The sequence below is a fragment of the Enterobacter cloacae complex sp. P15RS genome (genome assembly GCF_014895905.1).
Classification (GTDB): Bacteria; Pseudomonadota; Gammaproteobacteria; order Enterobacterales; family Enterobacteriaceae; genus Enterobacter; species Enterobacter quasihormaechei.
The window spans coordinates 1-98,668 of sequence record NZ_JADBQL010000014.1 but is presented as its reverse complement, the minus strand read 5'-3'; the positions used below and the strand labels follow the sequence as shown (position 1 = coordinate 98,668).

Below are 98,668 nucleotides of genomic sequence, written 5' to 3'. Positions count from 1 at the left end.
AACGTTCTGGTAGAAAGCCTGTACTCCAGATTTTGAAAAATATTATATCCATATAGAATAACGTCTGAGAAAAAGGGCACGGCCACTCCTTAGAGGTCTATCCATCTCATATCCATGACACTTTTTTTCATATCTTTACAATGAATTGTTGTTCACCAGGTACGAGAAAAATAGTATTTCATTAAAAAAAAGGTGGCAATGAGACAGGTTTATCAAAATAAAATACCAAAATAATAATATTCAACACATTTATAACTTTGAATGTTGAATCCTGAGTGATAAAAATCTATATGATAATAAAATGTTGCTTTCATTCTCTGTTTTTTAACAATATTTAAACGTCAGAACATTTATCTAATTAAAGTTTCTTTATGGATTTATATAAAAAACAACCAAAAATTATCTTAATTTTCAATGACTTGTGATTATCAATTAAAGGCGTTAAGCCATATCCTAACCAGGTGGATTTAGGAATAGTCAAAACAGCGCGTTAAATCCGCTTAAAACTCTGGCAACATAAATGAATCTAAATTAACAAATGGTAACCCCGAACAATATCTTGCAACATGGTTAGGAGAATAATCTATTCAAATCAGCAGGTTACCTGCATGTGAGCGAGGTCATTATTTCCCCATATCGGTAACCCTCTAAAAATCTCCTGGATCGACATCCAGGACTGAACATATATAAAGGAAAAATGACCATACCTGTGCCACAGCTGTCTGGCGTAGGCAACTATATAGTCAGCAGTGTAAACATTTCACGGACTGATATCATTACGCCAGGGTATTAATAATATTTTAATAATCATCTTTAATTGAATGATGATTGAATGCGCGCGCGTAGGGTGAATAAGTGATTAGTTAATCGCTTTGAATTACGTATGGGCTCCCGTTGTATACCCGCCCTTTGTAAAAGGTTATCCGTGCGCTGCTTTACACAAAACAGTTCATTGCATTCAACAAAGTTTCTTTTACTAACATCAAAATAATTGGGGGAGCTTAGTTCTGTATAGGTGAGAACAGGGTGGTTGCCCAATTTAACAAGGGTAACAGTGCATTTTTCGCCATTTCACCCGTCATTATGCGCTGCACGCTGCTGCTTCAGATAAGCGGAATTCTCGCATGCTTTTCGCCATGTTGCTGACCTGAACCCAGACGGTCTTAAGATTTTCTGAGCATAACTGCGCTTTAAAGCATAGGCCGGATCGTAATAACCTTGTCCGCCCTGGATTTTTGAAAAAGGTTTAACACGGTTTCCCTGTGGGGTGTTGTGACTGTAGTTGTTTTTTCAACAACCTTAATGATTTAAATATGTGATGAAATCAATTCACATTTTGCGCTATTTTGTGTGTGGCTATTGCTATAGAGTGAAGTCTCAGGAGGATCTCATGGAGCCAAAACTCGAATTTTCTTTCAGTGTTGATATTGTTGTCGATCGGCCGATCGTTGTTTCTAACTCTCCTGTGACAGGAAAGCGTCAGTTAATACCTATTTTGAGTGGAACAGTTTCCGGGGGACTAACGGGTGAGGTTCTGCCTGGTGGTGTTGATAGTCAGATCATAGAGCCTAATGGAGTCTGCCGACTTTCTGCAAGGTATGCTTTAAAGGTCTCAGAAGGGACAATTTATATTGAAAATAACGGTATACGCAAAGTGCCAGCAGAGTTTACACATTTGCTTTTTACCGAGGGCATGAGTTTTTTCAATCACATTTTACCCTCTGACATTTATTTTAAAACGGTGCCTGTTTTTGAGGTCGATTCGCCTGAACTTGAATGGCTGAGGACATCAATTTTTATCTGTTCTGCAAGCCGTACATCTGATGGTGTAAAGCTAGATTTTTATCGTGTGAGCTGATTTCCGTCTCGTATATTTTTGACTACTCCCCACCGTAACCTTTATAGCAGTGATGGGACTAAGAATTGACAGGCTCTCCGTGGGATAAACCTGCCCGCCCGGGAGTTTACATATTACCCAGTAGTATTACGTTCTCCCATCACCCGCCTCAGTGCGCCGTTATATAAGGCTCTTTTACAAACTCCGCCAGCAGCCAGACCATATCATGCAACAGCCCGGTGAGTTCTTTCGCCACGCTCGCAGGCAACGTCCCGCCCATTACCGCCAGCGTTAACGCCACGGCATAATCCACCTGTAGCGCCGTTTCTTGCCAGCATTCCGGCACGCAGGAGGCTATCTTTTCCCCCGCAATGAGCCGTTCAACCAGATACGGCGGAAGTGCCGAGTCACAGCATTCCCGCAGCCGTTTCAGCGTAGCCAGTAGGCGCTCGCATAGCGTGGCAAATGTCACTGCGTCGTAAGTTTCCACCAGTACGCTTACGTAAGCGGCGCAGGCATCGGCCAGTTCGAAGAGATCCGCAGAATCGGAAATTGGGTGGTTGATGAGCTGATGAACAGCACTTTCCTCAGAAAGCGCGTAGGAAAATTCAGGGGTAGTCGCCATTTAGCATCCTCTTGGTCTAAAAATGTTTTGTCATGCTAACGGGTTCCTACGCCCGGTTACGGATGTGCCGCAACGCAGGCACTTTAAAACCGCGAAGAAGGGATGAAAAGGGATAACCCTGAATTACATAAGGTTGCTTGCGGGTTTGCGAGGCGGCTTCCAGAAAGGCATTGCCGGGTGGCGGCTACGCCTTACCCGGCCTACAAAACCGCGAACAAGCCAACCAACCCGCGACACGAACCGTAGGCCCGCGCAAGCGCAGCGCCGCCGGGCACAGCCGCACCGTAGCTACCCCTCGCTCATCATCGCCAGAAACCGCTTCACCGTTCGCGAACGTTCAAAGCGCCGCCAGCAGAGCGCGATATCGGTATAAAGCTCCGGTGAGCGCAGCGCATGGTAGGTGACATTCGGCGGCGAAATAGCGGCCATGGATTTCGGCACCAGCGCGAACCCGCCGCCAGCGGAGACCATGCTCAGGGAAGAGGAAAGTTGTGAAGATTGCAGCATGTGCTGCATATCGATTCCGGCCCGCTCGCAGCTGCCGTAAACGCGGTCGTACAGCCCCGGCGCGACCTCCTGCGGGAACAGCACCACCGGCGTATCCCGAAGTTCCTCCAGCGCCAGATCGCCGCACGTCGCCAGGGGATGATCGCGATGCAGCGCCACCACCATGGGCTCCCGGTCGAGGATTTTTAATTCGAACACTTTGCTGCTTTCGCACGGCAGGCGCACAAAGGCGATATCCAGCTCACCCTCCGCCAGCATCGTGGTCAGCGACGACATGTTGGCTTCCACCTGATGAACCTGCACCGCCATGTTCTGCACCTGAAACTGGCGGATCAGGGCGAAGATTTTGGGATGAAAGGCATCCGAACTGGTAATGCCAATCGACAGGCTGCCGTTCAGCCCGCGCGCGATGCCCCGGGCTTTTTCCAGCGCGGCGTCGCTCAGCGCCAGGATCTTACAGGCGTCCTCATAGAAGGCTTCTCCCGCTTCGGTCAGCTCCACGCCCCGCGTCAGGCGCCTGAACAGCGGCGTGCCCACTTCCTCCTCAAGCCGTTTGATCTGCTGGCTCAGAGGAGGCTGTGAAATACCCAGCGCGTTGGCCGCCCTGGTGAAGTGTCGCTCGCGTGCTACCGCGACAAAATAGCGCAGATAACGAAGTTCCATATCAAAAACGTCTCAAACCAGCATGGATTCTATATTGGAACTCTCTGCTGAATCGGGTCAACATTTATTTAACCTTTATAAATAAAGTTGAAGAGGACGAGCATGATGATGCATTCATCTGCATGCGACTGTGAGGCGAGTTTATGCGAGACCCTGCGCGGGTTCTCGGCTCAACATCCTGACAGCGTGATCTATCAGACATCGCTAATGAGCGCCCTGCTAAGCGGCGTGTACGAAGGGGAGACCACCATCGCCGACCTGCTGGCACACGGTGATTTTGGCCTCGGCACCTTTAACGAGCTGGACGGCGAAATGATTGCCTTCAGCAGCCAGGTGTATCAGCTGCGCGCCGACGGCAGCGCCCGCGCCGCGAAGCCGGAGCAGAAAACGCCGTTCGCGGTGATGACCTGGTTCCAGCCCCAGTACCGCAAAACCTTTGACGGGCCGGTCAGCCGTCAGCAGATCCACGACGTGATCGACCAGCAGATCCCCTCCGATAACCTGTTCTGCGCGCTGCGCATCGACGGCAACTTCCGCCATGCCCACACCCGCACCGTTCCGCGCCAGACGCAGCCGTACCGGGCGATGACCGACGTGCTGGACGACCAGCCGGTGTTCCGCTTTAACCAGCGCGAGGGTGTGCTGGTGGGGTTCCGTACCCCGCAGCATATGCAGGGGATAAACGTGGCGGGCTATCACGAACACTTCATCACCGACGACCGACAGGGCGGCGGCCATCTGCTCGACTACCAGCTGGAAAGCGGCGTACTCACCTTCGGTGAAATCCACAAGCTGATGATTGACCTGCCTGCCGACAGCGCGTTTTTACAGGCCAACCTGCACCCCAGCAACCTTGATGCGGCTATCCGCGCCGTCGAAAACTAACAGGAGAACTACCGTGAACAGTGAGAAACAGTCACGTCAGTGGGCGCACGGCGCCGATATGGTTGTCGGCCAGCTGGAAGCGCAGGGCGTGAAGCAGGTGTTCGGGATACCGGGGGCGAAAATCGACAAGGTTTTTGACTCCCTGCTGGACTCCTCCATCGAGATCATTCCCGTACGCCACGAGGCCAACGCGGCGTTTATGGCGGCGGCAGTGGGGCGGTTGACCGGTAAAGCCGGGGTGGCGCTGGTCACCTCCGGGCCGGGCTGTTCGAACCTGATCACCGGCATCGCCACCGCCAACAGCGAAGGCGACCCGGTGGTAGCGCTGGGCGGGGCGGTGAAGCGGGCGGATAAAGCCAAGCTGGTGCATCAGAGCATGGACACCGTCGCGATGTTCAGCCCGGTGACCAAATACGCCGTAGAAGTGAACTCCCCGGACGCGATTGCCGAGGTGGTGTCCAACGCGTTTCGCGCCGCCGAGCACGGCAGGCCGGGCGGGGCGTTTGTCAGCCTGCCGCAGGATATTGTCGACCAGCCCACCACGGGAGCGATTTTGCCCGCGAGCGGTCCCGCGCTGATGGGCCCGGCACCGGAATCCGCCATTAACGACGTGGCGAAGCTTATCGAAAAGGCCAAAAACCCGGTCATCTTACTCGGCCTGATGGCCAGCCAGCCCGCCAACAGCGCCGCGCTGCGCAAGCTGCTGGAGAAAAGCCGTATCCCGGTCACCAGCACCTACCAGGCCGCCGGGGCGGTGAATCAGGAGCACTTCACCCGTTTTGCCGGACGCGTCGGCCTGTTTAACAACCAGGCGGGCGACCGGCTGCTGCATCTGGCGGATCTGATTATCTGCATCGGCTACAGCCCGGTGGAGTACGAGCCAGCCATGTGGAACAGCGGCGATGCCACCCTCGTGCACATCGACGTGCTGCCCGCCTATGAGGAGCGCAGGTATGTTCCCGATCTGGAGCTGGTAGGGGATATCGCCGCCACGCTGAACCTGCTTGCTAACCGGATCGATCGCAAGCTGGAGCTGAGCCAGCGTGCGTCAGAAATTCTGGTCGATCGCCAGCATCAGCGGGACCTCCTCGACCGCCGCGGCGCCTCGCTTAACCAGTTTGCCCTGCACCCGCTGCGCATCGTCCGCGCCATGCAGGACATCGTGAACAGCGACGTGACGCTCACCGTCGATATGGGCAGCTTCCACATCTGGATCGCCCGCTACCTCTACAGCTTCCGCGCGCGTCAGGTGATGATCTCCAACGGTCAGCAAACCATGGGCGTGGCGCTGCCGTGGGCGATTGGCGCGTGGCTGGTCAACCCGGGGCGCAAGGTGGTGTCGGTCTCCGGGGACGGCGGCTTTTTGCAGTCGAGCATGGAGCTGGAAACCGCCGTGCGCCTTAACGCCAACGTGCTGCACATCATCTGGGTGGATAACGCCTACAACATGGTGGCGATCCAGGAAGAGAAAAAATACCAGCGTCTTTCCGGCGTGGAGTTCGGCCCGGTCGACTTCAAAGCCTATGCCGACGCGTTCGGCGCAAAAGGTTTTGCCGTCGAGAGCGCCGACGCGCTCGAACCGACGCTGCGTGCGGCAATGGATGTCGATGGCCCGGCCGTAGTGGCCATTCCCGTCGACTACAGCGATAACCCGCTGCTGATGGGCCAGCTCCATCTCAGCCAGATTTTGTGAATCAACATAAGGACAGAGAAATGCAAAAAGTGGCTCTCGTAACCGGCTCCGGCCAGGGAATTGGCAAAGCGATCGCGCTTCGTCTGGTGAAGGATGGTTTTGCCGTCGCTATCGCCGATTACAACGAAGAAACGGCGAAAGCGGTAGCCGATGAAATCACCCGCAGCGGCGGGAAGGCCGTCGCCGTGAAGGTCGACGTCTCTGACCGCGAGCAGGTGTTTGCGGCCGTGGAGAAAGCCCGCACCGAGCTGGGCGGCTTCAACGTCATCGTCAATAACGCCGGGGTTGCGCCGTCTACCCCCATCGAATCCATCACCCCGGAGATTGTCGACAAGGTCTACAACATCAACGTGAAAGGGGTGATCTGGGGCATTCAGGCCGCGATAGACGCGTTCCGCAAAGAAGGGCACGGCGGAAAAATCATCAACGCCTGCTCCCAGGCGGGGCATACCGGTAACCCGGAGCTGGCGGTATACAGTTCCAGCAAGTTCGCGGTACGCGGCCTGACCCAGACGGCCGCGCGGGATCTCGCCCCGCTGGGGATCACCGTTAACGCCTACTGCCCGGGCATCGTTAAAACGCCGATGTGGGCGGAAATTGACCGTCAGGTCTCCGAGGCGGCGGGTAAACCGCTTGGCTATGGCACAGAAACCTTTGCCAAACGCATCACGCTTGGCCGTTTGTCCGAGCCGGAAGACGTGGCCGCGTGCGTCTCTTACCTTGCGGGGCCAGACTCCGACTACATGACCGGCCAGTCCCTGCTGATTGACGGCGGGATGGTGTTTAACTAAAAAATAATGATAAGCTCTGACATGAACTTTCCCCTGCTCCCGTGCAGGGGCTTTTTTTTGTCTCCTCAGCCATTGTGGATTACACTGCGCGCTGCAAAACTTTAGTCTTGAGATCTGACAGGCGGTAACAGCGATGAACGGTACAATCACAACGTGGTTTAAAGATAAAGGCTTTGGATTTATCAAAGATGAAAACGGCGACAACCGCTATTTTCATGTGATTAAGGTCGCCAACCCTGATCTGATTAAAAAAGATGCGGCGGTGACCTTCGAGCCAACCACCAACACCAAAGGCCTTTCCGCGTATGCGGTGAAGGTGATCCCGGAGAGCAAGCATCTCTATATCGCGGGCGAGCGCGTGAAGCTCACCTCGATCAAGTCCTTCGTGGTATTCAGCGAGGAAGAGCCCGTTGAGACCAAAATCGACAAAGAGAACGCGGTGCTCTCGGTGGGGCTGCTGATGAACAGCATCAAACCAAAATCCGACAAGAAGCCGGGCGAAATGCGTACGGTGAAGAAGCTGGCGATCACCACCTTCCAGAACACGACGATGATCTTTACCGAAGATGAAATCGACATCGACGCCACGGTAAAACTACTGAAGTAAACTTATGCCGGGTGGCGGTTCCACGTTACCCGGCATGCATTTCCTCTCTTTTCGTCCGCTTTTTAACCTGCTATAACACACTCCTTACCTTTCAGGGAGTCATCGCCGTGCCCGAAATCAATCAACATGGTCAAACCGTTAACGATATCGTCCCGGACTGGAAATGCGCCCGCGCGCTGACCCGCTCCGCGCTCGTTGGTCAGTATTGTCGTCTGGAGCCGCTCGATGCCGATCGCCATTCCGCAGATCTGTATGAAGCGTATGCTCTGGGCGACGACAGCGACTGGACGTGGCTTGCCAGCAACCAGCCCATGAGCGTGGAAGCCACCGCGCACTGGGTGCTCGGCAAAGTGCTGGATGACGATCTGGTGCCCTATGCCGTGATTGATTTGCGCACCGAGCGCGCCGTGGGGCTGGTCTGCTACATGGCGATAGAGCGGTTCCAGGGCTCGGTGGAGATCGGCCATGTGACCTGGTCGCGCAGAATGAAAGGCACCCGCATTGGCACCGAAGCGGTGTGGCTGCTGCTGAAAAATGCCTTCGAGCATAAATACCGTCGGCTGGAGTGGAAGTGCGATTCGATGAACACCGCCTCACGCAACGCGGCGGAGCGGCTGGGGTTTGTCTGGGAAGGACGTCTGCGCCAGAAGCTGGTGCGTAAGGGGCGTAACCGCGACAGCGACATGCTCTCTATTATTGACGGCGAATGGCCGCAGAGGGACGCGGCGCTGCGCGCGTGGCTGGCAGCAGAGAATTTTGATGCGCAAGGGCATCAGATTAAGCGGCTAGAGGCATTTCGTTAGAACGGTATCGCGGGCAGAGCGCAATGCGGCTGCTCTGCCCACGAACGTTATTTCTCGATCATCTGGATAATTTGATCGCGGTTGATAGCATGTTCATTGCCCGCAACGTCCTCATAGGTAATTAAACCGTTGTCATCATCGACTTCCGGCTTTCCGTGGGTAATAATCATTTCGCCATTTTTCTTTTGTAATACGTAGTCGCTGGAGCACCCTGTAACCGTCAGGGTCATCAGTGCCAGACTCATTACTGCTGCTAAATTTTTCATCTTAATGCCTGTAATTAAAAAGACCACCGGGGCCGAATAAGGTTACTGACATTCACCTCATAAAAAAGGGAGATATCAGTAACACTGTATATATCAAAACCATAAACAGGAGCGTCACAATAACAACGCGACGTTCAAGGGGCGTAACGGCCGCTTTAGATCTTTCATCTGGTTTCGTTGACATGATTTTCTCTCATTTAGCCTGCGAGCGTTAGACTAAGCCGTGACCACGCCAGTAATAGCGTGCCAGTGACAAATAAACAGCAAAAAAGCAGTTCAGGATGATATACCTGCGTAATGACAACGTTATTTATTTTTCCCGAGCGCCAGGTTAAGCGTAAGGCGTCATGAATAGACCTCACGCTATTTAATAAAATATAAAGCGTTTATGATAATTCGCAGCAGTAAACCGACTGAACCCTTTCACCCACGTTTACGCAGCACGTCCGTGTGCTTACAGAATAAAGGTTCCTTCAATCATCAGGCACGCTTTGCCTGAGAGCTCGACGCGTCCGTTGTTCTTAACATGGCAAATCAGTTCGCCTTTACGGCTCCCGCCCTGTTGCGCGCGCAACGTCTTCTTCGACAGTTTTTCGCTCCACAACGGTGCCAGAAAGGTGTGGGCAGAACCCGTCACCGGATCTTCATTTACTCCCACCTGCGGGCCGAACCAGCGGGAGCGAAAATCGAAGGTGCGTGAGGCGGCAGTAACCACCACGCCGCGCGTGTTAAACCTTTCCAGCGCGGAAAAATCAGGCTTCAGCGCATCCAGCCTGTCTTCATCATCAATGACGACGATGAGATCGGACGCCTGCCAGGTTTCTCCGGCGTTTTCCTCCAGCCCTAGCGCCTCAAACAACCCTTCCGGAGCGGTAATGCGGGACGGGATCGCCTGTGGGAAATCCAGCGTGTATTGCTCACCATCCGAGGTGACGTTCAGCTCGCCGCTGCGGGTGAAAAAACGCACGCTTTCAGAGGCGTGGTCACGGCTTAAGAGAACGCTCGCAGCGGCAAGCGTCGCATGGCCGCAAAGATCCACTTCCACCGCAGGGGTGAACCAGCGAAGCGCGAAACCGTCGTCCTGCTTAACCACAAACGCGGTCTCGGAAAGATTGTTTTCCGTAGCGATACGCTGGAGAACATGCGCGTCCGGCCAGGCGTCCAGCAGGCAGACGGCCGCGGGATTGCCCGTAAAGGGACCGTCAGAGAAGGCGTCAACCTGGTAAAACGGAATGCGCCGGGGACTGTTATTTTTCACCCATCACCTCAAGATCGTTATAAACCGTATAGCGCGTCACGCCCAGGGCCTGTGCCGCGTGCTGGACGCCACCCCGCATTTTGAAAATGCCTTTCGCGTGCATTTCAGCGACTATCTTAAGCCGCTGCGCTTTCTGAACCTTTTTGCCCGGGACCGAATGTTTATCGATGATTTCCTGGATTGACTGCTCGATGATGCCGCCCAGGTTCATATCCTGCGGGTCTGAATCGGCAAGCGGGCTGCCCGTTATCGCGTCCAGGCACTTGCGCATTTGCTCGTAAGGAGAGGTATCGATATTGATGCAAAAGGCCATCAACGGTACGCCTTCCTCGCTGTAGTAAATTGTCGAGGCGCTGCTCAGGATCCGTCCGGATGCCGTGACGGTTTTATAATTTTTTACCGTGACCGGGGTGCTGTCTTTGCTGTTTTTAAGCAGCAGGGCAAATCCTTTGTCTTTTTCAGGGCCTGACAAAAGATTGTCACCCGCTTGTCTGCCGCTGACGTGCCCGTTGATGATTTTTACCACGGACTGATCTGGCATGGTGAGGTTGTGCAGGACTATCTCATGATTCGCCGACAACGTACCTGCAAGCGCTTCCATTGCCGCTTCCAGCGGCCCGGAAATCAGTTCAATCTGTTTGGCGTAATCTGATTTCATCGTTGTTCCTTTATGTTTGGCATGGTCAGATGTCGTGCTTAAAATCTCACTGACCTTAAAGTATATCGATAGTGTTTAATTATCAACAAAAAGTTGATAAATGCGTTGTGAGCACACAGATTTTATGCCGTATCAGGCGGTCGGCGATAAATTAAGATATTAATATTTAAGGTAAAAAAAAAGCCTCTGATGAAAGAGGCTCAGGGGAACGTATTCTCAGCGGTTTTGAAGGGCATGACGCGTTTTGCCGTGAGGGCAGGACTTGAAAATGCAGCGGGTTGTGGTCGTACAATATGGATTTTCAGGTTCTCTGTCTCCCGGACAGCTGGACATATTGTGCATTACCCGCCAGAGCGTTGGGCTGTATTTATCAATCTGAATAATGTTCACCGAACGTAGTTGCCCGGAAATAACAAAGCCTTTGTTACTAACCTTAATGTTATCTCCCGGCTTGATAAGATAGTCGCCATTATACCAGAGCAGATATTTATGATTATGTTGTGTAACTATTTTAGTGAAAAACGTTCCAGTAATAGGGCTGACAATCGTCCCTAACGAAATCCATAATTTTGTTGTTTCCACTCATTTACCTTTTTAACAAATATTATACTCTTTGAAAGCAGTTTAGCTACCTCCGTAAAGAGTACATAATAGATATTGCCTATCCATCGGATTAACGCCGATATGCATCGACTAATTCTTCTGTCAAATATATCGGCAATAATTTACATTAATAAAACGTTACGTTGAAATTTTCACAAAAACGTCTTCACGGTGTTGATGCAGGCGAAGGATATAGGGGGAGTCTGATTAATGCTCATCCCAGAGAGACAGCACCTCCTCGACGCTTCTTACCCCATCGCGAAAAAAATTAACATGACGCTTTTCGATATAAAGAATTTCAAGCGTTAACACCAGAAAGAGAAACACAACGAAGCAGATTAAAAGATTTTTGATCATAAAGTGTACCGGGCGACGTGATACCTGACGGGATAAAGCTGCCGCTCAGTGTCCTGTTGAATTCGAAAACAGATTTATCACCATCACGCCGGCAATAATAAGGCCTATTCCTGTCAGGGCCGCCATATCCAGCTTTTGACCATAAATAATCCATCCTGCCAGGCTAATCAGTACGATCCCGGCCCCTGACCACACCGCATAAATAATTCCCGTTGGGATTGTTCTCATGGGGATGGTTAATGACCAGAACGCAATGATGTAAAACATCACCGTGATGACGGAGGGCCACAACCGGGTGAAGCTGTCGGATAGTTTTAATGCCGTCGTCGCAATGACTTCAGATGCGATTGATAATAAAAGAAAAAGATAGGTATTCATTCAGATGCCTGTTTTTAGATACTCCGGTTTCCCAGGTGGGGGGGAAAAATATTATCAACAATAAGTTGTAAATTAAACTCAGTGTTTAATTTGTGTGAGCCAGCGCACCTTCTCTGGCCTGAAGGACGGCAGCCGGAGAATGGCTGAGGGGAGCAATCAGAGGACGCTCACTCGGTTGGATATAATTTGACCTAATTTGTCGTTCTGTAAAAAAACGTAATAATAAGTAATGGATATAGGTCGCGGAGAATTACCTGAGCGATGCCAGAAGGGTAAATCCTTTCCCCCTCGCCCTGGCGGGGAGAGGGGGAATGTCTTATCGGCGAACCGGCGCGCCATTCGCCACGTAATACGCCGCCGTGCTCTTCGCCAGCGGCTCGCGCCCGCGAATGGCATCAGCAATTTTCTCACCGATCATAATCGTGGTGGCGTTCAGGTTGCCGGTAATAATCTGCGGCATGATCGACGCATCCACCACGCGTAATCCTTCCAGCCCGTGAACGCGACCTTCACCGTCAACCACCGCCATCTCGTCGTAGCCCATTTTGCAGGTGCCGCACGGATGGAAGGCGGTTTCAGCATGGTTACGCACGAACTCGTCCAGCTGTTCGTCGGTCTGGCATTCGACGCCCGGGCTGATTTCACGACCGCGGTATTTGTCCAGCGCCGGCTGGTGCATGATCTCGCGGGTGATGCGAATCGCGTCGCGGAACTCCTGCCAGTCCTGCTCGTGGGACATATAGTTAAACAGGATCGCCGGATGCTGGTGCGGATCGCGAGATGTAATGCGCACGTGCCCGCGGCTCGGGGAGCGCATGGAGCCGACGTGGCACTGGAAGCCGTGTTCCTTCACCGCGTTCGAGCCGTTGTAGTTAATCGCTACCGGCAGGAAGTGGTACTGAATGTTCGGCCACGCGAACTCCTCGCGGCTGCGGATAAACCCGCCCGCTTCGAAGTGGTTGCTCGCACCTACGCCGGTGCCGCCAAACAGCCACTCCGCGCCAATCTTCGGCTGGTTCCACCATTGCAGGGCAGGGTAGAGGGAAACCGGCTCTTTACATTCATACTGGAGATACATCTCCAGGTGATCCTGCAAGTTTTCCCCCACGCCGGGTAAATCATGCACCAGCGGGATATCGAACTGCTTCAGCAGCTCAGCGTTGCCCACGCCGGAACGCTGGAGGATCTGCGGAGACGCAATGGCGCCTGCACACAGGAGGACTTCTTTATTCGCCGTCGCTTTTGACGGAATGGTGCTTTCGCCTTCCAGCCACTCAACGCCCGCCGCGCGCTTGCCGTCAAAAATAATGTGATCGGTCATGGCGTGGGTACGGATGGTCAGGTTAGGACGCGGTTTTGCCTGGTCCAGATAGCCGCGCGCGGTGCTGGCGCGTCGGCCCTGCGGCGTGACCGTGCGGTCCATCGGGCCAAAGCCTTCCTGCTGGTAGCCGTTGAGATCGTCGGTGCGCGGATAGCCCGCCTGCACGCCTGCTTCCACCATTGCTTCAAACAGCGGGTTCACGCCCGGCTTAGAGGTGGTGACGCTCACCGGACCGTCGCCGCCGTGGTAGTCGTTCGGCCCCACGTCGCGGGTCTCTGCCTTGCGGTAGTAGGGCAGACAGTTGAGGTAGCTCCAGTGCTCCAGACCCGGTGCTTTCGCCCAGTTGTCCAGATCCATCGCGTTGCCGCGCACGTAGCACATGCCGTTGATCAGCGACGAGCCGCCCAGCCCTTTTCCGCGTCCGCACTCCATGCGGCGGTTGTTCATGAAAGGCTCTGGCTCGGTTTCATACGCCCAGTTGTAGCGCTTGCCCTGGAGCGGGAAGGCCAGCGCGGCGGGCATCTGGGTGCGGAAATCAAAGCGGTAGTCCGGCCCGCCCGCCTCAAGCAGCAGGACGGTGGTGTTCGGATCTTCAGTCAGTCGTGTAGCCAGTACGTTGCCGGCAGAGCCGGCCCCGATAATGATATAGTCAAATTGCAAATAAACCTCCCGGTTAAAATATGGACTGGAATTTACCCATCTCAACCTGGATGGACTTCACCTGGGTGTAGCTCTGAAGCGTCATTACGCCGTTCTCGCGGCCAATGCCGGAGTGCTTGTAGCCGCCAACCGGCATCTCCGCGGCGGATTCACCCCAGGTGTTGATCCAGCAGATGCCCGCTTCAAGCTGATGAATCGCGCCGTGCGCGCGGTTCAGATCGGCGGTGACGATGCCCGCCGCCAGACCGTAGTCGGTGTCGTTGGCGCGGCGAATGGCTTCTTCATCGCTTTCATAGGTGAGGATGGACATCACCGGGCCGAAGATCTCTTCGCGCACGATGGTCATCTCGTCGGTGCAGTCGGTGAACACGGTCGGGGCTACCCACGCGCCGTTATCAAACCCGTCGCCCTTCAGCACGTCGCCGCCGCACAGCACGCGCGCGCCTTCCTCTTTACCTTTGGCGATGTAGCGCATCACGCTGTCGCGGTGCGGGAAGCTGACCATCGGGCCAAAGTTGGTGCTTTCATCGAACAGATCGCCCGCGCGGATGCGGCCCACGCGCTCAACGATTTTCTGCTCAAACGCGGCCTTATATTTTGCAGGCACGAACACGCGGGTGCCGTTGGTGCACACCTGTCCGGAACTGAAGAAGTTGGCCATCATGGCGATGTCTGCGGCGAGATCCAGATCCGCATCGTCAAACACAATCAGCGGGGATTTGCCGCCCAGCTCCATCGTCACCTCCTTCAGGGAGGAGGCCGCGGCGTTCGCCATCACCTTTTTGCCGCTGGCGACGCCGCCGGTGAAGGAGACTTTGGCGATGCCCGGATGCTCGGTCAGGTACTGGCCGGTTTCCGCGCCCACGCCCGGCAGGACGTTAAACACGCCGTCCGGGAGACCCGCCTCGGTGTAGATTTCCGCCAGTTTCAGGGCGGTGAGCGGGGTCACTTCGCTCGGCTTGAAGATCATCGCGTTGCCCGCCGCCAGCGCCGGGGCCGATTTCCACAGAGCGATCTGGATCGGGTAATTCCACGCGCCGATGCCCGCCACCACGCCCAGCGGCTCGCGGCGCGTGTAGACAAATGAGGTGTCGCGCAGCGGGATCTGGCTGCCTTCCAGCGCCGGGATCAGCCCCGCGTAGTACTCCAGCACGTCCGCGCCGGTGACGATGTCGACGGTCGAGGTTTCAGAAAACGCCTTACCGGTGTCGAGGGTCTCCAGCTTCGCCAGCGCGTCGTTGCGCTCGCGCAGGATATCGACGGCGCGACGCAGGATGCGCGAGCGCTCCATGGCGGTCATCGCCGCCCAGATTTTTTGCCCGCGCGTTGCGCTCTCTACGGCGCGGTCCACGTCTTCGCGCCCGGCGGCCTGCACGCTCGCCAGAACTTCACCGTTGGCCGGGTTGATGGTCTCGAAGGTACGACCGCTGGTGGCGGATGTATAACCACCATTGATATAAAGCTGCTGTTCTGCCATTCGGGACATGCTTCCTCCTCGGTTATTCGGTCGGTAAATGCTGGCTGATAAAGTGGCTGGTGAGCGATTGCGCGAGGGTTTTGTCCAGCGGTTTGCCGCTCAGCGCGGCGCGCAGCCACAGCCCGTCAATCAGCGCGGCGAGCCCGTAGCCCGCCTCTTCAGCCTGTTCACGCGGCAGCTCGCGGCGGAACTCGTACACCAGGTTTGAGAGCAACCGGCGGCTGCTGACCTGCTGCAAACGGTAGAGCATCGGCTGATGCATGCTGCTCGCCCAGAAGGCCAGCCAGGCCTTCATCGCCGCGCCGCTGACCTGGGTTTCATCAAAATTGCCGCCGACAATCGCCTGCAAACGCTGCTCCGCGCTGCCGTTCGGCAGGGCGCGTAAGCGGCTTAATACCGCGTCGCGCAGCTGGCCGGTGATGTCGCGCATGGTCGCTTCCAGCAGGCCGTTTTTATCTTTGAAATAGTGGCTGATGATCCCCGTGGACACGCCCGCCCGACGGGCGATCTGCGCGATGGTTGCGTCATGCATTCCCACTTCATTAATTGCTTCCAGCGTGGCGTCGATAAGCTGCCTGCGCCGGATCGGCTGCATCCCCACTTTGGGCATTTTTGCCACTCCATTCATCAGCGTTGGTAATCTATTAAAGCGGTTTTTGATTGGACGTTCAATATAAAATGTGTCTTAATTGTTGCGATTTTGGATTTCAATAGTTACAAAAACAGTGGGGATACTGGATGACAGACCTTTCACAAGACAGAGAAAAAGACAAAATCAATCCGGTCGTTTTTTATACGTCCGCCGGGCTGATTTTGTTGTTTTCCCTGACGACCATTTTCTTTAGCGATTTTTCTGCCGAGTGGATTGGCCGCACCCTGAACTGGGTGTCGAAGACCTTCGGCTGGTACTACCTGCTGGCGGCGACGCTCTATATCGTCTTCGTGGTCTGCATTGCCTGCTCGCGCTTCGGCTCGGTGAAGCTTGGGCCAGAGCAGTCCAAGCCCGAGTTCAGCCTGCTGAGCTGGGCGGCAATGCTGTTTGCCGCGGGCATCGGCATCGACCTGATGTTCTTCTCGGTAGCCGAGCCGGTCACGCAGTATATGCAGCCGCCGGAAGGGGCGGGGCAGACGATGGAGGCCGCGCGACAGGCGATGGTCTGGACGCTGTTCCACTACGGCCTGACAGGATGGTCGATGTATGCCCTGATGGGGATGGCGCTCGGATACTTTAGCTATCGTTATAATTTGCCCCTCACCATCCGCTCCGCGTTGTACCCAATTTTCGGGAAAAGAATTAACGGCCCGATTGGCCACAGCGTCGATATCGCGGCGGTCATTGGCACCATCTTCGGCATCGCGACGACGCTCGGCATTGGCGTGGTCCAGCTCAACTACGGGCTGAGCGTGCTGTTTGATATCCCGGATTCGATGGCGGCGAAAGCGGCGCTGATTGCGCTCTCGGTGATTATCGCCACCATTTCGGTGACCTCCGGCGTGGATAAGGGCATCCGCGTGCTCTCTGAGCTAAACGTGGCGCTGGCGCTGGGCCTGATCCTGTTCGTGCTGTTTATGGGCGACACGTCGTTCCTGCTCAACGCTCTGGTACTGAACGTGGGGGACTACGTGAACCGCTTCATGGGCATGACGCTGAACAGCTTCGCCTTTGACCGCCCGGTGGAGTGGATGAACAACTGGACCCTGTTCTTCTGGGCGTGGTGGGTCGCATGGTCGCCGTTTGTCGGCCTGTTCCTGGCGCGTATTTCCCGCGGGCGCACCATTCGTCAGTTTGTGATGGGCACCCTGATCATCCCGTTCACCTTTACCCTGCTGTGGCTGTCGATTTTCGGCAACAGCGCTCTGCACGAGATCATCCACGGCAACGCAACCTTTGCCCAGGAAGCGATGGCGCACCCGGAGCGCGGCTTCTACAGTCTGCTGGCGCAGTATCCGGCGTTTACCTTTAGCGCCTCGGTAGCGACCATTACCGGCCTGCTGTTTTACGTCACCTCGGCGGATTCCGGCGCGCTGGTGCTGGGGAACTTCACCTCGAAGCTGAAGGACATCAACAGCGACGCGCCGAACTGGCTGCGCATCTTCTGGTCCGTCGCCATCGGCCTGCTGACGCTCGGCATGCTGATGACCAACGGCATTTCGGCGTTGCAGAACACCACGGTGATCATGGGCCTGCCGTTCAGCTTTGTGATCTTCTTCGTGATGGCCGGGCTGTATAAATCGCTCAAGGTGGAAGACTACCGCCGCGAAAGCGCCAGCCGCGACACCGCGCCGCGGCCGATGGGCGCCCAGGACCGGCTGAGCTGGAAGAAGCGCCTGTCGCGCCTGATGAACTACCCGGGCACGCGCTACACCAGCCAGATGATGGAAACCGTCTGCTTCCCGGCGATGGAAGAGGTGGCGCAGGAGCTGAAGCTGCGCGGTGCGTACGTGGAGCTGAAAAACCTGCCGCCGGAGGAGGGCGAAACCCTGGGGCACCTGGATCTGCTGGTGCACATGGGCGACGAGCAGAACTTTGTCTATCAGATCTGGCCGCAGCAGTACTCGGTGCCTGGGTTTACCTACCGGGCGCGCAGCGGGAAATCAACCTACTACCGGCTGGAGACGTTCCTGCTGGAAGGTAGCCAGGGGAATGATTTGATGGATTACAGCAAGGAGCAGGTGATTACGGACATTCTGGACCAGTATGAACGGCACCTGAACTTTATTCATCTGCACAGGGAAGCGCCGGGGAATAGCGTGATGTTCCCGGATGTTTAAGTAATGACAAACTCCTTTAATTAAAAATCCAGCCATTTTTTTGCCGGGTGGCGCTGCGCTTACCCGGCCTACAAAACTCCAAAACTGCTTTTCCGTAGGCCTGATAAGCGAAGCGCCATCAGGCACGCCCTTCATTGACATAACTTTAATGATAACCATTTTCATTTAAATATAGCCTGTGCTATATCTTATAGCACGGGCTAATTTTGCTTTGAATTTAACCACCTCAGGAGACTTCTGCGATGCACCCATTGCAAGGATTAAAGCGTCTGTTGCTCGGCGCGCTGCTCACGGCTACGACCAGTACGGGCGCGCTGGCGGCTGAAAAGTTCCAGGTCATCACCACCTTTACCGTCATCGCGGATATGGCGAAAAACGTGGCGGGGGATGCCGCAGACGTCACCTCCATCACCAAACCGGGCGCTGAAATCCATGAGTACCAGCCGACGCCGGGGGATATCAAACGCGCGCAGAAGGCGCAGCTGATCCTGGCGAACGGCATGAATCTGGAGCTGTGGTTCCAGCGTTTTTATCAGCATCTGAACGGCGTGCCGGAGGTGATTGTCACCCAGGGCATTACCCCGATGGGCATCAGCGAGGGGCCGTACGACGGCAAGCCCAACCCGCACGCGTGGATGTCGCCGGACAACGCGCTGATTTACGTCAATAACATCCGCGACGCGCTGGTGAAGTACGACCCGGCGAATGCGCAGACGTATCAGCGCAACGCTGACGCCTACAAGCAGAAGATCGTCGCGACCCTCGAACCGCTGCGCAAGCAGGTGGCGGCGATCCCGGAAGACAAGCGCTGGATGGTGACCAGCGAAGGCGCCTTCTCCTATCTTGCGCGGGATCTGGGCATGAAGGAACTTTACCTGTGGCCGATCAACGCCGATCGGCAGGGGACGCCGCAGCAGGTGCGCAAGGTGATCGATCTGGTGAAGAAACATCGCATCCCGGCGGTATTCAGCGAAAGCACGGTTTCCGATAAGCCGGCGCGTCAGGTGGCGCGGGAAACCGGCGCCCACTACGGCGGCGTGCTGTACGTAGACTCCCTGAGCGCGGAAAACGGCCCGGTGCCGACCTATATCGATCTGCTGAACGTCACCACCCGCACGCTGGTGCAGGGCATTCGCGACGGCATGAAGGAGTGACCATGCAAAAGGGGATTGTCGTTACGGACGTGACCGTGACCTACCGCAACGGCCACACGGCGCTGCGCAATGCGTCGTTCAGCGTGCCCGGCGGATCGATTGCCGCGCTGGTGGGGGTGAACGGCTCCGGCAAGTCCACGCTGTTTAAGGCGGTGATGGGCTTTGTGCGGGCGGCGAGCGGCAGCATCACCCTCCATGGGCTGCCGCCTCACCGGGCGCTACGCCAGAACCTGGTCGCCTACGTGCCGCAGTCGGAAGAGGTCGACTGGTCGTTTCCGGTGCTGGTCGAGGACGTAGTGATGATGGGCCGCTACGGGCATATGGGATTTCTGCGGCGGCCTAAAGCGCAGGATCGGCAGATCGTAACCGACGCCCTGAAGCGCGTGGATATGCTCGAGCTGCGCCATCGGCAGATTGGCGAGCTCTCCGGCGGGCAAAAGAAGCGCGTCTTCCTGGCGCGGGCGATTGCCCAGCAGGGCGAGGTGATCCTGCTCGACGAGCCGTTTACCGGCGTGGACGTTAAAACCGAAGCCAGAATCATCAGCCTGCTGCGCGAGTTGCGCGATGAGGGCAAAACCATGCTGGTCTCGACCCACAATTTAGGCTCGGTCACGGAGTTTTGCGATTACACGGTGATGGTCAAAGGCACCGTGCTGGCGAGCGGTCCGACGGAAACCACCTTTACCGCCGAAAACCTTGAGCGCGCCTTCAGCGGCGTGTTGCGCCACGTGGTGCTCAGCGGCTCGGAAGAACGCATCATCACCGACGATGAGCGGCCCTTCGTGACGCACCGGCAGGAGGCCAAATGAACGCGCTTCTTGAACCCTTCGGCTATGAGTACATGCTCAACGCGATGTGGGTCTCGGCGATGGTGGGCGGGCTGTGCGCGTTTCTCTCCTGCTACCTGATGCTCAAAGGCTGGTCGCTGATCGGCGATGCGCTCTCGCACTCCATCGTGCCGGGCGTGGCGGGGGCTTACATGCTCGGGCTGCCGTTCTCGCTGGGGGCGTTTTTATCGGGCGGGCTGGCGGCGGGAAGCATGCTGTTTCTCAACCAGCGCAGCCGCCTGAAGGAGGACGCCATCATTGGACTGATCTTCTCCTCCTTTTTCGGGCTGGGGCTGTTTATGGTCTCGCTCAACCCGACCTCGGTGAATATTCAGACCATCGTGCTTGGCAATATTCTGGCTATCGCCCCGGAGGATATCGTCCAGCTGGCGATTATCGGCGTGGTGTCGATGGTTATCCTGCTGTTCAAATGGAAAGATCTGATGATGACCTTTTTTGATGAGAACCACGCCCGCGCCATCGGCCTGCGCCCGGCGCGCCTGAAGGTTCTGTTCTTCACGCTGCTGGCGGTCTCCACCGTGGCGGCGCTGCAAACCGTTGGCGCGTTTCTGGTGATTTGCCTGGTGGTTACGCCCGGCGCAACCGCGTGGCTGCTCACCGACCGCTTCCCGCGCCTGCTGATGATTGCCGTCGCCATTGGCAGCCTCACCAGCTTCCTCGGCGCGTGGGCCAGTTATTATCTGGACGGTGCCACCGGCGGCATTATTGTGGTCGCCCAGACGCTGCTGTTCCTGCTGGCGTTCGTCTTTGCGCCGAAGCACGGGCTGCTCGCCAGCCGCCGTCGCGCGAAGGAGGCACACCCATGATGGCGCTGCTCCTTGAACCCTTCCAGTTTGCGTTCATGAATAACGCGCTGCTGATTTCACTTCTGGTAGCCGTGCCCTGCGCGCTGCTGTCGGTTTTTCTGGTGCTCAAAGGCTGGGCGCTGATGGGCGATGCCATGAGCCACGCGGTGTTTCCCGGCGTGGTGCTGGCGTGGGTGATGGGCCTGCCGCTGGCGGTGGGTGCATTCGTTGCCGGTCTGTTCTGCGCGATCGCCACCGGCTACCTGAAGGACAACAGCCGGATCAAGCAGGATACGGTGATGGGGATTGTCTTTTCCGGGATGTTCGGCGCCGGGCTGAGCCTCTATATCGCCGTCAAACCTGAGGTGCATCTCGACCACATTCTGTTCGGCGATATGCTGGGCATTAACGGGATGGACATACTGCAAAGCGGTCTCGTCGCGGGGGTGATCGCGCTGGTGATTGGCCTGAAGTGGCGCGATTTCCTGCTGTTCTGCTTTGACTATCAGCAGGCGCAGGCGAGCGGCCTGCGCGCCCGATGGCTGCACTACGGCTTACTGTGCATGGTTTCGCTGACCATCGTGGCGACGCTGAAGGCGGTGGGGATCATTCTGTCGATTTCGCTGCTGATTGCCCCCGGCGCGGTGGCGGTGCTGATCGCCCGACGCTTTCACATGGCGCTGCTGGTGGCAGTGGCGGTATCAGTACTGATGTCGGTCAGCGGCGTCTATGCCTCGTTTTATCTCGACAGCGCGCCCGCGCCGACCATCGTGGTGCTGTTCGCGGTGGTGTTTATCGTGACGTTTGTGGTGACCAGCGTGAAGGCGCGTCGGCAGGAACGTGTGACAGCAGGGTAATCGCCTGCTCGCCGTGCTGCTGCCAGTGCAGGGTGAAGGCGGTGCCTTCGTTAAAGCCTGCCAGTTGACGGTTCAACGCCAGCGTAAGCGTCTTATCGTCGAGCAGGGTGACGCAGGCGCTGTCAAAACCCATATATGTCTGCGCCTGGGAAAAGAGGGCCTTGAACAGGCTCTCTTTGGCGCTGAAAACCAGCGTCAGGGCGAGGGCGAACGGGTATCCCGAGCGGGAAAGTACGCGCTCTTCCTGGGCATCTATAATGCCATCCTTAATTTCTCTGGCTTCATTTTCGGGCAGAATGGTTTCGCAGTCGATGCCGATAAGCGCGTGTCGATCGCGAACCACTACCGCCATGGCCTGGGTGCCGCTGTGGGTGATGCTGCCTGAAATTCCGTCCGGCCAGAGCGGTTCCCCGCTGGGGCCGATAGCGGGAACGGTGTGGTCAGGCAAGGCGTGCGCGGCGGCGATGCGTCCTGCCAGATGGTCAGCCTTGCGTTTACGTCCGGCATTAGCGAGCTGGGCGTGATGGGGAAGCCAGAGGAGATCGGCGTCGGTGAAGGTGACGGGGTCGAAGCTGATGCGGTGGAGAGTGAGGCCGGCGAGGGAAAATGTGCTGTGGGTGGTGTGCATGGTTTTTCCCCTCACCCTGACCCTCTCCCCGGAGGGGAGAGGGAAGGATTGACTTCAGTGCCTTAAAAACGCGTATTCACGGTCATGTACCAGGTGCGACCCGGTTCATTATACGTGTAGGCACCCGCACCGTACATATACGCACCGGTGGTGGCATTTCCGGTCGTCTGGGCATTACCCGCGCGCCACTGGCGCTTGTCGAAGACGTTGTCCACGCCGCCGGTCAGGCTAACGTTTTTGGTCACGTCCCAGGTGGCGCTCAGGCCAACGATGCTGTACGGGCTGACTTCGTCTTTCTCAGACCCGGTCACCGGCTGACCTTTGTAGTTGTACTTCTTCGGCTGCTGCTTGCCGTACCAGGTAAAGGTCGACTGAAGCGACACGTCCTGATGCACCTGCCAGCTCAGGGTCGAGTTCAGCGTGTACTCCGGAATGATCGACAGGCGATCGCCGGTCTCCTTGTTCTTGCTTTGCAGCATATAGGTGATGTTGTTGGTCCAGTTGATGGTGTCGCTGACCGGCACGTTCAGGGAGCCTTCCAGACCTTCCACCACCGCCTTCGGCACGTTTTCCCACTGGTAGATATCGGTGGTGACTTTACCGGTGGAGGTCTGGCCAATCGGCGCGTAGCCCGCTTCAATCTTGTTGCGGTAGTCGTTGCGGAACCAGGTCACGCCCGCCAGCCAGCCGTCGCGTTTCCACTCCAGGCCAATCTCTTTGTTGATGCTGGTTTCCGCTTTCAGATCGTCGTTACCCATCATGTAGCAGCCCACGCCGTCGGAACTGGCGTAGCAACCCTGGCCTTTACTGTACAACAGGTAGTTCGGGTTGGTCTGGTACAGGCTTGGCGCTTTATAAGCGCGCGCAATCCCCATCTTCAGGGTGAAGTCATCCCCCAAACCCTGCGACAGGTTCAGGGACGGGCTCCAGTTATTGCCCACGATGGTGTGGTGATCGAAGCGCAGGGCAGGGGTCAGCATGGTGCTGTCGGTCAGCTCCATGTTGTTCTCAGCGAACAGGGAGAAGATCTCCGCTGACGTGTACGGGCTACGGTCTTCGCTCATGCCCGGGATGGTGCCACCCTGCTGGGTTTGCGTGAAGGAGGTTGAATCCTTCATCCGCTGCTGGTTCCACTCGGTGCCGAGCGTCAGGTTCTGGTTCACAATGAAATCAATCGGCAGGTTGATTTCGCTGTGCAGCATCACGTCGGCCAGATCGGTATCGGTGAATTTATTGCTGTTGAACAGGCCTTCCAGACCGCCCGCCAGCCCTTCGCCCAGACGAGAGTTGCGGGTGTGTTCGTACTGCGCCCAGTTGCTGGTGGTAATGCCGTTATCCCAGCCGCCGTTCCAGGTCACGGCGAAGTTCTGGCGATAAATACGGTTGGTCTCTTTGCCGTAGTTTTTCTTCACCAGCGCGTTGTCGTTGTTGGTGTTCTGCGTGTCACCCGCATACAGGTTGTTCTGGCGGCTGTAGCCCGCTTCAAACTCCAGCGACTGCATCGGCGCGAAGTCCCAGCGCACCACGCCATTGATGTCTTTGTTCTCTACACCCTCGCGGCCCGCGGGCAGGGTGTTGGCGTAAGCGCCCGTACGGTCAGACTGATGGCCCTGGTTAATGTCCCACGCGTCGGCCTGGGTTTTGTCCAGATTACCGAACATGCGGAAGCTGAAGTCGCCGCCCAGCGGGCCGCTCAGGCTGAAGTTGGTGCGCTTGGTAGAACCTTCGTCTTTATGTTCTGGCGCGTTCAGGTAGGTGTTCCAGGAGCCGTGCCACTGGTCGTCGAATTTTTTGGTGATGATGTTCACCACGCCGCCCGCCGCGCCGTTACCGTAGCGCGCGGCGGCCGGGCCGCGGATCACTTCGATACGCTCGATCATCTCCGGCGGCACCCAGCCGGTATCGCCGCGAGTATCACGCTCGCCGCGCCAGCCCAGGCGAATCGAGTTGCGGCTGGTGACGGGCTTGCCGTCGATCAGGATCAGGGTGTTTTCCGGGCCCATGCCGCGAATGTCGATCTGACGGTTGTTCCCGCGCTGGCCGCTGGTGGAGTTCCCGGTCAGGTTAACGCCCGGCATGGTGCGGATGATTTCCGCCACGTCCCGCGCGGGCGGGTTTTTGCGGATCTCATCGGCGGTGATGGTCGACACGCCAGGCGCCTGCAAATTCTGCTCGGCGGCGGTGATCACCATGGTGTCTTCGTGCTGCGCGGAGGCGGCGTTGTCGTCTGCCATGGCGGGCAGCGCGACGCCATAAATCCCTAAATTGACCAGCAAGGCCAGAGAGTGAATCTTCTTATTCATTGTACGTCCCGCTTTTATGGTTATTTATGAACGCGCTTCCCACAGCGCGGGCAATACGCTATTGCAAATGCAAATAGTTATCAATAATATTATCAATAAAATTTGCTCTGAAACAAAAAATATTGTTAAACATGGGGTTATAAGGGTGACGGCGTTAACAACCGGAAGTGAAGCGTGGTGGCAGTCGAAAAACGGGCCGGAATGGGAACGTCATGAGGAAAACTATCGCGTCACATTCTGGTGGCGGGACCCGGCAGGAACCCAGCAGACCTCAACGATCAAGCGCGTCTGGCTCTACGTTACCGGCGTGACCGACCACCATCAGAATGCCCGCCCGCAATCGCTTGAACGTATCCCGGATACCGACGTCTGGCACTGGCAGGGGGAGTTCAGCCCCGAATGGCGCGGCAGCTACTGTTTTATCCCCTCCGATAACGAAAACGATTTTGCCGATGCAGTGTTTAAAGGCGATCAGCCGGACCGCATGGCGCTGCGCGAAGGCTGGCGAAAACTGCTGCCGCACGCAATTTCTGATCCGCTGAATGCGCAGAGCTGGCGCGGCGGGCGCGGGCACGCCGTCTCGGCGCTGGAAATGCCTGCGGCCCCCGTTCAGCCGGGCTGGAACCATCCCGATACGCCTTACAAAAAGCCCGTCTGCATTACGTGGAACAGCGCGCGCCTGAAGAACCGTCGCCGCGTGTGGATTTTTACCACCGGCGATGATAACCCCGGTCGCCCGCTGGCGGTCCTCCTCGACGGGCAGTTCTGGGCCGAAAGCATGCCTGTCTGGCCCGCGCTGGCGTCGCTCACCCGTGAAGGCAAACTGCCGCCAGCGGTTTACGTGCTGATCGACGCGATAGACACCGCGCACCGCAGCCGCGAGCTGCCCTGCAACCCTGATTTCTGGCTGGCGGTGCAGGAAGAGCTTCTCCCGCAGGTGAACAGCATTGCGCCCTTCAGCGATCGCGCCGATCGCACCGTGGTGGCGGGCCAGAGCTTCGGCGGGCTCTCTTCGCTCTATGCCGGCCTCAACTGGCCGCAGCGGTTTGGCTGCATCCTCAGCCAGTCCGGATCTTACTGGTGGCCGCACCGCGGTGCACAGCAGGACGGGCTGCTCATCGAACAACTTAAAGCGGGTGAAAAAACCGCTCGCGGGCTGCGCATCGTCCTTGAGGCCGGGCGCAATGAGCCGCTTATCTTGCGCGCAAACCAGGCGATTTACGCCGAACTACACGCACAGCAACCGGTATTCTGGCGTCAGGTTGACGGCGGACACGATGCGCTTTGCTGGCGCGGTGGGCTGACGCAGGGGCTGATGACCCTCTGGCAGCCGCTCATTCAATAACGGAGTCTGTATGGAATTCAGCAATCCTTTCGATAATCCGCAGGGACAGTTCGCCATTTTGCAAAATGACCAGGGGCAGTACAGCCTGTGGCCGCAGCAGTGCGAGTTGCCCGCGGGCTGGCGCGTGGTCTGCGAACCGCACTCTCAGGAGGCGTGCCAGCAGTGGCTGGCGCAACGCTGGCAGACGCTTGAGCCGTCCTGTTTTGCGGGGGAGCGCGCATGAACCGTCTTCCTCTCGTCGCCGCCCAGCCGGGTATCTGTATGGCAGAGCAGCTTTCCTCGCTGCCAAACGCCTGGAGCGTGGCGCACTACACCGAGCTGAAAGGCAATATCGACGCGCCATTGCTGGCAAAAGCCATTGCGCAAGGCATGATGCAGGCCGATACCCTGCGCACGCGTTTCGCTGAAGATAACGGCGAGGTCTGGCAGTGGGTCGATGAGACCCTGATCCTGCCGGAGCCGTCCATCGTTCGCGTTGATTCTCACGATGCCGCCGTGGCGCTGATGGAGGCCGATCTCAGTCAGGATCTGCGCGTGGACAGCGGTCAGCCGCTCGCTTTTCATCAGCTGATTCAGGTCGGTGACAACCGCTGGTACTGGTATCAGCGTTATCACCATCTGGTGGTGGATGGCTTCAGTTTCCCGGCGATTACCCGCCAGATCGCCGCAATTTATGCTGCATGGAAGAAAGGGGAACCCACCCCAGCCTCACCGTTTACCCCGTTTGCCGAGGTTGTTGACGAGTATCAGCGCTATCGCGACAGCGAGGCCTGGCAGCGCGACGGTGCTTTCTGGGCCGGGCAGCGCAAACAGCTTCCTCCTCCGGTCTCGCTCTCCTCCGCGCCGCTGCCGGGACGCGCCGCCACTACCGACATCCTGCGCCTGAAAATTGCAATTGACGCTCGCGCCTTTAGCCAGCTGGCGCAGGCAGCCGGGCAGGCACAGCGCACCGATCTGGCGCTTGCGCTGGTGGCGCTGTGGCTCGGCCGCCTCACCGGACGGCTGGACTACGCCGCCGGGTTTATCTTTATGCGCCGCATGGGGTCCGCCGCGCTGACCGCAACCGGCCCGGTGCTTAACGTCCTGCCGCTGGCGGTGAATATTAATCCGCTTGAGAGCCTGCCGGAGCTGGCGCTGCGCCTGGCGAACCAGCTGAAAAAGATGCGCCGCCATCAGCGCTACGACGCCGAGCAGATCGTGCGCGACAGCGGGCGGGCCGCAGGGGACGAACCCTTGTTTGGGCCGGTGCTGAACGTGAAGGTGTTTGATTATCAGCTGGATATCGACGGCGTGGAGGCCATCACCCACACGCTGGCGACCGGCCCGGTGAACGATCTGGAGCTGGCGCTGTTCCCGGACGAGCAGGGCGGATTAAGCATTGAGATCCTCGCCAACAGGCAGCGTTACGACGACGCGACGCTGAAGCGCCACGTTTCGCGCCTGAACGCGATGCTGACGCAGTTTGCCGCGAACCCGGGCCTGCGCTGTGGCGACGTGGAAACCGTATCCGAGCAGGAGTACGCCCGGCTGGCGCGCATCAACGATACCGGCCTGGCGCTGCCCTCCACCACGCTGGCGGATCTGGTGGCGGAGCAGGCAAACAAAACGCCGGACGCCCCCGCGCTGGCGGATGCCCATATTGAGCTGAACTACCGCCAGATGCGCGAGCAGGTGGTCGCGCTGGCAACCCTGCTGCGCGCGCGCGGCGTGAAGCCCGGCGACAGCGTGGCGGTGGCGCTTCCGCGTTCAGTGTTCCTGACCCTGGCGCTGCACGGCATTGTTGAAGCCGGTGCCGCCTGGCTGCCGCTGGATACCGGCTACCCGGACGATCGTTTGCGGATGATGCTGGAGGACGCGAAACCGTCGCTTCTCATTACCACCGACGCGCAGCTTCCGCGCTTTAACGATCTGCCGATACCTTCGCTTAGTTACAACATGCTATTGCCGACCACGGACGCTGAACCTCTGCGGCTGGCGAAGCCGGAGCAGACCGCGTACATCATCTTTACCTCAGGTTCAACGGGACGCCCGAAAGGGGTGATGGTGGGGCATACCGCCATCGTTAACCGCCTGAAGTGGATGCAGGATCATTATCCACTGGCGGCGGATGATGTCGTGGCGCAGAAAACGCCGTGCAGCTTTGACGTGTCGGTGTGGGAGTTCTGGTGGCCGTTTATCGCCGGGGCAAAGCTGGTGATGGCCGAGCCGGACGCGCACCGCGACCCGCAGGCGATGCAGAGCTTCTTCGCAGAATATGGCGTAACCACCACCCACTTCGTGCCGTCGATGCTGGCGGCGTTTGTCGCCTCGTTGACGCCGGAAAACGTCGACTGTTGCAGGACGCTGAAGCAGGTGTTCTGTAGCGGCGAGGCGCTGCCAACGGCGCTGTGCCGCGAGTGGGAGCAGCTCACTCATGTACCGCTGCACAACCTCTACGGCCCAACCGAAGCGGCGGTGGACGTGAGCTGGTATCCGGCGTACGGTCCGGAACTGGCTGCGGTGGAGGGCAACAGCGTGCCGATCGGCTTCCCGGTGTGGAATACGGGGCTGCGCATTCTGGATGCGATGATGCGCCCGGTGCCGTTCGGCGTGGCGGGCGATCTGTATCTCACCGGCATTCAGCTGGCACAGGGGTATCTGGGACGCCCCGACCTCACCGCCAGCCGCTTTATTGCCGATCCGTTTGCCCCAGGCGAGCGGATGTATCGCACCGGAGACGTCGCCCGCTGGCTGGACAACGGGGCGGTGGAATATCTGGGCCGCAGCGATGACCAGCTGAAAATCCGCGGTCAGCGCATTGAGCTGGGCGAAATCGACCGGGCGATGCTGTCACTGCCTGACGTGGCCCAGGCCGTAGCGCATGCGTGCGTGTTCAATCAGGCTGCGGCAACGGGCGGCGATGCCCGCCAGCTGGTGGGGTATGTGGTGTCCGAATCCGGTTTGCCGCTGGATCGCGACGCGCTGCTGGACTCGCTCAGGGCACAGCTGCCGCCGCATATGGTGCCGGTGGTGCTGCTGCAAATCAGCGCGCTGCCGCTGAGCGCCAACGGTAAGCTGGATCGCAAGGCGCTGCCGCTGCCGGAGCTGACCAGCAAAACCTCCGGTCGCGCACCCGAGACACAAACCGAAGCCGTCGTGGCGCAGGCGTTTTCCGCGCTGCTGGGCTGCGAAGTGAACGATATCGACGCCGACTTCTTTGCCCTTGGCGGCCACTCGCTGCTGGCGATGCGCCTCGCGGCTCAGCTCGGCCGTGCGTTCAGCCGCAAGGTCACGCCGGGGCAGATTATGGTCGCCTCGACGGTCGGCAAACTCAGCGAGCTGCTGGATTCGCAACTGAGCGACGAACAGGCGCAGCGTCTGGGGTATGAAACCCTGCTGCCGCTGCGTGAAAGCAACGGCCCGACGCTGTTCTGCTTCCATCCGGCGTCCGGCTTTGCCTGGCAGTTCAGCGTCCTGGCGCGCTATCTCAGCCCTCGCTGGTCGATTACCGGCATTCAGTCGCCGCGGCCAAACGGTCCGATGCAGCAGTGCGCGGATCTCGATGGCGTGATCGAACATCACCTGAAAACGCTGCGTAAGCAGCAGCCGCAGGGACCGTATTATCTGTTCGGCTATTCGCTCGGCGGCACGCTGGCGCAGGGCATTGCGGCGCGTCTGCGCGAGCAGGGCGAAGCGGTGGCGTTTCTTGGTCTGCTGGATACCTGGCCGCCGGAAACCCAGAACTGGGCGGAGAAAGAGGCCAACGGCCTTGACCCGGAAGTGCTGGCGGAGATCGAGCGCGAGCGTCAGGCGTTTATCGCCGCCCAGCAGGGGCAGGGCTCCAGCGAATTGTTTAACACCATTGAAGGCAACTACGCGGACGCGGTGCGACTGCTCACCACCGCGCACAGCTCACGGTTCGACGGTAAAGCGACGCTGTTTGTTGCCGAACGCACGCGAACGATGGATCCGCATACGGCCTGGGCGCCGTGGGTGGGCGAGCTGGAGGTCTACAGCCAGGACTGCGCCCACGTGGATATCATTTCACCGCAGGCGTTCGAGAAGATAGGACCGGTGTTGAAGGAAATATTGGAGTAACGTCAACAGCGCCGGGTGGCGGCTACGCCTTACCCGGCCTACGGGAGCTGACTGTAGGCCGGGTCCGGCAATTACCGCCGACCTAACGGCACCACCAGCGGTGTACCCGCCACCGGATCGTCAATAATCATGCAGCGCATGCCGTAGATCCGCGCGATCAGCTCTGGCGTCACAATCTCCTTCGGCGCGCCCTGTGCCACAATCTCGCCGTCGCGCAGCGCAATCAGATGCGTCGCGTAGCGGCAGGCCTGATTTAAATCATGCAGCACCGCCGCCAGGGTGTACCCCTGCGTGCAGTTCAGCTCGCTCAGCAGCTCCAGCAGGTCAATCTGATGGCTGATGTCCAGCCAGGTCGTCGGCTCGTCCAGCAGCATAATGGCGGTTTCCTGCGCCAGCACCATCGCGATCCACGCCCGCTGTCGCTGTCCGCCGGAGAGGGTATCCACGCTTTGCTGAGCCAGATCGGTGATGCCCGTTGCTTCCATCGCGCGCTTCACGGCCTCGTCGTCCTCTTTGCGCCAGCGGGTAAACAGCGGCTGGTGCGGGTAGCGCCCGCGCGAGACCAGCTCCTGCACCGTGATATCTCCCGGCGTGGTGGCGTTTTGCGCCAGCAGCCCGATGCGTCGCGCCACCTCTTTGCTGGCGAAGCGCTGGATCTGCTCTCCGTCGAGGAATACGCTGCCCTCTGTCGGCGACATCAGGCGGCTCAGGGTGCGCAGCAGGGTCGATTTGCCGCAGCCGTTCGGACCGATAATCGCGGTGAAGTGGCCGTCCGGAATGGCGACGGTTAAATCACGGGCAATGATTTTTTTGCCATAGCCGAGGGTCAAGTTTTCGCCGCGCAAGCGGGTTGTTGAATCTGTCATTTCTTGCGTGACTCCTGAACGAGCAAGACGATGAGGTAAATCCCGCCGAGGCTGACGGTCACCACGCCCACCGGAAGTTGATAAGGCATAAACAGCCGCTGGGCACAGAGATCGGCGGCCAGCAGCAGCATCGCACCGCACAGGGCAGCCTGGGTCAAGCCCCAGCGTGCGGTGCCGCTAAGACGCCGCGCGATATGCGGCGCGACAAGGGCAATAAACGAGATCGGCCCGGCAATCGCGGTGGACGCAGCGGTCAGCAATACCGCCACCAGCATCAGCATCAGGCGCGAACGCTCAACGCTCACGCCCAGCGCGCAGGCGCTGTCGTCGCCCATCTCCAGCAGGCGCATCCGGCGTACCAGCAGCAGTGCGCCGATAAACATCAGCAAAATCAGCGGCGCGGCGGGCCAGGTTTTGCCCCACGTCAGGCCGTTAAGTGAACCGGCATACCACAGCCCGGCGGAGAGCGCGGTTTCCAGAGACGCCTGCAACAAAAGCCAGGTGTTAAACGCCATCAGCATCGCGCGGATGCCGATCCCGATAATGATCAGCCGGAAGGTGTCAATGCCGTTGCGCCAGGCCAGGGCCCAGATAAGCAGCGAGGTCAGAATGCCGCCCGCCATCGCCGTAAAGGTAATGGCCGTCAGATGCTGCCCGAACAGCACCATCGCCACCAGCACGCCGCTCCACGCGCCGGTATTCAGGCCCATCACGTCCGGGCTGCCGAGGGGGTTACGCATCAGCGACTGGAAAATCGCGCCGCTGACGCCGAGCGCCGCGCCCACCAGGAGCGCCATCGCCACGCGCGGCAGTCGCCATTCGGTGACCACCATGGTGATGTTACGCGGCGCGCTGCCGGTGAGGGCGTGAAAGACCTGCGCGAAATCAAGCGTTACAGCACCGCTTTGCAGGCTCCAGACCGCCAGCAGAGTAATGGCGATAGCCAGCAGGAAGACGCTGGTGAGTAAACGGCGGGACAGAGCCATCATGCGCCACCCCCGCGTCTGCGACGTACCAGGAAGATCAGCACCGGCGCGCCGATAAACGCGCTCACCACCGAGACGCGCAGCTCGCCGGGCACCAGCAGGCGGCCCAGCACGTCGGCAAACAGCAGCAGGGCAGGGGTCGCCAGCAGCGTGACCGGCAGCGACCAGCGGTGGTCCGAGCCCACCAGCCAGCGCGCCATGTGCGGCATCATCAGGCCGATAAAGGCGATCGGACCGACCACGGCGGTTGCGCTACCGCTCAGCACGGTGATAGCGAGCAGGCCAGTCAGCTGCGTACGCGCGACACGGTTGCCGAGGGCGGTCGCGGTGTCGCTGCCGAGGCTCAGGCTGTTCAGCGACCGGCTTAAACACAGCGCCACGACGGCGGCGATAATGACCGGGATCGCCACCACGTTTAAGGTTTCAAGGGTCCGGATATCCAGCGAACCGGCCTGCCAGAAGCGCAGCTGGTCATACACGTCCGGGTTAAGCAGGGCGATACCGCTGGACAGACCTTCCAGCACCGCCGCCAGCGCCACGCCTGCCAGGGTTAAGCGTACCGGGCTGAGCTGGCCGCCTCCCTGACTGCCGGTAAACGCCACCACCAGCGAGGCGGCCAGCGCGCCGCAGAAAGCCATCGCCAGCTGTTCAGAGGGTGACGTCAACCCGAACAGCGCCGCGCCGAGCACGATGGCAAAGCTGGCGCCGGAGTTGACGCCAAGAATGCCGGGGTCCGCCAGCGGGTTACGGGTAAGGGTTTGCATCAGGGCACCCGCAAGGCCGAGCGCGCCGCCGGCCAGCAGTCCGGCAAGGGTACGGGGCAGGCGAGCGTCGAGCACGATGGTGCAGTCGGCGCTCTGACAGGTTCCGGAGAGCGCATCGACAATAACGGACGCGGGCAGCGGTTTAGCGCCGACCAGCAGGCTGAGTGCAATCGCAAGGATTAGCAGTAGCAATAATACGGGCACGGCAATGGCACGCACCGCAGAAGAGGAAAACGACATAGCAACATCCATGATTTGATAATGATAGTGATTATCGTTATCTATCTTATTTGGCTATGTTAGCATGTGCGCCCATGGAATTGGTAGAAATAGACTCAAGGCCTTGTCATGAATCAAAAATCCTGGCTGCTTAACCTCAGCCTGCTTAAGACGCACCCGGCGTTTCGCGCGGTCTTTATCGCCCGTTTTATCTCCATTTTATCCCTCGGCCTGCTCGGCGTCGCCGTGCCCGTCCAGATCCAGACCATGACGCACTCCAGCTGGCTGGTGGGGTTATCCGTGACCTTAACCGGCGGGGCGATGTTTATCGGCCTGATGGTCGGTGGCGTGCTGGCGGATCGCTACGAGCGTAAGAAGCTGATCCTGCTGGCGCGCGGTACCTGCGGGGTGGGCTTTATCGGGCTGTGTCTGAACGCGATGCTGCCGGAGCCGTCGCTGGTGGCGATTTATGCCCTTGGCCTGTGGGACGGTTTTTTCGCCTCGCTCGGCGTGACGGCGCTGCTGGCGGCGACGCCCGCGCTGGTGGGGCGCGAGAACCTGATGCAGGCGGGGGCGATCACCATGCTCACCGTGCGCCTCGGCTCGGTGATTTCGCCGATGGTCGGTGGCCTGCTGCTGGCCACCGGCAGCGTGGCGTGGAACTATGGCCTTGCAGCGGCGGGAACCTTTATCACCACGCTGACGCTATTGCGTCTGCCGCTGTTGCCACCGCCGCCGCAGCCGCGCGAGCACCCGCTGAAGTCGTTAATGGCCGCGATTCGTTTTCTGTTCAGTAACCCGCTGATTGGCGGCATTGCGCTGCTCGGCGGCCTGCTGACGATGGCGAGCGCCGTGCGCGTGCTTTACCCGGCGCTGGCGGGCGAGTGGCAGATGAGCGCCTCAGAGATTGGCGTGCTGTACGCCGCCATTCCGCTCGGTGCGGCCTGCGGGGCGCTGACCAGCGGTAACCTGGCCCAAAGCGCGCGTCCGGGCTTGATTATGCTGGTGGCGACGCTGGCCTCGTTTATCGCCATCGGTTTCTTCAGCCTGATGCCGGTCTGGGCGCTGGGGGTGATGTGTCTGGTGATTTTCGGCTGGCTGAGCGCGGTCAGCTCACTTTTACAGTACACCCTGATCCAGACCCAGACGCCGGAAGGCATGCTGGGGCGTATTAACGGTCTGTGGACAGCCCAGAACGTGACGGGCGATGCGATTGGCGCGGCGATCCTCGGCGGGCTGGGAGCAATAATGACTCCGGTGGCGTCGGCGAGCAGCAGCGGGTTTGTGTTAGCAATGGTTGGCGCGATCTTACTGGTGACGCTGGTGGAATTGCGGCGGTTCAGCCCCTGTAGGTCGGGTAAGGCGTAGCCGCCACCCGACAAAACGCCCGGTGGCGCTGCGCTTACCGGGCCTACGGGGAATGTGCCACTTATTTAAAAATTGAATCTAAACGCTGTAACACCAGCATCGCGCTGTAATAATCCAGGCGGAACGTCTCTGTTCCCAATGCCCAGACGCGCTTGTTTTTCACCGACGGTAAATGCGCCAGCAGCGGGTTGGCATAAATCGCATTCACGTCTTTCTCGTCGCCGGCAAACACGAACAGCCCTTCGCCGTTCAGCCCCGTCGCCAGGTTTTCTCCACCCAGCTGAATAATGTCGTGACGCTTGCCCTGGCTTTTTGAGGTGTGCAGCCCATCGGGTAACGTCGCCAGCGTAAAGCCCAGCTGATGTAACAGCTTGCCTTGCGCCGATTCTGTCGTCCACAGGTTCGCCGTGTGCGCAGCGGCGGTATAGACGATGGCGTTCACCGGCTGCGGCGGCAGTTTCATCTGCTGTTTTACCTGCGCGAGCTGTTTATCGAATGCGGCGATGCGTGCAGCGGCCTGTTTTTCATGCCCGGTCATCGTGCCCAGCTGGGTCAGCAGTTCCTGCCAGCTTTTGTCATCGTAATTGATGATAAGCGTCGGGGCGATGGCGGAGAGCTGATCGTAGAGCGCCAGCGCGGAATCCCCGCCGGTGGCGCTGATGAGAATCAGGTCCGGCATCTGGGCGGCCACCGCTTCGGCGCTTGGCTCGCCGATATACAGCCGGGCAACCTTGCGCTGTTTCGCGATATCGCCCCACTGGCGCAGGAACCCCTGCGCATCCGCCACGCGGTTGTTGGGCGTGGTCGCACCGCTGGCAATGACCGGCGCGTCAATGGCCAGCAGGGAGCCGGTTAAGGTCACGCTGGTGGAGACAATGCGCGTCGGCTTGCTCTCAAGCGTGTGCACGCCGCGGCTGTCGGTGACCTGGCGCGGCCAGTCGTCGGCGGCGGCTGAGGTTAGTCCTAAAACAAAAAGTCCTGTCAGAAGAAGGGCATTGCGGCAAACGGCAGCGATTTTCACAGAGCGGCATCCTGTTTTTATTGAAGATAATGCTTCTCATTTTCATGGTTGCCGGGAAGGGATGCAAGCGTTTGTCGCACAAGTTAATGGCCCGACGGTTGACAGCGGCGCGCTGTGGGATTAGGTTAGCCGACGAAAATATAAATGATAATCATTATTGCTTCTTTTATCATTTTAAGGAGGATGATATGGACACGTCCCTGGCTGAGGAAGTTCAGCACACCGCGACCACGCTGCAATCAGACAGCTTTTTCTTTATGTCGCCTTACCGCAGTTTTACCACGTCCGGCTGTTTTGCCCGTTTTTCTGAACCCGCCGTCGGCGGTGACGATCCGGCGGGGGCCTTTCAGCAAAAACTGGCTCAGTCTTTCAGAAATGCGAAAAACAGCGGCATTGCCCATCCGGTAATGGTAGGGGCGATCCCTTTCGATACCCGCAAACCGTCGTCGCTGTTTATTCCGCAGCGTTGGCAGACCTTCTCTCGTCCTGCGCGTCAGCAGACTGCACGCTACGCCTCCGGCGCACAGACGCTGAACGTGCAACAACGCACCGAGATCCCACCGCAGCCGGTTTTCGAGGAGATGGTCGCCCGCGCCGCGTCGCTCACCGCCACGCCGCAGGTGAATAAGGTGGTGCTGTCGCGCCTGATTGATATCGCCACCGACAAAACCATTGATAGCGGTGCGCTGATGGAGCGTTTGATCGCCCAGAACCCGGCGAGCTTTAACTTCCACGTGCCGCTGGAAGATGGCGGCGTGCTGCTGGGCGCCAGCCCGGAGCTGCTGCTGCGCAAAGAGGGCGCGCACTTTAGCTCCCTGCCGCTGGCAGGCTCCGCGCGGCGTCAGCCGGATGATGTGTTGGATCGCGAGGCGGGCAATAAGCTGCTGGCCTCTGAAAAAGATCGTCACGAACACGACCTGGTCACTCAGGCGATGAAAACCATTCTGGAACCGCGCAGCCATCAACTGAGCATGCCGGCTTCCCCGCAGCTCATCACCACCCCGACGCTGTGGCACCTGGCGACGCCAGTAGAAGGCGAGGCGCGTGAAAACGAAAACGCCCTGACGCTGGCCTGCCTGCTGCACCCGACCCCGGCGCTGAGCGGTTTCCCGCATCAGGCGGCAAAAGAACTTATTGCCGAGCTGGAGCCCTTCGACCGCGAACTGTTCGGCGGCATCGTTGGCTGGTGCGACAGCGAAGGCAACGGCGAGTGGGTGGTGACCATCCGCTGCGCGCGGCTGCATCAAAATACCGTTCGCCTGTTTGCCGGCGCGGGCATTGTGCCTGCTTCCTCCCCGGTGGGCGAGTGGCGCGAGACGGGCGTGAAGCTCTCCACCATGCTTAACGTGTTTGGTTTGCACTAAGGAATACCCATGACCATCCCTTTTACCCGCTGGCCTGAGGATTTTGCCCGCCGCTACCGTGAAAAAGGCTACTGGCAGGATCTGCCCCTGACCCACATCCTGACGGACCATGCGCAAAGCGATGCGGTCGCGATTATCGACGGCGATCGCCACATCACTTACCGCGCGTTTAATGAGGCGGTGACGAATCTGGCGTCTGCCCTCCAGGCGCAGGGGCTGCATCGCGGTGAGACCGCGCTGGTGCAGCTCGGCAACGTGGCCGAGTTTTACATCACTTTCTTTGCGCTGCTGCAAATTGGCGTCGCGCCGGTCAACGCGCTCTTTAGCCATCAACGCAGCGAACTGAACGCCTACGCGGTGCAGATCAAACCCGCCGTACTGATTGCCGATCGCGACCACGCCCTGTTCGCAGGCGACGAATTTCTCAATACGTTTATCGACGAGCATCGCTCGGTGCGCGGGGTACTGCTGCGTGGCGATCGGGGCGATCGCGCGCTGGAAGCGGCGATTGCCCATCCGGCGGATAATTTTATCCCTAACCCAACGCCCGCCGACGAAGTGGCGTTCTTCCAGCTCTCCGGCGGCAGCACCGGCACGCCGAAGCTGATCCCGCGTACGCATAACGACTACGACTACAGCATCCGTCGCAGCAACGAAATCTGCGGTATCACTGCGCAAACCCGCTATCTGAACGCGCTTCCCGCAGCGCACAACTACGCCATGAGCTCGCCAGGATCGTTAGGCGTGTTCACGGCGGGCGGCTGCGTGGTGCTGGCGAACGATCCGAGCGCCACGCTCTGCTTCCCGCTTATTGAACAGCATCAGGTTAACGTGACCTCGCTGGTACCGCCGGCGGTCAGCCTGTGGTTGCAGGCGATCGCTGAAGGGGCGGGCAACGCCCAGCTTGCGTCGCTGAAGCTGCTCCAGGTAGGCGGCGCACGGCTCTCCGCCACGCTCGCGGCGCGTATCCCGGCGGAAATCGGCTGCCAGCTGCAACAGGTGTTTGGCATGGCGGAAGGGCTGGTGAACTACACCGCCCTCGACGATGCGCCGGAACGCATCATCAACACTCAGGGCCGCCCGATGTGCCCAGATGACGAAGTGTGGGTGGCAGACGAGGACGGCAACCCGCTCCCGCGCGGGGAAGTCGGACGTTTGATGACGCGCGGCCCGTACACCTTCCGCGGCTATTTCAACAGCCCGGAGCACAACGCCAGCGCCTTTGATGCCAACGGTTTTTACTGCTCCGGCGATCTGATCGCCATCGACGAGCAGGGCTACATCACCGTGCAGGGGCGCGAGAAAGATCAGATTAACCGCGGTGGCGAAAAGATTGCCGCCGAAGAGATTGAAAACCTGCTGCTGCGCCACGAAGCGGTGATCCACGCCGCGCTGGTGAGCATGGAGGACAGCCTGCTGGGCGAAAAAAGCTGTGCGTATCTGGTGGTGAAACAACCCCTGCGCGCGGTTGAGGTGCGCCGCTTCCTGCGCGAGCAGGGCGTTGCCGAATTTAAGCTGCCGGACCGCGTGGAGAGCGTGGATGCGCTTCCGCTCACGCCGGTCGGCAAAGTTGATAAGAAACAGTTGCGCCTGTGGCTTGCTGAACGCGCCCGGGGCTGAGGAACAGAGAATGGCCATTCCAAAATTAACCGCTTACGCGCTGCCAACCGCCGCAGAGCTGCCGACCAACAAGGTGAACTGGGCGTTTGAGCCGGAGCGCGCCGCGCTGCTGATCCACGATATGCAGGAGTATTTCCTGAACTTCTGGGGCGAAAATAGCGACATGATGCAGCAGGTGGTGGCGAACATCGCAAAACTGCGCGCGTACTGCAAAGAACACAATATCCCGGTGTACTACACCGCGCAGCCGAAAGAGCAGAGCGATGAAGACCGTGCCCTGCTGAACGACATGTGGGGGCCGGGGCTGACCCGCTCGCCGGAGCAGCAGCGCATCGTGGCTGAACTGGCGCCGGACGAAGCGGACACCGTGCTGGTGAAGTGGCGCTACAGCGCATTTCACCGCTCGCCGCTGGAGCAGATGCTGAAAGAGACCGGCCGCAACCAGCTGCTGATTACCGGCGTGTATGCCCACATCGGCTGCATGACCACCGCCACCGACGCCTTTATGCGCGACATCAAGCCGTTCTTTATCGCCGATGCGCTGGCGGACTTCACCCGTGACGAGCACCTGATGTCGCTGAAATACGTGGCCGGACGTTCGGGCCGCGTGGTGATGACCGACGAGCTGCTGCCGTCCGTTCCGGCAACGAAAGCCGCGCTGCGTGAGCTGATCCTGCCGCTGCTGGACGAGTCCGACGAGCCGATGGATGACGAAAACCTGATCGACTACGGTCTGGACTCGGTGCGCATGATGGCGCTGGCCGCCCGCTGGCGGAAGGTGCACGGCGACATCGACTTCGTGATGCTGGCGAAAAATCCGACCCTCGACGCCTGGTGGGCGCTGCTCTCCCGTGAGGTGAAGTGATGGCCGGGTTCGATTTTACCGGTAAAACGGTTTGGGTAACGGGCGCGGGTAAAGGTATTGGCTATGCGACCGCGCTGGCCTTTGTGGAGGCGGGCGCGCGGGTGACCGGGTTCGATCTGGCCTTCCCGCAGGACGATTATCCGTTTGCCACCGAAACGCTGGACGTGGCGGACGCGGCGCAGGTGGGCGACGTCTGCGGGCGTTTACTCGGCACCCTTGAGCGCCTCGACGTGCTGGTTAACGCGGCGGGCATTCTGCGCATGGGCGCGACGGACGAGCTCTCGCTGGAGGACTGGCAGCAGACCTTCGCGGTCAACGTCGGCGGAGCGTTTAACTTGTTTCAGCAGACGATGGGCCAGTTCCGCCGTCAGCAGGGCGGGGCGATAGTGACCGTGGCCTCCGACGCGGCGCACACCCCGCGCATCGGCATGAGTGCCTACGGCGCGTCGAAGGCGGCGCTGAAAAGCCTGGCGCTGACCGTCGGGCTGGAGCTGGCGGGCAGCGGCGTGCGCTGTAACCTGGTGTCGCCCGGCTCCACGGATACCGACATGCAGCGCACCCTGTGGAAAAGCGACGACGCGGAGCAGCAGCGCATTCGCGGCTTTGGCGAGCAGTTCAAGCTCGGCATTCCGCTGGGCAAAATTGCTCGTCCGCAGGAGATTGCCGCGACCGTGCTGTTCCTTGCGTCCGATGCCGCCAGCCATATTACCTTGCAGGATATCGTGGTGGACGGCGGCTCCACGCTGGGGGCGTGATGATCTGGAAACGTCATTTATCCCTCGACGAGCTGAACGCCACCAGCCAGAACACGATGGTGGCGCACCTGGGCATCGTCTATACCCGTCTCGGGGACGACACGCTGGAAGCGGAGATGCCGGTAGATGCGCGCACCCATCAGCCGTTTGGCCTGCTGCACGGCGGCGCCTCGGCGGCGCTGGCGGAAACGCTGGGCTCAATGGCCGGTTTTCTGATGACCCGCGACGGGCAGAACGTGGTGGGCACGGAGCTGAACGCCACGCACCACCGCGCGGTGTCGCAGGGCAAGGTGCGCGGCGTGTGTCAGCCGCTGCATCTGGGGCGTTCCAGCCAGAGCTGGGAGATCGTGGTATTCGACGAGCAGGGGCGGCGGTGCTGTACCTGTCGGTTGAGCACGATGGTGCTGGGGTAAGTCATTCAGCTGAAAGTGATCGGCTTAACACTGTAGTGTAAATCTCTGGTTTGACCACGCATTATTGCGTTTCAAAGTTGTTAAATTTTATCCGTTGTTCTAGAAACAAAATGTAACATCTCACTGTTTCACAACAACGGATAACAGCTATGAACAACTCAGGGAAATACCTTACGTGGGCGGCGCTCTCCGTTGTGGGAGCCTTTGCCCTGGGCTACATCGCCCTCAATCGGGGGGAGCAGATCAATGCGCTCTGGATCGTCGTCGCCTCCGTCTGCATTTATCTCATCGCGTACCGTTTTTATGGCCGCTATATCGCAAAGACGGTACTGGGCGTAGACGGCACGCGCATGACGCCTGCCGTTCGCCACAACGATGGTCTGGACTACGTGCCGACCGATAAAAAAGTGCTGTTCGGTCACCATTTCGCGGCGATTGCCGGTGCAGGCCCGCTGGTGGGGCCGGTGCTGGCGGCGCAGATGGGCTATCTGCCGGGGATGATCTGGATCCTCGCGGGGGTGGTGCTGGCGGGCGCGGTGCAGGACTTTATGGTGCTGTTCGTCTCCACCCGTCGCGACGGTCGTTCGCTGGGCGAGCTGGTGAAAGAGGAGATGGGCGCGACCGCCGGGGTCATCGCGCTGGTGGCGACCTTTATGATCATGGTGATCATCCTCGCGGTGCTGGCGATGATCGTGGTGAAAGCGCTGACCCACAGCCCGTGGGGCACCTACACCGTCGCCTTTACCATTCCGCTGGCGCTGTTCATGGGGATCTACATTCGCTACCTGCGCCCCGGGCGCATTGGTGAAGTCTCTGTCATTGGCCTGGTGTTCCTGGTATTTGCGATTATCTCCGGCGGCTGGGTGGCGGAAAGCCCGACCTGGGCACCGTTCTTCGACTTTACCGGCGTGCAGCTGACCTGGATGCTGGTGGGCTACGGCTTTGTGGCGGCGGTGCTGCCGGTGTGGCTGCTGCTGGCCCCGCGCGATTACCTCTCAACCTTCCTGAAAATCGGCACCATCGTCGGGCTGGCCATCGGCATTCTGATTATGCGCCCGACCCTGACCATGCCTGCGCTAACCAAGTTCATCGACGGCACCGGCCCGGTCTGGACCGGCAACCTGTTCCCGTTCCTGTTTATCACCATCGCCTGCGGTGCGGTGTCCGGCTTCCACGCCCTGATTGCCTCCGGGACCACGCCGAAGATGCTGGCCAACGAAAATCAGGCCTGCCTGATTGGCTACGGCGGCATGCTGATGGAGTCCTTCGTGGCGATTATGGCGCTGGTCTCCGCCTGCATTATCGATCCGGGCGTGTACTTCGCGATGAACAGCCCGATGGCGGTGCTGGCCCCGGCGGGCACCGTTGACGTGGTCGCCTCTGCCGCGCAGGTGGTGAGCGGCTGGGGCTTTGCCATTACCCCGGAAACGCTGACGCATATCGCTAATGAGGTGGGCGAGCAGTCAATTATCTCCCGCGCGGGCGGGGCGCCGACGCTGGCGGTGGGCATGGCCTACATCCTGCACGGCGCGCTGGGCGGGCTGATGGACGTCTCGTTCTGGTATCACTTCGCCATTCTGTTCGAAGCGCTGTTTATTCTGACGGCGGTGGATGCGGGTACGCGTGCGGCGCGCTTTATGCTCCAGGATCTGCTGGGGGTGATCTCGCCAAACCTGAAGCGGACCGATTCGCTCCCGGCTAACCTGCTGGCGACGGCGCTGTGCGTGCTGGCGTGGGGCTACTTCCTGCATCAGGGCGTGGTCGATCCGCTGGGCGGGATCAACACCCTGTGGCCGCTGTTCGGTATCGCCAACCAGATGCTGGCGGGCATGGCGCTGATGCTCTGTGCGGTGGTGCTGTTCAAGATGAAGCGCCAGCGTTACGCATGGGTGGCGCTGGTGCCAACCGCGTGGCTGCTGATCTGTACCCTGACGGCGGGCTGGCAAAAAGCCTTCAGCCCGGACAACAAGGTGGGCTTCCTGGCCATCGCCAACAAGTTCCAGGCGATGATCGACAGCGGTAAGATCCCGGCGCAGTACACCGAATCCCAGCTGTCGCAGCTGGTGTTCAACAACCGTCTGGATGCCGGGCTGACCATCTTCTTTATGGTGGTGGTTGTGGTGCTGGCGTTGTATTCTCTGAAAACCGCGCTGGCGGCGCTGAAGGTCGACACGCCGACGGCGAAAGAGACGCCGTACGAGCCGATGCCTGAAAACCTGGACGAGATTGTGACCCAGGCGAAAGGGGCGCATTAACCCGTGTGCCGGGTGGCGCTAGCGCTTACCCGGCCTACATTTCCAGTGAGACCAGAATGATGTTCGACACCCTCTCCAAAGCAGGTAAGTACCTGGGCCAGGCCGCCAAAATGATGATTGGCGTGCCGGATTACGACAACTACGTCGAGCATATGCGCGTCAACCACCCGGACCAGACGCCAATGACGTACGAAGAGTTTTTCCGCGACCGCCAGGATGCCCGTTACGGCGGCAAGGGCGGGGCGAAGTGCTGTTAACCCTCTTTCGGTAAATAGAGGCTGATCTGCTCCTGTTTACAGCCGTAGATTGCCGCCAGCTTTTCGCGGGTGCGCTTTTGCGGGCGGGAGTCCAGCGCTTCCAGCTGTGACACGGCGGACTGGGTGATGCCGAGTTTCTCAGCGACCTCCTGCTGGGACATGCCGCGCAGAATGCGCCACGCGGCCTGTAGGCTGACGTTCTCGTTATGCATGACGTCGCATACTTCTCCGGGTAATTCCACGTCATCATAGCAATCGTGTTCGACTTCGATATCCTCCAGATCCTCATCGGTTTCGTCGTCGATCTCTGCCATCTGTAAGCACATACGAAAGTATTCGTGATAGGGCATGACCACGAACTGTGTTTTTCCGTTATCGTCCTTAATTAGCTGAACAGCCATAGGTGGCTTTCTCCTCGTGCAGGTAAGTTGTTGATGTTCTGCGTTTTACGGCCAAAACATAACAATGGGTATTGGGATTGTCCCGAAGTGTAATCAGGATGCGGTATTCGCCAACGCGTAGCCGGAAATGATTGTCTGTCGCCGATATTTTTTTGATATCGGGCCGGGGAGCTGAACGGTCGTCCAGTTCAGCAAGTTTTGCTTTGATTCTTCGCTGATATCGGCCATCAATTTTGGAAAGCTCTTTCTTTGCATTCTTTGACCACACAATCTTCATCCGTACCTCCACTGTACGCCCACACAAAACACAAGGAAATAATAAGACTATTAGATAAATTCCGAATTTCTTATGGGGTACTGTAGAGCGGAGAAAAACCGTGAGAAAGCGGCAAAATGCGAACCGTCGAGAGCGCTCGAGAAGGCCTCTGCCGGACGACAGAGGCTTGCAGGAAAATTGCGATCAGGCGTTCAAACCGCCGTCCACGTCCAGACCGGTACCGGATATTTGCCCGGCTGCCGGGCTGGCGAGGAAGGTGACCGCCGCCGCGACGTCTTCCGGCTGGCCGTAATGACCCAAAGCAATAAGCTGACGCTGTGAGTCAGCCTGTTCCCCGTCTTCCGGGTTCATGTCGCTGTTGGTCGGGCCGGGATGGACCAGGTTAACGGTAATGCCGCGTGGGCCAAGATCGCGGGCGAGTCCGCGGGTCAGGGAGTTCAGGGCAGATTTGGTCATTGAGTAGACCGCAATCCCCGGCTGTGCCACGCGGTTCGCCAGACAGCTGCCGATGTTGATAATGCGCCCGCCGTCTGACATGTGCACCAGCGCTTCCTGAATGGCGATCACCACGCCGCGGATATTGACGTTGATGAGGGCGTCGATGTCCGCCAGGGTCATGGACTCCAGCGGGCCGCCGCGCGCAATGCCGGCGTTATTGACCAGAATATCCAGTCCGCCAAGGGAGCGCGCCGCCTGCGTGACAGCATCCTGAATCGCCTGCGCGCTGGCGCTGTCCGCCTGAATGGCCTCGCCGTGCCGCCCCAGCGCCTTAATCTCATCGACGACCGCCTGGGCTTTATCGACGGATTTTTCGTAGGTGATAACCACATCAGCACCGGCGCGCGCCAGCGACAGCGCAATCGCCCGGCCCAGCCCACGACTGGCGCCGGTAACCAGCGCCTTTTTACCTGTTAAATCGATCTGCATGATGACCTCGTTACGAGAGTGGTGAGAATCATCATTAGGTATAGCCCGTCGGCGCGATTAACGGTTGAAGGATTCCACCTTCTCAAACGCGGCGCGCAGAACCTCAGGCGTTAACGTCACCGGCAGATAGTGAATCGACTCCACCGGGCGCAGGGTGTGGGCGATGACCCTATCCAGCTCGTCGCGGTTATTGATGTCGACGTCAAGCTCGCGAAGCCGGGTCGGCAGATTAAAGCGCTGGTACGCCGCCACCAGCTGCGCCAGCACGTCGTCCTGGCCGAGCAGGGCACTCTGCACCAGAATGCCGTAGGCCACTTTTGTGCCGTGCAGGTATTTTTCCGTCTGCGGCAGCACGGTTAAGCCGTTATGCACCGCGTGCGCCGCCGCCACGCGGGTATAGCGCTCCCCCAAACCGCCAACCATACCGCCGCCGGCAATAATGGCATCCACCACGTCCCGGAACGCCTGCGTTTGTTCGCCGCGCTGCTGGTCGGCAAGCGCCTCTTCGCTGCGCTCCAGCAGCACGTCGCGGATCGCCAGCGCACCGTTGAGGCCGAGACGCACGGTGAGCGGCAGGATCTCAGGTTGAGGGGCGAGCACCGCCGCTTCGTACCACTTCGCCAGCGTATCGCCGATGCCCGCCAGCAAATATTCTGCCGGGGCGTTCAGAATGATCCGCGGCTCCACCAGCACCAGAAAGTTAGCGTCGTCGAAGATCTCAAACTGTAGCGCCTGACCGGTATCGTTGTACCAGACGGAGAGCGGCGTCCACGCCGCGCAGGTGGCGGCGATGGTGGGAATGCCCACGAACGGCACGCCCAGACGACGCGCCACGGCCTTAACGGTATCCATCACCGCGCCACCGCCCACGCCAATCACCACGCTGGCATCGCTTCCCGCTTCGTTCACCAGACGGGTGACGTCACGCTCGCTGCAATGGCCCTTAAACAGCAGTTGTTTTGCCCCCGGCGCGTTAAAACTCTGCGGCAGATAAGAGCGCGCGCCCTCAATCGCCCGCTCGCCGTAGATCCACACCGCTCGGGAAAGCTGTTCCGGGGTAAAGAAATCATCCAGGCGCGCAAGGCTTCCCGGATGAGAGAAGTAGTTCGCCGGGCCGGGCACGACGCGAATATCGGTGTTGCTCATAGAGTTGTCCTTATTTTAGCAAGCGCTAACCCGATGTTATGTCTGGACATCCGGATGGCTAATAATATTTCGCTTTATCTTATGCCTTTTCCGTCGTTGTCAGTCAACCGGAGCTGTGAAAAATTCGCTAAATCAGAAGAGTAATGAAGGATTTACGCGGATGGTTTCCAGTCGCCTTGAGATGCGCGGTATCAGCCTGGCCTTTTCCGGCTTTCAGGCGCTGTCGCGCGTGGACTTCACGCTGAACGGCGGGTCGGTGCATGCGCTTACCGGGGCCAACGGCGCGGGGAAGTCGACGCTGATGGCGGTACTGTGCGGGACGCACGATCGTTATGAAGGCGAAATCTGCATCAACAACCAGCCGGTATGTATCCGCGAGCCGCTGGACGCCAAACGGCTGGGTATCCACCTGGTGCAGCAGGAGGTGGACGTGGCGCTGATCCCAGGGCTGAGCATTGCCGAAAACATCATGCTCGACCAGCTGGCGCAGCCGGGACACCGCTACAGCTGGCGCGCCGTTCGCCAGCAGGCGCGGCAGGCGCTGGCGCAGCTGGATGTTTCGCTGGACGTTCGCCGTTCCATCGACAGCTGCACCCTTGCCGAAAAGCAGCAGATTTTGCTGGCGCGAGCGCTGTCGCACCACTGCCGTTTTCTCATTCTTGATGAGCCCACCGCGCCGCTGGACGCGCACGAAAGCGAGCGTCTGTTTGCGGTGGTAAGACGTCTCCAACAGCAGGGCATCGGCGTGGTGTTTATCTCCCACCGTATTCACGAGCTGAAGGCCATCTGCGACACCCTGACGGTGCTGCGCGACGGCAAGCTGATTGAGTCCGGCCCGATGGCCGATCTCAGCGGTGAAGAGATTGTTGAGAAGATGCTGGGCCACGAGCTGAGCGATATCTACCCGCCCGCGCGACCGCCGCACGGCGAAGAGACGCTGCTGCGCGTCGACGGGCTTCACGACGATGTCCTGTTGAAAGACATCTCCCTGCACCTGCGCAAAGGCGAAATCCTCGGCATTGCCGGGCTGGCGGGGGCGGGGAAAACCGAACTCTGCAAGGCGCTGTTTGGCGCCAGCAAAAGCCGCGTGGCGCGCGGCGAGTTGAACCATCAGGCCTGGAAACCGCGCGATCCGGCAGACTCGGTGCTGCACGGCTTGGCGCTGGTGCCGGAGGAGCGGCGCAAGGAGGGTATTTTTATCGACGAGCCGGTAAGCATGAACCTTGCCGTGAGCGCCGATAACAGCTTCTCGCGCTGGAGTCTGTTTGGTCATCGTCAGGCGTGGCGCTGGGCGGAAGAGGTCATTGCCCGCATCGGCGTGCGCGCTCGGGGACCGGGGCAGGTGCTGCGCCGTCTGTCCGGCGGTAACCAGCAGAAGGTTGCCATTGGCAAATGGTTGCGTAATGACGCCAGCGTGTTGATTTTCGACGAGCCGACCAAAGGCGTGGACGTGAAGGCCAAAACCGATCTGTTCCAGCTGATTGACGGCCTGGCGCGCGAGGGCAAAGGGGTGATTTACGCCTCCGGCGAGTTCGCCGAGCTGATGGGGCTGTGCGACCGCATCTGCGTGCTGTGGGACGGGCGCATCGTGGCGGAAATCGCCGGGGCCGAGGCCCGTGAAGAGACACTACTTTATTATTCAACCGGAGGAACGGCGTCGTGAGCAAGGCCCTTTCAGTGACCGCGGCGGCGTCTGGCCGTCAGCAACTTTTTGATTTTCTCTATAAATGGGGTATGTTGCTCACCGTCGTCGCGCTGGTGGCCGTCTTTGGCCTCGCGTCGGACAGCTTTCTCGACCCGAACAACATCATCAATATTCTGCGCTCGATTGCCATCGTGACGGTGATTGCCGTTGGCGTGTCGATTTCCCTGACCGTCGGCGGGTTCGATCTCTCCGTGGGCTCCACGGCGTCGCTGGCGAACGCGCTGGTCATTTCGCTTTTCGTCTGGCACGGCTTCGGCACTACCGAGTCGATTGTGATCACTCTCGCGCTCTGCACGCTGGTCGGCCTGTTTAACGCTTTTCTGATCGTCATCCTGCGCATCCCGGACATGCTCGCGACGCTCGCCAGCCTGTTTGTGATCCAGGGCGTTGCGATGACCTACAGCTACGGCGGATCGATTACCGAGAACATGGTGCTGCCGAGCGGCGACATGGCGGAAGGGACCATTCCGGCGGCGTTCAGCCTGCTGGGGCAGGTGCCGACCATTGTCATCATCATGCTGGCGGTGACGTTGCTGGCGCAGCTGGGGCTGTCGCTGACCACCCATGGACGCCGGATGTACGCCATTGGCGGCAACCCGGAAGCGGCGCGCCTCTCGGGCATTCGCACCACGCGCTACAAGGTGGCGGCCTACGTGATTGCCTCGCTGCTGGCGGGGCTGGGCGGCATTCTGCTGGCCTCGCGCATCGGATCGTCGCAGGTCAATGCGGGCGGCGGCTATCTGATGGATGCGGTGGCAGCGGCGTGGATTGGCTTCTCGCTGGCCGGGTCCGGCAAGCCGAACGCGCTGGGCACGCTGGTGGGAGCGGTGATCCTCGGCGTACTGTCGAACGGGCTGGTCATGCTCTCCGTGCCGTATTACGCCATGGACATAATAAAAGGGCTGGTGCTCGCGGTAGCGCTGGCGATTACCTACATACAAAAACGCTGACAACACAACGGGATAATAAATGAAAAAGATTGCGCTCTCTTTGGTGGCACTGGGGTTACTCACTTCTCTGCCGGGATTTGCGGCCACGCCCGTGCCGGTTCCGGCTTCCATTGCCAGTCATGACGGCCCGATCCGCATCGCGGTGATCCGTAACCTCGGCTCGGACGACAACACCACGCAGTTTGTTGCCGGGGCCATTCAGGAAGGGAAAAAGCTCGGCTTTAAGGTCAGCACCTTTTTGAGCAACGGGGATGACGCCAAATTCCAGGACTTTGTTAACCAGGCCATCAGTCAGAAATATGACGGGATCATCCTGTCGCAGGGCCGCGATCCGTACTCCACCGCGCTGGTGAAGAAGGCGGTGGATGCCGGGATCAAGGTCGCCGTATTTGATACCGCCGTTAACGGCGAGATCCCGGGCGTGACCGTTACCCAGCAGGACGATGCCTCCCTGACGAATCTCTCCTTCGGCCAGCTGGCGAAAGATTTCAACGGCAAGGCCAACATCGTCAAGCTGTGGGTGGCGGGCTTCCCGCCGATGGAGCGCCGTCAGGCAGCCTATAAAGAACTGCAAAAGCAGTATCCGGAGATTAAAGAGCTGGAGTCCATCGGCGCCGTTTCCTCTGACGTGCAGGGCGATACCGCCAACAAGGTGGGGGCGATCCTGGCGAAATACCCGAAAGGGAAAATCGACGCCATCTGGGGCACCTGGGACGCCTTCAGCCAGGGGGCGTATAAGGCGCTGAAGGAGAATGGCCGCACCGAGATCAAGCTCTACAGCATTGACATCTCCAACCAGGACTTACAGCTGATGCGCGAGCCGGGTAGCCCGTGGGCAGTGAGCGTGGCGGTGGATCCAAAGCTGATTGGCGCGACCAACGTGCGCCTGATCGCCAACAAGATTGCCGGGGAAGCCATGCCTGCCACCTACGACTTCAAAGCCGCCGCGATCCCGCAGGCGCTGCTGACCGCGCAGCCGGGGGCGGTGAACGTGGCGTCGCTGGGCAAAATCATTCCGGGCTGGGGCCAGACGGACGATTTTATCGCGCCGTGGTTTGCGACGCTGGAAGCCAGGTCAAAATAATGCCCGGTGGCGCTTCGCTTACCGGGCCTACAGTTTCGTAGGCCGGGTAAGGCGCAGCCGCCACCCGGCTAAAGGAGCTCAAGGTGTCTCAATTACCCACCCCCGAATACAGCCGCAATATGCGGCTAATCGGCCATAGCGACCAGGGCGGTCGCCCGGACGGCGTGCAGCTGATGGTGCATCGCGGCTTTGCGTATATTGGCCATATGGTGTCGCAGGGCTTTTCCATTGTGGACGTGCGCGATCCAAAAAATCCTAAACCCGCGGGCTATGTGCCTGCGCCGCCGGGCACCTGGAACGTGCACCTCCAGGCGCATGACGACCTGCTGCTGGTGATCAACGCCCGGGATCTGTTTGCCGATGCCCGCTTTGCCGACGAGAAGGTCTACTACACCCGTCAGGTGGGGGAGACCGTCAGCGACGTGCAGGATAAAGGCTGGAGCGCCGGGCTGCGGGTGTTTGATATCTCAACCCCCGACGCGCCGCGCGAAATTGGCTTTCTGTCGCTGAGCGGTATCGGCATTCACCGCATCTGGTACGTGGGTGGCCGCTGGGCGTACGTGTCAGCGCTGATCGACGGGTTTACCGACTACATTTTCCTGACCATTGACCTGGCGGACCCGCGCAAGCCCGAGGTGGCGGGGCGCTGGTGGCTGCCGGGAATGAACCAGGCCGCAGGGGAACAGCCCAACTGGCCGGAGGGCAAGCGCTACGCGCTGCACCACGCGATTATCGCCGGCGATACGGCGTACGGCAGCTGGCGCGACGGCGGCTTAACGCTGCTGGACGTTAAGGACCGTACCCAACCTAAGCTTATTAGCCACCGCAACTGGAGTCCGCCGTTTGGCGGCGGGACGCACACCGCGCTGCCGCTGCCGGACCGCTCCCTGCTGGTGGTGCTGGACGAAGCGGTGCTGGATAACCAGCAGGACGGCGAGAAGCTGATCTGGCTGTTTGATATCCGCGAGCCGTCCAACCCGGTAAGCATCTCGACCTTCCCACAGCCGAATGAAACCGACTACGTGGCAAAAGGGGCGCATTTCGGCCCGCACAACCTGCATGAGAACCGGCCCGGAAGCTTCGTCAGCTCAACGCTGATTTTCGCGACGTATCAGAACGCGGGGGTACGCGCGTATGACATTTCCAACCCGTATCGGCCAGTGGAAACCGGGGCACTGGTGCCCGCCGCGCCGGAGAGAATGATGGACACGCGGCCGAATCGCCCGCAGGTGATCCAGTCCTGTGACGTGTTTGTGGACGCGCAGGGGATTATTTACAGCACAGACTATAACGGCGGGCTGTCGGTGATTGAGTATCTGGGGTGAGATTTGCCGGGTGGCGGCTGCGCCTTACCCGGCAAACAAACGGCACTCAACTGTACTGCCGCACCCTTGCTACCAGCGCTTCCGCGCTGTCGATGCGGTCGGCAATCAGAATCAGTGCTTTACCAAGCGTAATGGCGTGGCGCAGGCATTCGTGGCGCATCGCCTCGTCCTGAATGCTGTCGATATCCGCGACGTGAGAAAGCCCGACGCTGCGGCGAATCAGCTCGGTGCCGCAGAAGCCGATGGCGTCATGCCAGACCTTTTTCAGGAACGCGGAGGCATAGCCCGGCGCGCTGAGCGCCGCATCGTTCGCTTTCTCGTTTGCCAGCGCCTGGAAGCGTTCCGCGAAGCTGTTCCACAGTTCCTGAATATCGGTCAGGCGCTGCTCGCGCGCGGCGGCGGCATCACGAATGCCCAGATGCCCCGGCAGGCCGCAGAAGTTCAGCAGCAGGTTGCCGATGGCGGTGCCGACGTCAAAGCCTATCGGGCCAAAGTAGCCGAACTCGGCGTCGATGGCCTTCAGGCTGCCGTCGGCCACAAAAATCGATCCGCTGTGAATATCCCCGTGCAGCAGCGCTTCGGCATGCGAGAAAAAGCGGTGCTTCAGGGAGGCCACGGCAATTTTTAACGGGGCGTCGTCGCGCAGGGCGGCGACGTCATTTTCCAGCTCGGCAGGGTAGTTATTGCGCTCATGAACCTGGTACGGATCGTTAAAGAACAGATCTTCAGTGATCTCGCACATCTCCGGGTTGATGAACTTCGCCACCTGCGCTTTTTTCTCGTGCGGGTGCAGGTAAAAATCGCTGGTGTGGAACAGGGTGTGAGCGAGGTATTCACCCAGCTGCCGCGCCGCCTGCGGATAGTAAATGTTGCCGATCAGCTCGCCGCGCCAGATGCGATGGCTGGAGAGATCTTCCATCACCATCACCGCCAGTTCCGGGTCATAGTGGTGGATTTTTACGGTGTGCTGCGGGCTGTGCTGGTAATGCTCGACCAGGGTTTGCGCCTCGAGGCGGGCGCGATCCAGCGTCAGCGGCCAGGATTCCCCGACGCAGCGCACGTAGGGCAGCGCCTGTTTGACGATTATGCGGCTGACGCCAGCGCTGTCGTAAATTTTAAAAACCAGATTGAGGTTGCCGTCGCCCACTTCCTGCGCCTCTACCAGCGATGACGGATCGTCAAGCCCGCCAAACTGCCTGGCATACTCCACGGCGTCCTGAGCGGTAAAGGTACGGTATTGCGACATGGCCTGCTCCTCACGAGTTAACTAATTAAGACATGTAGACGTCTATACATCTGGATTTCATCCTGACACAATGTGCTACAACAACGCAACAGGGAATTAACGACATGCAGACATTACAGACGACCAGCCTGCGGGTGGCGGATAATCAGCTCTTTATTCTCGACCAGCAGGCGCTTCCGCAGGAGAAACGCTGGCTGGATGCCTCAACGGTGGAGGCGCTGGTCGGGCATATTCACGCTCTGCGGGTGCGCGGCGCGCCGCTGATTGGTCTCTCTGCAAGCCTGCTGCTGGCGCTGCTGGCGGAAAACGGCAAAAGCCGCGACGCGCTGACGGCGGCGCTGGTCACGCTTCGCGCCGCACGCCCGACGGCGGTAAACCTGATGAACAACCTCGACCGCATGAAGCTTGCGCTGTGGGAGGAGGATTTCGTTCCGGCGCTGGTGGCTGAGGCGCTGCGCCTGATTGACGAAGACCGGCAGCTCTGCGACGCAATTGCAAAAGCGGGCAGCGCGCTGGTGAAGCCCGGTAGCCGTCTTCTGACCCACTGCAACACCGGCGGGCTGGCAACCGCGGGCGTAGGGACGGCGCTGGGGGTGATTGCCCGCGCGCATCAGGAAGGTAAAGTCAGCAACGTGTGGGTGGATGAAACCCGTCCGCTGTTGCAGGGCGGCAGGCTGACCGCGTGGGAGCTGGGCGAGCTGGGCGTGCCGTATCAGCTAATTACCGACTCCATGGCCGCCAGCCTGATGGCGAAAGGGCAGGTGGACGCCGTGTGGGTGGGGGCCGATCGTATCGCCGCTAACGGTGACGTGGCGAATAAAATCGGCACTTATTCGCTGGCGGTGCTGGCGAAGTTCCACGGTATTCCGTTTTACGTCGCCGCCCCGCAAACGACGCTCGACCCGGCCTGCCCGAACGGGGATGCGATCCCCATCGAGCAGCGCGCCGCCAGCGAGGTGACGGGTGTCGTCGGAAGCTTTGGCGCGGTGCAGTGGGCACCGGAAAACGCGGCGGTATATAACCCGGCGTTCGACGTCACCCCCGCCTCGCTGATTAGCGGCTGGGTGCTGGACACGGGCGTGGTCACGCCGGATGAGGTGGCGGCAGGGAAATTTGCCTGAGAATAGCTTGCCTGAAGAGGCGCTCGACTGGTGAGGCAGGTGAAGGGGCGGTGTACGCTGATGCCCTCACCCCGGCCCTCTCCCACGGGGAGAGGGAGCAAGGCGAATACCTATACCAACCGTGGATACGCATCCGCAATCGTATCCCCGGTAAACTGCGCCACCCATCCCTCCGGATTGTCGAAAATACGGATTGCCGTAAAGTTCGGCTCTGAGCCCATATCAAACCAGTGCGGCGTGCCCGCGGGCACGGAAATCAGGTCGTTTTTCTCGCACAGTACCTGGTACACCTCATCGCCAATATGCAGGCAGAACAGCCCGGCACCTTCCACGAAGAAGCGCACTTCGTCTTCGCCGTGGGTGTGCTCGTTGAGAAACTTCGCACGCAGCGCCTCTTTCTGCGGATTGTCGGCGCGCAGGCTGATGACATCCCAGCTCTGGTAGCCTTTCTCCGCCACCAGCTTGTCGATCGCATGTTGATACGCTTCGATCACGGCTTCGGGCGCAGGATCCTGCCCTAAATCACGGTCTGCCGCCCAGCGCTCAAAGCGCACGCCCTTAGCGTTTAGCTGTTGAGCGATTTCGGCGGCGTCGGTGCTGTGCCACTGGTGTTGACTTGCGTCTTTATCGGAATAAATGGTCAATGCGCTCATGAAGGGATCTGCTCCGGATTAATCTCGTCAAACTGGTGGATCTGATGGTGATGGCTCGCGCCGTCATCTTCACCGCGAATCAGTTGCAGGGTGCGAAAACCCGCCTGTTCAGCCGCGTCCAGCTCCTGATGAATGTCCGACAGGAACAGGATCTGCGACGGGGCGATGCCCGTTTGCGCCGCTATGTTCTGGTAAGACTGCACTTCGCGCTTGGCGCCGATGTGCGTATCAAAATAGCCGCTGAACAGATGAGTAATATCACCTTCGTCGCTGTAGCCAAATAACAGTTTCTGCGCAGCAACGGAGCCTGAGGAATAAACATAGAGATCAATTCCTTGCGCCTTCCATTTTTCCAGCGCGGGCAGAACGTCAGGGTAGAGATGGCCGGTAAAGTCACCGTTGATGTAGCCCTCCTGCCAGATGATGCCTTGCAGGGCTTTAAGCGCCGTTGATTTGCGGTCTTCATCCATAAAGCTAAACAGCACGTTGATAAGCTCGCTGACGCCGGCATGCGGATCGCTGATTTCATCGCGCAGGTTGTCCAGAATCGATTTGACCGGCTCGGCGTACTGCTGCGCGGTCACGAAGGCCGCCAGCCGCTCACGCGCGTAGGGGAACAAAACATCATGGACAAAACGGATATCGCTGGTGGTCCCTTCAATATCCGTCACAATTGCGCGAATCATATTCTCTCCAGTTGTCGTAAACGCATTTCGCATTCAAATAAGAATTCTAATCCTTCCAGATGACGGCGGGCTTCGGCCACGTCGCGTCCCCAGCAGGTTAAGCCATGACCGCGCAGAAGAAAACCATAATTAAGCGGACGCTCCTGGGCGTAATGGGCGATGCGCGAGGCGAGGGCGTCGATGTCCTGGTCGTTATCAAACACCGGGATGGCGACGGTATCCAGATGCGTGGTCTGTCCGGCGAGGGATTTTTGCATCTCGAAACCGCTGATATTCAGCTCGGCTTCTTTGACCAGACGCGACAGCACCGTGGCATTAACGGTGTGAACGTGCAGGACAGCGTTAGCCTCCGGGAACAGGCGATAGATGAGGGTGTGCAGACCGGTCTCTGCCGAGGGTTTTCGGCCAGACGGCGCGCGGTTGGTGGCAATTTCAACCTGGAGAAAATCGTCGGTGGTCAGGCTGCCTTTGTCCTTGCCGGACTCGCTGAGCCAGCAGAGGTGCTCGTCCTGACGCACCGACATATTGCCGCCGGTGGCGGGTGCCCAGCCTTTGGCGCCTATCCAGCGGCAGGCGTCGACCAGGTGTGTGAGCAGCAGGTTGTCTGTCATTTCCTTTTACCCCTCGGCCAGGAATATTGATATGGTTTAGACGTCTAAGCGTCTTGATTGCCAAAGATTAACATCGTGTTATAGTGGCAGCAACATAAGTATTACAAGCAGGCACGACAACATGAGCAATAACGCATTGATCCCGCAGAGTAAACTTCCTAACCTCGGTACCACCATCTTTACGCAGATGAGCGCCCTGGCGCAGCAGTACAACGCCATTAACCTCTCGCAGGGGTTCCCCGATTTTGACGGTCCGAAATATTTGCAGGAGCGTCTGGCATACCACGTGGCGCAGGGGGCGAATCAGTATGCGCCGATGACCGGCGTGCAGGCGCTGCGGGAAGCCATTGCCGACAAAACGGCGGCGCTGTATGGCTATCAGCCCGATGCGAACAGCGATATCACGGTGACCGCAGGGGCGACCGAAGCGCTGTATGCGGCCATTACCGCGCTGGTGCGCGTTGGGGATGAAGTGATCTGCTTTGACCCTAGCTACGACAGCTATGCGCCTGCGGTTGAACTCTCCGGTGGCGTGGTGAAGCGCGTGGCGCTCCAGCCGCCGCATTTCCGCCCGGACTGGCAGGCGTTCGCCGCGCTGCTGAGCGATAAAACCCGTCTGGTGATCCTGAACACCCCGCACAATCCGTCGGCGACGGTGTGGCAACAGGCCGATTTTGCCGCGCTGTGGCAGGCCATCGCCGAGCGGGAAATTTACGTCCTGAGCGATGAAGTCTACGAACACATCTGCTTTGCGGCGAAAGGGCACGCCAGCGTGCTGGCCCATCCGCAGCTGCGCGAGCGTGCGGTTGCGGTGTCGTCATTCGGGAAGACCTACCATATGACCGGCTGGAAGGTAGGGTACTGCGTGGCCCCGGCGGCCATCAGCGCGGAGCTGCGTAAGGTGCACCAGTACCTGACCTTTGCGGTCAACACGCCCGCCCAGCTGGCGCTGGCGGACATGCTGCGCAGCGAACCGCAGCACTATCGCGAGCTGCCGGATTTTTACCGCACGCGTCGGGATCTGTTCGTGGCCGCGCTCGGCAAAAGCCGCCTGGAAATCCTGCCCTGCGAAGGGACCTACTTCCTGCTGGCGGACTACAGCGCGATATCCGATCTGGACGACGTCAGTTTTTGCCGGTGGCTGACGAAGGAAGTGGGCGTAGCGGCCATTCCGCTGTCGGTGTTCTGCGCCGATCCCTTCCCGCACAAGCTGATTCGCCTGTGCTTTGCGAAGCAGGAATCGACGCTGCTGGCGGCGGCGGAGCGTCTGGCGACGCTCTGACTATTTCACCGTCCAGGCTTCGGAATAGCGACGGTCTGCAAACAGCTCCAGCAGGCCGTTGATCTGCTTCAGGCGCAGCACCTCGTCGCCGTCCATCCCCAGCTCCTTACCGATTTTTTCGTCGTTCCAGCCTAGCTGGGCCAGTTCCCGCACAATGTCGGACATGGCGTTAATCTGGTGACGGCCGCGGGCCCGGTTATGGCGAATGGTGGCCGCCATCCGGTCAAGCTTTTGCTGGCGATCTTTGCGCAGGCAGGTGACGGGCAGATAGCCCCTGAGCTGGCGCTTCAGCGCGGCTCTGCTTTTGCCGATTTCGTGGCGATGGAATCCGTCGACTATTTCATAGTGCGCCGGCTCGCTTTCGGTCACCACGATGGGCTGGGTAAAGCCGTCCAGTTCCAGCGATTTGCTGAGCAGCCGTTTTTCCGGTGGCGCCACGTTATTGGGGTTGTAGTCGTTGGCGCTGATGTCGTCCTGCCTGATCCACAGCACGCAGTCGACGGGCTGATCGCGAAACGGGCTGAGCTGATGCATGGCCTGGCGAAACGCATTGATAGCGTCAATTCTTTTCTCATCGCTTAACGTCTGAAGGTACGCTTCCATCTCGCTGATTATTCGTTGTTGCATAAAATTCCCCACTCCTTGCGTTTTGATTTCATTCGTTCGCTGTAGCGCTGATAGTGCCTGGGTTTGTTTGGGCTAAACGAGAGCGCCCGACACCAGTAATCGTTATTCAGCAGAACCTTGCATATCCGCCGCCATGAGGGGATATCCTTCGCGCCAATATCGCCCTCCTGCGTTTCGGGGATATCCGCCATCCCGCGCTTCTGATACCAGTGCAGGTACACCGCGACCTTATTGCGGTAATGTTCAGCGGTCGATTGCGGCATGCTGTCGAGCAACAGCATGGCGTATGCGCGCCAGCTCAGGTGGTCGGGCTTAAGGATCTTCCTGTGGCCGTAAAAGTGGTTATCGTGCCCGGCGTAAATTCCGCCGCTGCGCACGCCGCTCACGCGTTCGCACATGGCGGCCCAGCGATCGGGCTCCACAACGTGGTAGAGCCATAACCCCTGACGCTGCTCGGGGCCAAAGGGTTCACAGATGCGCATATAGCGCGGCGGCACGCCGGCCTGGTACATCAGGTCGTAGAGGGGGTTATAGGGGCAGCCGGATTTGGCAAACCAGGTCCAGATGTCGGCGGTTTTCCAGTCGTAGAGAGGATAGATATACCAGGCATGCCCGCCCGGCGCGACGGTTGTCCAGGGTTTGTCATCGGAAAAGCGCTGCTTGCGGGCGGAGGCGATAGCCAGGAAGCGGTTGTAGGATTCATCGGCGCGGATGCCCACCATCACTGCGGCGGGGCGCCTTCGCGCATACCATTCGGCAAAGTCCCGGACGAAGGCTTCGAAGGTCATCCCCTGCTGATAAAAAGCGAAGTACTGTGGGTCGGTAATGGCATCTTCAGGCGGCAGGCGAACCCAGCGGGTGCCCGGCTCCCAGCACTGCCATTCGGGCTGAAACTGGGACAGCGCATTTTGCGTGGTGATTGGCAGAGCCACCCACCAGAAGTGATGGATAACGTCCTGATACAGCACACGCATGTTTTCGATGTGCTCGATGGTGCTTGAAAACTGTGCTTCCCAGTCCAGAAAAAGCACGTCGATTTTTCGCTTTAAGCGCCGCGCCTGCTGCGCGACAAGGTGGAGCATAACCGTTGAATCTTTTCCGCCAGAAAAAGAGACGCAGACCCGCGTCAGGTTCTGAAGCGTCCAGTTTATGCGTTCTGTAGACGCCTCCAGAACATTTTCCTGAAGCGGTAATTTATAGAGAGACATGATGAATCGCGTCCTGCGTATTGAAGACTTTTTACATTATTGAACGCCAATAATCGTATTATCTGTCTGTATTCACAAGTCATCATTGCTATATCGTGCGCCTGCTCACGGGCGGCGGTGGTTCATTATATTGATACGGTTAATGCGCCAGCTTATGCATTTTTTCAATGAATGTTGAAAAAACGGTGCTGTTCAGCGACGAGCGGTTGTACAGCATATATATAGGAATATCCGGTAATTCAAACGGAGGGATAAGACGTTTTAACCCGAGCGATGATTTATACGTTTCAAAAATAGAAAGCGGGATATACCCTAACAGGTCCGACATGCTGACCATAGAGACAAACGAGCTCATGGAGTCCGTGCGAAAGGCGATATTTCTGTCAGGATAAATGTCCGATGCACGGCCCTGAAGCTCCTTAATACCCGGATTGTTGCTCTGGTAGAAGGTAAATTTCTCCTGCTTAAGCTGGTCCAGCGTGACCTCGCCGTCGAGGCGCGAATGATCCTGGCGACAAAACAGCACAGACGGAATCGTCACGAAGTGAGAGCACATCACGGCGCGGCTGTTGACCGGCGAAACGGTAAAGATCAGGTCGGCTTTGCGGTAGGCCAGTAAATCCTCCGCAGACTCTGCCGAAACGAGCATATCGCGTTGTTCTACCTCGTAATTTTCCTGAGACATCAGCAGCCGGATGGGTTCATAAAGGTAGCCCGGAGAGACCATCTGCGAGCAATAAATCACAAACTTCTTTTTGATGTCGGCATCGTGCATCAGGTTGATGGTCTGCTCTATCTGGTTGAGGTTTTTCTCAAGATGCTGGTGCAGATTGATGCCAACGGTCGTCGGGGTGATGCCTTTACCGGAGCGAATAAACAGCGGATCGTTCAGTTGTCCACGCAGGCGCTGAAGCGACTGGCTTACCGCGGAAGGGGTGATATAAAGCATTTCCGCTGCTTTACTGATGCTAAGATGTTGATAAATGCATTCAAAAATAACTAACAGGTTAAGATCGAACTTTTTAAGATCGTAAAGGTTTGCCATGTTTCATCCTGACTGTGCCGTGTGTGCGGGTATGACATATTGTTGATAACTATAGATTAAAGCTAACCATTTACAATCCTTTTGGTTAACGACTTAAAAAGATATTTAAGTCATCTTAATATATCACGCTGTCGCATTAATGAAATAGAACTTCAGATGTGATTAAGATAATTTTATCTTTGAACAGAGCGATAATAAATTAAAGGGTAATTGACATTTATATATTGCCTCTTATTCATCACCCGTTTTGATTTAGTCAGGTCGGTATGACTGTTCGGTTAAACCTATCAGAGCCATAGACAGGAATGCCCCTGTAAAGGATTGCTCAATGCCTGTACGGATGGTGTAATCAGAGTGCTGTTACCGCCTTGATACAAGGTAAGTAGAGCGCAACGCAACGCCAGCTTCGGCTGGCACTGAATGTACCTGCGGGGAATTCAGGTATCAGGGCCGCCCGTTGAGGCGGCCTTTTTACTTTCAGGCTTTCCTGTAAAGAGTTCACCTTGCTGTCTTGTTGCCGTTGTAAGGTTTGGCTGATTGATTTGATAAAGCATACGCATTAGCCCCGATGAGCAAAGTTGGTTACCTTACATCTCAACGAAAACACGGAGGAAGTACAGATGTCCTTGATTAACACCAAAATTAAACCTTTCAAAAACCAGGCGTTCAAAAACGGTGAGTTCATTGAAGTTACCGAGAAAGATACTGAAGGTCGCTGGAGCGTCTTCTTCTTCTATCCGGCTGACTTCACCTTCGTTTGCCCGACTGAACTGGGCGACGTTGCTGACCATTACGACGAACTGCAAAAGCTGGGCGTAGACGTTTACTCAGTGTCTACCGATACCCACTTCACCCACAAAGCGTGGCACAGCAGCTCTGAAACCATCGCGAAAATCAAATACGCGATGATCGGCGACCCGACTGGCGCCCTGACCCGTAACTTCGACAACATGCGTGAAGATGAAGGCCTGGCAGACCGTGCAACCTTCGTTGTTGACCCGCAGGGTATTATCCAGGCTATCGAAGTTACCGCTGAAGGTATCGGCCGTGATGCATCTGACCTGCTGCGTAAAGTGAAAGCGGCTCAGTATGTAGCTTCTCACCCAGGCGAAGTGTGCCCGGCGAAATGGAAAGAAGGCGAAGCGACTCTGGCGCCATCTTTAGACCTGGTCGGCAAGATCTAAGTCTGTAAAGCCTGGCGGCGCTGCGCTTGCACAGGCCTACGGTATCGTAGGCCGGGTAAACGAAGTGCCCCCGGCAATCAATGGGCGCACCCGCGCCCATTTCATTCCAGCACCATGATGCAAGTTGCATTCAGGCCGCCCGCAAAGGCAGCTTGCATGATGACGTCTTAAGAGAGGGAAGAACCATGCTCGACACCAATATGAAAACCCAGCTCAAGGCCTACCTTGAGAAACTGACCAAACCCGTTGAGCTGATTGCCACGCTGGACGACAGCGCGAAATCGGCAGAAATTAAAGAGCTGCTGGCAGAGATCGCTGAACTGTCGCCAAAAGTGACCTTCAAAGAAGACAATTCGCTTGCGGTTCGTAAACCTTCTTTCCTGATTACTAACCCGGGCTCGGACAAGGGACCGCGTTTTGCCGGCTCTCCGCTGGGACATGAATTTACCTCACTGGTGCTGGCGCTGCTGTGGACCGGTGGTCATCCGTCGAAAGAAGCGCAGACCCTGCTGGAGCAGATCCGCGATATCGACGGTGATTTTGAGTTTGAAACCTATTATTCGCTCTCCTGCCACAACTGCCCGGACGTGGTGCAGGCGCTCAACCTGATGTCGGTTCTGAACCCGCGCATCAAGCATACGGCGATTGACGGCGGCACGTTCCAGAATGAAATCACCGATCGCAACGTGATGGGCGTTCCGGCGGTGTATCTGAACGGTCAGGAGTTTGGTCAGGGCCGCATGACGCTGACGGAAATCGTCGCGAAAGTGGATACCGGCGCAGAAAAACGCGCGGCGGAAGAGCTGAACAAACGCGATGCATACGATGTGCTGATTGTCGGTTCCGGCCCTGCGGGCGCGGCGGCAGCGGTTTACTCCGCACGTAAAGGGATCCGCACCGGCCTGATGGGCGAGCGTTTCGGTGGTCAGGTGCTCGATACGGTAGACATCGAAAACTACATTTCCGTGCCGAAAACCGAAGGTCAGAAGCTGGCCGGTGCGTTGAAGGCGCACGTCAGCGATTACGCTGTGGACGTCATCGACAGCCAGAGCGCCAGCAAACTGGTTCCGGCGGCGGTAGAAGGTGGCTTACACCAGATTGAAACCGCCTCTGGCGCGGTGCTGAAAGCGCGCAGCGTGATCATTGCCACCGGCGCGAAATGGCGCAACATGAACGTGCCGGGTGAAGATCAGTATCGCACCAAAGGCGTGACCTACTGCCCGCACTGCGACGGCCCGCTGTTCAAAGGCAAACGCGTAGCGGTGATCGGCGGCGGTAACTCCGGCGTGGAAGCGGCTATCGATCTGGCGGGGATTGTTGAACACGTTACCCTGCTGGAGTTCGCCCCAGAGATGAAAGCGGACCAGGTGTTGCAGGACAAAGTGCGTAGCCTGAATAACGTCGACATTGTGTTGAATGCCCAGACGACGGAAGTGAAAGGCGACGGCAGCAAGGTGACCGGCCTGGAATACCGCGACCGCGTGAGCGGCGATATCCACAGTGTACCGCTGGCGGGGATCTTCGTTCAGATTGGTCTGCTGCCAAACACCACCTGGCTGGAAGGCGCGATTGAGCGCAACCGCATGGGCGAGATCATCATTGATGCGAAATGCGAAACCAGCGTGAAAGGGGTATTTGCGGCGGGCGACTGCACCACCGTGCCGTACAAGCAGATCATCATCGCCACCGGCGAAGGTGCGAAAGCGTCGCTGAGCTCGTTTGATTACCTGATCCGCACCAAAACCGCATAACAAAAGAAAGCAAGACTATACCTGCAATGCAAGAGGCCACCAGAAGGTGGCCTCTTTTTTTATCTGACGACCATCACCGGAATGTGGGTGTGGCGAATCACGCTGGACGCGTTCGATCCCAGCAGGTGCGTGGTGATGGAAGGATTACGTGAACCGATCACCACTACGTCCGCATTCAGCTCCGCGGCCAGCTCGTTAACGGCGTCGCGAACGCTGCCGAAGCGAACGTGAGTTTTAATGCGGGAAGGATCGATGCTGAAATGCCCGACCATGGTTTGCAGGCGCGTTTCGGCTTCGTGCTGTAAATGCTCTTCAAAACGGCGCACGTCGGCAGCAAAGCGGTGCAGGCTCAGGCTGGCAGAGCCCGGTAAGACATGCAGAAGATGAATAATTCCGTCCTGCTGCGCGAGAAATTCCGCGTGACGTACAGCTTTATCACTCAGTTCCATTTCGAAAACATCAACCGGCATAATGATTGTTTGATACATAACCGTTTCTCCTTGTTTATAAACGCTGAAATCATTCAACCACAAAATATAAATGGTTTCTGTAATCCCGACAGCACTTTTTCATTTCGCCAGGATAAATCTCAAAACAGCGGGATTCTGGGGCAGATCCCGTGGGGTAGCTACCCTTTTATAAGCTAACCCACACCCTTTCGGAGGTTGCATGAAAGCTCTCACCTATCACGGTCCACACCATGTTCGGGTTGATAACGTGCCTGACCCGGGCATTGAACAGCCAGACGATATCATCCTGCGCGTAACGGCCACGGCGATCTGTGGTTCCGATCTGCATCTTTATCGCGGAAAAATTCCCAAGGTCCAGCACGGCGATATCTTTGGTCATGAATTTATGGGCGAAGTGGTGGAGTGCGGAAGCGAGGTGAAAAACGTGCAGAAAGGCGACCGGGTGGTGATCCCGTTTGTGATCGCCTGCGGCGACTGCTTCTTTTGCCAGATGCAGCAGTACGCGGCCTGCGAAAACACGAACCGCGGGCAGGGCGCGGCGCTTAACAAAAAGCAAATTCCCGCTCCTGCGGCGCTGTTTGGCTACAGCCATCTCTACGGCGGCGTGCCGGGCGGACAGGCTGAGTACGTGCGCGTGCCGAAAGGTAACGTGGGGCCGTTTAAAGTGCCGCAGCTGTTGTCTGATGACAAAGCGCTTTTCCTGTCCGATATTCTGCCAACCGCCTGGCAGGCGGCGAAAAACGCCCAGATCCAGAAAGGCTCCAGCGTCGCCGTATTCGGGGCCGGACCGGTGGGGCTACTGACCATTGCCTGCGCGCGTCTGCTTGGCGCAGAGCAGATTTTCGTGGTTGACCATCACCCTTACCGGCTGCGGTTTGCTCAGGAGCGCTATGGCGCCATCCCGATTAACTTTGATGACGATAACGACGCGGCGGAGAAAATCATTGAGCAAACGGCCGGGCAGCGCGGGGTGGATGCGGTCATTGATGCCGTCGGGTTTGAGGCCAAAGGCAGCACGACGGAAACGATCCTCAGTAACCTGAAAATTGAAGGCAGCAGCGGCAAAGCCCTGCGCCAGTGCATTGCGGCGGTGCGACGCGGTGGCGTGGTCAGCGTGCCGGGCGTGTATGCCGGCTTTATTCACGGCTTCCTGTTTGGCGATGCCTTCGATAAGGGGCTGAGCTTTAAGATGGGCCAGACGCACGTCCATGCCTGGCTGGGAGAGCTGCTGCCGCTCATCGAAAAGGGGCTGCTCACGCCGGAAGATATTGTGACCCATTACCTTCCGCTGGCCGACGCGGAGCGCGCCTATAAGATTTTCGAAAAACGCGAGGAAGAGTGCCGCAAGGTGATCCTGGTGCCTGGCGCAGATACCCCGGAGGCCGCACAGCAGAAGGTGAAAGGGCTGGTGAATGCTTTCCCCGGCGGCGTCGTGTGAGGCCTCTCACTGACACTCTCGGGTGATTTTGCGGAAAGAGGATGCAGACGCATCCTCTGTGCAAAGCGGGGTCGCTTGTTCAGAAGGGATTAACGCAGGTAATCGCCCGCGGCTTCAGGCTGGTAGAGCAGCTCAAGCACTTCCAGATGGGCCGAGGCGCCGCCCGGGAGTTCCCAGTGGATGGTATCGCCCGTGCGCAGCCCAAGCAGCGCCGCGCCCACGGGGGCCAGCACCGAAAGCTGCGTGCTGCTGTCGGTCATCTGCGCCGGGTAGACCAGCGTGCGGGTCAGTTCTTCCCCGGTCGTCAGGTTGCGGAACTTCACCTGGCTGTTCATGGTAACCACATCATGCGGCATGGTTTCAGGCGTACACATCTGCGCCCGGTCTAGCTCTTCGTTCAGCGCATCCGCTACCGGCAGCGAGGCAAATTCTGGTTTTTCCAACAGGCGGTCAATACGTTCTGCGTCGAGTTCATTGATGATAATCGTAGGTCTGGACATTTTTACTCCATGTCGTTAATGCTGCGTGTAACGCAGAAACCAATCCAAAAGAAAACCCTCGCCGTCTGGCAGCGAGGGTTTAACTTATCTGATGATACTGTCTGAACCCGTAAGTTTGAAGTGATGAACGTCACAATCATGCGCCATATGAATTTTTGGCAATAAACCCGGCCCCCGATTCACGCTGAACGGAAATTTCGTTAGTCTGGGAAGACCGAACCCGGGCAATGCGCGTTGCAGCCCATCGTAGAGAGAGCGATATGTACTTTTACCAACCTTCTCAGGGGCACGGCCTGCCGCACGACCCGCTGAATGCCATTATCGGCCCGCGTCCGATTGGCTGGATCTCATCCAGTGATAAGGCCGGACTGCTGAACCTGGCCCCGTATAGCTTCTTTAACTGCTTTAACTATCGCCCCCCAATCATTGGTTTTTCCAGCAACGGCTGGAAGGACAGCGTGCGGAATATTACCGAAACGGGTGAGTTTGTCTGGAACCTCGCGACGCGCGATCTGGCCGAGGCGATGAATGAAACTTCCGTCACGCTGCCTCATGGTGAGGATGAATTTACCTTTGCCGGCCTGACGCCCGTAGCCAGCCAGCTTGTGGGCGCGCCGCGCGTGGCGGAAAGCCCGGTTAATTTCGAGTGCCGATTATCGCAGTGCATTCAGCTTACCGGCGCGGACGGGACGCCGATTGATACCTGGCTGGTGCTCGGCGAAGTGGTGGGCGTCCACATCGCCGAAAGTCTGCTGGAAGAGGGGATTTACCAGACCGCAAAAGCGCAGCCCATTCTGCGTGCGGGGGGACCGACGGCCTACTACGCCATCAGCGACAGCCATCGGTTCGATCTGGTACGCCCGGATGCCCGCAGGAACAATCAGTAACCGGCTTTATCGATGACGAACTGTTTACCGCAGTTGCCCGGATGCGGCTGCGGAGCAAAGGAGCCGGCAGAGAGCGGCTGGTTTATGGTGCTGGATTTCAGCGAGATCTGCATTTCGGTCAAATAGGCCGGATTGCCATGGCAGGTAAGCTTGAAGGCTTTAACGTTCTGCTTCCCCCAGCTTTTGGCCACGGCGGCATCAAAGTCGCTGCGGCGTACGGTTTTGCCGTAGTTTTCCGCCAGAAATTCCCCTACCGCGCTACTCTTCACTTCCTGGTTCATGCGCACCATGGTGCCGAAGTAGGCGTCGGGATCAAAACCAAAGCAGACGCCGTGTTTTGCGTATTCATAACGTTCAAGGCAGGAGTTGCCGCCCGCGCCGGGCATCACGCTGTTCAGCTTTGCCGCGCCCGAGAGCGATAGCCCGGTTTCTGCTGCGGCACATTTGCGGCTGGCTTTTGCTTCCGGCATGTTCGGCACCGGACGCGTGGCGCAGCCGAAGCGCATCCAGCGGCGTTCATCCACGCCGCGAGCAGCGATCGATTTCGGCAGGCCGGGCCATAAGCCGTGGACGGTCAGAAAATCGGTTTTGTTGTTGCTCTCTTTTTGCAGCCGGCACTCGTCCGGTTCGTCGCGGTTACGTTCGACCATGCTTTGGCAAAATCCGGTTTGCCAGGAAAGCGCCAGAACGTAGCGATCGAAATCGCCGTACTGCGTTGCCTTAAGAGGGTCCGCCTGGAGTGAGAAGACACAGAGTGCAAGCGCTACTGCGCCAGACGGGATAACGATATCCTTCCTGAACATTTGCTTTCCTGATTGGTTGGGCGCGATTAATTTCTGGGGGTTATTAAAGCACAAAAAGCGCCCGCAGGCGCTTTTTGGAAACCAGGAATTTCGCTTAGGCAGCGCCGGGAACCAGCACTTCGGTGGCGATGATGACGATAATCAGACCAACCAGCACCGGCACTGACGTGCGTTTTACCACTTCAAACGGAGAGATTTTTGCCATCCCCGCAACCGCAACCACCACGCCCGATACCGGAGAGATGGTACGACCCAGGTTAGAGGCCTGAAGCATTGGAATGGACAGGTAAGCCGGGTTGATGCCGGAGGTGTGTGCCAGCTTAGGGATCATCTCAACAAAGGCGTAGAAAGGCGCGTTACCGGAGCCGGTGGTCATCGCCGCCAGCATGGTCAGCACCACCAGTACCAGCATCAGGATAATACTGGCCGAGCCGAACGAGGTGGCGATAGAGATCAGGCTCTGAATAAAGCCGATAGTGCTCAGCCCTTGGGCAAATACCCCTGCGGCAACCAGCAGCATTACCACGCCCGCGAAGGCGTCTGCCATACCGCGGAAGGCGACTTCCAGACCAGTGAACACTTTCTGGGTATTAAAGCCACGGACAAATTCGAGGATGGCCGCCAGCAGCATACAGATCACCAGGATAGTGATGATGTGCAGCTGCGGACCCCATTTGCCGTCAAAAATAAGCACGCCAATAATCGGGGTGAACGGCAGGATGGAATAAAACGCCGGGGCGGTAGTGGTGATTTCGCTGACGTTCATCATTTCATGGCTGACGTTCTCTTTCTTATCGAGATAGCGCTGCCAGAAGAAGTGCGCCACGCCCATACCGAGAATAGCGGTAATAGAGATCGGCAGCGTGGTTTTGAAGGCGAAGTCAATCAGCGACATTTCCGCTGCTTTTGCGGCCAGCACTACGTCACCGGAAGTAGGGGAGAGGATAATTGCCGCCGGAGAGGCGCAAATAGCCGCCGCTGCGCCACGGCTGATCCCGACGTTAACCATCACCGGGAATAACGTCGCCATCAACAGCACGCCGAGGCCTGTGGCTGAGGAAACGGCTAACGACATCAGGCAGGCCAGGAAATAGGCCGCGACCATCAGCAGGTAGGGGGAGTTAATATATTGCAGCGGTTTAGAGGCCAGCTTCACCACCATATCATTCGCGCCGATATGGGTCATGTAGGCGGCAAAACCGCAGAGCATCATGATCATCATGCCCAGATCGCCGCCGCGGCTCATCAGCAGAATTTTTATATATTCCACAATATCGGTGGCGGTATATCCCGTGCTGGCTTCACTGGCGGGTAATACCTGATGACCCATTAGCGCGCTAATAATGAGCAGCGCAAGGCCCCCGACAAATAACACGCCGGTGGCAGAGTATCCTTTAATGATGTAGCGTGCTACACCGACAATGACCACGACTCCAATGAGGAGTTCGAGAAAAGTAAGCATGATTTCCCCTGTATCCTTGCTGCCCGAGAGGACAAATAATCAATAAAAAAGCAGCCTGAAATGTGCCGAATAAATGGCCAGTCCTTGCTGATTAAAATCAAGAAAGCGACGACTAAAGGCAATGATGATGATATTTTTGCTCATCCTGCGTCATTTATCTTATGTCCTTATTGACCAGATGAATAGAGATTATATGTCATTAAATTGATATTTAAGTGTTAATTTTTTGGGTGTGGCGTGCTGTTGTCCCTGCATCTCGCTTCGAAAAGCGTTGAAGCCCGCGAACGTGCCCTGGCCGCGGCCCGGCGCAGTACCGTCGCAGCGATGGCGGCAGGAAGATTACCGCACCACGGCTGAGAATGTCGGATATTCCTGCGCAGCATAAATTGTTACATCAGAGTTAAATATGCCCTTTGCATGCGCTTATTCAGTCAGGCAGATTTCCGGTACGCAGACTATTCTCAGCACCGGATTGTTAATTAAGAATACCCCCCCATGCCGTTAAGCGTTCATTCAAGTATCCTGTGTTAAGGTTTGCACTGAATACGAAATAGGGTAATGGCACTGTGATTGTACGATTTAAATTCCCCCTTCTTTTATTGTTTATTATTGGGCAGTTATCGTTCGCGTCCGTTGTAAATGCAGAGGGTAATACAGCGGATAAAGGCTGGTTTACGACCTTCACGGATAACGTCGCGCAAACATGGAAGGAACCCGAGCATTACGATCTCTATATTCCGGCCATTACGTGGCACGCCCGTTTTGCCTACGATAAAGAAAAAACAGACCGTTATAATGAGCGTCCCTGGGGGGCTGGCTTCGGTCAGTCTCGCTGGGATGAAAAAGGCAACTGGCATGGCCTGTACCTGATGGCGTTTAAGGACTCCTACAACAAATGGGAGCCCATTGGCGGCTACGGCTGGGAAAAAACCTGGCGTCCGTTATCAGACGACAATTTCCATCTGGGTTTAGGCTATACGGCAGGAGTGACGGCGCGTGATAACTGGAAATACATTCCTGTCCCGGTGCTGTTGCCGCTTGCCTCTATCGGTTACGGCCCGGCGACGTTTCAGATGACCTACATACCGGGTACGTATAACAACGGTAACGTTTACTTTGCCTGGATGCGGTTCCAGTTTTAACTGATTTTGGGTGATGAATCGGCCAAAAAATGCACAGGCATTGAAATGTAAAGGATAAAAATCGGACAGCGAAAATTAACGCGACTTTTGTCACTTTTTATCAAAGATCCGCTGGACAAAACGCCTCACAATTGTTGTACTGATACCCGACACAGCATTTGTGTCGTTTTTTAATGTAAAGGTAATTTTGATGTCTAAGATTAAAGGTAACGTTAAGTGGTTTAATGAGTCCAAAGGATTCGGTTTCATTACTCCTGAAGATGGCAGCAAAGACGTGTTCGTACACTTCTCTGCAATCCAGTCTAATGGTTTCAAAACTCTGGCTGAAGGTCAGCGCGTAGAGTTCGAAATCACTAACGGTGCCAAAGGCCCTTCTGCTGCTAACGTAATCGCTCTGTAATTCAGACGCGTCAGCAAGAATTTCAAAACCCGCTCAATGAGCGGGTTTTTTTCGTTCTGAATCAACCCATAAGATAGATCTTCAGAAAGCTGGCGACGATCGCAACGCTTAGCAGTACCATGCCCGCGCTCAACAGATTCTCTTTCATGCTCTCACCCTCAGTCAGTATTGCGCCAAGAGTGACAGAGAAAAGTTAAGCCAACATTAAGGGTGCCGCGTTTATTGTCCGCTGGCGGGGGAAAATAACCAGAATGCGATCGCGGTCATCGCAAACGAGCCAAGCATGTTAACGGCGATATTCGTCAGCGCCCAGCCCATCCGTCCTTCCTGAAACAGAAATACCACTTCCGCAGAGAAGGTCGAAAACGTCGTTAAGCCGCCGCAGAAACCGGTCGTGATCAGCACCTTCCACATCGGGTCGATATGAGTCATGCGATTGAACCACGCCAGCCCCATGCCAATAATAAACGCGCCAAGCAGATTTGCTGCCAGTGTGCCCATCGGAATGGCCTGATGCAGAGGGTTAAACCGCATGCTTAAGAGCCACCGCGCAACGCTACCCGTGCCCCCACCAATAAAAACGGCTATAAGTAGTTGTAACACTGTCATTACCTGCTGTTTGCTGTGTGAATGCGTCGAGTGTAACGCTGTTTTTAACCGGGAGACAATTATGTATGTAGCAGTAGGACAGTTCGCGGTGACGCCGGACTGGAATGAAAATGCGCGCAAATGCGTCTCCCTGATGGACCAGGCATCGCAAAAAGGGGCGGCGCTGTTGGTGCTTCCGGAAGCGTTACTGGCGCGCGATGATAGCGATCCGGACCTGTCGGTCAAATCTGCGCAAATGCTGGAAGGGGCGTTTTTGAAACAACTTCTGGCCGAGAGCGCTGGCAATACGCTCACCACCATTTTGACTATTCATGTTCCCTCCACGCCGGGACGCGCGGTGAACACGCTGGTGGCGATTCGTGAAGGTGCGATTGTCGCGAGTTACGCCAAGCTGCATCTGTATGATGCGTTCAGCATCCAGGAGTCGCGGCTGGTCGATCCGGGAAGTAGTATTCCGCCGCTGATTGAGGTGGACGGTTTCAAGGTTGGCCTGATGACCTGCTACGATATCCGTTTTCCCGAGCTGGCGCTGAACCTGGCATTGCAGGGGGCAGAGGTGCTGGTGCTGACTGCCGCGTGGGTCAGAGGCCCGCTTAAGGAGCATCACTGGGCCACGCTGCTGACCGCACGCGCGCTGGATACCACCTGTTATGTGGTTGCCGCAGGGGAATGTGGTAACAGGAATATCGGGCAGAGCAGGGTTGTTGATCCGCTGGGAGTGACCGTTGCGGCGGCGGCGGAGTCGCCTGCGCTACTGCTGACGGAGATAACATCAGACCGAATCGCGCTTGCGCGTGAGCAATTACCTGTTCTGCGTAACCGCAGATTTGCGCCACCGCAATTAATATGATGTTTTTTTCAACAATGCTTGATTCACCTTGTTACAGATTGCTATTGTGTGCGCGCGCCTGATGACCGTTAATACGTTCAGGTTTCTTTGGCGCTGAATGCAGCCTGTTTCATGTAAAGAAGGTATTTATGGGTGAGATTAGTATTACCAAACTGCTGGTGGTTGCCGCACTGGTCGTCCTGCTGTTCGGTACCAAGAAGTTACGCACGCTGGGTGGAGACCTGGGTGCTGCCATTAAGGGCTTTAAGAAAGCAATGAACGATGACGACGCGGCAGCAAAGAAAAGTGCCGAAGATGACATCACCGCACAGAAGCTTTCGCACAAAGAGTAATGGCAATGCTGCAAGGCTTGCATAAAAAAACCGGCTCACGAGGCCGGTTTTTTGTTTTACTGTAAGCAAATTTTACAGGTTTATTTAACTTCTTCGCCTTTCGCCTGCATATCGGCGTGATAAGAGGAGCGAACAAACGGGCCGCAGGCCGCGTGGGTAAAGCCCATCGCCATCGCTTCGGCTTTCATTTCATCGAACTCATCCGGGCTCACGTAACGCTGTACGGGCAGGTGGTGACGGCTCGGCTGTAGGTACTGGCCCAGCGTTAGCATCGTCACGCCATGGCGGCGCAGATCGCGCATCACTTCAATGATTTCAGCGTTGGTTTCACCCAGACCCACCATCAGGCCAGACTTGGTAGGAATATGCGGATGGGCTTCTTTGAAGCGCTCCAGCAGTTTTAGAGACCAGTTGTAATCTGCACCAGGACGCACCTGACGGTAGATACGCGGCACGTTCTCCAGGTTGTGGTTGAACACGTCTGGAGGCGTCGCGGTCAGAATATCGAGCGCGCGGTCCATTCGGCCACGGAAGTCCGGCACCAGCGTCTCAATCTTAATGTTCGGGCTTTTTTCGCGGATGGCGGTAATGCAGTCAGCAAAATGCTGAGCACCGCCATCGCGCAGATCGTCACGGTCAACGGAGGTGATAACAACATAACGCAGCGCCATATCGGCAATGGTCTGCGCCAGTTTTTGCGGTTCGTTTGCGTCAGGCGCAACAGGACGGCCATGGGCAACGTCACAGAACGGACAGCGGCGGGTGCAGATGGCACCCAGAATCATAAACGTCGCGGTACCGTGATTGAAACATTCAGCAAGGTTAGGGCAGGAGGCCTCTTCACAGACAGAGTGGAGGCCATTTTTGCGCATCGCCGCTTTGATCCCCTGGATACGCGAAGAGTCAGCCGGAAGTTTAATTTTCATCCATTCCGGTTTTCTTAACAGCGCCTCGCGCTCTGTAGCCACGTTTTTAACCGGGATAAGGGCCATTTTATCGGCATCGCGGTATTTAACACCGCGTTCCATCACAATGGGTTTACTCATAGCGTGCGTGTTCCAGTTGCGAATATCGAAGGAAAGCGTTTCAATTCAAGGGAATGTTGTAATTATCAACTATTTTTGAACGAACGACAGGCAGTATATCATTTATAGGGGCGTGAAAGCAGCCTGCCTGGTCGCCAATTTGTAAAATAGTTGTTGTTTTGTGCCTTTTGCCCCGCATGCGGCAGGGGCTTGTGCTGAAAGGCAGGATCAGAAAGCCTGACGGATCACGTTAATGACGTTTTCCAGGACCGGATCGCGCAGGCTTAGCTTGTTGTAATGCAGTGAGATTTCAACAGATTCCGTAGCGAGCTGGCTTAACGGAATGCTCTCCAGCGGCCAGCACTTTTGCAGCAGAGTGAAGAGACGCACGGGCATGATACAGAGCAAATCGCTGCTGCCAAGCAGGGCCGCAAGGGTAAACATATTGTAACTGCTGAAGCTGATCAGACGGTCCGGGAACAGTTCGTTAATACGCTGTCGCAGCGGATCTTGTCCCTGTCCTTCGGCCATAAACGTGGCATGTTCGTATTGTCGCAGATTTTCTGGCGTCAATGGTGCGCTCAACGCAGGGTGAGCCTGACGGCAAACGAGCGCCAGCGAGTCGGAATAAAGAACGTTATGCCCTAATGCTCTGGCCGCGAAGGTATTGCTGTCGATGATCAGATCCGTCTGGAATTGCGCCAGCTGTGTTTCCGGATCGTTTACGGGCACGTTGCGGATCAGCAGCTGCGGCGCATGCTGTTTCACAGCCTGATAAATAGCCGGCATGACCAGAACGCCCACCGAGGGTGAAGTGCCTATGGTAATGGTTCTTTGCTTATCGTAACTGCCGGTGAGATCCAGCGCGCCCAGAATCGACTCCAGGCCCTGACTGATGTACTCATGCAGATGGGTGGCGTATGCGGTTGGGGTTACGCCCTGGCCTTTACGAATAAATAACGGATCGGGAAATATCGCGCGCAATTTTTGAATGGACTGGCTAATAGCAGAGGGCGTGAGATTAAGAATTTTCGCAGCATTAACGATACCTTTGTGGACATATACCGCCTCAAAAATAGTCAGTAAATTGAGATCAATATTACGTAAAGTCCGAAAAATTTGCGGCTTATCTTCGCCGCCGGTTTCATTCAGGCGTTTGGCTGGTAAATTAGTAGGCTCCACGCTCTTACTCCGTATCCATTCACAATATGAATGATAGTTGAATTTATTTATTATGCTTGCAGAGATCAGTAAAGTCTTTCGTAAGTTTCCATTGTTTATCGAAAACAAGCAGTTGGGTGATTGTCACGCACGTTACACGATACCCGGTAATGGTTCTATTAAGGTTCTAATTAATATGGGTCGCTAATATATGGGCGACTCGAAAATATAGAATATGCGGTTTATTGTAAAGCGTAAATGCGTTTATTAAGACGTGGCTCGTCAAATAATCGAGCCACTGACGGATGGGTGTTAAGCAGTAATATATTCGTAAGCGGGATTGTTAAGCAGCGCTAAAAAGTTCTTCAGAAGCACGGGGCGGATATTGTCAGGCGTGGCGGTATCAACCCACTGGCGCATTTGCGTCATTTCCATACCGGCATACCCACACGGGTTGATGCGCTGGAAGGGGGTCAGATCCATATTGATATTCAACGCCAGCCCATGGAACGAGCAGCCTTTACGAATACGCAGCCCCAGCGAACAGATCTTCATCTCTCCAACATAGACGCCCGGCGCATCGGCGCGAGGATGAGCGTCAATATCATACTCAGCCAGCGTGTTCACCACGGTCTGTTCCAGTAAGGTAACCAGCTCGCGCACGCCAAGCTTTCTGCGTTTCAGGTTAAGCAAGACATACATCACCTGCTGGCCAGGGCCGTGGTACGTCACCTGTCCACCGCGATCGCTCTGGATCACCGGGATATCGCCCGTCATCAATAAATGTTCGGCTTTTCCTGCCTGGCCTTGAGTGAACACCGGCAGGTGTTCAACCAGCCAGATTTCGTCAGGCGTGGTGTCATCGCGCGTATCGGTAAAGTCATGCATAGCCTGAGAAACAGGCTCGTAAGGCTGTAGCCCAAGATGGCGGACAAGAATTTTATCCTGGTACAAAAGGATGTCTCCGAAGACAGGGGAGAATAGGTAACGGGGAGTATATCACAGCGGGGAAAGGAGTTACCCGGCAAACCGGGCAACCGCAGAGGGACTACAGTACCATACGAACAATTTCGATATTGCCGAGCTCTTCGTACAGCGTCTCTACCTGCTCAATATGTGTTGCAGTAATAGTGATTGAGACCGAGTGGTAGTTACCTTTGCTGCTCGGTTTGACTGATGGAGAGTAGTCGCCCGGCGCATGGCGCTGTACCACTTCAACCACCTGATCAACCAGCTCAGGTTTCGCCAGACCCATTACTTTGTAAGTAAAAGGGGTAGGGAATTCAAGCAGTTCGTTAAGTTTGGTTTTCATGTCAGCTCCGGCGTGTGTATAAAAAATAATAACTCCCGCCACGGGGCGGGAGTTTTACTGATACGTAGTATATGGGGATCAAAATCACACTTTCAAGTGTTCAAATTTTAACCAAACCAGTGATGGAACATCAGCTTAATGTAATCAATGATTTTGCCGAAGAAATTGCCTTCAGGAATTTCTTCCAGCACCACCAGTGGGCGCTGATCGATGGTTTTGCCATCCAGCTGGAAGTTGATGGTACCCACAACCTGATTCTTTTGCAGCGGGGCGTGCAGTTCGGTGGTGTTCAGCACGTAGCTGGCTTTCAGATCTTTCATGCGCCCGCGTGGGATTGTCAGATAGAGATCTTTGTCCACGCCCAGGGAAGCACGGTCGTTATCGCCAAACCAGACGGGCTCAGAAGCAAATTCTTTACCGGCCTTCAGCGGGTTCACGGTTTCGAAGAAGCGGAAGCCCCAGGTCAGCAGTTTTTTGCTTTCTGTTTCGCGTCCTTTAAACGTGCGTCCCCCCATCACGGCGGAGATCAGACGCATCTGGCCTTCAGTAGCGGAGGCCACCAGGTTATAGCCGGCTTTGTCGGTGTGGCCGGTTTTGATGCCGTCGACGTTCAGGCTGTTATCCCACAGCAGGCCGTTACGGTTGGTCTGACGAATGCCGTTGAAGGTGAACTCTTTCTCTTTGTAGATAGAGTATTCGTTTGGCACATCGCGGATCAGCGCCTGACCAATCAGCGCCATGTCACGCGCGGAGCTGTACTGGCCTTCCGCATCCAGGCCGTGAACGGTCTGGAAGTGGGTGTTTTTCAGGCCCAGCGCGGAGACATAGCTGTTCATCAGACCCACAAACGCGTCCTGGCTGCCTGCGGCAAAGTCGGCCATTGCCACACAGGCATCGTTACCGGACTGCAAGTTAATGCCGCGAATCAGCTGAGAGACGGGAACCTGCATGCCTGGCTTCAGGAACATCAGCGATGAACCTTTGAACACCGGGTTACCGGTTGCCCACGCGTCGTTACCGATAGTTACCAGGTCGGTTTCTTTGAATTTACCTGCCTTCATCGCCTGGCCGATAACGTAGCTGGTCATCATTTTAGTCAGGCTGGCCGGATCGCGGCGGACATCGGCGTTCTGTTCTGCCAGAACTTTGCCGGAGTTGTAATCAATCAGGATGTAGGATTCCGCGTCGATCTGCGGAACGCCAGGGATCATGGTCTTGATGTTCAGGTCATCAGCGTGAGCGGCGGAGAACGCAGCAGCGCAAAGGGCCGTGGTCAGCGCCATGCGCTGCACAAAACGAGCAGAAAAAGTGGTCTTCATGGTCAGAACTACGACATCCGTGATGGAATTAAAAAAAGTGCCTTACTATAGCAAATGCTATACGGGCAGGCATCCGACTTTCATCATGAGAGTGTTAACGTGGTTTACACAAACTGACATTTCGGATACCACCGATTAATTATTTCGCAACAGCGATAAACGACTGGAGTTGCGCCTCGCTCTGCAAACGCTGTTGCAGGGACGCGGCCTGTGCTTTGCTGGCAAACGGGCCCATCTGGATACGCCATACCGCACCGTTTTGCTCAACGCGGCCTGGCACGCCAAACTGCTGGCTTAAGCGCTGCTGATACTGCTCTGCACGCGTCCGATCGCTGACGGCGCCAACCTGAACCACGTAGCTGCCGCTCGCCGCCGCAGGCGCAGCAGTCTGCGTCGCAGCCGGCGCAGTTACCGGGGCGAGTTGTGCTGCGGGCGCAGTAACGACAGGCGCAGGCGCTGGAGCTGGTTCATTCGTTTCAATCACGCCCGACGCTAAGGTGGTGGGTGCGCCAAGGAAGCCGCTGCTTTTCACCGGGGCGCCTGTCGCATCTTCACTTTGCAGCGTATCGTTGCTGATGGCGCGCACTTCACCCTGCGGCTGTGCGGGCTCTGCCGGCGTTGACGCGCCCCCCATACCACCGCTCAGATCCGGGCGAGCGGGCAGGGCGTAGGTTTGCTTCGCCACCGTGGTACAGGCTGTGCCTGGTCCAGACAGCGAACCATCCTGCGCCACGATAATCGGGTCGATACGCACTTTCGTATTATTGGAGGTGTTCAGACGATCGGCCGCCGCGCGCGACAGGGAAATCACGCGATCGTTGCCGTAAGGGCCACGATCGTTGATGCGCACCACGATCATTCGGCCGTTCGCCAGGTTAGTGATGCGCGCATAGCTCGGGATGGGCAGCGTCGGGTGTGCCGCCGTGATCTGCATCGGATCGAAGGTTTCACCTGAGGCGGTCAGGTTGCTGCCTGGCTCAGCATCATAGATGGCAGCAAATCCCGCCTGGCTGAAGCGGGAAGGATCCTGAACGATTTTATAGCTTTTACCGTCGCGCTGATAATCCTGATTCACGCTGGCGTTCAGCGGTTCATAAACGGGATCGGCACCGCTAATTTCAACAATCGGGCCATTACAGACCGCAGGCTGCGGCGGCGCGACGGTTGCCTGTTGCTGACCATCATCACTTGTACAGGCGGCAAGTAAACTTGCTGCGATACTGATACCCAGCCACTGCTTACGCATTGCGATCCCCTTATTTTTATACGCTTTTGGACAACATTTTCCTGTGGGTATGGATCGACATCACGATACCAAACCCGGCCATCAACACGATCAGTGCCGAGCCCCCGTAACTCACCAGCGGCAGCGGTACGCCAACAACCGGCAGAATACCACTCACCATACCAATATTTACGAAGACATAAACGAATAAAATCAACATTAACCCACCCGCCATGACCCGGCCAAAGGTGGTCTGCGCACGCGCGGCAATGTAGAGCCCACGCATGATCAGCAACACGTAGAGTGCAAGCAGCACCAGGATGCCGACCAGCCCTAACTCCTCAGCCAAAACGGCAAAGATAAAGTCGGTGTGGCGTTCCGGTAAAAATTCGAGCTGCGACTGCGTACCGTGCAGCCAGCCTTTACCGCGCAGGCCGCCGGAGCCAATCGCAATCTTCGACTGAATAATATGATAGCCTGCGCCCAGCGGATCGGTCTCGGGATCGAGCAGCATCATTACGCGCTGGCGCTGGTAATCATGCATCAGGAAGAACCAGAGAATAGGGATGAAGGCAGCCAGCAGGACCACCGCAATGCCGATCAGGCGCCAGCTCAGGCCGGACAGGAACAGAACGAACAGGCCGGAGAGGGCGATAAGAATCGAGGTACCGAGGTCAGGCTGTGCGGCCACGAGCAGCGTCGGCAGGAAAATCAGCACCAGCGCAATGGCGGTATTTTTCAACGACGGCGGACAGACGTCGCGGTTAATGAAGCGCGCCACCATCAGCGGAACGGCGATTTTGGCAATTTCCGACGGCTGGAAGCGGACAATCCCCAGATCCAGCCAGCGTTGCGCCCCCTTCGAGATGGCACCGAACGCGTCTACCGCCACCAGCAAAATGATACAGAAAATATAGAGATAGGGCGCCCAGCCCTCATACACGCGCGGTGGGATTTGCGCCATCACCACCATAATGACCAGGCCCATGGCGATCTGGCCGATTTTACGCTCCATCATGCCGATATCCTGGCCGCTGGCGCTCCAGATAACGAGGGCGCTGTACACCAGCAGAGCCAGCAGGATCAGCAGCATGGCTGGGTCGATGTGGATCTTATCCCACAGCGATTTTTTATTCGGATTATCCGTCATGATTATTGGTCCTCCGCCGCAGCGGCTGCCGGGTTTTCAGCAGGCAGTTCGGTGTTGTTATCACCCAGCATGATGTGGTCGAGGATTTGACGCATGATGGTACCCACCGCCGGGCCTGCGCCGCCGTTTTCCAGAATCATCGCCACCGCAACCTGCGGGTTTTCGTAAGGGGCAAACGCCGTCATGAGCTTGTGGTCACGCAGACGTTCGGCAATTTTGTGGGCGTTATAGGTTTCATTCGCTTTCAGACCGAAGACCTGTGCAGTACCCGATTTGGCGGCAACCTTATACGGTGCGCCAGCGAAATATTTGTGCGCCGTGCCGTTAGGGCGGTTGGCTACGCCGTACATACCGTCTTTCGCGATTTCCCAGAATCCGGAATGAATGTCACCCACCGGTGGCTCATGAGGCTGTATCCACGGCACTTTTTTGCCGTCTTCAACGGTGCTTTGCAGCAGGTGCGGCACTTTCACTACGCCATCGTTGATGAGGATCATCATCGCCTTGTTCATTTGCAGCGGCGTTGCCGTCCAGTAACCCTGGCCGATCCCCACCGGAATGGTGTCACCCTGATACCAGGGCTTTTTAAAGCGCTTCTGCTTCCATTCACGGGTTGGCATGTTACCGGAACGCTCTTCCGCCAAATCTATACCGGTGTAGTGCCCGTAGCCGAATTTGCTCATCCATTCAGACAGACGGTCAATACCCATGTCGTAGGCGACCTGATAGAAGAAGGTATCCGCAGACTCCTCCAGTGATTTGGTCACGTTCAGATGGCCATGGCCCCATTTTTTCCAGTCGCGGTAGCGTTTCTCAGAGCCAGGCAACTGCCACCAGCCCGGGTCAAACAGGCTGGTATTGCGGGTAATGACGCCTGCGCTCAGCGCAGACACGGCGACATACGGTTTAACCGTTGAGGCTGGAGGATAAACCCCCTGCGTAGCGCGGTTCACCAGCGGGGTGTTTGGGTCATTGAGCAGGCCGGAGTAATCTTTGCTGGAAATACCGTCCACGAAGAGGTTCGGATCGTAGCTTGGCATGGAAACCATCGCCAGAATGCCGCCGGTACGCGGGTCGGTCACGATCACGGCGGCGCGGCTACCCGCCAGCAGCGTTTCGATATACTGCTGGAGCTTCAGGTCGAGCGTCAGATACACGTCATGTCCCGCCTGCGGGGGGACCTCTTTTAGCTGACGGATCACGCGACCACGGTTGTTGACTTCAACCTCTTCATAACCGGTCTGGCCGTGCAGGACATCTTCGTAGTAACGTTCGATGCCCAGCTTGCCGATATCATGGGTTGCGGCGTAGTTAGCCAGCTTGCCGTCTTTATCAAGGCGTTCGACGTCTTTATCGTTGATTTTGGAGACGTAGCCAATCACGTGCGTCAGCGCGGAGCCGTAAGGATAGTAGCGGCGCTTATAACCTTTGACTTCCACGCCGGGAAAACGGTACTGGTTAACGGCAAAACGGGCGACCTGCACTTCTGTCAGGTTGGTTTTTACCGGAATGGAGGTGAAGCGGTGAGAACGTGCACGCTCTTTTTTGAACGCCGCGATGTCATCATCGTTCAGGTCGACAACGCTTCTCAGCGCGTTCAGCGTATCTTGCACGTTATCCACTTTCTCCGGCATCATCTCAATCTGATAGATGGTGCGGTTTAGCGCCAGCGGGGTGCCGTTACGATCGTAGATAATGCCGCGGCTGGGCGCGATGGGCACCAGCTTGATACGGTTTTCGTTTGAGCGGGTCTGGTAATCGGTATAGCGGACAATTTGCAGATTATAGAGGTTGGCGATCAGCACGCCGGTAAGCAGCAAAATCCCCGTAAAGGCGACCAGCGCCCGGCGCACAAACAGCGCGGACTCAGCCGTATAGTCGCGAAAAGAATTCTGTAGTTTCATCCGCTGCTTAAGTTACCCTGGTCAGTCATTACTCGCGGTGATAAGGGTGGTTGGTAGTGATGCTCCACGCGCGATACAAACTTTCTGCCACGAGAACCCGCACGAGCGGGTGGGGCAGCGTCAGCGCAGAGAGTGACCAACTTTGTTCTGCTGCCGCTTTGCAGGCGGGAGATAACCCCTCTGGTCCGCCAATCAACAGACTGACGTCACGACCGTCCTGCTTCCAGCGCTCCAGTTCGTGCGCCAGCTGCGGCGTATCCCAGGGCTTGCCCGGGATATCGAGGGTCACGATGCGGTTTTTGCCTGCGGCAGCCAGCATCAGCTCTCCCTCTTTATCGAGAATACGTTTGATATCTGCGTTCTTGCCGCGCTTTCCTGCTGGGATCTCCACCAGTTCGAACGGCATATCTTTTGGGAAACGACGCAGATACTCAGTAAAACCAGTTTGTACCCAGTCAGGCATTTTGGTGCCGACGGCGACCAGCTGCAACTTCACGCATTAACCCCAGAGTTTTTCCAGCTCATACAGGCGACGGCTCTCTTCCTGCATGACGTGGACAATCACATCGCCGAGATCGACAACCACCCAGTCAGCGGTCGCTTCACCTTCAACGCCCAGCGGAAGCAGCCCTGCCGCGCGCGATTCCTGAACAACATGGTCAGCAATCGAAACAACGTGACGAGTTGAGGTACCGGTGCAGATAATCATGCAGTCGGTGATGCTGGATTTACCCTTAACGTCGATAGCGATGATGTCCTGACCTTTCAGGTCATCAATTTTGTCGATAACAAAATCCTGGAGTGCTTTACCCTGCAAGTTTTCCCCCTGGGTGAATGAGATTGTACAACTGTGAATTCGTGGTCAGCCAGTATACCTGAACTGACGCCAGTCGCGGGACAAATGTCACCGCCCGGCTTTTGAAGGCGGGTATCATCCCACCCTCCGCCTGAGATTGCATCGCCATTTTTGTAAAACAATTTCTGTAAAGCAACGATCGGCGGGAAAGTCTGGCAGCGGAGGATATCAGTATGGCTTAGCCTGTCAAGGCAGGATAATCATTAACAGGCAATTTCGCCGGTGATGTTCAGGCATCTGTACTTTTCTGATACAGACCGTGTGCGTGGATATAGGCCAGCACAGGTAAGGGCAGGAGATCGTCACAGTTCAAACCCTGCTGGAGACGCTCGCGGATGAGGGTTGCGGAAATATCAAACCACGGCGTCTCGGCGAGGTAAATTTTACCGGCGGACAGGCTGTGAAGGTCTTCTATATTGTCCGTAAGATGCGCGTCAAGCCACTGCTGATGCTGCGGTTCACGCATGGTCAGCGGGTAGCCCGGACGGCGGCAGACCAGCAAGTGACTGTTTTCCAGAATGGTTTCGTACTGGTACCAGCTGGGAAAGTTGAGCAAGGAATCCTGGCCGATGATAAACGCCAGCGGTTTCACTGGCCCCTGCTCAGCGCGCCACTCCCGCAGGGTTTGCGATGTCCAGGACGGCGTATCCCGGCGCAGTTCGCGCTCATCCAGCGTGAAGAGAGGCTTATCGGCGATAGCCAGCGCGAGCATCGCTTTGCGCTGTTCGCTGGTTGCTTCTGGCTGAGGACGGTGCGGCGGAACATTGTTGGGCATGATGATCACCCGCTGCAAGCCAATCAAATTCGCGAGGATTTCTACCGGCTTAAGATGCCCATAGTGCACCGGGTCGAAGGTCCCGCCATACATTGCCTGTAAAGAATGCATATCACCCATCGATAAATACGTCTGCCAGCGCCTTATGGCAGAGCAGTAAGGAGAGGCTCTCCAGCTCCGCCCAGACGGACTGGCCGTAATCCTGTTTCAGCGTCAGTTCGGCGCGCATCAGCAGCTGCACGGCCTGACGCAACTGCTCCTGGCTCAGGCGGTTTATCGCCTCCGTGGTCATCGCCCGACGGTTCTGCCACACGCGATGCTTGTCGAATAAGGCGCGCAGGGGCGTATGCGCCGACTGGCGCTTAAGGTTGTTCAGCAGCAGTAGTTCGCGCTGGAGCGTGCGAAGCAGAATGACCGGCTCACTGCCTTCCAGGCGCAGCTGTTGCAGTATGTGCAGGGCACGCTTACTTTTCGCCGACAGCAGCGCATCAACCCAGTGGAAGGGGGTAAAGTGCGCGGCATCGTTCACCGCCTGTTCGACGCGGGGCAGCGTCAGCTTGCCATCCGGCCACAGCAGGGAGAGCCTGTCCAGCGCCTGCGCCAGTGCCAGAAGATTGCCTTCATAGCAGTAGCAAAGGAGCTGGCTGGCGGCATCGTCCAGTTGCAGGTTGTGCTGCTTTGCTCGCGCGGCAACCCATTTTGGCAGATGTGCCTGTTCAGGCGTCTGGCAGGTAACCAGCACTGCACTGGTGGCCAGCCGGGTAAACCAGGCCGCGTTTTCCTGCGCTTTTGTGAGTTTGTTGCCGCGTACTATCAGCAGCAGATCGCTGTGTAACAAGCTGACCAGCTTGGCGAGCTGTTCGTTGATGGTGGCATTAGGACCATTCTCTGGCAGCAGGATCTGGATTGTCTGACGTGAGGCAAACAGGCTCATGGCCTGACAAAGCGAGAAGATAGCGTTCCAGTCGGTACTGTTATCGATCTGGAACGTATGATGCTCATCAAAACCCTGTGCGGCTGCCGCATGGCGAACAGCATCAAGGCTTTCCTGAAGTAACAGGGGGTCGTTACCAAGTAGCAGGTAGGCCGCGCGCAGCCCTTCGTTGAGCTGCGCGCGGAGTTGTTCAGGATACAACCTGATCATCAGTTACCCAGCGACGTTGGCATGTCCGGCGTGCTGGCATCCGGTGTTTCGATGACGTCAGCGCCTTTCTTCGACGACGCGGCAATGGCAGGCAGTCTACGGATCAGCTGCTCTGCGGCCTTATCATACATTTCCTTGATGATAATCTGCTGTTCAGCGTCTTTTGCCAGGGCCGTCTGCGGGTTATCGAAGAACGAACGGTAGACTTTGGTGTTGATAGGGTAAATATCTTTACCCGGCATTAAGACGGCCGCATCAACGGTAAGCACCATTTGATATTCCGCGGTTCGACCATCCTGGAAGATCGACGCCGTGTCTTGTGACAGCGTAGATTTCAGGACGCGAAGCGAAGGAACATCCTGACGCAGGGTTCCCTTCTCGATCAGCTTAACATCGTTCAAACGCAGCTGGTTACGAATGGCCCGGCTCAGCGGTCCGTTCGGATCGGATGAGTCGAAGATCATCGTTTTCATCTGCGCAGGCACTGCCGTGGTGTTGCGCAGGTGCCAGCCGCAGCCAGCGGTGACAAGCACCGCCAGAGATAAGAGTATTGTTGCCAGTTGTCGCACGTTTCCTCCCGCGCTTAGCCAACGACCAGATTCAGCAGTTTACCCGGTACGTAGATCACTTTACGTACGGTAACGCCCTCAAGGTATTTCGCGACCAGATGTTCCTGGCCTGCGCGCTCGCGAACCTGTTCTTCGGTTGCGTCGACCGCGACGGTGATTTTACCGCGCACTTTACCGTTAACCTGCACCACCACCAGCGTGGTGTTTTCCACCATAGCGGATTCATCAGCCACTGGCCACGGCGCGTTGTCGATATCGCCTTCGCCTTTCAGCTCTTGCCACAGCGTAAAGCTAACGTGCGGTGTGAACGGGTTCAGCATGCGAACGACCGCCAGCAGCGCTTCACGCATTAACGCGCGATCCTGCTCGCCGTCCTGCGGAGCTTTCGCCAGCTTATTCATCAGTTCCATAATAGCCGCAATTGCGGTATTGAAGGTCTGACGACGACCAATATCGTCGGTGACTTTCGCAATGGTTTTATGAACATCACGACGCAGCGCCTGCTGATCTTCAGTCAGTGCAGCTACGTTCAGCGCTGGCGCATCGCCCTGAGAGGTGTGCTCGTAAACCAGTTTCCAGACGCGTTTCAGGAAGCGGTTGGCCCCTTCAACACCGGATTCCTGCCACTCCAGGGTCATGTCTGCCGGAGATGCGAACATCATGAACAGACGCACGGTGTCTGCACCGTAACGCTCAACCATCACCTGCGGGTCGATGCCGTTATTTTTAGACTTGGACATCTTGCTCATGCCGGTATAAACCAGTTCATGACCTTCAGCGTCTTTCGCCTTCACGATACGGCCTTTCTCGTCACGTTCGACAATCGCATCAACGGGAGAAACCCAGTTACGCTCGCCGTTCGCGCCAACGTAGTAGAACGCATCTGCCAGCACCATCCCCTGACACAGCAGCTGTTTTGCTGGCTCGTTGGAATTGACCAGGCCTGCGTCACGCATCAGTTTGTGGAAGAAGCGGAAGTAGAGCAGGTGCATGATGGCGTGTTCAATGCCGCCGATGTAGATGTCTACCGGCAGCCAGTAGTTTGCCGCGTCGGAATCCAGCATGCCTTCTTTGTACTGCGGGCAGGTGTAGCGCGCGTAGTACCAGGAGGACTCCATGAAGGTGTCGAAGGTGTCGGTTTCACGCAGCGCTGGCTGGCCGTTGACGGTGGTTTTGGCCCACTCAGGATCGGCTTTGATCGGGCTGGTGATACCGTCCATGACCACGTCTTCCGGCAGGATCACCGGCAACTGATCTTCCGGGGTTGGCATGACGGTGCCGTCTTCCAGGGTCACCATAGGGATTGGCGCACCCCAGTAACGCTGGCGGGAAACGCCCCAGTCGCGCAGACGGTAGTTCACTTTACGCTCGCCCACGCCCAGAGAAGCCAGTTTGTCGGCGATGGCGTTGAAGCCCTCTTCGAAGCTCAGGCCGCTAAACTCACCGGAGTTAAACAGTGTGCCTTTTTCGGTCAGCGCCTGCTCGGAGAGGTCAGGTTCAGAACCGTCAGCCGCCAGGATCACAGGCTTGATGTTCAGGCCGTATTTGGTGGCAAATTCGTAGTCACGCTGATCGTGGCCCGGCACGGCCATCACTGCGCCCGTACCGTATTCCATCAGCACGAAGTTCGCTGCCCAGACCGGGATGGCTTCGCCCGTCAGCGGGTGAATTGCTTTGAAGCCGGTATCAACGCCTTTTTTCTCCATCGTCGCCATGTCGGCTTCGGCCACTTTCGTGTTGCGGCATTCGTCGATGAAGGTTGCCAGCTCCGGATTGTTTTCCGCTGCTTTTTGTGCCAGCGGGTGACCCGCAGCCACGGCAAGGTAAGTCGCACCCATGAAGGTGTCCGGACGGGTGGTGTAGACGGTCAGGGTCTGGTCGTAATTTTCTACGTTGAAGGTGATTTCAACGCCTTCAGAACGGCCAATCCAGTTGCGCTGCATGGTTTTAACGGTGTCAGGCCAGTGATCCAGAGTGTCCAGATCGTTCAGCAACTCGTCAGCGTAGGCGGTGATTTTGATAAACCACTGCGGGATCTCTTTACGCTCAACTTTGGTGTCGCAGCGCCAGCAGCAGCCGTCGATAACCTGCTCGTTCGCCAGTACGGTCTGGTCATTCGGGCACCAGTTAACGGCGGACGTTTTTTTGTAGACCAGGCCTTTTTTATACAGCTCGGTGAAAAACTTCTGCTCCCAGCGATAATATTCTGGTGTACAGGTAGCCAGCTCGCGGCTCCAGTCGTAGCCAAAGCCCAGCATTTTCAGCTGATTTTTCATGTACGCGATGTTGTCGTACGTCCACGGAGCCGGTGCCGTGTTGTTTTTCACCGCTGCGCCTTCAGCAGGCAGGCCGAACGCATCCCAGCCGATAGGCTGAAGAACGTTTTTGCCCAGCATACGCTGGTAGCGTGCAATCACATCACCGATGGTGTAGTTACGCACATGGCCCATGTGTAGTCGACCAGAAGGATAGGGAAGCATCGACAGGCAGTAATACTTCTCTTTGCTCTCGTCTTCGGTTACTTCAAAGGTGCGCTTCTCGTCCCAGTGTTGCTGGACTTTTGATTCTATCTCTTCCGGGCGGTATTGCTCTTGCATGGCAGCCAGTGGTCCTGTGTTCAATACAGCTACAAATGTAGCCAATGGATGTGGTAATTCAGATCCGCATAGCATAGCCCAAACGCCCGCGTCAAAACAGCCTTTCACGCAAATGCACTTTGCAGGAATTTACCGGGTCTGTGCTTCACCTGACAAAGCGGTGACGAAATAAGGTCTATTATTAGAGACAGTTACTTACCCGGGAGGCAAAATGATGAACAAGGTTGCTCAATTTTACCGTGAACTGATGGCCACACTGACGGAACGGCTGCGTAACGGCGAGCGCGATATCGACGCGCTGGTCGAACAGGCACGCGCACGCGTGACGCAAACGGGTGAGTTAACGCGAACCGAAGTGGAAGAGGTGACGCGCGCCGTGCGCCGTGACCTGGAAGAGTTTGCGCGAAGCTACGAGGAGAGTCAGGACGAGATCGCCGACAGCGTTTTTATGCGAGTCATTAAAGAGAGCCTGTGGCAGGAGCTGGCGGATATTACCGATAAAACCCAGCTGGAGTGGCGCGAGGTGTTCCAGGATTTAAACCACCACGGAGTCTATCACAGCGGCGAAGTGGTGGGGCTGGGGAATCTGGTGTGTGAGAAGTGCCACCACCACATGGCCGTTTATACGCCGGAGGTGCTGTCGCTGTGTCCGAAATGCGGGCACGACCAGTTCCAGCGTCGCCCGTTTGAGCCATAAGTAAAAGCGCAGGTTTATTCCCTCTCCCTGTGGGAGAGGGCCAGGGTGAGGGCATCAGGCCGCAGAATAATAAGCCAGCCTCTCCGCCAGCAAATCCACAAACGCTTCCCGATCAATATCCACCATTACCGTCGTATTCGGTTTGTTTCCCGTCAATGAGTAATAGTCCACCACCGTCATTCCCTGGGTATATTTCCCCTGCGTCTCCACGCCAACCCAGCGCTCCACCGTGGTAAACATCTCCGGCTTCAGCAGCCAGGCAATCGTGCATGGGTCGTGCAGCGGCGCGCCGTGGAAGCCCCACTTCTCAGCTTTGTGATACTCCATAAAGAAGTCGAGCAGCTCGGCCACGGTCGTTGCAACCGGGTTGCCCACGGCGCGGAAGCGTTCAATATCGTCTGCCATAATCTGCGCCCGATGCGTCACGTCCAGCCCCGCCATCACAATCGGCAGGCCCGACTGGAAGACGATCTCCGCTGCTTCCGGGTCAACAAAGATGTTGAATTCGGCCGCAGGCGTCCAGTTCCCCAGCCCCATTGACCCGCCCATGATGACGATACGGGCGATGTTGCTGTGCAGTTCAGGATGGCTGTTCAGCAGAAGCGCAACGTTGGTCTGCGGGCCGGTAGCCACCAGCGTCACCGGCTCTGCGCTTTCACGCAGTATCTTCGCCATTAGCTCGACGGCAGTGCAGTCTTGCGGTGCGAAACCTGGCTCCGGCAGCGCCGGGCCATCCAGCCCGCTTTCACCGTGAACGTTGTCCGCAATGATCAGTTCGCGCATCAGCGGCTTAATGGCGCCGCCTGCGACCGGAATATCGGTGCGTTTCAGCAGCGTCAGCATGCGCAACACGTTTCGCAAGGTTTTATCCGGCGTCTGGTTCCCGGCGGAGGAGGTGACAGCTTTGACGTCCAGTTCAGGGGAGGCAAGCGCGAGGACGAGCGCGATCGCGTCATCATGACCCGGATCGCAGTCGAGAATTATAGGGTGTGCCATAGCGTTCTCCATTCTTAGCATTATTTTGTGACAAGGTTAACGCTGCGATGTGACGCCGAATAGAAAAAGAGATCTAAAGCGTGAAGCAGTGCGCAATCCGCAGATTGCGCACTGAAAAGATTAATGCAGGATTTTAGCGAGGAAGTCTTTAGCGCGTTCGGATTTCGGATTCGCGAAGAACTCTTCTTTGGGCGAGTCTTCAACGATTTTCCCTTCATCCATGAAGATCACGCGGTTGGCCACTTTACGGGCGAAGCCCATTTCGTGCGTCACCACCATCATGGTCATCCCTTCGTGCGCCAGCTCCACCATCACGTCCAGCACTTCGTTGATCATCTCCGGATCGAGTGCAGAAGTCGGTTCATCGAACAGCATCGCCACCGGATCCATACACAGCGCCCGCGCGATTGCCACGCGCTGCTGCTGGCCGCCCGAAAGCTGTGCCGGGAACTTATCCGCATGCGCAGAGAGCCCGACGCGTTCCAGTAACTTCAGCCCCTTTTCGCGCGCCGCTTTTTTATCACGCTTCAGCACTTTCACCTGTGCAAGCGTCAGGTTCTCAATGATCGACAGGTGCGGGAACAGCTCAAAATGCTGGAACACCATGCCCACGTGGGAGCGAAGCTGGGCAAGGTTGGTTTTACGGTCGTTCACTTTGGTGCCGTTAACGACAATTTCACCCTGCTGGACAGGTTCCAGACCATTAACGGTTTTGATAAGCGTAGACTTACCGGAACCGGACGGGCCGCAGACCACCACCACATCGCCTTTTTTCACTTCTGTTGAGCAGTCGGTCAGCACCTGAAAGTGCCCATACCATTTAGAAACATTTTTCAGGGAAATCATTATACGGTCCTTTTCTTCAGCCAGCTGACCAACAGCGATGCGCTTAAACTAATCACAAAATAGACCCCGCCCGCGAAGAGGATCATCTCAACCTGCGTTCCGTCACGTTCGCCAATGGTGGAGGCGGTACGGAAGAAGTCTGCCAGGCTCAGCACGTAGACCAGGGAGGTATCCTGGAACAGGACGATGCCTTGCGTCAGCAGCAGCGGAACCATGGCGCGAAACGCCTGCGGCAGAATAATCAGCTTCATGGACTGCCAGTGCGTCATACCGAGCGCCAGCGCAGCGCTGGACTGCCCGCGCGAGATACTCTGAATACCGGCGCGGATGATCTCGGAGTAGTAGGCGGCTTCAAACATGGAAAACGCCACCATGGCAGAGATCAGGCGGATATCGGTTTTCGGCGACAGTCCCAGCACGTTCTGTAAGAATCCGGGAACAATCAGGTAAAACCACAGCAGCACCATGACCAGCGGGATGGAGCGGAATACGTTAACGTAAGCCGTGGCGAACCAGGCGAGCGGCTTAAAGCTCGACAGGCGCATCACCGCCAGCAGGGTGCCCCAGACAATACCGACAATAATAGCGATAACGGTGATCTTTAAGGTAATTGCCAGTCCATCCAGCAGATAGGGCATGGAGGGAACAATGGAACTCCAGTCAAATTCGTACATTATTTGCCCCCCAGATTGCCCGGCAGGCGTACTTTGCGTTCAACCAGGTTCATCACCAGCATGATGAAAGCGTTAATCAGAACATACGCGAGCGTGATCGCCGTGAAGGATTCCCACGCGTGAGCGGAGTAATCCAGCAGCTTACCCGCCTGCGCCGCCATATCGACCAGGCCAATGGTTGAGGCGATGGCCGAGTTTTTCACCAGGTTCATCATTTCGGAGGTCATTGGCGGAACGATGACGCGGTAAGCGTTAGGCAACAGGACGTAACGGTAGGCCTGTGGCAGGGTCAGGCCCATCGCCAGTGCCGCATTCTTTTGCCCGCGCGGCAGTGACTGTATGGCGGCACGTACCTGCTCGCAGACGCGCGCAGCGGTGAACAGCCCCAGACACAGCATGGAAGAGACAAAGAACTGTACGTTAGGATCCAGTTCTGCCTTGAACCACATGCCGAGATCTTCCGGCAGTAGTTCCGGGATCACCAGATACCAGGTAAAGAACTGCACGATCAGCGGAACGTTACGGAACAGTTCCACATAGAGCGTGCCAATTGAAGAGAGAAAACGGTTAGGGACGGTACGCAGAATACCGAACAGCGAACCGACAAGAAACGCGATAATCCACGCCGTTATCGATAGCGCAACGGTAACCTGAAAGCCGCTCCACAGCCAGCCGAGATAGGTGGTGTTGCCGAACGGGGCTTGTTGCAGAAAGATGCCCCAGTTCCAGTCAATTGACATAGTAAACTCCAGAAAAAAGAGGGTAGCAGCGCTACCCTCGAAGATTGGTGAGAAGCTCAATTTTTGCGCTGAGTGGGGAACGACCACTCAACGTATAGTCTGTCCATGCTTCCCGACAATCGAGAGGGCAGGAGATCCCGCCCCTGTCGTTCTAATTAGTTAAGAGCTTTGTCGTTTGGTGATTTGAACAGCGCTTTCATGTCGTCAGACAGTTCAAAGTTCATGTTCAGGTTTTTTGGTGGAATAGGGTTCTTGAACCACTTGTCGAACCATTTTGCCGCTTCGCCAGAGGTTTGCGCCTGAGCGATGGTGTCATCGATCAGCTTTTTGAAGTCTTCATCGCCTTTACGCAGCATACAGCCGTAAGCTTCTTTCGACTGCGCGGTTCCGACGATTTCCCAGTTGTCTGGTTTCTTCGCCTTCGCGCGTTCGCCCGCCAGCAGGGCGTCATCCATCATAAAGGCGACAGCACGACCGCTTTCCAGGGTACGGAACGAGTCGCCGTGGTCTTTCGCGCTGATGATGCGCATGTCCATTTTCTTCTCGTCGTTCAGCTTGTGCAGCAGGACTTCGGATGTGGTACCGGAAGTCACGACAACCGCTTTGCCTTTCAGGTCAGCAAAGTCTTTGATATCGCCGCCTTTTTTCGTCAGCAGGCGAGTGCCCACAACGAAGATGGTATCGGAGAAAGCAGCCTGTTTCTGACGTTCAAGGTTGTTGGTGGTCGAGCCACACTCAAAATCAAACGTGCCGTTTTGCAGCAGAGGGATACGGTTCTGTGAAGTGATGGGGATCAGCTTCACTTGCAGGTCAGGTTTGTTCAGCTTTTTCTTCACGGCTTCAACGATGGCGTTGGAGTAATCCTGTGAATAGCCCACGACTTTTTGCGTGTTGTCGTAGTAAGAGAACGGGACAGAAGATTCACGGTGGCCGACCACGATCACGCCGTTTTTGGCAATCTTGTCGAGAGTGCTTCCTGCTGCCGGAGCGTCTTCAGCGTGGACGATGCCCGCAGACATTCCCATAACCAGCATTGCTGTGGCCAGTTTACGTAATTGCATACCCAACTCCTTTCTTATCAGCGCCAGTGACGCATAGATACCCATTGTGATGTTGTTATATCTCGCGCAATGCGAGTGCAGTGTTATGCAAGCTTGTTAACATTTAGTCTGGCTTAATGTAAAGATTTTGCTGCGTTATTGTTTATTTTTGCGAAGCGCGCCGCACCATTCCGAGGCAATAATCTCCCGTTGCACCGTTTCGGTGCCACCGGCGATCGATGCTGGTGCGACAGGGTTGCACGTTAAGCCAGACAGCGTTTGCGTTAAGAAATAAAGCAACAGGCGTGCCAGAATTGAGGGTTGGGAGGAAATTGTCGGGTGGCGGCGACGCCTTACCCGACCTGCGGGAGTAAAAATGTAGGCCGGGTAAGCGTCAGCGCCACCCGGCATCACAAGGCAAGATTATTTACGACGCTGACGCAGGCTCATCAGCACGGCGCCAAAGCCGAACAGCGCGGTCAGGATCCACAGCGGCCAGTTGCCGGTGCGGGCGTACGGCGTCAGGCCCGAGGCAGGCGTAACTTTGGTGGTCAGCACTTCACGGGTGAACTGCGGGATCATGGCCTGGATTTCGCCCTGCGGGCCAATCACGGCGGTGATGCCGTTATTGGTGCTACGCAGCAGCGGACGCGCCAGCTCCAGAGAACGCATTCGCGCCATCTGGAAGTGCTGCCACGGGCCAATCGATTTACCGAACCAGGCGTCGTTTGAGATGGTCAGCAGATAGTCGGTGTCCGGGCGGAAGTTATCGCGCACCTGCTCGCCGAGGATAATCTCGTAGCAAATGGCGGCCGTCAGGGCAAAACCGTGCGCGTGAAGCTGCGGCTGAACGTACGGGCCGCGGCTGAACGAGGACATCGGCAAATCGAAGAACGGCGCCAGCGGGCGCAGAATCGACTCCAGCGGAACAAACTCGCCAAACGGTACAAGGTGATTTTTGTTGTAGCGATTGGTGGAGGTATAGCTGTATTCACTGTCCTTACCGAGCGTAATGATCGCGTTGTAGGTGTCATAGCGGTTCTGCTGGTTCAGACGCGCATCCACAATGCCGGTAATCAGCGTACTGCCGCGAGCGCGCAGCAAATCGTCCATCATCTTCAGGAAGGGTTGCTGATTGATCTCCAGGTCCGGGATCGCAGACTCAGGCCAGATGATGAGCTGTGATTTGCCCATCACCTCTTCGGTGGCGTTGGCGTAGATTTTCAGCGTGTTCAGCAGCTGATTCTCATCCCATTTCAGTGACTGCGGGATATCGCCCTGCACCAGAGAAACCTGCGTGGCGCGCGCGGGCTCCAGCGTGTACCACTGGATATAGCGCAGCGGGAAGGGCAGGGCAAACAGGATCAGCGCGACAACCAGCGGCTTCCCGTTACGTGTCACCAGGGCCAGCACCAGCAGGCCGCTGACCGCCATTAACAGGAAGTTGATCGCCTCCACGCCCATGACGGGAGCCAGACCTTTCAGCGGGCCGTCTATCTGGCTGTAGCCGAACTGCAACCACGGAAAGCCGGTCAGTACCCAGCCGCGCAGAAATTCGGTGATTTGCCAGACAACGGGAGCCGCTATCGCCACGCGCAGCCAGCTGGTTTTAGGCCAAAGACGAGAAAGGACACCCGCGAACAGGCCGGTGTAGAGCGACAGATACGCGGCGAGCAGCACAACCAGGAAGACGTTAACCGGCCCCGGCATTCCGCCAAATTGCGCGATACTGACGTAGACCCAGTTGATGCCAGAGCCGAACAGCCCCAGCCCCCAGAAGTAGCCGATGGCCGCGGCCTGTACCGGGCGACGGTTCAGGGTAAGACCCTGTAGCCCCATCAGGGAGAGAAGAGCGGCAGGCCAGATATCGTAAGGAGAAAAAGCCAGCGTACCGCTGGCTCCGAGTAACAGCGCCAGCAGCAAACGGACGCGCTGGCGTTCTAATAATGGGGCAAATGCCATTTACATTAATCTTCCAGTTTTGGCACCGGTGAGTCGTCCGGCATTCTGACGTGAACCTGAATAATACGTCGGCTGTCAGCCATTGCGACCTTGAACTGGTAACCATCGATGTCAACGGTTTCACCGCGGGCCGGAAGATGGCCGAAGGCCTGCATCACCAGACCGCCAATGGTGTCCACTTCTTCATCGCTGAAGCTGGTGCCGAAGGTGTCGTTGAAGTCTTCAATGGAGGCCAGCGCGCGCACGGTCCAGGTGTGGCGGCTCAGCTGACGGAAGTCGATATCCTCTTCTTCGTCATACTCATCTTCAATTTCGCCCACGATCAGCTCAAGGATGTCCTCGATTGTAACCAGACCGGAAACGCCGCCAAATTCATCAATAACAATCGCCATGTGGTAGCGCTGGGAGCGAAACTCCTTCAGCATCCGATCCACACGTTTACTTTCCGGCACAACGACGGCCGGACGTAACACTTTTTCCATACTGAAGGCTTCGGCATCGCTGCGCATAAACGGCAGCAGATCCTTCGCCATCAAAATCCCTTCGATGTGATCTTTATCTTCGCTGATGACCGGGAAGCGCGAGTGAGCCGATTCGATAATCACATCGAGGCACTCGTCCAGCGTCTGGTTACGTTTCAGGGTAATCATCTGCGAGCGGGGGATCATGATGTCGCGGACGCGCTGGTCGGCGATGTCCATCACCCCTTCGAGCATTTCGCGCGTATCTTCATCGATAAGATCGTTTTGCCCGGAATCACGAATCAGCTCCAGCAGTTCATCACGGTTTTTTGGTTCGCCGTGGAAAAGCTGGTTCAGAATGAGGGAGAAAAATCCCTTTTTTGCGGTTGTCGTGTCGCTACTGTGTGAATTGTCGTCGCTCATGGCGTTTGTTAAGGGTTCTCTTGTTAGTTCAACGTTAACCGCCGCGCTCTATCCCTGCGCGGCGGAATGGTAGTCAGTGACTGGCTATTCTTTCTCGGCAATGTACGGATCCTCATAGCCCAGAGCAAGCATTATCTCTGTCTCGAGGGATTCCATCTCTTCCGCTTCGTCATCTTCAATATGGTCGTAACCCAGAAGATGCAGGCTACCGTGCACCACCATGTGTGCCCAGTGTGCTTCCAGCGGCTTTTGCTGCTCTTTGGCTTCCTGCTCAACCACCTGACGGCAGATGATCAGATCGCCCAGCAGCGGCATCTCAATACCCGGAGGCGCTTCGAACGGGAAAGAGAGCACGTTGGTCGGCTTATCTTTCCCGCGGTAGGTCAGGTTGAGCTCATGGCTTTCCGCTTCATCCACCAGGCGAATCGTGACTTCTGATTCTTCCTGAAACTGAGGGATAACGGCATCCAGCCATTTCTGAAACTGTGCCTCTTCTGGCATGCCGGAATTATCTTCACAGGCCAGCTGTAAATCGAGGATCACCTGACTCATTTCTGTTCATGCTCCTGCGCTTCGCGCTTACGTTCTGCGGCCAGCTCGGCCCTGCGCTTCTGATCGGCCTCTTCCCAGGCCTCATAAGCGTTAACGATACGCGCGACGACCGGATGGCGTACCACATCTTCACTGTGGAAGAAGTTAAAGCTGATTTCGTCTACCTCGGCCAGCACTTCGATGGCGTGACGCAGACCCGATTTGGTGTTGCGCGGCAGGTCAATCTGGGTCACGTCACCGGTGATAACCGCTTTCGAGTTAAAGCCGATACGCGTCAGGAACATCTTCATCTGTTCGATGGTGGTGTTCTGGCTCTCATCCAGAATGATGAACGCGTCGTTAAGCGTACGGCCACGCATGTAGGCCAGCGGGGCGACTTCAATCACGTTACGCTCAATAAGCTTTTCAACTTTCTCGAAGCCGAGCATTTCGAACAGCGCGTCGTACAGCGGGCGCAAATAGGGGTCCACTTTCTGACTCAAATCGCCCGGCAGGAAGCCGAGTTTCTCACCGGCTTCTACGGCAGGACGGGTCAGCAGGATACGGCGGATCTCCTGACGCTCGAGCGCATCTACCGCCGCAGCAACGGCCAGATAGGTTTTACCCGTCCCCGCCGGACCCACGCCGAAGGTGATGTCATGGTCAAGAATGTTGGCGATGTACTGCGCCTGGTTAGGCGTACGCGGCTTGATGACGCCGCGCTTGGTCTTGATATTGATGGCCTTACCGTAGTCCGGCACGCTCTCGGCGCTCTGCTCGAGCACGCGCGCCTCTTTGATGGCAAGGTGGATCTGTTCAGGCTCAATATCCTGAATTTCGCCACGCATCGGGGCGGTATCAACATACAGGCTGCGGAGAATATCTGCCGCGGCGTTGACGCAGATTGGGCGTCCGGTGAGTTTGAAATGGTTATCGCGACGATTGATTTCGATACCCAGACGTCGCTCCAGTTGTTTGATGTTGTCATCAAACGGCCCGCACAGGCTCAGCAGGCGAGCGTTGTCTGCGGGCTCAAGGCTAATTTCACGCGTATCTATGTTCAAACTGTTCCTCTTTAATTGGTTAACTGACCTGTGGCCACACGCCGTAATAAAACGGTCATTACCGAAATTATTCACGCCATAGAATAAAGGCGCAAGCGTTGCGGTAGATATTGGGGGTGATGAGAGGAAATACAAGGCCTGCCAGGAGGGCAGGCCAGAAGGATTACGGCTGGTAAATACCTACGCCAGAATCGTTGACTTTGCGGGTGCGAGAGATGACGGATTCAGGCGTCTGTGCGATGCGCAGATCCATTTCGTCCTCGGTGCGCACCAGCTTCCCGCGCAGGGAATTAGTCAGCACTTCGACAATCTCAACGTCCACAAATTTACCGATCATGTCCGGGGTGCCTTCAAAGTTCACCACGCGGTTATTTTCGGTTCGACCGGACAGTTCCATGATGCTCTTACGGGAAGTGCCTTCCACCAGAATACGCTGGACGGTGCCGAGCATGCGACGGCTCCACGCGTTGGCCTGCTGGTTAATACGCTCCTGCAAAATATACAGACGCTGTTTTTTCTCTTCTTCCGGCACGTCGTCAACCATATCGGCAGCAGGCGTGCCCGGGCGCGCGGAGAAGATGAAGCTGTAGCTGACGTCGAAATTCACGTCGCCGATAAGCTTCATGGTGCGTTCGAAGTCGTCAGCGGTTTCGCCAGGGAAGCCGACGATGAAGTCGGAGCTAATCTGAATATCCGGGCGCGCTTCGCGCAGTTTGCGGATGGTGGATTTATACTCCAGCACCGTGTGTGGACGGCCCATCAGGTTCAGCACGCGGTCAGAGCCGCACTGAATCGGCAGGTGCAGGAAGCTCACCAGCTCCGGCGTATCGCGGTAGACGTCGATGATGTCGTCGGTAAATTCCATCGGATGGCTGGTGGTAAAACGAATGCGGTCGATGCCGTCAATCGCCGCCACCAGTCGCAGCAGTTCAGCAAAGCTGCCCGTGGTGCCGTCGTAGTTCTCACCGCGCCAGGCGTTAACGTTCTGGCCCAGCAGGTTCACTTCTCGTACGCCCTGGGCGGCAAGCTGAGCGATTTCAAACAGAATATCGTCCGCCGGGCGGCTCACCTCTTCACCGCGGGTATAAGGCACCACGCAGTAAGTACAGTATTTGTTGCAGCCTTCCATGATGGAGACGAAGGCGGTCGGGCCATCCGCGCGCGGCTCTGGCAGACGGTCAAATTTCTCGATCTCCGGGAAGCTCACGTCAACCACCGGGCTGCGATTGCCGCGAACCTGATTGATCATCTCTGGCAGACGGTGCAGGGTCTGAGGGCCAAAGACGATATCCACATACGGGGCTCTCTGGCGGATCAGCTTACCTTCCTGCGATGCCACGCAGCCACCCACGCCAATGATCAGGTCCGGATTTTTCCGTTTGAGAAGCTTCCAGCGGCCTAACACATGAAAGACTTTTTCCTGTGCTTTTTCACGAATTGAACAGGTGTTCAGCAGCAGCACATCGGCTTCTTTCGCATTTTCAGTCAGCTGGTATCCGTGGGTGGTATCCAGCAGATCGGCCATCTTGGATGAATCGTATTCGTTCATCTGACAGCCCCAGGTTTTTATATGGAGTTTTTTAGTCATCGACTTGCTCAGCTCAGGATTGCAAGCCGCGTATTGTAATGCTTTGGTGCGGTTGTGACCAGTATGAAGGTTGTCAACCTCAGGACCGCAAAAATCCGGTAAACTTAAGGCATTCTCCAATAAGGAATAGTGACCATGACACTCCTGAACACCGAAGTTGCCGTTGTCGGCGGCGGTATGGTCGGCGGCGCACTGGCGCTGGGGCTGGCGCAGCAGGGATTTGATGTAACCGTTATTGAACAGGCGGCTCCGCCGGCATTCGATCCTGCCAGCAAGCCGGACGTGCGTATTTCCGCCATCAGCGCGGCGTCTGTTGATCTGCTTCGCGGGCTGGGCGTCTGGGAGGCGGTGCTGGCGATGCGCGCGCATCCCTACAGTCGTCTTGAAACCTGGGAGTGGGAAAATGCCCACGTGTCGTTTGACGCCGCCGAGCTGAAACTGCCGCGCCTGGGTTATATGGTGGAAAACAACGTGCTCCAGCAGGCGCTCTGGCAGGCGCTGGAGGCGCATCCGAAGGTGACGCTGCGCGTTCCGGCCTCGCTGAAAGCCCTGCATCGCCATGACGGCGGATATCACCTGACGCTGGACAATGACGACGAGCTGGCCGTGAAGCTGGTGGTGGGGGCAGATGGCGCAAACTCGCAGGTCAGACAGATGGCAGGTATTGGGATCCATGCCTGGCAGTATCAGCAGTCCTGCATGCTGATCACCGTTCAGTCAGAAAACGCACCGGGCGAAAGCACCTGGCAGCATTTTACGCCGAACGGCCCGCATGCATTCTTGCCGCTGTTTGATAACTGGGCTTCGCTGGTGTGGTACGACAAACCGGCGCGTATTCGGCAGTTGCAGGGGCTGACAATGGCGCAGTTGCAGCGTGAAATCCATCAGCACTTCCCGAGCCGTCTGGGGAACGTAACGCCGGTTGCTGCCGGTGCATTCCCGCTGATGCGACGCCACGCGTTGCAATATGCCCGTGAAGGGCTGGCGCTGGTGGGGGACGCGGCGCACACCATTCATCCGCTGGCGGGGCAGGGGGTTAACCTGGGATACCGTGACGTCGATGCGCTACTGGACGTGCTGGGCAACGCACGCGCTCACGCGGAAGTCTGGGCCAGCCATCAGGTACTCAAGCGCTACCAGACGCGCCGGATGGCGGATAACTTCGTTATGCAGTCGGGGATGGATCTGTTCTATGTCGGGTTCAGCAATGACGTGGGTCCGGTGCGGATATTGCGAAATATCGGACTGATGGCGGCAGAGCGCGCCGGTGGCCTGAAGCGTCAGGCCCTGAAATACGCCCTCGGACTCTAATCTTAATTCCCTCTCCCCGTGGGAGAGGGGTAGGGTGAGGGCATCAGGCCGCACTATTCTGAGCAACAAAAACAAAAAAGCCCGCAGAGCGGGCTTGTTTGTTTTAAGTGGCTGGGGTGCAGGGATTCGAACCCCGGAATGCTGGTATCAGAAACCAGAGCCTTACCGCTTGGCGACACCCCAATTGCGTTAAACAAACAGCTTAACGACTTTAAAGTGGCTGGGGTACGAGGATTCGAACCTCGGAATGCCGGAATCAGAATCC

94 protein-coding genes and 1 tRNA gene are annotated in these 98,668 nt (G+C 57.3%); 38 read left to right on the top strand and 57 right to left on the bottom strand.

From position 1 onward, the window contains the following. The first annotated feature begins 1,390 nt into the window (after positions 1-1,390). Positions 1,391-1,858 (top strand): DUF3237 domain-containing protein, encoded by a 468-nt coding sequence (locus tag IM267_RS09845; protein ID WP_193033301.1) that lies wholly within the window; start codon positions 1,391-1,393, stop codon positions 1,856-1,858. Between the two features lie 148 nt (positions 1,859-2,006). Here IM267_RS09845 and IM267_RS09840 read toward each other — a convergent pair whose 3' ends face one another. Further along, positions 2,007-2,462: a hypothetical protein gene (locus IM267_RS09840; protein WP_193033300.1), complete on the bottom strand. Its 456-nt coding sequence runs from the start codon at positions 2,460-2,462 to the stop codon at positions 2,007-2,009. Positions 2,463-2,750: 288 nt separating this feature from the next. Further along, positions 2,751-3,632: a LysR family transcriptional regulator gene (locus IM267_RS09835; protein WP_107534868.1), complete on the bottom strand. Its 882-nt coding sequence runs from the start codon at positions 3,630-3,632 to the stop codon at positions 2,751-2,753. Positions 3,633-3,737: 105 nt separating this feature from the next. On the opposite strand from IM267_RS09835, the gene budA reads away from it, so the two are divergent. From budA to IM267_RS09810, 5 genes are all read left to right on the top strand, one after another. Beyond that, entirely contained in the window at positions 3,738-4,517 is a 780-nt protein-coding gene (budA, locus tag IM267_RS09830) for an acetolactate decarboxylase (RefSeq protein WP_193033303.1), read from the top strand. Positions 4,518-4,530: 13 nt separating this feature from the next. Continuing rightward, entirely contained in the window at positions 4,531-6,210 is a 1,680-nt protein-coding gene (alsS, locus tag IM267_RS09825) for an acetolactate synthase AlsS (protein ID WP_193033299.1), read from the top strand. A gap of 20 nt (positions 6,211-6,230) precedes the next feature. Next, positions 6,231-7,001: a (S)-acetoin forming diacetyl reductase gene (locus IM267_RS09820; protein ID WP_045631532.1), complete on the top strand. Its 771-nt coding sequence runs from the start codon at positions 6,231-6,233 to the stop codon at positions 6,999-7,001. A 133-nt stretch (positions 7,002-7,134) separates the two neighbouring features. Beyond that, on the top strand, positions 7,135-7,608 hold the full coding sequence (locus tag IM267_RS09815) for a cold-shock protein (RefSeq protein WP_045260739.1): 474 nt from the start codon (positions 7,135-7,137) through the stop codon (positions 7,606-7,608). A gap of 107 nt (positions 7,609-7,715) precedes the next feature. Further along, a complete protein-coding gene (locus IM267_RS09810) occupies positions 7,716-8,411 on the top strand; it encodes a GNAT family N-acetyltransferase (protein WP_193033298.1) in 696 nt (231 codons plus the stop codon). Between the two features lie 47 nt (positions 8,412-8,458). Here IM267_RS09810 and IM267_RS09805 read toward each other — a convergent pair whose 3' ends face one another. The 8 genes from IM267_RS09805 to betI all read right to left on the bottom strand — a co-directional run bounded on the left by IM267_RS09805 (position 8,459) and on the right by betI (position 15,999). Continuing rightward, entirely contained in the window at positions 8,459-8,677 is a 219-nt protein-coding gene (locus IM267_RS09805) for a YgdI/YgdR family lipoprotein (protein WP_107534873.1), read from the bottom strand. A 454-nt stretch (positions 8,678-9,131) separates the two neighbouring features. Then, positions 9,132-9,935, bottom strand: a complete 804-nt coding sequence (locus IM267_RS09800) for a PhzF family phenazine biosynthesis protein (RefSeq protein ID WP_193033297.1) — start codon at positions 9,933-9,935, stop codon at positions 9,132-9,134. Further along, positions 9,925-10,593 carry a transcriptional regulator gene (locus tag IM267_RS09795; RefSeq protein WP_107534875.1) on the bottom strand — a complete coding sequence of 223 codons (669 nt, stop codon included), beginning with the start codon at positions 10,591-10,593 and terminating at the stop codon, positions 9,925-9,927. The genes IM267_RS09800 and IM267_RS09795 overlap by 11 nt, the downstream gene beginning before the upstream one ends. 216 nt (positions 10,594-10,809) lie before the next feature. Continuing rightward, a complete protein-coding gene (locus tag IM267_RS09790; protein ID WP_129741670.1) occupies positions 10,810-11,175 on the bottom strand; it encodes a hypothetical protein in 366 nt (121 codons plus the stop codon). A 423-nt stretch (positions 11,176-11,598) separates the two neighbouring features. Then, complete coding sequence (locus IM267_RS09785) at positions 11,599-11,931, bottom strand: SMR family transporter (protein WP_112792653.1); 333 nt, start codon at positions 11,929-11,931, stop codon at positions 11,599-11,601. Between the two features lie 316 nt (positions 11,932-12,247). Continuing rightward, on the bottom strand, positions 12,248-13,912 hold the full coding sequence (gene betA / locus IM267_RS09780) for a choline dehydrogenase (RefSeq protein WP_193033296.1): 1,665 nt from the start codon (positions 13,910-13,912) through the stop codon (positions 12,248-12,250). Between the two features lie 13 nt (positions 13,913-13,925). Next, positions 13,926-15,398 (bottom strand): betaine-aldehyde dehydrogenase, encoded by a 1,473-nt coding sequence (betB, locus tag IM267_RS09775; protein WP_193033295.1) that lies wholly within the window; start codon positions 15,396-15,398, stop codon positions 13,926-13,928. Positions 15,399-15,411: 13 nt separating this feature from the next. Then, the gene (gene betI / locus IM267_RS09770; RefSeq protein ID WP_023334836.1) at positions 15,412-15,999 is read right to left on the bottom strand and encodes a transcriptional regulator BetI; all 588 of its coding nucleotides are present in this window, start codon (positions 15,997-15,999) and stop codon (positions 15,412-15,414) included. Between the two features lie 128 nt (positions 16,000-16,127). On the opposite strand from betI, the gene betT reads away from it, so the two are divergent. The 5 genes from betT to IM267_RS09745 all read left to right on the top strand — a co-directional run bounded on the left by betT (position 16,128) and on the right by IM267_RS09745 (position 21,805). Then, entirely contained in the window at positions 16,128-18,161 is a 2,034-nt protein-coding gene (gene betT / locus IM267_RS09765) for a choline BCCT transporter BetT (RefSeq protein ID WP_063866018.1), read from the top strand. A 242-nt stretch (positions 18,162-18,403) separates the two neighbouring features. After that, the gene (locus IM267_RS09760) at positions 18,404-19,315 is read left to right on the top strand and encodes a metal ABC transporter substrate-binding protein (protein ID WP_193033294.1); all 912 of its coding nucleotides are present in this window, start codon (positions 18,404-18,406) and stop codon (positions 19,313-19,315) included. Positions 19,316-19,317: 2 nt separating this feature from the next. Then, a complete protein-coding gene (sitB, locus tag IM267_RS09755) occupies positions 19,318-20,124 on the top strand; it encodes an iron/manganese ABC transporter ATP-binding protein SitB (protein WP_131636138.1) in 807 nt (268 codons plus the stop codon). Next, on the top strand, positions 20,121-20,969 hold the full coding sequence (gene sitC, locus IM267_RS09750; RefSeq protein ID WP_193033293.1) for an iron/manganese ABC transporter permease subunit SitC: 849 nt from the start codon (positions 20,121-20,123) through the stop codon (positions 20,967-20,969). Before sitB ends, sitC begins: the two co-directional genes overlap by 4 nt. Next, the gene (locus IM267_RS09745) at positions 20,966-21,805 is read left to right on the top strand and encodes a metal ABC transporter permease (RefSeq protein ID WP_193033292.1); all 840 of its coding nucleotides are present in this window, start codon (positions 20,966-20,968) and stop codon (positions 21,803-21,805) included. Before sitC ends, IM267_RS09745 begins: the two co-directional genes overlap by 4 nt. Here the strand turns inward: IM267_RS09745 and entD are convergent. Further along, on the bottom strand, positions 21,741-22,433 hold the full coding sequence (gene entD / locus IM267_RS09740; protein ID WP_193033291.1) for an enterobactin synthase subunit EntD: 693 nt from the start codon (positions 22,431-22,433) through the stop codon (positions 21,741-21,743). The genes IM267_RS09745 and entD overlap by 65 nt on opposite strands. A 62-nt stretch (positions 22,434-22,495) precedes the next feature. After that, entirely contained in the window at positions 22,496-24,736 is a 2,241-nt protein-coding gene (locus tag IM267_RS09735) for a TonB-dependent siderophore receptor (protein ID WP_193033290.1), read from the bottom strand. Between the two features lie 145 nt (positions 24,737-24,881). On the opposite strand from IM267_RS09735, the gene fes reads away from it, so the two are divergent. The 3 genes from fes to entF are packed head-to-tail and all read left to right on the top strand — an operon-like array spanning position 24,882 to position 30,158. Further along, the gene (fes, locus tag IM267_RS09730; protein ID WP_193033289.1) at positions 24,882-26,081 is read left to right on the top strand and encodes an enterochelin esterase; all 1,200 of its coding nucleotides are present in this window, start codon (positions 24,882-24,884) and stop codon (positions 26,079-26,081) included. A gap of 10 nt (positions 26,082-26,091) precedes the next feature. Beyond that, positions 26,092-26,304 carry an MbtH family NRPS accessory protein gene (locus tag IM267_RS09725; protein ID WP_063449420.1) on the top strand — a complete coding sequence of 71 codons (213 nt, stop codon included), beginning with the start codon at positions 26,092-26,094 and terminating at the stop codon, positions 26,302-26,304. Continuing rightward, positions 26,301-30,158, top strand: a complete 3,858-nt coding sequence (gene entF, locus IM267_RS09720; protein ID WP_193033288.1) for an enterobactin non-ribosomal peptide synthetase EntF — start codon at positions 26,301-26,303, stop codon at positions 30,156-30,158. Before IM267_RS09725 ends, entF begins: the two co-directional genes overlap by 4 nt. A gap of 71 nt (positions 30,159-30,229) precedes the next feature. Here entF and fepC read toward each other — a convergent pair whose 3' ends face one another. The 3 genes from fepC to fepD are packed head-to-tail and all read right to left on the bottom strand — an operon-like array spanning position 30,230 to position 33,014. Continuing rightward, entirely contained in the window at positions 30,230-31,024 is a 795-nt protein-coding gene (fepC, locus tag IM267_RS09715; RefSeq protein ID WP_193033287.1) for an iron-enterobactin ABC transporter ATP-binding protein, read from the bottom strand. Continuing rightward, positions 31,021-32,010, bottom strand: a complete 990-nt coding sequence (gene fepG, locus IM267_RS09710) for an iron-enterobactin ABC transporter permease (protein WP_193033302.1) — start codon at positions 32,008-32,010, stop codon at positions 31,021-31,023. The genes fepC and fepG overlap by 4 nt, the downstream gene beginning before the upstream one ends. Beyond that, positions 32,010-33,014 carry a Fe(3+)-siderophore ABC transporter permease gene (fepD, locus tag IM267_RS09705; protein WP_047367698.1) on the bottom strand — a complete coding sequence of 335 codons (1,005 nt, stop codon included), beginning with the start codon at positions 33,012-33,014 and terminating at the stop codon, positions 32,010-32,012. Before fepD ends, fepG begins: the two co-directional genes overlap by 1 nt. A gap of 108 nt (positions 33,015-33,122) precedes the next feature. On the opposite strand from fepD, the gene entS reads away from it, so the two are divergent. Beyond that, positions 33,123-34,361, top strand: coding sequence for an enterobactin transporter EntS (gene entS, locus IM267_RS09700; RefSeq protein ID WP_063866039.1), 1,239 nt, complete (start codon positions 33,123-33,125; stop codon positions 34,359-34,361). 61 nt (positions 34,362-34,422) lie between these two features. Here entS and fepB read toward each other — a convergent pair whose 3' ends face one another. Continuing rightward, the gene (gene fepB, locus IM267_RS09695) at positions 34,423-35,382 is read right to left on the bottom strand and encodes a Fe2+-enterobactin ABC transporter substrate-binding protein (RefSeq protein ID WP_193033286.1); all 960 of its coding nucleotides are present in this window, start codon (positions 35,380-35,382) and stop codon (positions 34,423-34,425) included. A 188-nt stretch (positions 35,383-35,570) separates the two neighbouring features. On the opposite strand from fepB, the gene entC reads away from it, so the two are divergent. From entC to IM267_RS09660, 7 genes are all read left to right on the top strand, one after another. Further along, positions 35,571-36,746 (top strand): isochorismate synthase EntC, encoded by a 1,176-nt coding sequence (entC, locus tag IM267_RS09690; protein WP_131636145.1) that lies wholly within the window; start codon positions 35,571-35,573, stop codon positions 36,744-36,746. 9 nt (positions 36,747-36,755) lie between these two features. Beyond that, complete coding sequence (gene entE, locus IM267_RS09685) at positions 36,756-38,366, top strand: (2,3-dihydroxybenzoyl)adenylate synthase EntE (RefSeq protein ID WP_193033285.1); 1,611 nt, start codon at positions 36,756-36,758, stop codon at positions 38,364-38,366. A 10-nt stretch (positions 38,367-38,376) separates the two neighbouring features. Continuing rightward, on the top strand, positions 38,377-39,231 hold the full coding sequence (locus IM267_RS09680; protein WP_112792637.1) for an isochorismatase: 855 nt from the start codon (positions 38,377-38,379) through the stop codon (positions 39,229-39,231). Beyond that, on the top strand, positions 39,231-39,986 hold the full coding sequence (gene entA / locus IM267_RS09675) for a 2,3-dihydro-2,3-dihydroxybenzoate dehydrogenase EntA (RefSeq protein ID WP_193033284.1): 756 nt from the start codon (positions 39,231-39,233) through the stop codon (positions 39,984-39,986). The genes IM267_RS09680 and entA overlap by 1 nt, the downstream gene beginning before the upstream one ends. Then, positions 39,986-40,399, top strand: coding sequence for a proofreading thioesterase EntH (gene entH / locus IM267_RS09670; protein WP_063866045.1), 414 nt, complete (start codon positions 39,986-39,988; stop codon positions 40,397-40,399). Before entA ends, entH begins: the two co-directional genes overlap by 1 nt. A 149-nt stretch (positions 40,400-40,548) precedes the next feature. Further along, positions 40,549-42,654 carry a pyruvate/proton symporter CstA gene (gene cstA / locus IM267_RS09665; protein WP_063449408.1) on the top strand — a complete coding sequence of 702 codons (2,106 nt, stop codon included), beginning with the start codon at positions 40,549-40,551 and terminating at the stop codon, positions 42,652-42,654. Positions 42,655-42,713: 59 nt separating this feature from the next. After that, the gene (locus IM267_RS09660; protein WP_006809671.1) at positions 42,714-42,911 is read left to right on the top strand and encodes a YbdD/YjiX family protein; all 198 of its coding nucleotides are present in this window, start codon (positions 42,714-42,716) and stop codon (positions 42,909-42,911) included. On the opposite strand, the gene IM267_RS09655 is transcribed toward IM267_RS09660, so the two are convergent. From IM267_RS09655 to IM267_RS09640, 4 genes are all read right to left on the bottom strand, one after another. After that, on the bottom strand, positions 42,908-43,312 hold the full coding sequence (locus IM267_RS09655; RefSeq protein WP_063866046.1) for a helix-turn-helix domain-containing protein: 405 nt from the start codon (positions 43,310-43,312) through the stop codon (positions 42,908-42,910). The genes IM267_RS09660 and IM267_RS09655 overlap by 4 nt on opposite strands. Next, complete coding sequence (locus IM267_RS09650; protein ID WP_193033283.1) at positions 43,293-43,589, bottom strand: type II toxin-antitoxin system RelE/ParE family toxin; 297 nt, start codon at positions 43,587-43,589, stop codon at positions 43,293-43,295. The genes IM267_RS09655 and IM267_RS09650 overlap by 20 nt, the downstream gene beginning before the upstream one ends. A gap of 183 nt (positions 43,590-43,772) precedes the next feature. Then, on the bottom strand, positions 43,773-44,516 hold the full coding sequence (locus tag IM267_RS09645; protein WP_063866048.1) for an SDR family NAD(P)-dependent oxidoreductase: 744 nt from the start codon (positions 44,514-44,516) through the stop codon (positions 43,773-43,775). Positions 44,517-44,573: 57 nt separating this feature from the next. Next, positions 44,574-45,662 carry an oxidoreductase gene (locus tag IM267_RS09640; protein WP_193033282.1) on the bottom strand — a complete coding sequence of 363 codons (1,089 nt, stop codon included), beginning with the start codon at positions 45,660-45,662 and terminating at the stop codon, positions 44,574-44,576. 160 nt (positions 45,663-45,822) lie between these two features. On the opposite strand from IM267_RS09640, the gene IM267_RS09635 reads away from it, so the two are divergent. From IM267_RS09635 to IM267_RS09620, 4 genes are all read left to right on the top strand, one after another. Then, complete coding sequence (locus tag IM267_RS09635) at positions 45,823-47,325, top strand: sugar ABC transporter ATP-binding protein (RefSeq protein WP_193033281.1); 1,503 nt, start codon at positions 45,823-45,825, stop codon at positions 47,323-47,325. Continuing rightward, positions 47,322-48,317, top strand: coding sequence for an ABC transporter permease (locus tag IM267_RS09630; protein ID WP_045261034.1), 996 nt, complete (start codon positions 47,322-47,324; stop codon positions 48,315-48,317). Before IM267_RS09635 ends, IM267_RS09630 begins: the two co-directional genes overlap by 4 nt. 19 nt (positions 48,318-48,336) lie before the next feature. After that, positions 48,337-49,401, top strand: coding sequence for a sugar ABC transporter substrate-binding protein (locus tag IM267_RS09625; RefSeq protein ID WP_193033280.1), 1,065 nt, complete (start codon positions 48,337-48,339; stop codon positions 49,399-49,401). An 83-nt stretch (positions 49,402-49,484) separates the two neighbouring features. Continuing rightward, positions 49,485-50,726: an LVIVD repeat-containing protein gene (locus IM267_RS09620; protein ID WP_193033279.1), complete on the top strand. Its 1,242-nt coding sequence runs from the start codon at positions 49,485-49,487 to the stop codon at positions 50,724-50,726. A 46-nt stretch (positions 50,727-50,772) separates the two neighbouring features. Here the strand turns inward: IM267_RS09620 and mtnK are convergent, their stop codons facing one another. Continuing rightward, positions 50,773-51,972, bottom strand: coding sequence for an S-methyl-5-thioribose kinase (mtnK, locus tag IM267_RS09615; protein ID WP_193033278.1), 1,200 nt, complete (start codon positions 51,970-51,972; stop codon positions 50,773-50,775). Between the two features lie 104 nt (positions 51,973-52,076). Between mtnK and mtnA the strand changes: the two genes are divergently transcribed. Further along, a complete protein-coding gene (gene mtnA, locus IM267_RS09610; protein ID WP_193033277.1) occupies positions 52,077-53,093 on the top strand; it encodes an S-methyl-5-thioribose-1-phosphate isomerase in 1,017 nt (338 codons plus the stop codon). Positions 53,094-53,203: 110 nt separating this feature from the next. Here mtnA and IM267_RS09605 read toward each other — a convergent pair whose 3' ends face one another. Genes IM267_RS09605 through IM267_RS09595 form a run of 3 tightly spaced genes read right to left on the bottom strand, consistent with a single transcriptional unit; the run spans position 53,204 to position 55,043 of the window. Continuing rightward, positions 53,204-53,746 (bottom strand): acireductone dioxygenase, encoded by a 543-nt coding sequence (locus tag IM267_RS09605; RefSeq protein ID WP_193033276.1) that lies wholly within the window; start codon positions 53,744-53,746, stop codon positions 53,204-53,206. Beyond that, positions 53,743-54,432: an acireductone synthase gene (mtnC, locus tag IM267_RS09600; protein WP_063866063.1), complete on the bottom strand. Its 690-nt coding sequence runs from the start codon at positions 54,430-54,432 to the stop codon at positions 53,743-53,745. The genes IM267_RS09605 and mtnC overlap by 4 nt, the downstream gene beginning before the upstream one ends. Then, entirely contained in the window at positions 54,429-55,043 is a 615-nt protein-coding gene (locus tag IM267_RS09595) for a methylthioribulose 1-phosphate dehydratase (RefSeq protein WP_193033275.1), read from the bottom strand. The genes mtnC and IM267_RS09595 overlap by 4 nt, the downstream gene beginning before the upstream one ends. A 121-nt stretch (positions 55,044-55,164) precedes the next feature. Between IM267_RS09595 and IM267_RS09590 the strand changes: the two genes are divergently transcribed. Next, positions 55,165-56,325: a pyridoxal phosphate-dependent aminotransferase gene (locus tag IM267_RS09590; protein WP_193033274.1), complete on the top strand. Its 1,161-nt coding sequence runs from the start codon at positions 55,165-55,167 to the stop codon at positions 56,323-56,325. Here the strand turns inward: IM267_RS09590 and IM267_RS09585 are convergent, their stop codons facing one another. The 3 genes from IM267_RS09585 to IM267_RS09575 all read right to left on the bottom strand — a co-directional run bounded on the left by IM267_RS09585 (position 56,326) and on the right by IM267_RS09575 (position 59,205). Then, a complete protein-coding gene (locus tag IM267_RS09585) occupies positions 56,326-56,952 on the bottom strand; it encodes a ParB/RepB/Spo0J family partition protein (RefSeq protein WP_063866066.1) in 627 nt (208 codons plus the stop codon). Beyond that, positions 56,937-58,160 (bottom strand): phosphoadenosine phosphosulfate reductase, encoded by a 1,224-nt coding sequence (locus IM267_RS09580; protein WP_193033273.1) that lies wholly within the window; start codon positions 58,158-58,160, stop codon positions 56,937-56,939. The genes IM267_RS09585 and IM267_RS09580 overlap by 16 nt, the downstream gene beginning before the upstream one ends. Positions 58,161-58,299: 139 nt before the next feature. Continuing rightward, positions 58,300-59,205 carry a LysR substrate-binding domain-containing protein gene (locus IM267_RS09575; protein WP_063866068.1) on the bottom strand — a complete coding sequence of 302 codons (906 nt, stop codon included), beginning with the start codon at positions 59,203-59,205 and terminating at the stop codon, positions 58,300-58,302. 620 nt (positions 59,206-59,825) lie between these two features. On the opposite strand from IM267_RS09575, the gene ahpC reads away from it, so the two are divergent. Both ahpC and ahpF read left to right on the top strand, forming a co-directional pair. Next, the gene (ahpC, locus tag IM267_RS09570) at positions 59,826-60,389 is read left to right on the top strand and encodes an alkyl hydroperoxide reductase subunit C (protein WP_008501015.1); all 564 of its coding nucleotides are present in this window, start codon (positions 59,826-59,828) and stop codon (positions 60,387-60,389) included. Between the two features lie 185 nt (positions 60,390-60,574). Then, positions 60,575-62,140, top strand: a complete 1,566-nt coding sequence (ahpF, locus tag IM267_RS09565; RefSeq protein WP_107534913.1) for an alkyl hydroperoxide reductase subunit F — start codon at positions 60,575-60,577, stop codon at positions 62,138-62,140. Positions 62,141-62,199: 59 nt separating this feature from the next. Here ahpF and uspG read toward each other — a convergent pair whose 3' ends face one another. Continuing rightward, positions 62,200-62,628 (bottom strand): universal stress protein UspG, encoded by a 429-nt coding sequence (gene uspG, locus IM267_RS09560; RefSeq protein ID WP_063449390.1) that lies wholly within the window; start codon positions 62,626-62,628, stop codon positions 62,200-62,202. Positions 62,629-62,809: 181 nt separating this feature from the next. Between uspG and IM267_RS09555 the strand changes: the two genes are divergently transcribed. Beyond that, positions 62,810-64,048 (top strand): zinc-dependent alcohol dehydrogenase, encoded by a 1,239-nt coding sequence (locus IM267_RS09555; RefSeq protein ID WP_015571156.1) that lies wholly within the window; start codon positions 62,810-62,812, stop codon positions 64,046-64,048. Positions 64,049-64,137: 89 nt separating this feature from the next. Here the strand turns inward: IM267_RS09555 and rnk are convergent, their stop codons facing one another. Beyond that, a complete protein-coding gene (rnk, locus tag IM267_RS09550; protein WP_006809650.1) occupies positions 64,138-64,548 on the bottom strand; it encodes a nucleoside diphosphate kinase regulator in 411 nt (136 codons plus the stop codon). A 260-nt stretch (positions 64,549-64,808) separates the two neighbouring features. Here rnk and IM267_RS09545 point away from each other — a divergent pair, with 260 nt between their 5' ends. Next, a complete protein-coding gene (locus IM267_RS09545) occupies positions 64,809-65,435 on the top strand; it encodes a flavin reductase family protein (protein WP_193033272.1) in 627 nt (208 codons plus the stop codon). Here the strand turns inward: IM267_RS09545 and rna are convergent. Both rna and dcuC read right to left on the bottom strand, forming a co-directional pair. After that, positions 65,429-66,238: a ribonuclease I gene (gene rna, locus IM267_RS09540; protein ID WP_131636161.1), complete on the bottom strand. Its 810-nt coding sequence runs from the start codon at positions 66,236-66,238 to the stop codon at positions 65,429-65,431. The two genes, IM267_RS09545 and rna, sit on opposite strands and share 7 nt — an antisense overlap. A gap of 94 nt (positions 66,239-66,332) precedes the next feature. Further along, on the bottom strand, positions 66,333-67,700 hold the full coding sequence (dcuC, locus tag IM267_RS09535) for an anaerobic C4-dicarboxylate transporter DcuC (protein ID WP_193033271.1): 1,368 nt from the start codon (positions 67,698-67,700) through the stop codon (positions 66,333-66,335). 599 nt (positions 67,701-68,299) lie between these two features. On the opposite strand from dcuC, the gene pagP reads away from it, so the two are divergent. Together pagP and cspE are read left to right on the top strand one after the other, a co-directional pair. Beyond that, on the top strand, positions 68,300-68,842 hold the full coding sequence (gene pagP / locus IM267_RS09530; RefSeq protein WP_226848011.1) for a lipid IV(A) palmitoyltransferase PagP: 543 nt from the start codon (positions 68,300-68,302) through the stop codon (positions 68,840-68,842). 190 nt (positions 68,843-69,032) lie between these two features. Further along, on the top strand, positions 69,033-69,242 hold the full coding sequence (gene cspE / locus IM267_RS09525; protein ID WP_002439184.1) for a transcription antiterminator/RNA stability regulator CspE: 210 nt from the start codon (positions 69,033-69,035) through the stop codon (positions 69,240-69,242). Between the two features lie 219 nt (positions 69,243-69,461). Here the strand turns inward: cspE and crcB are convergent, their stop codons facing one another. Further along, on the bottom strand, positions 69,462-69,845 hold the full coding sequence (gene crcB / locus IM267_RS09520) for a fluoride efflux transporter CrcB (RefSeq protein WP_193033270.1): 384 nt from the start codon (positions 69,843-69,845) through the stop codon (positions 69,462-69,464). A gap of 67 nt (positions 69,846-69,912) precedes the next feature. Between crcB and IM267_RS09515 the strand changes: the two genes are divergently transcribed. Together IM267_RS09515 and tatE are read left to right on the top strand one after the other, a co-directional pair. Beyond that, entirely contained in the window at positions 69,913-70,701 is a 789-nt protein-coding gene (locus IM267_RS09515) for a deaminated glutathione amidase (protein WP_193033269.1), read from the top strand. A 128-nt stretch (positions 70,702-70,829) separates the two neighbouring features. After that, complete coding sequence (tatE, locus tag IM267_RS09510) at positions 70,830-71,033, top strand: twin-arginine translocase subunit TatE (RefSeq protein ID WP_003858723.1); 204 nt, start codon at positions 70,830-70,832, stop codon at positions 71,031-71,033. 80 nt (positions 71,034-71,113) lie between these two features. Here tatE and lipA read toward each other — a convergent pair whose 3' ends face one another. The 14 genes from lipA to leuS form a co-directional block, all read right to left on the bottom strand. Continuing rightward, positions 71,114-72,079: a lipoyl synthase gene (gene lipA / locus IM267_RS09505; protein ID WP_006809637.1), complete on the bottom strand. Its 966-nt coding sequence runs from the start codon at positions 72,077-72,079 to the stop codon at positions 71,114-71,116. A gap of 207 nt (positions 72,080-72,286) precedes the next feature. Beyond that, positions 72,287-73,240: a YbeF family transcriptional regulator gene (locus tag IM267_RS09500; protein WP_107534918.1), complete on the bottom strand. Its 954-nt coding sequence runs from the start codon at positions 73,238-73,240 to the stop codon at positions 72,287-72,289. Positions 73,241-73,531: 291 nt separating this feature from the next. Next, positions 73,532-74,173 carry a lipoyl(octanoyl) transferase LipB gene (lipB, locus tag IM267_RS09495; protein ID WP_063866077.1) on the bottom strand — a complete coding sequence of 214 codons (642 nt, stop codon included), beginning with the start codon at positions 74,171-74,173 and terminating at the stop codon, positions 73,532-73,534. A gap of 94 nt (positions 74,174-74,267) precedes the next feature. Beyond that, positions 74,268-74,531, bottom strand: a complete 264-nt coding sequence (gene ybeD / locus IM267_RS09490) for a DUF493 family protein YbeD (RefSeq protein ID WP_003858718.1) — start codon at positions 74,529-74,531, stop codon at positions 74,268-74,270. Positions 74,532-74,638: 107 nt separating this feature from the next. Then, positions 74,639-75,850 (bottom strand): D-alanyl-D-alanine carboxypeptidase DacA, encoded by a 1,212-nt coding sequence (gene dacA / locus IM267_RS09485; RefSeq protein WP_063866078.1) that lies wholly within the window; start codon positions 75,848-75,850, stop codon positions 74,639-74,641. Positions 75,851-75,989: 139 nt separating this feature from the next. Continuing rightward, on the bottom strand, positions 75,990-77,096 hold the full coding sequence (gene rlpA / locus IM267_RS09480; protein WP_193033268.1) for an endolytic peptidoglycan transglycosylase RlpA: 1,107 nt from the start codon (positions 77,094-77,096) through the stop codon (positions 75,990-75,992). 16 nt (positions 77,097-77,112) lie between these two features. Next, positions 77,113-78,225 (bottom strand): peptidoglycan glycosyltransferase MrdB, encoded by a 1,113-nt coding sequence (gene mrdB / locus IM267_RS09475; protein ID WP_048966702.1) that lies wholly within the window; start codon positions 78,223-78,225, stop codon positions 77,113-77,115. A gap of 2 nt (positions 78,226-78,227) precedes the next feature. Beyond that, positions 78,228-80,129, bottom strand: a complete 1,902-nt coding sequence (gene mrdA, locus IM267_RS09470; protein ID WP_193033267.1) for a peptidoglycan DD-transpeptidase MrdA — start codon at positions 80,127-80,129, stop codon at positions 78,228-78,230. Positions 80,130-80,157: 28 nt separating this feature from the next. Beyond that, positions 80,158-80,625, bottom strand: a complete 468-nt coding sequence (rlmH, locus tag IM267_RS09465; RefSeq protein WP_003858701.1) for a 23S rRNA (pseudouridine(1915)-N(3))-methyltransferase RlmH — start codon at positions 80,623-80,625, stop codon at positions 80,158-80,160. A 3-nt stretch (positions 80,626-80,628) separates the two neighbouring features. Then, positions 80,629-80,946 carry a ribosome silencing factor gene (rsfS, locus tag IM267_RS09460; protein WP_003858696.1) on the bottom strand — a complete coding sequence of 106 codons (318 nt, stop codon included), beginning with the start codon at positions 80,944-80,946 and terminating at the stop codon, positions 80,629-80,631. Between the two features lie 268 nt (positions 80,947-81,214). Continuing rightward, positions 81,215-81,880, bottom strand: a complete 666-nt coding sequence (nadD, locus tag IM267_RS09455) for a nicotinate-nucleotide adenylyltransferase (protein WP_193033266.1) — start codon at positions 81,878-81,880, stop codon at positions 81,215-81,217. Beyond that, positions 81,873-82,904: a DNA polymerase III subunit delta gene (gene holA / locus IM267_RS09450; RefSeq protein WP_193033265.1), complete on the bottom strand. Its 1,032-nt coding sequence runs from the start codon at positions 82,902-82,904 to the stop codon at positions 81,873-81,875. The genes nadD and holA overlap by 8 nt, the downstream gene beginning before the upstream one ends. Then, positions 82,904-83,473, bottom strand: coding sequence for an LPS assembly lipoprotein LptE (gene lptE, locus IM267_RS09445; protein ID WP_063449374.1), 570 nt, complete (start codon positions 83,471-83,473; stop codon positions 82,904-82,906). Before lptE ends, holA begins: the two co-directional genes overlap by 1 nt. Positions 83,474-83,487: 14 nt before the next feature. Beyond that, positions 83,488-86,070: a leucine--tRNA ligase gene (leuS, locus tag IM267_RS09440; protein WP_193033264.1), complete on the bottom strand. Its 2,583-nt coding sequence runs from the start codon at positions 86,068-86,070 to the stop codon at positions 83,488-83,490. Positions 86,071-86,284: 214 nt separating this feature from the next. On the opposite strand from leuS, the gene IM267_RS09435 reads away from it, so the two are divergent. Then, a complete protein-coding gene (locus IM267_RS09435) occupies positions 86,285-86,767 on the top strand; it encodes a zinc ribbon-containing protein (RefSeq protein WP_107535661.1) in 483 nt (160 codons plus the stop codon). A 54-nt stretch (positions 86,768-86,821) separates the two neighbouring features. Here IM267_RS09435 and rihA read toward each other — a convergent pair whose 3' ends face one another. The 10 genes from rihA to miaB all read right to left on the bottom strand — a co-directional run bounded on the left by rihA (position 86,822) and on the right by miaB (position 97,092). Then, positions 86,822-87,763 carry a pyrimidine-specific ribonucleoside hydrolase RihA gene (gene rihA, locus IM267_RS09430; protein WP_193033263.1) on the bottom strand — a complete coding sequence of 314 codons (942 nt, stop codon included), beginning with the start codon at positions 87,761-87,763 and terminating at the stop codon, positions 86,822-86,824. Between the two features lie 120 nt (positions 87,764-87,883). After that, the gene (locus IM267_RS09425) at positions 87,884-88,609 is read right to left on the bottom strand and encodes an amino acid ABC transporter ATP-binding protein (RefSeq protein WP_006809622.1); all 726 of its coding nucleotides are present in this window, start codon (positions 88,607-88,609) and stop codon (positions 87,884-87,886) included. Then, the gene (gltK, locus tag IM267_RS09420) at positions 88,609-89,283 is read right to left on the bottom strand and encodes a glutamate/aspartate ABC transporter permease GltK (RefSeq protein WP_022647437.1); all 675 of its coding nucleotides are present in this window, start codon (positions 89,281-89,283) and stop codon (positions 88,609-88,611) included. The genes IM267_RS09425 and gltK overlap by 1 nt, the downstream gene beginning before the upstream one ends. Further along, a complete protein-coding gene (gltJ, locus tag IM267_RS09415; protein WP_015571133.1) occupies positions 89,283-90,023 on the bottom strand; it encodes a glutamate/aspartate ABC transporter permease GltJ in 741 nt (246 codons plus the stop codon). Before gltJ ends, gltK begins: the two co-directional genes overlap by 1 nt. A gap of 155 nt (positions 90,024-90,178) precedes the next feature. Then, complete coding sequence (locus IM267_RS09410) at positions 90,179-91,084, bottom strand: amino acid ABC transporter substrate-binding protein (protein WP_063866084.1); 906 nt, start codon at positions 91,082-91,084, stop codon at positions 90,179-90,181. Between the two features lie 402 nt (positions 91,085-91,486). Beyond that, positions 91,487-93,025: an apolipoprotein N-acyltransferase gene (gene lnt / locus IM267_RS09405; protein WP_193033262.1), complete on the bottom strand. Its 1,539-nt coding sequence runs from the start codon at positions 93,023-93,025 to the stop codon at positions 91,487-91,489. A 5-nt stretch (positions 93,026-93,030) separates the two neighbouring features. After that, entirely contained in the window at positions 93,031-93,909 is an 879-nt protein-coding gene (gene corC / locus IM267_RS09400; RefSeq protein ID WP_193033261.1) for a CNNM family magnesium/cobalt transport protein CorC, read from the bottom strand. 84 nt (positions 93,910-93,993) lie between these two features. Further along, positions 93,994-94,461 carry an rRNA maturation RNase YbeY gene (ybeY, locus tag IM267_RS09395; protein ID WP_003858677.1) on the bottom strand — a complete coding sequence of 156 codons (468 nt, stop codon included), beginning with the start codon at positions 94,459-94,461 and terminating at the stop codon, positions 93,994-93,996. Next, positions 94,458-95,504 carry a PhoH family protein gene (locus tag IM267_RS09390; RefSeq protein WP_022647440.1) on the bottom strand — a complete coding sequence of 349 codons (1,047 nt, stop codon included), beginning with the start codon at positions 95,502-95,504 and terminating at the stop codon, positions 94,458-94,460. The genes ybeY and IM267_RS09390 overlap by 4 nt, the downstream gene beginning before the upstream one ends. A gap of 163 nt (positions 95,505-95,667) precedes the next feature. Next, on the bottom strand, positions 95,668-97,092 hold the full coding sequence (gene miaB, locus IM267_RS09385; protein ID WP_193033260.1) for a tRNA (N6-isopentenyl adenosine(37)-C2)-methylthiotransferase MiaB: 1,425 nt from the start codon (positions 97,090-97,092) through the stop codon (positions 95,668-95,670). Positions 97,093-97,227: 135 nt separating this feature from the next. Here miaB and ubiF point away from each other — a divergent pair, with 135 nt between their 5' ends. Then, positions 97,228-98,403, top strand: a complete 1,176-nt coding sequence (gene ubiF, locus IM267_RS09380; RefSeq protein WP_193033259.1) for a 3-demethoxyubiquinol 3-hydroxylase — start codon at positions 97,228-97,230, stop codon at positions 98,401-98,403. A gap of 108 nt (positions 98,404-98,511) precedes the next feature. Here ubiF and IM267_RS09375 read toward each other — a convergent pair. After that, positions 98,512-98,586: transfer RNA gene (locus IM267_RS09375), tRNA-Gln, on the bottom strand. Positions 98,587-98,668: the final 82 nt, after the last annotated feature.

Coding starts and splice junctions, on each gene's coding strand:
- IM267_RS09805 (WP_107534873.1), bottom strand. CDS start 8,677: ATGAAAAATTTAGCAGCAGTAATGAGTCTGGCACTGATGACCCTGACG.
- IM267_RS09735 (WP_193033290.1), bottom strand. CDS start 24,736: ATGAATAAGAAGATTCACTCTCTGGCCTTGCTGGTCAATTTAGGGATT.
- IM267_RS09595 (WP_193033275.1), bottom strand. CDS start 55,043: ATGACAGACAACCTGCTGCTCACACACCTGGTCGACGCCTGCCGCTGG.
- IM267_RS09515 (WP_193033269.1), top strand. CDS start 69,913: ATGTATGTAGCAGTAGGACAGTTCGCGGTGACGCCGGACTGGAATGAA.
- IM267_RS09650 (WP_193033283.1), bottom strand. CDS start 43,589: ATGAAGATTGTGTGGTCAAAGAATGCAAAGAAAGAGCTTTCCAAAATT.
- ybeY (WP_003858677.1), bottom strand. CDS start 94,461: ATGAGTCAGGTGATCCTCGATTTACAGCTGGCCTGTGAAGATAATTCC.
- IM267_RS09840 (WP_193033300.1), bottom strand. CDS start 2,462: ATGGCGACTACCCCTGAATTTTCCTACGCGCTTTCTGAGGAAAGTGCT.
- IM267_RS09725 (WP_063449420.1), top strand. CDS start 26,092: ATGGAATTCAGCAATCCTTTCGATAATCCGCAGGGACAGTTCGCCATT.
- IM267_RS09435 (WP_107535661.1), top strand. CDS start 86,285: ATGAACAAGGTTGCTCAATTTTACCGTGAACTGATGGCCACACTGACG.
- ybeD (WP_003858718.1), bottom strand. CDS start 74,531: ATGAAAACCAAACTTAACGAACTGCTTGAATTCCCTACCCCTTTTACT.
- entE (WP_193033285.1), top strand. CDS start 36,756: ATGACCATCCCTTTTACCCGCTGGCCTGAGGATTTTGCCCGCCGCTAC.
- leuS (WP_193033264.1), bottom strand. CDS start 86,070: ATGCAAGAGCAATACCGCCCGGAAGAGATAGAATCAAAAGTCCAGCAA.
- IM267_RS09640 (WP_193033282.1), bottom strand. CDS start 45,662: ATGAGCAACACCGATATTCGCGTCGTGCCCGGCCCGGCGAACTACTTC.
- tatE (WP_003858723.1), top strand. CDS start 70,830: ATGGGTGAGATTAGTATTACCAAACTGCTGGTGGTTGCCGCACTGGTC.
- entA (WP_193033284.1), top strand. CDS start 39,231: ATGGCCGGGTTCGATTTTACCGGTAAAACGGTTTGGGTAACGGGCGCG.
- nadD (WP_193033266.1), bottom strand. CDS start 81,880: ATGGGTGATATGCATTCTTTACAGGCAATGTATGGCGGGACCTTCGAC.
- entD (WP_193033291.1), bottom strand. CDS start 22,433: ATGCACACCACCCACAGCACATTTTCCCTCGCCGGCCTCACTCTCCAC.
- cspE (WP_002439184.1), top strand. CDS start 69,033: ATGTCTAAGATTAAAGGTAACGTTAAGTGGTTTAATGAGTCCAAAGGA.
- IM267_RS09845 (WP_193033301.1), top strand. CDS start 1,391: ATGGAGCCAAAACTCGAATTTTCTTTCAGTGTTGATATTGTTGTCGAT.
- mtnA (WP_193033277.1), top strand. CDS start 52,077: ATGCAGACATTACAGACGACCAGCCTGCGGGTGGCGGATAATCAGCTC.
- betT (WP_063866018.1), top strand. CDS start 16,128: ATGACAGACCTTTCACAAGACAGAGAAAAAGACAAAATCAATCCGGTC.
- betI (WP_023334836.1), bottom strand. CDS start 15,999: ATGCCCAAAGTGGGGATGCAGCCGATCCGGCGCAGGCAGCTTATCGAC.
- sitC (WP_193033293.1), top strand. CDS start 20,121: ATGAACGCGCTTCTTGAACCCTTCGGCTATGAGTACATGCTCAACGCG.
- IM267_RS09655 (WP_063866046.1), bottom strand. CDS start 43,312: ATGGCTGTTCAGCTAATTAAGGACGATAACGGAAAAACACAGTTCGTG.
- holA (WP_193033265.1), bottom strand. CDS start 82,904: ATGATCAGGTTGTATCCTGAACAACTCCGCGCGCAGCTCAACGAAGGG.
- mtnC (WP_063866063.1), bottom strand. CDS start 54,432: ATGATTCGCGCAATTGTGACGGATATTGAAGGGACCACCAGCGATATC.
- fepC (WP_193033287.1), bottom strand. CDS start 31,024: ATGACAGATTCAACAACCCGCTTGCGCGGCGAAAACTTGACCCTCGGC.
- mtnK (WP_193033278.1), bottom strand. CDS start 51,972: ATGTCGCAATACCGTACCTTTACCGCTCAGGACGCCGTGGAGTATGCC.
- fepD (WP_047367698.1), bottom strand. CDS start 33,014: ATGTCGTTTTCCTCTTCTGCGGTGCGTGCCATTGCCGTGCCCGTATTA.
- IM267_RS09820 (WP_045631532.1), top strand. CDS start 6,231: ATGCAAAAAGTGGCTCTCGTAACCGGCTCCGGCCAGGGAATTGGCAAA.
- corC (WP_193033261.1), bottom strand. CDS start 93,909: ATGAGCGACGACAATTCACACAGTAGCGACACGACAACCGCAAAAAAG.
- betB (WP_193033295.1), bottom strand. CDS start 15,398: ATGTCCCGAATGGCAGAACAGCAGCTTTATATCAATGGTGGTTATACA.
- IM267_RS09580 (WP_193033273.1), bottom strand. CDS start 58,160: ATGTCTCTCTATAAATTACCGCTTCAGGAAAATGTTCTGGAGGCGTCT.
- IM267_RS09605 (WP_193033276.1), bottom strand. CDS start 53,746: ATGAGCGCATTGACCATTTATTCCGATAAAGACGCAAGTCAACACCAG.
- IM267_RS09745 (WP_193033292.1), top strand. CDS start 20,966: ATGATGGCGCTGCTCCTTGAACCCTTCCAGTTTGCGTTCATGAATAAC.
- IM267_RS09760 (WP_193033294.1), top strand. CDS start 18,404: ATGCACCCATTGCAAGGATTAAAGCGTCTGTTGCTCGGCGCGCTGCTC.
- IM267_RS09425 (WP_006809622.1), bottom strand. CDS start 88,609: ATGATTTCCCTGAAAAATGTTTCTAAATGGTATGGGCACTTTCAGGTG.
- IM267_RS09835 (WP_107534868.1), bottom strand. CDS start 3,632: ATGGAACTTCGTTATCTGCGCTATTTTGTCGCGGTAGCACGCGAGCGA.
- uspG (WP_063449390.1), bottom strand. CDS start 62,628: ATGTATCAAACAATCATTATGCCGGTTGATGTTTTCGAAATGGAACTG.
- mrdA (WP_193033267.1), bottom strand. CDS start 80,129: ATGAAACTACAGAATTCTTTTCGCGACTATACGGCTGAGTCCGCGCTG.
- fepG (WP_193033302.1), bottom strand. CDS start 32,010: ATGGCTCTGTCCCGCCGTTTACTCACCAGCGTCTTCCTGCTGGCTATC.
- IM267_RS09545 (WP_193033272.1), top strand. CDS start 64,809: ATGTACTTTTACCAACCTTCTCAGGGGCACGGCCTGCCGCACGACCCG.
- gltK (WP_022647437.1), bottom strand. CDS start 89,283: ATGTACGAATTTGACTGGAGTTCCATTGTTCCCTCCATGCCCTATCTG.
- IM267_RS09575 (WP_063866068.1), bottom strand. CDS start 59,205: ATGGCAAACCTTTACGATCTTAAAAAGTTCGATCTTAACCTGTTAGTT.
- mrdB (WP_048966702.1), bottom strand. CDS start 78,225: ATGACGGATAATCCGAATAAAAAATCGCTGTGGGATAAGATCCACATC.
- IM267_RS09785 (WP_112792653.1), bottom strand. CDS start 11,931: ATGAATACCTATCTTTTTCTTTTATTATCAATCGCATCTGAAGTCATT.
- IM267_RS09585 (WP_063866066.1), bottom strand. CDS start 56,952: ATGCAACAACGAATAATCAGCGAGATGGAAGCGTACCTTCAGACGTTA.
- dcuC (WP_193033271.1), bottom strand. CDS start 67,700: ATGCTTACTTTTCTCGAACTCCTCATTGGAGTCGTGGTCATTGTCGGT.
- IM267_RS09590 (WP_193033274.1), top strand. CDS start 55,165: ATGAGCAATAACGCATTGATCCCGCAGAGTAAACTTCCTAACCTCGGT.
- IM267_RS09555 (WP_015571156.1), top strand. CDS start 62,810: ATGAAAGCTCTCACCTATCACGGTCCACACCATGTTCGGGTTGATAAC.
- rihA (WP_193033263.1), bottom strand. CDS start 87,763: ATGGCACACCCTATAATTCTCGACTGCGATCCGGGTCATGATGACGCG.
- entF (WP_193033288.1), top strand. CDS start 26,301: ATGAACCGTCTTCCTCTCGTCGCCGCCCAGCCGGGTATCTGTATGGCA.
- miaB (WP_193033260.1), bottom strand. CDS start 97,092: ATGACTAAAAAACTCCATATAAAAACCTGGGGCTGTCAGATGAACGAA.
- rnk (WP_006809650.1), bottom strand. CDS start 64,548: ATGTCCAGACCTACGATTATCATCAATGAACTCGACGCAGAACGTATT.
- entH (WP_063866045.1), top strand. CDS start 39,986: ATGATCTGGAAACGTCATTTATCCCTCGACGAGCTGAACGCCACCAGC.
- IM267_RS09410 (WP_063866084.1), bottom strand. CDS start 91,084: ATGCAATTACGTAAACTGGCCACAGCAATGCTGGTTATGGGAATGTCT.
- IM267_RS09625 (WP_193033280.1), top strand. CDS start 48,337: ATGAAAAAGATTGCGCTCTCTTTGGTGGCACTGGGGTTACTCACTTCT.
- lnt (WP_193033262.1), bottom strand. CDS start 93,025: ATGGCATTTGCCCCATTATTAGAACGCCAGCGCGTCCGTTTGCTGCTG.
- dacA (WP_063866078.1), bottom strand. CDS start 75,850: ATGAAGACCACTTTTTCTGCTCGTTTTGTGCAGCGCATGGCGCTGACC.
- IM267_RS09815 (WP_045260739.1), top strand. CDS start 7,135: ATGAACGGTACAATCACAACGTGGTTTAAAGATAAAGGCTTTGGATTT.
- sitB (WP_131636138.1), top strand. CDS start 19,318: ATGCAAAAGGGGATTGTCGTTACGGACGTGACCGTGACCTACCGCAAC.
- rna (WP_131636161.1), bottom strand. CDS start 66,238: ATGTTCAGGAAGGATATCGTTATCCCGTCTGGCGCAGTAGCGCTTGCA.
- entS (WP_063866039.1), top strand. CDS start 33,123: ATGAATCAAAAATCCTGGCTGCTTAACCTCAGCCTGCTTAAGACGCAC.
- entC (WP_131636145.1), top strand. CDS start 35,571: ATGGACACGTCCCTGGCTGAGGAAGTTCAGCACACCGCGACCACGCTG.
- cstA (WP_063449408.1), top strand. CDS start 40,549: ATGAACAACTCAGGGAAATACCTTACGTGGGCGGCGCTCTCCGTTGTG.
- budA (WP_193033303.1), top strand. CDS start 3,738: ATGATGCATTCATCTGCATGCGACTGTGAGGCGAGTTTATGCGAGACC.
- ahpC (WP_008501015.1), top strand. CDS start 59,826: ATGTCCTTGATTAACACCAAAATTAAACCTTTCAAAAACCAGGCGTTC.
- rlpA (WP_193033268.1), bottom strand. CDS start 77,096: ATGCGTAAGCAGTGGCTGGGTATCAGTATCGCAGCAAGTTTACTTGCC.
- lipA (WP_006809637.1), bottom strand. CDS start 72,079: ATGAGTAAACCCATTGTGATGGAACGCGGTGTTAAATACCGCGATGCC.
- IM267_RS09680 (WP_112792637.1), top strand. CDS start 38,377: ATGGCCATTCCAAAATTAACCGCTTACGCGCTGCCAACCGCCGCAGAG.
- ubiF (WP_193033259.1), top strand. CDS start 97,228: ATGACACTCCTGAACACCGAAGTTGCCGTTGTCGGCGGCGGTATGGTC.
- ahpF (WP_107534913.1), top strand. CDS start 60,575: ATGCTCGACACCAATATGAAAACCCAGCTCAAGGCCTACCTTGAGAAA.
- gltJ (WP_015571133.1), bottom strand. CDS start 90,023: ATGTCAATTGACTGGAACTGGGGCATCTTTCTGCAACAAGCCCCGTTC.
- IM267_RS09635 (WP_193033281.1), top strand. CDS start 45,823: ATGGTTTCCAGTCGCCTTGAGATGCGCGGTATCAGCCTGGCCTTTTCC.
- IM267_RS09795 (WP_107534875.1), bottom strand. CDS start 10,593: ATGAAATCAGATTACGCCAAACAGATTGAACTGATTTCCGGGCCGCTG.
- IM267_RS09645 (WP_063866048.1), bottom strand. CDS start 44,516: ATGCAGATCGATTTAACAGGTAAAAAGGCGCTGGTTACCGGCGCCAGT.
- IM267_RS09660 (WP_006809671.1), top strand. CDS start 42,714: ATGTTCGACACCCTCTCCAAAGCAGGTAAGTACCTGGGCCAGGCCGCC.